This is a genomic window from uncultured Ruegeria sp. (assembly GCF_947489545.1).
In the GTDB taxonomy this organism is placed as follows: Bacteria; Pseudomonadota; Alphaproteobacteria; order Rhodobacterales; family Rhodobacteraceae; genus Ruegeria.
On the sequence record NZ_CANLDZ010000012.1, the window covers coordinates 55028 to 160431 of the forward strand.

A 105404-nucleotide genomic window follows, 5' to 3' on the forward strand; every position below is an offset into this window, starting at 1 on the left:
GAGACGGGTCAGAGGGCGGTCGATGCCGGGGCTTGAGACTTCCAGCGTATAGGCGTCAAGAATTGGGTCTTCGACATCCAGAGAGGCACTGACCGCGCTCGAAATCTCGCCGCAATCATCCACTTCGATCCCGCCATCAGGCTTATCGGCCATGATCTGCAGGGTGGTCAGCTTACCGCTCATTAAACGGACGCGAACCAACTCATACCCCAGATCCTCGATCACCGGTGTGATGATCTCGGCCAGTCGCCTGTCAATGGCAGCTTTGGCTATCAGGTCGTTTGTCATCTGGTACTCTACCCTTGTTCGGGCACAAAAAAACGGGCGCGCGGCCCGTCGAAATTTCCGGTGGAGCCTCGGACCAGAAGTCCGACACGCCGCTGTTGAAACGCATATACGCAGGACATTCCCAAACTGCAACCCCCCGAGAAAATCGTGATCGCAATTAGGCCGGTTTCAGGCCAACCACCACCGTTCCGCAATACGGCCGTCGTCCAAAGCACCGCGCTGACCGACCTGCCGCGGCAGTCCAACCGATCCGGCAATCGCCAGCGCCATGTATGATTCGCTGGGATGGAACCGCAGGCCACGCTGACCCAGCAGGCCTTCGTGTGCGGGCAGGGCTGCGACATCCACATATCCGTCCCGCAATGCTTCGGCGCGGACATGGGCGTCGGGAATGACGATCACCTCGAGCGCATCAAGCCACCCCGCCTGATTGTCTTTGTAATGCTCTGTCACCCTGCGACCAAGAAAGTGCCGCCCGTCCTCGGCCCGTTCTACCAGGTAACACCCCGTACCGTTGGCGGTCTTCAAAGGCGTCACACCCTTACCATCACGGGTGATGACATATCTATTGTCCGCCAACAGGAACGGCAAACCAGGATTGGGGTCGGCCAGTTCCAGTCGCACAACACCGGCGCCCAGAGCTTCGGCTTGCCCGATCTCCTCCAGAACAGCGAGAACGTCCCGAACCTTCAGTTCGGCGCCATCGTGATATTGGACGTTTTCGCGCAGATCAAATTGCCAGACACGGGCGCCAGCGTCGGTTTTCCAGCCCGTTGCCAATTCGCCGCGCAAGGTGCCATCCGGGGCAATCTCGGTCAGAGTATCAAACACGGCGCCGCGAACCACCTGATCAAGGCTGTCATCACGTGGGACCGCAAGCCGCAATGTTCCGCCTGATTTAGGAGTGTCCGCCAATGATGCCCCGGTCGCGGCCAGCAGTGCCGCAGCAGCACCCGAGGCAAACAAGGCACGGCGGTCAATCCGGGTCATGCCACGCCCTCCGCCACACGGTCCATGATGCGAACCAGTTCGGCGCTAATCCCCGGTTCAGACAGGGCGTGCCCTGCGTTGCGCACCATCTTCAAATCAACATTGGGCCAGCGCTTAGACAGATTCCAAGCCGCCTGGGGCGGGCAGATCATATCATAGCGGCCTTGGACAATGTGGCCCGGAATATGTGCGATCTTGTCCATCTGGTCTAGAATTTGCCCATCCGCCTCAAGAAATCCACTGTTTATGAAATAGTGGTTTTCAAGTCGCGCGAAGGCCCGTGCGTATTCGCCGGGGCTTTCTCCGGTCGTCCCATTTGAATGGATCGAAGCCAGGGCGTTTTCCCAGCTGGACCAGGCGCGTGCGAACAGGATTTCCGTGGCCCGGTCACCTGAAAAGAGACGCTTGTTATAGGCGCCAATTGGGTTCGACAGTTCATCCTCGGACAGGAGAGACGTGAATTTCGACCATTGCTCGGGCCAGAATCTTCCGACGCCGCCGCCGTAGAACCAATCCAGCTCCGCCTGGGTCATCAGGAAAACGCCACGTAATACCAACCGGCTCACGCGGTCCGGATGCGCTTGCGCATAGATCAGCGCCAATGTCGCGCCCCAGCTTCCGCCAAAGACGGTCCATTCTTCAATATCCAGCAAGCTCCGCAGGCGTTCGATATCGGCGACCAGATGCCAGGTCGTGTTATTCTCCACCGACGCATGGGGGCGCGACTTACCGCAACCTCGCTGATCAAACAGAATCACCCGAAAAACGCTGGGATCGAAATAGCGCCGCATAGCCGGGCTGCATCCACCGCCCGGACCGCCATGCAACACCACGACCGGCACCCCATCTGGATTGCCGCTTTGCTCCATATAAACCTGATGACCGTCGCCCACACTGACCAAACGCTGATCGAACGGGTCGATCGGCGGGTACAGATACTGAACTGCGCGCTTTTGGTCCGGGTACTTGTCCATTATGGGCCTATATAGTCCTTAAGCGTAAAAGAGCATACGGAGACAGGAATGCAAGCGCATCCGAACACGGTGGACCCATCCGAGATCGCAAAATTCGAGGCGATGGCCGCAGAATGGTGGGACCCGCATGGGAAATTCAAACCGCTGCACATGCTGAACCCGTGCCGTTTGGACTATATCACACAGCAAATCGCAGGCGAATTTGACCGTGACCTGAAAGCCCCGAAACCGTTCGAAGGCCTGCGCCTGCTGGATATCGGCTGCGGAGGAGGCTTGCTGAGCGAACCCATGGCTCGTCTGGGGGCTGAGGTTGTAGGCGCTGACGCGGCCGAAGGAAACCTGCCTGTCGCTCGCATTCATGCTGAACAGTCCGGGCTGCAGATCGACTATCGCCACACGACGGCCGAAGCAATGGCCGCAGATGGCGAGCAGTTTGACGTGGTGTTGAATATGGAAGTGGTCGAGCATGTCGCTGACCCGCAAAGCTATCTGACCGCAACGCAGCAACTGCTGAAACCCGGTGGGTTGCAGGTGTGCTCGACCATCAATCGCAATCCGAAATCCTATGCGATGGCCATTTTCGGGGCCGAAGTCGTCATGCGCTGGCTGCCGCGAGGCACGCACGAATGGAACAAGTTCATCACTCCGGATGAGCTGTTTGAGCTTCTAAGGCAGGCTGGTCTTGATCCAGTGGATCGCAAAGGCTTTGTGTTCAACCCGATCCTCTGGAGTTGGTCAATCTCGGATCGGGACCTAAGCGTGAATTATGTGACTGCGAGTGTGAAGCCCGGCTGATTCTATTCTTCTTCCAGCTTCAGTCGCAAATCACGCAGCACAGGCAGGGTAGAACGGACTCGCTCCAGCCCCAATTCTCCGACCACACGGTTGATCAGCGGCGCGATTGAAGAAATCGCCTGATCGCGGGCGCGCCGCCCAGCGGGGCTGATCGCCACCATTTTGCGGCGGGCATCGTCCCAATCGGGACGGATATGGATGTAGCCGGCCCATTCCAGCTTGGCCAAAGTGTTGGTCATGGCACCTCGGGTCACGTGAAACGTATTGGCCAGTTGTGCCGGGCTGCGTTCGTCGCCGACAAAGACCAGATGGTTCAGCACCGAGAAATGCGAGATTTCCATGCCCTTGGGCAAAACGCGGCTCAGCCGGTTCCGCAACAGTTGATCGGCGGTCAGGATCTCGCTGAACAGCGTGACCGCCAGGGCATTGTGTTCGTCAGTCATGGCCCGATTCTGGATCAAGGCCCGTCGAAGGGACGGGTATGTGTCAGAGAGGGCACGCGTCGGCGTGCCTCTGTCACAGAACTATCATCCAAATCGAAAAAGTGAATGCCCGGATCGGTGCCTGCGTCGATCAGCACCTCTCCCCACGGGGCCACAACCATGCTGTGACCGTAAGTCTGACGTGTTTTCCCGCGCGTTTTGGGATGGTCACCCGTCTGGGCGGGCGCAAGGACCCAGCAGCCGTTTTCTATGGCCCGTGCGCGCAGCAACGATTCCCAATGCGCCGCCCCGGTGACCGGCGAAAAGGCGGCCGGAACCGTGATGATCCGCGCACCAGCCTGCGCCAAAGTGGCATGCAGATGCGGGAAACGTATATCGTAACAAATGGTCAGCCCAACTTTGCCAAAATCCGTCTCGGCCACCACCGCCGTTGTACCGGGCCGGTAGTTAGCTGATTCGCAAAAGGTCTCGGTTTCGGTAACCTGCACATCAAACATGTGGATTTTGTCATAGCGTGCCGCGATCTGCCCGTTTGGGTCGATCATAAAGGACCGGTTGGCGAACCGGCCATCCGCATCGTGGGTCTTGATCCCCAGCGACCCGATCAACAACCAGACGCCTAGAGCAGCGGCCTGCTCACACAGGCCCTCAAGGGAGATGTCATCTTCTTCTTCCTGCAAAACCTCGCGCTGCCGTGTGGTGCTGTTGGAAACACAGTTTGTCACCTCGGGCGTCAGGATGAACTGTGCGCCTTGCCCGGCGGCCTCGGCCATCATCGAGCGCACCATCTCAAGATTCTGAACCGGATCGTCAGATGAGGTGAGTTGAAGCAGCGCGGTTTTCATCAGGCCGCCAACAGGTTGTCCAGTTTACCCTGCCGCTCGAGATCATACAGATCGTCGCAGCCGCCAACGTGGTCCGTGCCGATGAAAATTTGTGGCACGGTGCGTTTGCCACCCGCGCGTTGTATCATTTCAGGCTTGCGCTTTGGGTGCATCAAGACATCGATTTCCTTGAACTCGACCCCTTTCTGTTTCAGCAGCCGCTTGGCCGCATGACAAAACCCGCATAGCGGCGAGGTATAGATTTCAACCGATTTCATATTCCGTTCCTTCGCGTTTCGCGTAACTTGCCGCGAATTAGGCATCCTTGGCAACGCGCGCCAGTACCAACACGAAAATATGATTCGCCCCCGATGATATGCAAGCCTGTGTACATGCGGCCAGAGTCGCGCCTGAGGTCATCACGTCATCAACCAAAAGAACATCCCGCCCGTGCATTCTGTGACGCCGCTTCGGATGTGCAGAAATCGCATTTTTCAATAATCTGGCCCGCTCCGCCGCAGTTTTACCGTCCAGCACAGGTGTCTTAGCCCGACGTGTCAGCAGATCCGGGCAGGTTTCCAACCCAACCTCTCGCCCAAGATGTTGGGCCAACAGCGCCGATTGGTTGTACCGTCGTTTGATCAGGCGTGACCAATGCAAGGGAACAGGTGCGATCACCATGCCAGGTCTGAACAGCCCGCGACCCGCCTGTGCCATCCACTGCGCAGCGGGCCTAGCCAGCTCTGGCCGGTCACTATGTTTTAGCGCAAGGATCAAAGACCGGGCACGTCCCTGATACAACAATGCCGCGCGCCCATCCCGCCAGGGGCGAGGCGCCTTCAGGCAATCATCACACTCGATTCGGTGGCCGTCTGTACCGCCGGGCAAGGGCATCCCACACCTGTCGCAAACCGTTCCGCCGATAAAGGGCGTATCGCGCCAACACAAAGCGCATAAGCCGAAATCTGATTCGGTCAACTCTCCGCAACTTAAACATCTGGGCGGATAGATTAGTTCGACAGCGGTTTGAACTCGCTGCCAGATGCGATACTTGCGAGCTATGAAACTGCCTGCGTCCACCGCACCCTCTCTGTTTGACCGGTCGGCCCTGACCCTGCGCCGCGCACGTGCGCAGGACGAAGCGCTGTTCCTGCACCGCGCCGCCGTAGACGAAGTGCAGGATCGGCTATCGATGGTTAACAGAACCTTTACGGCACCAGCCATAGTGACGCCTTTCCATCAAATCTGGCAGAGCGTTTTGCCAGACGCGAATATCATTCCGGATGATGAGACATTGGCATTGACCCCCGGCACACATGATTTGGTGATCCATGCCATGGCCTTGCATTGGGCCAACGACCCGGTTGGACAGCTCATCCAATGCAACCGGGCTTTACGTCCTGATGGCTTAATGCTGGTCGTATGTCTGGGCGGAGAAACCCTGCACCAACTGCGCGCCGCACTGGGGCAGGCCGAAATTGCTGTCACGGGTGGGCTTAGCCCTCGCATCGCTCCAATGGCTGAGCTGCGGGATCTGGGATCCCTGCTGCAACGGGCCGGGTTGGCGTTGCCAGTGGCCGATGTAGCCGCGCTGACGGCCGAATACAGGGATCTGTACCATCTGATGCGCGATCTGCGCGCGATGGGCGAAACCAATGTTCTGTCGGATCGCCTAAGAAGGCCCACGAAACGGCAAATCTTTGACCAGGCACAGAAAGCCTATAGCGAACACTTCGCGACGCCAGAAGACCGGCTGCCTGCAACGTTCGAGCTGATCTGCCTGACCGGCTGGTCCCCCGATGAAAGCCAGCCCAAACCCTTGCGCCCTGGGTCTGCCCAGATGCGCCTTGCCGAGGCCCTGAACACAGATGAGGGCAATCTGCCGGATTGACGGCCGGGTTTTTCCCTTTATCTCAGATCAGACCACATAAATTCAGGAAGCCCAATATGTTTGACGCAACCCGCCCCGCACATGCACCCGCCGACCATCCGAAGGTCAAAATGGGGCGCGTTGGGATTCTGCTGGCCAATCTGGGCACTCCGGATGACTACACCTATTGGCCGATGAGACGTTATCTGAACGAGTTTCTTTCAGACCGCCGTGTGATCGACTACCCGGCGTGGAAATGGCAGCCAATCCTGCAGGGCATCATTCTGACCAAGCGCCCTTTCAGCTCGGGCGAGGCCTACAAATCCATTTGGAATCACGATAAGGGCGAAAGCCCGCTGATGACGATCACCAAGGATCAGACCGCAAAACTCCGCGATGCAATGCAAGAGCGTTACGGCGATCAGGTCATCGTGGATTTCTGCATGCGCTACGGCAACCCAGCCACCAAGTCCAAGGTTCGGCAAATGGTGGCCGAAGGCTGCGACCGCATTCTGTTCTTCCCGCTTTATCCGCATTACGCGGGCGCAACGACGGCAACAGCGAACGACCAGTTCTTTCGCTCGTTGATGGAGGAGGCCTGGCAACCCGCCAGCCGCACCGTTCCAGCATACTATGCGGAACCGAGCTATATTGACGCTCTGGCACAATCGGTCAAACGCGCCTATGCCGCAATGAACACCAAGCCGGATACTTTGGTCTGCTCTTACCACGGCATGCCCGAACGCTATTTGCAGCAGGGCGATCCCTACCACTGCCAATGCGTGAAAACGTCAAGATTGCTGAAGGAGCGGCTGGGATGGTCGGACGACCAGATAATCTCGACCTTCCAATCGCGCTTTGGTCCCGAAGAGTGGTTGAAGCCCTATACGGTGGATCACGTGGCTGAACTGGCGCGTCAGGGAAAAAAGAACATAGCCGTCATCGCACCGGCCTTTTCAGCCGATTGCATTGAAACGCTGGAAGAGATCAACGAAGAGATAAAAGAAAGCTTTGAAGAGGCCGGCGGTGAGACATTCAACTATATTCCCTGCCTGAACGACGATGCGCCGCATATCAAAGCGCTCAGCACGATCATTGAAAACAACCTAAGTGGTTGGTTGGACTGACGCGCGCTACAACTAGGCGTGAAAAAAGGCGGTGGATTGCTCCACCGCCTTTTTTCTGAATTTCGCTCGTAGAATTAACCGGCTGCAACAGCTGCGGCAACAACGACCAGCAGAATCAGTGGCAGCAGGATGCCCTGCGAAGAACCCTGTGTTTCTTCTACAACAACAGGTGCCTCAACAACCGGCTCTTCCAGGTTGCCAGCAAAAGCGGTCGAAGCAGCAGCCGTCAGAGCAGCGGCGAGAACGAGTTTTTTCATATTAACCTCCAGAATTTGCGCAATTCCAATATCCGGAACCACACACCTAAGACTTACCTCGTGGCTTTTTTCTAATCAGCATTAAAGCTGGAATGCAATTGCAACTTGAGCGGCAAGCGGCTTCGAGCGCGAAAATGTCGTCAAATTAGCAACACTTGCGTGCCGACCTTCGTCATTGAAAACAACTCGGCGATGTCGTCGTTGAACAAGCCGATGCAGCCGTTGGACGACCGACGCCCAATTTTTCGCGTGTCATGGGTCCCGTGGATACGATAATACTTCCAACCTAAGTACAAAGCGTGCGTTCCCAACGGGTTATCGGGACCCGCTGGAATGAAATCCGGCCATTCAGGGTTTCTTTTCTTCATCGACGGCGTCGGAGCCCAAGTTGGGCCTTCGACCTTGCGGATCACACTTGTACGCCCCCGGCGGGTCATTTCTTCGGTCAATGGTACCGATGAAGGATAAAGTTTGTAGGTTGATTGATCATCTGACCAATAATGCAGCGCACGGGACACGGTATCGACGAGAATGGCACCGTTTCGCGTGTTTGAGAAATAGGGCTGCCACTCGAGCGCTCGGAACCCTGAAACGTTGCGACGTACTGCGGGTTCGTCCTCTGGTGCGGGGCGCAAGGGATCGCCGGGGATGTATTGCGCAATCGCCGGGCTTGCCAATGTTGCCGATGCACCAACAATAAATCCACGGCGGGTTGAAAAGGGAATGCGTTTCCTGACCATGAGAAGCGGTCCTTTGCTATCGCGACATCTGAAATTCGGGGCATTCTATGACCAGAATGCTTCAGTCGCAAACCAAACCGGCAGATTCACGCGACATGTGGCCATTGCGCATTTGCTCAGAACTGTAAGGCACGCTATGCCCTGAGACGACACAATAATCAGGTCAAACATGACGCGTATCGTTTCTTTACTATTGATTTGCTTTGTCGCGCTAGCGGCATGTACCAGCACCGGAACTTCCACAATTGGCCCAGACGGGCGGCCTTTGCCGACTGTTTACAAGATTCGGGGTAACCCCGAAAAGCTGCAATTCCGGATGCTTGATTCGGTGAATGCATTGCGGCAGGCACAGGGTCTGCAAGCTGTTCAGCTAAATGCGCAGCTCAACGCAGCTGCAGCAACGCATTCCAAGGACATGGCCCGACAAAACCGGCCCTGGCACTTCGGCTCGGATGGCTCATCACCCCTGGATCGGGCTGCACGGGTTGGATATTTCGGGACGTTTCTGGGCGAGGCAATCTCAGAAACCTATGAAACGGAGACCGAGACGCTGGCCGCCTGGATGCAGGAACCTGGTCCGCGTTCTGTCATCATGGACGCCAAAGCTACTCAGATGGGGTTTGCCTGGCACCAAGAAGGCGGCGGCAAGATCTGGTGGACGCTTGAAATGGGAACTGGCGGCTGATCAACGCTGCTTGAAGACGACAAAGCCCCCATGTTCTGGGGGCTTTTTTGTTTACGCCGCTTGCATCGACTGCGCTTCGGTCAAAATAGCATAAAGCTTGGTCGGGTCAGGGTTGGCCCTCAGTTTAGCGCAAACTGACGTGTCGCGCAGCGTCCGCGATACCAAAGCCAGCGCTTTGAGATGATCAACACCAGCCTCTTCCGGGGCAAACAGCGAAAAAGCGATATCAACGGGCTGTCGATCCACCGATCCAAAATCGATGGGTTTTTCCAGCATGACGAACACACCTGATACCGTTTCAATTTCGGACAGGCGCGCATGCGGCAGTGCCACACCATGACCCACACCCGTAGGGCCGAGGCTTTCGCGCTCCAGCAGGCAATCAACAACGGCCTGGGCCTCAAGACCCAGTGTCGCTGATGCGACATCACCTATTTCCTGAAACAACCGCTTCTTACTGGAAGCTGCGGACAATACGCGTACTGCCTCGGGCTTCAGTATGCTCGAAAGCTCCATAATCATGCTCCATGACATTGCCCCTGCATTCGCCGGCGCCTGCCTCGCTATCTTTGCCTGTTACGGATCAATCCAGCCGATGTTTCCGTCGTCCCGACGATACACCACGTTCAATCCGTCCTTGTTCTCATTGCGGAACACCAACACCGGGGCGCCAGCCAGTTCCATTTGCATGACAGCTTCACCAACACTCAGCGATGGGATCTTGGTTTCCATCTCAGCCACGATCATGGGCTGCAGAGATTCTGGTTCGTCAGCCGTCCCTGATTCTTCAGACGCGAGGATATAAGAGGACGCACCAAAGAGTTCAACCGGTTCCGAACGATCCTTGTGATGGTCCTTGAGACGGCGCTTATAGCGGCGCAATTGCTTGTCCATCTTTTCACAGCACCCTTCGAACGCCGCGTAGATTTCTGTTGCATGCGCTTTGGCTTGCGCCGTCAGACCAGTCGATAAATGTACTGTAGTTTCGCATACATACTCATGCGCCGAACGGGAAAAGACAACATTGGCGTCCGTGGGGCGCTGGGCATATTTGCCCACAACCTCACCCAACTCGGTCTGCACATGGGTCTGCAGGGCCGCGCCGATGTCGATCTGTTTTCCGCTGATTTGGTAACGCATGTGGTCTCCTTCACATTTCACACCCATTCTGACGTCACGTTACGAGACGTGATTGTTGTTATCGGGTGGGGGGTAAGGGCATGTCCTGCGGTTGTCTGCGGTCACACCCTTCAAAGAAGGGACATCGTGATCCAGTCTGGAACCGAAGAAATGCCATACACCAATTGAGGCAAGAGACGGTGGAAGAGTCAATCAAAACAGGAATGTATATACGCGATTTCCGCCTTGCTCCCGGCGCAATTCCGCGCAAGCTCATGATATCCGGAAATTTTCACCCAAATACACGCGGCGGACATTTTCGTTTTCCACGACTTCCTCTGGCGTACCAGACATCAGCACCTGACCGTCGTGCAAAATATAAGCGCGATCGACAATCTCCAGCGTTTCCCGGACGTTGTGATCGGTGATCAATACGCCGATTCCGCGTTTCTTGAGATCGGCTACAAGGTGGCGAATATCGCCCACACTGATGGGGTCGACCCCCGCAAACGGCTCGTCTAGCAACAGGTACTTCGGGTCGGCGGCGAGACAGCGCGCAATCTCAACGCGGCGGCGCTCCCCCCCGGACAGGGCCAGCGCGGGTGCGCGACGCAGATGTTCGATTGAAAAATCCGACAGCAGCTCTTCCAACCGCTCTTTGCGGCGGTGGGCGTGATCGACGGTAATGTCCAGAACGGCGGCGATGTTGTCTTCAACGCTCATACCGCGGAAAATCGACATCTCCTGCGGTAGGTAGCCGATACCCATGCGCGCGCGTCGGTACATCGGAAGCGTCGTTACGTTTTGCCCGTCCAGCGTTACGGTGCCCGCTTCGGGAAAGACCAGACCGGCCACTGAGTAGAACGTCGTGGTTTTGCCCGAACCGTTGGGCCCTAAGAGTGCAACCACCTCAGATCGGCCAAGCGTCATCGAGACGTCCCGGATCACGGTTTTCTTGCGGTAGGACTTGCGCAGCTTTTCAATTCTGAGCCCAGGATTACCCTCGGCAACTGACAGACTAGGGGTGGCCATCAGTTGTTACCCTGCTGCAGGATCGTCTTGACCCGCCCCGTCATGGTCGCCATGCCGGTCGTCAAATTTGCGTTCATCTGATCGCCGCTGATTATGCTTGGGCCTTGTGTCAGCAACACATTGCCTTTCATAACGATCACACCTGAATCAATCGTGTATTCAGCCCAGTCACCCTCGGCCGCGTCTGGCGGGCTAACCAGAATTACATTTTCTGTAGCTTCCATTCGATCAATGGCCGAACGGTCTTGGTTATAGATGACCAGAACCCGCTCGGCCGTCAGTCGCATTTCACCCTGAATGACGATGACATTGCCCACGAACTCGGCCGATCCGTCCTCTTGATTCACGTTCAGCGTTTCCGACGTCACTTCGACCGGAAGGCTTGGATCGGTCTTCACAGACCCAAAGGCCAGTTGCGTTTCCTGCGCAGTTGCAGAAACGGCACCCGTTACCAGTAAGAAACACAAAAGGACAAAACGAAAATCGAACACAGGTTATCTTTCTGCTTTTTCAGGCTCATATACCAGCTTAACGCCGTCTGTAAAAAGAATATGGACCGGACCATCCTTTTTTTCAGTTCCGAAAGTCATTCGCCCCGCTGAAAAATTGCCGATCACCCCGGTTCCGTTCACCTGCCCCGGCGTATCGCCACGAATTTCATCCAGCGATGTGTTCAGAAGATCCGTGGTAACCAGGATACCGTCGGTTGTGGTGATTACGACATCTCCGACAAACGTCGCCGTCCCCTGGTCTGGTCGTATCAGGCCTGAATTCGAGTCCAGCGTGATCACGCCTCCGTTCAACAGGCCAAAGCGCCCCCGAAACTCGGACGCAGCGGGAACCGATTCTTCCGAACCTTGGGTTGCTTGGGTCGCTTCGATTTGGACGTCTTCGCCTTTGCGAGTCGTTCCACGGTAGTTTGGCTGCGTAACCACCTGGTCTGCCAGACGGGCATCGATTTCTTTCTGAGCAAATGGAACCGACACATTGGTTTCAATGCTGCGGGACAGAAGGAAGACTGTCGACAGCATGATAATAGCCGCTAGCGGCAACAGAACCTTGAAGAACTGAACCATGCGCGAGTATCGGTCCACTGCAGCCTCCCTCAGCCTAAACCGACACGCAGGCAGTCATGGATGTGCAACAAACCCTGCGCCTGGCCTGACGTCTCGGGATCGACCACAAAAAGAGATGTGATTTTTCGGTCGTTCATAATGGCCACTGCTTCTTCGGCCAACGCGCCCGGCGCAATGGTGGTCGGGTTCTGTGTCATGACCTGTTCGGTGGTCTTGTCCAGCAGTCCGTCCATATGACGCCGAAGGTCACCGTCGGTGATAATCCCCATCAGCACGTTTTGTGCATCGGTGACGCCGGCGACACCAAACCCCTTCTGGCTGATCTCGATCAACGCGTCGCTCATCGGGGTGCTTGCCGCTACCAACGGCAGCGCCTGATCAGTGTGCATCAGATCCCGCACGGTGCTAAGCCGCGCCCCCAGCTTACCACCGGGGTGGAACGCGCGAAAATCTTCGGGCTTGAAGTCCCGGTACTTCATTAAAGCAATGGCCAACGCATCGCCCATCGCCAATGTCAGCGTTGTCGAAATCGAAGGCACCATGCCAAACCCGCATGCCTCACCCATCGACGGGATCAACAAATGCACATCTGCCTGTTTCATCAGCGTGCTTTCTGGCTTGCTCGACAATCCGATCAGCGGAATACCGAACCGCCGTGTAAATGCCAAAAGGTTTGCCAGCTCGGGTGCTTCGCCCGAGTTCGAGATGGCAAGCACCACATCCCCCTTGGACACCATGCCCAGATCACCATGGCTGGCTTCGGCAGGGTGCACGAAATACGCAGGCGTTCCGGTACTGGCCAGCGTTGCGGCGATCTTGTGTCCGATATGGCCGGATTTGCCGATGCCGCTGATAATGATGCGACCAGGTGCCTGCAGGATCAGCTGCGCCGCTTCGGCGAAATGCTCGTCCAGACTCTCGGTCAGAATGTCTAGCGCGCGGGCCTCGTCCGTAATGACCTGTCGGGCCGTTCTCAGGAAAGATTCGTTGTCGGTCATGAGTGTGCAAAGATATCCGTTTCGGGCCAACCAGCGAGGTCCAGTTTCGCACGCATCGGCAGGAAATCAAAACAGGCCTGCGCCATCTCGACCCGGCCTTCACGGGCCAGCCGCGCGTTCAGTTCATCCCGCAGGCGATGCAGATACAGCACGTCAGAGGCGGCATAGTCCAGTTGTGCATCGGTCAGGGTTTCAGCCCCCCAATCGCTCATCTGTTGCTGTTTCGAGACATCAACCCCGATCAGCTCCTGACACAGGTTCTTCAGCCCGTGCCGGTCTGTATAGGTCCGGATCAGACGGCTGGCGATCTTGGTGCAATAGACCGGCGCGGCCAAAGCACCAAAGGTATGGTACATCGCGGCAATGTCGAAGCGGCCAAAATGAAACAGCTTCAACACATCCGGGTTTTCCAGCATGGCACACAGGTTGGGCGCAGCGGTTTGCCCCTTTTCCACCTGAACGATATGACTGTTGCCATCCCCGCCCGACATCTGGATGACGCAAAGGCGATCACGATGAGGGTTAAGCCCCATGGTTTCACAATCGATGGCCACTACTGGGCCCATGTCCAACCCGTCGGGAAGGTCGTTTTTGTACAAATGGTTCGCCACGGATTTGTCCTTTGTGCCGTATTGCCCCCGAGATAGGCGGTTTGACCTATAAACTCAACGCCACCCCTTTGACACTGGCCAATCCATGCCTCAGCACTTGCTTTTATCCCTATGGGGGGGATATGGATACCTATGAAAGACAACCCGCACCAATCGCACCCACAAATCGCCGCGCGCCTCAGGCGTGCTCACGGACATTTGGCCAAGGTCATTGCAATGCTCGAAGAGCAGGCCCCCTGTTCCGATATCGCCCAACAGCTGTTTGCGGTCGAAAAAGCGATCGTCAAAGCCAAGCGCGTTTTGATCCATGATCACATCGACCATTGCCTGTCATCAGGCCGGGAAAGCAGTGGGCCCGACATCGAGGATTTCAAAACCATAACGAAGTATCTGTAGCTCATGCTAAGCGTCCTGCGGAACCGGACCTACCGTCACTTGCTGGGCGCCCAAGTCGTTGCTCTTACAGGAACCGGGCTGGCTACAATCGCGCTGGGCCTGTTGGCCTATGATCTGGCCGGGGACGCCGCAGGGATGGTTCTGGGCACCGCTTTGACCATCAAAATGCTGGCTTACGTCGGCATTGCCCCATTGGCCGCCGCCTTTGCCGAGCAACTTGATCGCCGCAAGATGTTGGTTTTTCTGGATCTGGTGCGTGCGGTCGTTGCCTTGTGTTTGCCTTTCGTAACAGAGGTTTGGCAGATTTACGTCCTCATCTTTGTGCTGCAATCCGCATCCGCCGGATTCACCCCGGCATTTCAGGCCACGATCCCCGATGTCCTTCCGGATGAGCGCGACTATACGCGCGCCTTGTCCCTGTCCCGCCTTGCAGTCGATATGGAAAGTCTGCTGAGCCCGATGCTCGCGGCCGCCCTATTGGTCTTTCTCAGCTTTGAGAGCTTGTTCTGGGGCACAAGCCTAGGGTTCGTCGCGTCGGCGGTTCTTGTTGTATCAGTGGCGCTGCCATCGCCCAATGCGATCCGGCGAAAGGGGATCTACGACCGAACAACACGCGGCATTCGCATCTACCTCGCGACTCCGCGTCTGCGTGGACTACTGGCGCTCAGTTGGTCTGCCGCCGCGCTAAGTGCGATGGTCATTGTCAACACGGTGGTCATTGTCCGCACCGATCTGGGCCTGTCCGAAAGCGCGGTCGCCATCGCTTTGGCAGGGTTCGGCGGCGGTTCGATGATAGCAGCCTTTGCATTGCCGTCCCTGTTGGATCAGTTCGAAGATCGCCGGGTCATGTTGACGGGATCTGCGATTGGGATCGCATCGATGGCAACGGCCGCGTTTCTGTCAGTCATGGCCCCTATCACATTGATTCTGCTTACCATTCTGTGGGGTCTCGTTGGCTTTGGGTACGCTGTCACCCTGACTCCATCCGGTCGCCTTTTAACCCGCTCTGCCCCAGCCGAAGATCGCCCGGCCCTGTTCGCCGCGCAGTTCACCCTGTCGCATGCCTGTTGGTTGGTCCTTTATCCGTTGGCGGGTTGGCTGATGACACGATTCGGTGCAACCGTTGCCTTGGCCTGGATGACCAGCGCCGCGATTTTCGGTCTGGTCACAGCAGTGTTGATCTGGCCGCGTTCAGAAAGCCATTCGGCGACACATCAGCCTTGAGCCTTGGCACCGATCTGAAATACACCATTGCGAACCCATGACGGAGACCCCATGGATCAGCTTGACCGCCGCATAATCGCAGCGCTGCAACATAACGCCCGCGAGTCGACTACGAAAATCGCCGCAAGACTGGGCGTGGCACGCACAACTGTGCACGAGCGGATCAGTCGAATGGAAGATCGAGGGGTGATCGCGGGGTACTCGGTTGTTCTGAGCACCCCCGAGGATGCCCCGCGCGTACAGGTTGTTGTTTTGCTGGAAGTACAGCAGAAGGAAACTACGCGTATCATCAAACGGCTTGAAGCGTATCCCGAAGTCAAACGCTGTTTGTCGATCAATGGTGAATTTGACCTGCTACTGTCGGCCGAGGCACCAAGGATCGAAGATCTGGACATTATTGTTGATGAGCTGGCCAAGATTCCGGGCGTGTTGCGCACCAACACCAGCGTTGTGTTCGGCAGGCGAATTGACAGAAAGTGATAGGCCGATAACCGGCTGTAAACCAATGACTGGCTAGCTTGGTCCGGACTGATCAGAATCCCGGACCGGCAGAATGCCAAATCGCAAGTTCCCGTTTTTCCTATTCCTGACGCATGTGTTGATGACACCGGCAGTTTTCGCAATGCCCAACGCCCGCGACGGAATTTGTGATCAAGCCGCCCGGCGGGCGGCTTTGGCCGAAGACGTACCGCTGGATGTTTTGCGTGCCATCGCGCGCGTGGAAACCGGGCGCACCCGCGATGGCAGCCTAGAACCCTGGCCCTGGACCATCAATGTCGAAGGGCAAGGATATTGGTTCACCTCCGAGGTTGAGGCGAAATCCTACGTGTTCAAGATTTTCAAAGCTGGTGTGCGCAGCTTTGACGTCGGATGCTTTCAGATCAACTACCGCTGGCATGGCAAGGCGTTTCGATCCATCGACGCGATGTTTGATCCGGACGAAAACGCCGCCTATGCGGCTGGATTGTTGAAACAACTACATGTCGAACTGGGGTCCTGGCCTGCCGCAGCTGGCGCATACCATTCCCGCACGCAATCACTGGCCGAAGCGTATCGCGGGCGCTTTCAGACCATTCTGGCGCAGCTTGATGGCACCCAGACCACGCAAACCGCTCGGCTATCCCGAGATCCCTTTACCGGTGCCGCCGCCCCTTTGATACCGCTTCACACCGAACAACCCCCGCAAGGGGTGCTGGGCTCCCTGGTGCCAGCGGCAGGAACTGGGACCGCCTTCATCGCCTTCAACTAGGAGCTCTGCGTGCCCAAGTTCGACCCCCGATCCCTGTTTTCACCCACGGTTTTGCTGGCGCTGGCGTTGATGACGATCATCGTGATGATGATCCTGCCGATGCCAGCCTGGGTGCTTGATGTCGGATTGGCGACATCCTTTGCGCTTGCGATCCTGATCTTCACCCTGACGCTGTTCATCGAGCGGCCGTTGGATTTTTCATCATTCCCGACGATCCTGCTGGCGTCGCTGATGCTGCGCCTGTCGCTCAACGTATCGTCCACCAAGCTAATCATCGGGCAAGGTCATACTGGCCCAAATGCGGCGGGTGACGTGATCGAAGGCTTTGCCAATTTCGTCATGGGCGGCAGCATCTTCCTAGGCCTCGTGGTGTTTGGCGTGTTGCTGATCGTGAACTTCATGGTGATCACCAAAGGCGCGGCGCGCATGGCCGAGGTCGGGGCGCGCTTTGCACTGGACGGGATGCCGGGCAAACAGCTGGCCATTGACAGCGACATGTCGGCAGGGGCCATCGATCACCAACAAGCCAAGGAACGGCGCGAACGGGAACAGCAGGAAACCACCTTCTTTGGCTCGCTTGATGGCGCATCCAAATTCGTCAAGGGTGATGCTGTTGCCGGGTTGCTGATCACTCTGTTGAACCTTGTCATGGGTCTGGTGATGGGTGTGATCGTGCACGGCATGCCGGTTTCATCTGCGTTCGAAACCTATGCAATCCTGACCGTCGGCGATGGGCTGGTCTCGCAGATCCCAGCAGTGATCATCTCAATTGCATCGGCCTTGTTATTGGCCCGGGGCGGCACCCAAGGCGCGACGGACAGCGCGATCTTCTCGCAGCTTGGGCGCCATCCAGCGGCATTGGGGACTGTGGCGATGCTGATGGTTCTATTCGCGCTCGTACCCGGTTTGCCGTTTCTGCCCTTTATTCTGGGGGCGACGGTTTTGGGATACGCAGCCTACCACGTCTACCAAAAGCAAAAAGCAGCAGAGGTCGAGGCTCAGGTTCCCGCGACCGAGACTGACATACCCGTATCTCAGGCCATCGGCGATATTCTGGATCTGGATGACGTACATCTAGAATTCGCACCCGATCTGGTCAGCATGGTCTTGAACCAAGGCACAGGACTGGACGCGCGGATCGCCAATATGCGAACCTACGTGGCCTCCAGCTTTGGGTTGATCCTGCCTGAAATTCGCCTGACCGATCGCGCCGATCTGCCAACCGGCACCTATGTGATCAAAGTGCATGGGGTCGAACAGGCGCGCGGCGTGTTGAACCCCGATCTGGTGTTGGCGCTGGTGCAAGATGGGTTGGAACTACTGCCTGATGGCAATGACGTAACCGAACCTGTCTATGGCGCACCTGCACGCTGGATTCTACCCAAGGATCAGGAAGAAGCCGCGCTGAGCGGGGCCACGATCGTGTCGCCTCCGGAAATACTTGCAACGCATTTGCTGGAGATCATAAAACAGAATTTCTCGCGCTTGCTAACCCTGAAATCCCTGCGCCGCTTGTTATCCGAAATGACCCGGCTCAGCGATCCAGTCCGGGCCGAAGCCAATCGCAAACTGCTGGATGAGTTGGTTCCGGCCAAGGTTCCAATTGACACACTACACGCTGTGTTGCGCCTGCTGCTGGATGAACGGGTCTCCATCCGGAACATGGCACTGATTCTGGAAAGCGTGGCCGAAGCACGGCTGACTACAACTCAACCCGAAGGCATCTGCGAGCTGGTCCGACAAAGGCTTGGTTTTCAACTGGTTGCCGATATGAAACGCGAGGACGGCTCGATCCCCTTGATCCAGCTTGCCCCAGAATGGGAGGACACGTTCGCTACCTACCAAATCGATGCTCCGAATGCGGGGTTGGACGTGGCGCTGCCACCTAACTTGTTCAACAAACTTGCTGACGGCGTGGCCGACAGTGTCACACAGTCCGCCGACCACGGCTTGTTTCCGGCCGTCGTGACATCGACCCGTCGCCGCAGGCTACTTCGTACAATCATGCACGCCCGTGGCATGTCCAACCCGGTACTGTCATTCGAGGAAATCGGGATTGAAGCCCGACCTGCCCTCGTCGGAACGGTGCCCGCGTGATTGCTCTGCCGCCCGAGTTATTACAACAACTGGGAGGTGGGCTATGGCAGCTATTCGCTGTATTTTTACGAGTATCCGCATTGGTTTCACTGCTGCCCGCCTTCGGCGAGCGCAGCATTCCGGTACGCGTCAAGCTTGGCCTTTCCGTAGCGTTTACGTTGATCATTTTACCCGCCATACGCCCGCCTGATTTTGCACCTGGCTTTTTGCAGATCGTGCGTCTTGTTGGGACCGAAGTCTTGGTCGGGATGGCTCTCGGAATGGGGCTGCGACTATTTGTTTTGGCACTACAGACCGCTGGATCCGTCGCGGCTCAATCTACATCGCTTTCGCAACTGCTGGGCGGGGCAGCGGCTGACCCAGTGCCCGCGATGGGCTATCTTCTGACGCTGGCGGGATTGGCTTTGGCAACCTTGTTAGGCCTGCACATTCAGGCCGCACGGTTCCTGATTAACAGTTACATGCTTTTTCCGATGGGAACCGTTCCAGCCGCACCAGACTTGTCCCAATGGGGCGTTCAGCAGATATCGCACAGCTTCAGTCTCGCCTTCGCCCTTGCTATGCCATTTGTCATAGCCTCACTGATCTACAATCTGGCGCTGGGGGTCATTAACCGGGCAATGCCGCAACTGATGGTAGCTTTCGTCGGTGCGCCTGCGATCACGTTCGCAGGTCTATTTCTTCTATTCGCAGGCACCCCTCTGATCCTGTCGGTTTGGGCCGACGACCTGTTCGCGTTCATTAACAATCCAGTTGGCCCAGCAAGATGAGCGCATCGGATGACGACGGCGATAAGCCCTTTGATCCCACGCCGCAAAAGCTGCAAAAAGCACGGGAAAAAGGCGAGGTTGCCAAATCCAGCGACCTTTCGGTCGTCGCGGGATACACAGGTTTGCTGATCGCACTTTTGATGGCCGGCCAATACACGGCAGAACATCTGGGCACCCTGTTTGCCGTATTACTGGATCAATCGGATGAGATTGCGCAATTGGTTTCGACCGGCCCGGTTGACGCTCCGGTCGCTGGGATGCTTAAAAATGCGTTGATCCCGGTGGCATTATTGTTTGCCCTGCCCGCCGCTGCAGTCCTGCTGAGCCTGATTGCGCAGCGCGCCCTGATCTTTGCACCCAGTAAGTTACAACCCAAACTGTCGCGTATATCCATTCCCTCGAACGCCAAAAACAAGTTCGGTCGAGGAGGGTTGTTCGAGTTTGCCAAAAGCTCGGTCAAACTTGTTATCTACAGCATATCGTTGGCTATTTTCCTCAAGGCGAATCTGACCGAAATCCTCTCGGCCAGCGCTGCGCCAGCAAAATCGTCGATTTTGTTGATGATGAACCTGCTGTTTCGCTTCCTGTTCATCGTCATCACTATAGCGCTTGCAATTGGTGTTGTGGACTATCTTTGGCAATATGCCGAGCACATGCGTAAGAATCGTATGTCGCGTAAGGAAATCCAAGACGAAACAAAAGACGCCGAAGGCGATCCGCACGTCAAACAAAGCCGCCGTCAACGCGCGCACGAGATTGCAACCAATCAGATGATGGCCGACGTGCCCGATGCGGATGTGGTGATCGTCAACCCCACCCATTATTCCGTCGCGCTCAGATGGTCACGCGCGATGGGCACTGCACCGGTATGCGTCGCAAAGGGCGTGGATGAAGTTGCCGCAGCCATCCGTTCAGCCGCCGGGCAAGCCGATGTGCCCATTCATTCCGACCCACCCACTGCACGCGCCCTGCACGCGACAGTGGAAATCGGTCAGGAAATCGCTGAAGAGCACTATCGTGCGGTGGCCGCAGCAATTCGTTTCGCAGAAACCATGCGGAAGCGTGCAAAGGAACGGATCAGATGAAGTACTCCAAACTGTCGGACCTCAGAAGCGTAACGGAGGCAGTATTCCAGAAACAATTTCAAACGCTACGCCCGCTTCTAGAGGCAGAAGCCACAATTCAGCGGCAACTGGCTAGTCTGGGTGCACAAGTCAGTCAGGCGCGTCGGGACGGGCCTCAGGCTGAAGGGTACACGATTACAGGGGCCGAGATGCTGTGGCAGGGATGGGAGTCGTCTACCCGCCGGCAGTTGAACTTGGATCTTGCTCGATTGAGGGCTCAACAACGCGAACAACTTAACGCGCTGAAGGCCGCATTTGGGCGCAAAGAAGCCGTTTCCAGTCTGTCCTCAGCCTTACTGAAAGACCATCGACGGGACGTCGCCAAAAAACAGTCGAACTATTAAGAGCGCCAAATGCGCCCTGGATCAGATGCGACGCTTACGAGTCCTGGCGATTGATGCTCATGATCAGGACCTGAGAAACACTGTCACCCAAATCCTTGCGCGCCACCTCTAGCAAAGCCTTGCGCAAAACGCCCAGATTGCCCGACTCGGTGAACCTACCGTTAAACCCGCCGATATTTGCATGATCAAATATCACTTGCAGAAAAGCGTCCCGCAGTTTTGGTTCGATAGAGTAAAATGCCTCGGTAATGGCAGGGTCGGCTTCCAGACTCAGCGTCATGGTGACCATTGCAGCGATTTTGTCATCCTCGACAACCGGCACCACAAATTGCTTCGTCATCTTAAGGTATTCAAACCCGCGCTCACCGTCCTTTTCAGTGGGTTTCTTGGGCTTAGCTTTCTTGTCTTCAGACTCTTTTGTTTCTCTATCTGCCTCGTTTGCTTCGGGCGCGCCCTCCGGTGCCTTGGCCGGAGCCAGGACGACTCCGGCGCCAATCCCTACACCAAGCCCGACGGACAAAAAGACAACAGGCACCATCAACTTGATCACGTCCGCACCTCAGAATGGTAAAAGAGAATCAAGGACTTGTTGGCCGTATCGCGGTTGCTGCACGTCTGTGATTTGCCCCCGACCACCATAAGACACGCGAGCCGATGCGATTTTGTCATAGGTGATCTCATTCTTGCGCGAGATGTCTTGCGGACGGACGTATCCGGCGACCAGCAGCTCTCGCAGTTCAAAATTTACTCGCAACTCCTGTGAACCGGAAATTGATAAAACCCCGTTTGGCAACACGTCTAGTACAGTTGCCGCGACGCGCAATGTCAGTTTTTCGTTGCGTCTAACCGATCCTCGTCCTGAGCTTGATGCGCCGGACTCGATTGACACGGCTTCATCCAACGACGCGCCGTCGGGCAAATGCTCTTGCACGCGCTGCGGCAATCCGAACAAGCCGGGCACCTCAAGGCTCTCAGATCCAGCGCGTGATCGGCTTGTTCTGTTCGAAATCTCGGCCTTTTCATCCAGTTCGATGACAACTGTCAGGATGTCCCCCTTCTTGATAGCTCTTTGGTCGCCCAACAAGGATTGCTGCCCGCCACTCCAGAGCGAGGATTTGTCGACCGAGCGCTGAGTTTGGGTATGCAGGGGCAAACCCGGCCACAGCATCGCAACCTGTTCCGGCGAGTCCTCGTTGGGCGTAAAGCTTGGCGCTTTGCCAAGATGATCCAGCCGACCGCAAGCGGACACTGCTAAGACTGCGAGCAAAATTGGTTTTGACAGTTCAAACATTAGTTTACCTCGACTTGGCCATCGGGCCGGATATGGCCGGTCACGGTCGTTCGGGACGAAAGATTCATCACGCGAATACGGTCACCGACCGCCCCGCGCCCTAGTGCGCGACCTTCAGCGGTGATCGACAAGGGCCGGCGGTTGAACACCAACAGGACCAGATCATTGCGATCAACGATGGCGGGCGGGCCCACGTCGCTGTCCCGAATTGGTCGCCCTGGATACAGTGCCACTCGGGCCTCTTGCCCGATCAAATCCTGAGGGTTCGTAATCGCGCCGGAGGCATTCGTGGCTTTCATGTCGAGATCGGTCACCGAAATTATCTCTTTCGCACGAATGGTTCGGTTGGATACGACCATTTCGGCATGCGCCGCCACAGGCATTGCCAACGCAAGCGTCAGGTAAAGGAACCGCATCACCGCACCTGTGTTGTTGCGCTCATCATCTGATCAACGGCTGAAATGACCTTGGCGTTCATTTCGTAACCGCGTTGCGCTTCGATCAGTTCGGTCACTTCGCGCACGGCATCAACTGAGCTGTCTTCAAGATATCCCTGTCGCAACGTCCCCAGCCCATCTTCACCCGGAAGGCCCAAAACCGGCGCGCCGGACGCTTCGGTTTCCTTGAACAGGTTGCTGCCGATTGCCTCAAGACCCTTTGCATTCGAAAAACTCGCCAGCGTGAATTCACCCAGCAACTGACCTTCCGGCGCGTCATCAAAATAAGCGTAGACTTCACCAGACGCGTTGATCGAAATGGACCGCGCGTCATCGGGTATGGTGATTTCCGGAGCAACGGCAAACCCGTCGGAGGTCACAATAAGCCCGTCAGCAGATCGTTTCAGGCTGCCATCACGCGTGTAAGCGGATTGACCGCTTGGCAGCGCCACTTCCAGATACCCGCGCCCCTCGATGGCGACATCAAGATCACTGCCGGTAGCCGACAGACCTCCCTGGGCCAGCTGTACGGTCACTGCGGCAGGACGAACGCCAAGACCCAGTTGAATGCCAGTTGGCAAAACCGTTCCGTCCGAGGCGTTAACGGCTCCCGCACGGGCCAGTTGCTGATAATGCAAATCGGCAAATTCAGCACGGCGTGCATTGTACCCAGTGGTGTTCATGTTCGCCAAGTTGTTCGAGATCGTCTCGACCCGCATCTGCTGTGCGGTCATGCCCGTGGCCGCGATTTTCAAAGCTCGCATTTCGAATTCTCCTTAAACTATCAGCGCATCAAAGCCTTCAAAGCACCGCGCACGCGTTCGTCTTCGGTTTCCAGAAAGCTCTGACCCAGCTCATAGGCGCGTTGAATTTCAATCAGACGCGTGACCTGATGCATGGCGTTGACGTTTGAGCCTTCGAGAAACCGATGCAAAACAACAGGCTCATCAACGGCTTGCACGTCTCCTTCCGGGCGGAACCGGGTATTGCCTTCGCGCACCAGATCCTTTGGTTCATCGACCCGGTAGACCCCGATCTGGCCCAAAAGCTGACCATTCACGCTGAGTGTCCCATCGCTGCCGATATCAATCGAAGCCGCGTCCGGTGGTATGAAGACCGGAGACCCGTTACTATCCAGAACACGTGATCCATCTGCCGCCACCAGATCGCCTTCGGCATTGGGTGTGAAGCTACCCGCACGCGTCAGGCGGTTGCCTTTTGGCGTTTCGACCATGAAAAACCCGTCGCCCTCGATGGCGAAATCGAACGAACCACCTGTTTCGATCAAAACGCCCTGTTGCAGCGATGTATTGCGCGCTTCGGCGCGGCTCATGGACAGGGACGGATTGTTCGGCACATCGCGAATGAACTCTGAAAACACCAATCCTTGCTGGCGGTATCCGGTGGTGTTGGCATTGGCGATATTGTTCGCAACCAACCGCATTTCATTCATCAGCCCGGATTGGCGGGACAGGGTGACATAGGCGGTGTCCATCAGCGGCCTCCTGCAATCAGTGGAACAAGTGTCCTGGTGAAAAACGTGACAAGTGTCTGGGTCATGAAGCCCATCGACATCCAGAAAACGATGACGATGGCGATCAGTTTTGGAACGAAGGTCAGGGTCATTTCCTGCACCGATGTCAGGGCCTGAAACAGGCCTACGACAAGGCCGGAAATCAGCGCCACCGCCAGGATCGGAACCGAGGTGATGACCGCAATCCACAAAGCCTGTCGCACGATGTCATAGAAGAGGCCTTCGCTCAGCATCTCTCAGACCGGCATCCGCAAGATTTCCTGGTAAGCTTCGACCACTTTGTTGCGCACAATGACAACTGTCTCGACGGCCAGTTCGGTATGGGCAAGCGCCTGAACCAAAGCATGCGGATCGGCCTGTCCTGTCATCGCTGTTTCGGCCATTTGCTCGCTGTGTTTCAAGGTTGCCGCAAAATCCTGAAAGGTCGAGCGCATTCCCTGCGCCATACCGCCTTGTTCGGGGTCGGCCTGCGTTGCAGGGCGCGCAAACGCATAGTTCTGCGCAGCTGTCAGAGATCGGATATCCATTCTGGTTTTCCTTTACTTTCTAAGTAGTTCCATCAGACTCGACGACATCTGCCGCGTCTGATCGAACATTTTGAGATTGGCCTCATAGCTGCGCTGAGCTTCGCGCGCGTCGGCGATTTCAATCATCAAATCGACATTCGACCCCAGATAATGACCGCTTTCATCGGCCATAGGATGGCCTGGGTCGTGAATGCGGTTTAGGTCGCGCCGGTCCAATTTGACTTGACCGGTCTGAACCATCGCCTTGCCGTCTTTCTGCACCATTTCAAACGGGACGGTTTTGCGTCGGTACCCCGGTGTGTCTGCATTCGAGATATTCTCGGAAACGTGTCGCAAACGCGCTGCTTGTGCACGCAATGCGCTGGCCGAGGCGGATAGGGAATGGGAAAAATCGCTCATGCCATATGCCCTTTACCCGCGACCCAAACTGGTTCGAATGATCCCGATAGACGAACGATAGATGGCTATGGCGCGGTCGTGCTGGCGTTTGACTTCGACCGCCTTCAACATCTCTTCTTCCAGCGAGATGCCGTTGCCATTGGGATCGCTCGACGGGTTGGCCACATATTCGGCCCATGTCTGCCCCGCCTGGCCAACGCCATTCAGATGGCCCTGCCGGGTTGCGGTCATGGCCGTCTGCCGATCTGTATTATCGAATGCTTTTTGAAAAGCCTCGATATCGCGCGGCTGATAGCCCGGGGTATCTGCATTGGCCATGTTGCGCGATATGACGGCTTGCCGTTGTCCGGCATGGGTTGCCATTGCGTGCGCTGTCTTAAAGACGTTCAGGTCATAGAACATCGGGGCTTCTCCCTCGATCAATTTCAATCAAGGCTTAACCCCGATTCCTTTAGAAACAGTTTTCAGAACTCAGTTGGAGACCCCACAATGTCCGAACTCGACCCGATGCTTCTGAAATGTGAATTCAACAGGATGACTGCGGTTCGCCATGTCGGGCTTGTCTCAGGCGTTGCGCATGGCGTGATTGAAATCAGCGGTTTGACCAAACAGGCCCGGATCGGTGACTTGCTGACCTTGCAGCGTGGCTCCAGCCCCGATCTGGCTGGTGAGGTGCTACATGTCGGCGCCAATCACATCCATATGATGCCCAACTCTGCCCCAGACGGGGTTAGCTTGGGGGATCGGGTATGCCTTGAGCCGTCACCCGATTTTGCACCCGGAATGCACTGGTTGGGACGCGTGATTGACCCGTTTGGCAATGCTCTGGACGGCAAGCCATTGTTAAACGGTGGGCAGGACCGGAACATCCAGCAAGCGCCGCCCCCCGCCGTTCGGCGCAAACCTTTGGGCGAGCGTATGGCGACCGGGCTGGCGGTGCTCAACACCATGTTACCCATCGTGCGCGGGCAGCGGATTGGCCTGTTCGCGGGGTCCGGTGTCGGGAAATCCACGCTTTTAGCGACGTTGGCGCGATCAATGCAGGCAGATGTTGTTGTGGTCGCCTTGATTGGCGAGCGTGGACGCGAAGTGAACGAATTTGTGACCCGCGCATTGGGCCCCGAAACCATGAAACACTCGGTGGTTGTGGCCGCCACGTCAGACCAGTCTGCGCTAGCCCGAAGGCGCTGTGCATGGTCCGCAATGTCTTTGGCCGAGTACTTGCGTGATCAGGGCATGCACGTGTTGCTGTTGGCAGATTCGGTCACACGCTTTGCCGAAGCGCATCGGGAAATCGCTGTGGCGATGGGCGAATCGCCATCGCTGCGTGGGTTTCCCCCTTCGGTCACTCCGCTAATCGCCAACCTGTGCGAACGCGCCGGGCCCGGAACACAGGATCAAGGTGACATCACAGCCGTATTCAGTGTCTTGGTCGCCGGATCGGATATGGATGAACCCGTCGCGGATATGTTGCGAGGCGTTCTGGACGGGCACATCGTCCTGAGCCGGGACATTGCCGAGCGCGGGCGTTTCCCGGCCATCGACCTCAGCCGCTCTGTGTCGCGCAGCTTGCCTGGCGCGGCCTCAGAAGCCGAAAACAAGATAATCGCGGAAACGCGGAAACTGGTCGGCAGCTACGAGCAATCCGAAGTGATGATCAAAGCCGGACTTTATTCCGAGGGCGCAGATCCTTTGCTGGATCAAGCCGTGCGCGTGCATAACGAGTTGGATAGCTTCTTTGGCAAAGCGGATGCCGAGGGGGTCGAAAACAGCTTTAGTCATCTCTCGCTGATTCTGCGCCGCGCAACAGCGGGCTTGCCGCGATAACTGGATATCCAGACAGTTTTAAGTGTTAAGGCCACCTTAAGGCCCATGCTGCTACTCCAGTAGCTGGGTGATAAAAGGTGGTGGAGATGGGTGCGCAATCCAATGCGGCGCCAATCATCATCAAGAAGAAGCGTGTATCGGGTGGCGATGGCCATCACGGTGGCGCGTGGAAAGTCGCATATGCGGACTTTGTAACGGCCATGATGGCCTTCTTCATGTTGATGTGGCTGCTGAACGCAACGACCGAAACGCAACGCAAGGGGCTGGCGGATTACTTTTCGCCAACCATTCCGGTCAGCGCTGATTCCGGCGGTGGCGATGGCGCCTTTGGCGGCGACAATATGTTTTCTGAACAAACGCTGGCCATGAACGGCAAAGGTGCGACTAGGCGCAACCCGACCAGATCTCATCAGGCATGGGGATCGACAGGTGTTGATGCCGCGGGCGGTGGGAAGGACGCGGTGCAGGACTTCACATCGCTTGAGGCTCAGCTGTTGGGTCGTACAGGCGAAAGCGAGGTGTCGGACAAAATCCTCAAACACATCGTCACGCGGGTCACGGACGAAGGTCTGGTGGTCGAGCTATTTGATACTGACGATCAGCCCCTTTTCGAATCGGGCACCGACACACCTACGCCACTCATGCGTGCGCTGGCGTTGCTGATTGCACGGTCTTCGGATCTGGTGACAAACCCCATCGCAGTCGAAGGTCATGTCAAAGCGTCGCCCGTTGTTCTGGCCCGCAATCCTGCCTGGGATCTTTCCACCGCCCGGGCGCAGATTGTACGTCAGATGCTGCAGGACAAGGGCGTTGTCGCCGAACGCCTGAACCGCGTGACCGGACACGCAGACCGAGAGCTGTTCAGTCAAGATCCAATGGCCACCCGCAACAACCGGATCGAGGTCATTTTTCTGCGCGCGCCCTAAAGGATAGAACGCATTTTACCTGTTAGCGCGCTGTTAAGGGGCAGCGCGTTACCTGTTGCATCAAAGATTGACGCAACAGAAGGGCGTGCCAATGACAATTTCCTCTTCGCTGAATGCCGGTGTCGCCGCATTGAAGGCCAACGCAAACAGGCTGGCCACGATTTCCGACAACATCGCGAACTCGTCGACATTTGGCTACAAGCGGGTCGAGACGGATTTTCATTCCATGGTCACGTCCGGCCAGGGGGGCAGCTATTCGGCAGGGGGTGTCAGAACAACAAGCCAACGCCTGATCGATCAGCGTGGCTCTCTCGTCACAACCAACAACTCCACCGATCTGGCGGTTCGCGGACGCGGTATGATTCCGGTGCGCCCCAGTTCGCAGATTGCGGCTGGTTCGAACGAAATGCTGCTGACCACGACGGGGTCGTTCCGCACCAATGAAGAAGGGTACCTGGTAACCGAATCCGGCCTTGTCCTGCTGGGATGGCGCGCCGCTGCGGATGGATCGATCCCCGCCGTTCCGCGGGACACGCCGGCAGCGCTTGAGCCCGTGCAACTCAGCGTAAATCAGTTATCAGGCGCGCCGACCACACGGATGAACTTGCGGATGAACCTACCCGCAACCGCAACAGATGCCGGCGCGCCCGGCGATACGCAGCCGCTGTCTGTCGAATATTTCGACAATCTGGGCAAATCAGAAAGCGTAGATATCGAACTGGTTCCCACGGTCCCCGCAACCGGAAGCAGTAACGAATGGACGATGATCATGCGCGATTCGGCATCGGGCGGTGCGATCATTGGTGAATACACGCTGACCTTTACCGATAGCCGAACCGCCGGCGGTACCCTTGCAAGCGTGACTGCGGTGTCAGGTGGCGCGTACGACCCGGCCACCGGCAGTGTTGTCGTCAACGTTGCCGGTGGCCCCATGGAGGTTAACATTGGCACGATCGGTGATGCTGATGGCATAACTCAGCTGTCCGATACCTTTGCGCCTGTTTCGATCACCCGCGATGGCTCGGCCGTTGGAACCATGACCAGCGTTCAGGTCGACGAAAACGGCTATGTCTATGCGTTCTACGATACAGGTGTCAGCCGCCGCATGTTTCAGATTCCTCTGGCAGATGTTCCCAATCCGAACGGCCTGACCGCGCTTGACAGTCAAACTTACGCACCATCTCGGGAAAGCGGCACCTTTTTTCTTTGGAACGCAGGCGAAGGCCCGACCGGCGATCTGGTGTCTTTCGCCCGCGAAGAGTCAACCACCGATGTCGCGACCGAGCTGACCGCGTTGATTCAGACGCAGCGCGCGTATTCCTCCAGCGCGACGGTGATCAAAACCGTCGATGAGATGCTGCAGGAAACGACAAACATCAAACGCTGAACTGGGTTCTGAAAACGGGAAAGGAGCGGTCTGATGAACATGTCGACGGCGTTGAACAACGCATTGAGCGGGCTAACGGCAGCCAGTCGCGGGGCCGCAGTGGTGTCAGGGAACATCGCCAATGCTCTGACGCCGGGCTATGCGCGCCGATCCCTTGAACTGACAACCAGTCCAATTTCGGGCAACGGCGTACGTACCGTTGGGGTGATACGTCATCAGGATCCTGTCTTGACCGCCAACCGGCGCGTAACCGATGCAGATCTGGCGCGACAAACGGCAGTTTCAGACTTTCACTCACGGTTCGAAGGGTTGGTTGGATCACCTGAGGATGCAACCTCTCTGGCCGCCCGCTTATCATCTTTCGACGGGAGCCTGATCACGGCTGCCAGTTTGCCCGACTCGGCCGAACGTCTTGACCAAGCCGCACGAACAGGGCGTGACCTTGCAAACAGTTTGAACATCGCGTCCGAGGGAGTTCGAAAAGCACGTTCGGATGCAGATCGAAAGATCGGAGCGCAGGTCGACAACCTGAACCGTGACCTCAAGGATATCGAAGACCTGAACGCCAGGATTACTGCCGTCCAAAACTCGGGCGGCGATATCGGGGCCTTGCAGGATCAGCGGCAAATCCTGATTGATCAGGTTAACGAATTGGTTCCGGTCAACGTGGTCGCAAGGGCAAATGATCAAGTGTCTCTCTACTCTGTCGGCGGCTTGATCCTTTTGGAGGGCAAAGCTGCGGAGTTTTCGTTTTCAACAACCGGCGACACGAAACCGCATATGACCGTTGCAAATGGGCTGTTGTCCGGGCTGGAAATGAATGGCAAACCCGTGCGCATAAGCGGCGACTCCGCCCAGATCCGCGGCGGCGCATTGGCAGCCCAATTCACCATACGCGATGACTTGTCGGTCGAAGCGCAGAGCCAGTTGGACAGCGTTGCCCGCGATCTGATCGAACGGTTTGAGACACCGGGGTTGGATCCTACAGCGCTTGCTACCGATCCTGGTCTTTTTACCGATGACGGCAATCGGTTTGATGTGGCGTTCCTGCCCGGGCTGGCATCACGTATTTCTCTCAATTCCATTGTTGATCCAGATGCGGGCGGAGACAGTTGGAAGTTGCGGGTCGGATTGAGTGCCGCCGGACCCGGCGACCCCGGAGATTCCGCGCAATTACAAGCCTTCGGCGCAATTCTCAGCGATGCTCGGCCGGTATCTGGATCCGTGTTCGGAACCGGCGATATGCGCGCCGCCGAGGTCACCCAGGCGTTGCTGTCGAAAGCCGGGGCAAATGCCCACGCGGCAGATCAACGCAAAACCTTCGCAAATGGCGCGCGATTACAAATGGCGCAGATCGAGGCAGAGCAAGGCGTGGATACAGATCAGGAATTGCAGCGCCTGATGCAGATCGAACAAACATATGCTGCAAATGCGCGAGTCATCACAGTTGTTGATGAGCTTCTACAAACCCTTCTGAGGCTGTGATCATGAATTTGACTGCCATGGGTGATCTTGCACGTGGACTGACGCTTCGGTCTCGTGCGACGGAAATCAAAACCCAGATTGAAACACTGTCTTACGAAATGTCATCGGGCAAGGTGCAGGACGTCTCTGGGCGGTTGGGCGGTGACTATTCTCAGATCCTCGATCTGGATCGCAACCTTGCCCGGCTCGATGCGTTCAAAATCGCTACATCCGAAGCTGGTCTGTTTACGGATGTCATGCAGCAAAGCCTGACGACATTCGATACTTCGGTTGGTGAAGTTTCCTCATCCCTATTGGCATTCGGTACGGCGAAACACACGGTCACGCATGAGCAGGCATCGGTCCAGGCCCGTAATGAGCTTGATACAATGATGTCGGCTCTGAATACACGAGTAGGCGGGCGCAGCCTGTATTCCGGAGTGGCGACGGATGTCTCGCCATTGTCATCTACCAACACACTCCTGGCTGCGCTTGAGGCTGAATTGACAGGCCTTACGACTGTTACCGATATACGTGCGGCGGCCGAGAACTGGTTCAACGATCCTGCCGGATTTGACGCGGTCATCTATCAAGGTTCAGATACGCCGCTAGCATCAATGCAAGTCTCTGAGAACGAGCGTATCTCGATCCCGATTACAGCAACCAACCCGGCGTTCAAGGCAGCGCTGCGGGACACGGCAGTGGCCGCTCTTGTCTCGGACAATGCACTTGCTTTGGGTACGGATCAACGCACCATCCTGTTTACGCAATTGGGTGTCGATCTTGCCAATGCAAAAGATGAAACGGTCAAGCTTAGGGCCGAAGTCGGCGCTGCAGAAGCGCGCGTTGAAGAGGCTGCCACCCGCAATTCGGCGGCGCGCACCAGCCTGGAATACAGTCGAAACCAACTGATCGCGGCCGATCCATATGAAACCGCTGCAAAGTTGCAGGCCGTACAGTTTCAACTGGAAAGCCTGTATTCCGTGACGGTTCGAAATGCGAACCTGTCACTGGTGAATTTCCTGAGATGAAAGTTCTTCTTTGCCTTCTCCTACTTCTTCCCGGCTTGGCGTCCGCTGGCACGATCCGGTTGAAGGACCTGGTGAACTTCGATGGCGTACGGGGCAACGATCTTGTCGGGTATGGTCTAGTTGTTGGTCTTAACGGTACTGGTGACGGGCTTCGCAATTCGCCGTTCACCGAAGAAATCATGTCCAACATCCTCGAACGCTTGGGGGTCAACGTCACAGGTGAAGATTTCCGCCCTAAAAACGTGGCGGCAGTGCTGGTGACAGCCAGCTTGCCGCCATTTGCCCGGCTTGGAGGTCAGATTGACGTCACAGTGTCGGCCATTGGCGATTCCAACAGTTTGTTGGGTGGGACGCTGATTATGACACCGCTGAACGCAGCCGACGGTCAGATTTATGCGGTGGCCCAAGGCACAGTCCTGGCTGGTGGTGCGGTCGCCGAAGGCGAAGCAGCATCTGTTGTCCGTGGTGTGCCAACATCTGGCGTGATCCCATCTGGTGCCCGTGTCGAACGCGAGATTGATTTTGATCTTTCGAGCCTGTCTCAGATGCGACTCGCCCTACGAGAACCCGATTTCACAACCGCCGGTCGGATTGAGACCGCCATAAACCGGGAATTCAACCGCGCGGTCGCAATCATGCGCGATTCCGGAACAGTCGAGCTGAACATTGCAGCCACACAATCCGTTTCAACCGCCCATGCCATCGGGCGTATAGAAAATATCTTGGTTGAGCCCGAGACCAAGGCACGGGTGGTGGTCGATCAACGATCAGGCACCATCGTCATGGGGCAAGAGGTTCGCATATCACGCGTTGCAGTGTCGCAGGGCAACCTGACCCTGACAGTCGAAGAAGCCCCGATCGCCGTCCAGCCTAACCCATTTGCACGGGGCGAAACTGTTGTTGTGCCCAGAACAATCGCAGGTATCGAGGAAGAAGAAGGGACCGGTCTCGCCGAAATACCCGAGGCTGCCACTTTGTCCGAAGTGGTGGCAGGGCTGAATGCCTTAGGTGTTTCCCCGCGCGACATGATCGATATTCTGAAAACGATCAAAGCCGCTGGCGCCTTGCACGCGGAATTCATCGTTAGATGACGGCAGCTCTAAAACCCTAACGGTCATCAATGCTTCGCCGATCACGTCGCCTGGCCTATTTGGACTTCCAGCTGTCTAGCCAACGGCGAAATCTACTACGTCGCTCTTCAATCGCGTCGCCCGCCGCGTAAAACCCATCTTCCACATTCTCAAGCATCGGATCGATTCGAGCCTGCCTGAACCTGCGCCACCGGACCCAAATGGCCCAGACCAAAGCGGCAAAAACCGTCAGGAAGATGATATTGAACCAGGGGATTAGCCGTACATCCGGCCCATCGACGTGTTTGATGAAAATCGCATTGGGGAATATCGACATGAACTCATTACGCCACCCATAGTGGGTGATCGCAACCCAATCCGGGTCATCTTTAGTCGATTTTGCGTCATTGGCCTCGGTATACAGATTGGCTGTGTCGAATTTGAAATAGAATGGCCAACCCCAACCGGTGTCTTCGTTGCGATACACAATAGGTTTGCCGTTGGCCCGCACCGCCTGAATGAACTGAACATCCCGATTGGACAAGCTGGCGGATTGGTCTTCGGGTTCTGACCAGAAGATCCGAGTCCAGTCGTTCAGGTCCTGACGTTCCTCATAGGTATTTACGATCCGCACGATGTCGCGCTGCGGCAACGCGTATTGCAGGATCACGGCAATCGCGCCCCAGAAGATAATAATGAACGCCCATTTCACATAGGCCATGCCGTATTCCTCACATGTAATTCACAATATAGATCAGCGCGCCAATCGCCACCCAAGGTACAACATAGACACCCAGGATCAGTTTGCGACGGAACGAATTGTCATAGACGTGCAACCCGCGCTCGACAAAAGCTCCCTTATTGCCGCTCTTGCCCTTCTCGTCCCACCAGGTTTCAAGCTTCTGACGCCGAACACTGCGCGAATACAGAGACAGCGCGAAATAAGCGATGGTCTGGATGACCAGCAGGATCAAAAACAGGCGCAACGCTCCGAACATATCAACTCTTCCTTACTGAACCCCAGGGGCCAACACGGGCAATCACCGCATCGCTGACCCGGTCTTCGCCGCTCATATCGGGTTCATGGCCAAACAGCGCAGCACGGGCACCCGATTTGTCCACCTGATACTCGCGCGCGAGGAAGTCGGCAACATAGGCTTTCTTGGTCTCGGGCCATGAACCATAGGTCCGATAGAAAAGTTCCTTGTGGCAGATGAACAACTGACGCGGGTCCATCGGCGCAAGCTCGGCCAGCAGCATGTTCACCAGATCACGGTTTGGGGTGTCTGCCGCGCGCAACGTGTAAAAATAGGCCGGATGATCCGAGGTGATGCGCGGCCAGCGCCCGCCGTCGGTCGCCCAACGCTGCAGCTGCGCCAGCCCATGATAAGCCTCGGGCAAACGATCCGCGTGGTTACGTGCCAGACGCCGCATGTCGCTTCGGTCCAGCCCGGTCAGGTCGACATTGGCTTCCGCCGCAGCATCAATGGTCAGGAAATCCATCTTTTGCTGCAGGATAGCGGCTGCATCGACACCGCGCGCTTTCACAATCGGCTCGACCAGGTCGTTGTAGTCGAGGAACTTTGCGATCTGGTTTCTCTGTGAGGGATCGAATGTGTATTTGATCTTAAGACCATCGGGCTTTTCGCCCATGCAGATCGCCGCCGGGTGGTCCATGTCCGGAAACAAATAGAGCCCGCCAAAATGGGCTGTCCAGAAATTGCGCTGTTCAAACATCGTATGGCGCAGGCGGACCGGATTGCGTGTGACATCACCGGTTTCCCTGGCGGTTTCGATCATCTTCGCGATCAGCACATCGTCAAACCAGGCGTCCTCTTCGGTTTTGAATCGTTCGACCATGCCCGCCAATTGCTGTGCCTTGCGCAGGGTGCCGCCTGCGGTGTCGGCCTCAATCTCGATCTTGCGCAGGTTCAGCAGATCGCGTGGGGTGGTGAGCTTGATGACCGAGTTCACCAGCTCTCCGGCCACCGCATCGGTGGCAGTCAGGGCAAACAGCTGCGCCTCGTTCATTTCGATGAACTCGCGCAGGATATCGCGCGAGGTCGAGAATTTGACGTTCAGCAGAGGCGCGCGTTTCTGCTCGGTCGTCAGCAGAATGAACTGACGGTTGACGCCATTGGGGTTGAGGTAGAGCTCATCCTCCAGCTCAATCCCCACCTCTGGTGAATAGCCCGAGATATCGACGTGGAAATCCGTCAGCGCCGTGGTCTTGCCCGCCAGATGCTGCAGCGCGCGGTTATACCGCTCGACCAGAGCCGGGCTGGAGATGTGGACGAGGTTGCCGAACATCAGGCCTTTTTTGATGAGGCGGATCATGTTTTTTCCGCCTCCCAAACATCGGCGTCCATCAAGTTTCGCAGCGACGCGCTGATGTCAGCAATTCGCCAAACGTACAATTTAGTTTTATCTGTCCCAGAAAGCGAAGGCTCAAGTTCCGAAGCCTTTTTCACAATTTGGAACAAGTCTTGTACTGGCCCAGATTTCAAAGGCGCTTTATCGACTAGAGCGGGTGGGTAAGAAGAAAGCAGCGCCTTTTCAGCTTTAAGTAGTTTTTTCGCAATAACCTCGAACTTAGCGCGAGGGCTGAGGTTTCGCATATTTGAATGGTAAAATGGATCAATCTCGTCAAAGTGAGTTACTTCATCAGCATCTTCGATCGAATACTTCCATGCAAACGAATTCAGGCGCCCAAGAGCTAACTCTTCGTCGAGTTGAGTTAGTAAATTGTTGAATTCAGTGGCCGCACGATCCTCTATTCGTTGCTTCTGTTCTTCTTCAAAGATTTTACCCTGTAGCTCAAGCAACTTAACTTGCTTGCCTTGTGCTATAGCCATGTCTTGAGTTGCCAGCCTCTGCTCTCGCAGTTCCTTTCTTTGCTCAGCAAGCTCTTGGCTTTGTAGCCAGACAGTCGCGATTAACCATATGAATGCTAGAGCGCCTGCGAATCCCGCCAGAGTGTCGCCGACCTCATTTGGCGTCGCCTTGAGGAAGTAGGTCCACTTGGTCCCACTACAGACTTCAGCACCAAAAAAACTGACCTCGCAAACAGAAAGCAGAGCAGTAAACGCACCAAATACTGCAATCGCACAGGTAGCTATGAGGCCCCATAGTATTGGGTTACTAAGTCGCCAGAAACTATCTCGTTCTGCAGTGCTCAACCCTTCCCCTCCAGATACCGCCGCTTGGCCTCTTCCATCCGGCCCATCTCGCGCACGGCATTCTCGATGGCGACCTCGTCGCTCTTGTCGGCATAGCGAAACTCGCTGTCGGCGTAGCGGTTGATCTCTTGGATCACCATTTCCACCGTGATCGGCTGGCGCAGGTCCTCGATCATGGCCTTCTTGGTGTCGTAGTCGCGAAACAGGAACAGGTCTGGGTTCTCCATCCATTCGTCGGGCAGTTCGAAATCCATCGCACGGACTTTGACCGCGTCGGTGATGTTCTTGATCGCGCGGCCGGTAAAGCGCTCATCCGCCTGTTGGATCGCCTTGAGGTAGGTGCCCATCTTGGCAATCGTATCCATCTGGCCGATATCGCCGGAGACCCGGTCATAGACCTGCAGCAGAGCCTCTTCGTGCGGGCGGGAATGACTTTCGAAACTGGCAGCGACAGCCTTTTTGATTTCCTGCGCGGCATAGGCCTCGTGTTCGCCCAGCGGGATGTCGTGGTTGCGGCCCATCAGCAAGTGCAGGATGTCGATGTAATCCTCGCGCGTTTGCGGACCATCCACCAGGAACCGAGCGCCGGCCCGCTGGCGCAGAGCGTCGTCCACATTCTCGGGGTAGTTCGAGAACATACCAAAGGTGCAGTTGCCGCGCACGACGGTGTTGGCACCTGCAAAGCTCTCCATCAGCACGGCGGTGATTTCCAACTGCCCGGCCGAGGATTGCCGGTCGCCGCGTTTGCCCGCCAGTTGATCGATATCGTCGATGGTGCCGAAGCCGATGACCGAGGGGTCGATGATCGTGTTGATGAAAGCCTTGGCGTTCTGGCCGGATTTGCCTTGATAGCTGTCGATATTATCGGTGCTCAGGTTTTGATAGCGGAACGGATAGCCCGCGTTCTGGCAATAATCGTTGATCAGCCCGGCCATCATCTGGATCAGGGTGGTCTTGCCGGTGCCTGGTTTGCCGTCGCCCATGAAGGTGAAGATGAACCCGCCGAGTTCCGCAAACGGGTTCAGGCGGCGGTCGAAGTCATAGGCCATCACCATCTTGGCCAGCTTCATCGCCTGATATTTGGCGATATGGTTGCCGACCACCTCGTTCGGTTTCTTGAACGTCATGGTCAGGGTGGTGGATTTGGCCTTGGAGGCCGGTTCGAACCCCCGGATCGTCAGATCATCAGCATCGATGTGCCATGCGGCGTTCTGGAACGGGGCCAGATGGCCTGCAGACTGGGCACGCAGGGCGGCCTTGTCCATCAGTTGCTCGGCGTAGGCGCTGATGGCGGCAATCAGATGAGCGTCGTCGGGCGCGTGTTTGGCCAGCGTCTGATCCAGCTCCCACAGCGCGCCATGCAGGGCGAGTTGGCCGTTGTCGGTCAGGACTTCTTCAATCTCGCCGATATCGACAGTGGTTTCGCCCAGATGTGAGGACATCAGGTAGGCCAGCGCATTGCCCAGAACATGTGAAGTGATCAGCGCTTCGGCGGTCAGCAGTTCCGAGAACTCGGTCTTGCGCGCGGCGGGCAGGTCCCCGGCCAGATTGGCGCGTTTCAGGTCGGCCAGCGGGGTCTGTTCCGCATAGGCCTCACCGACGGCCAGCGCGATGGCAATCGCGCGCCGAATGGCCTGTTGCGCCGTGGCCTGAGGCGGCGAGACCAGCGCATCGCCATCGTCCGAGGCCTCGATCCGTTCAACCAAATGCACCCCGGCTGCGCGCACGGTTCGGCGTGTCACCAGCCCCGGCGTCGTGGAGCGGAACCGCCGTCCAGTGGAAACGCCCGGAGACCGCTCGACCGCCACCTCAACCGCTTTGGCTATCCGCGGCGAGTGTTCAAAACCGTTCAGCATGGCGGTCGCTGCCGGATAATGCTTGCGAATGTCGTCTTCGCGCAATTCCATCTGATCTGACGTCAAACTCATTTCAAAACCGCCCTTGCTTCATCTTTTCAAAAATACTCCCGCCGGAGGCCAGACTAATAGCGCAGCACCTGCCCGCTCTTGCTGACCACGAATTTGCGCACACCACCAAATCCCGGCGGGTTGCGTTCGGCCAGCACCTGAAACGGACGCTGAGGCAATATGATCGACCGCTGGGTGTGGGTCGCCCCGGTCTCGGCCCCCTGCCCGCCGAACGGGTCCAGTGCAAAAACCTCACGCTCGACGGTAGAAAACCACCCGGCGCGCTCTTCGATCACTTCTTCGCTTTGCAGCTCTTCAGTGGTCCAGGCCAGCGCCCAGTCTTCCCCCTGCGGCGATTGCGCGTCCTCAAGCACCTGCCGCAGAGGACCGGATTGTTCGGTATAAGCCGAGGAATACATCGGTCCCACATGAATGCGGCGCAAATGTTTGGGATGGAGGTCGTCGAAATCCTGATCGAACCCTTTGGCGATCGTCACCAGTTTCAAACCGCCCAGCGCCTGCGCCATCAGATGCGCCTGTACTTCGGGCCAGCGACGTTGATCTTTGGGCAAAGCGGTCTTGCCGCTATCCTCAAGCTGCATCAGGTAAATGACCGGCAGGTTGATCTGGCTGTCATAGACCGCCCAATGGATCATGAAATTTCGCCGCTCGCCCTCATTTCCCATCCAGTGGCATTCGGGATCGTTGCGGGCCCAGAACAGCTGACCTTTCAGTAATTCCTCGTAATAGAGCCTTTGGGACAGCGCGAATTGCAGCTTGGTGGGGATTTCCCGTTCGCCGATGATGGTACGGACCATGTCGGTTTTCAACTCATCCTCGGACGGCATATTCGCCAGATGCACCTGCGCCTGCTGCGCGTCATTGGCCATGGTCAGTAACTCGGCCGCCACCGGAAACCCGCTGTCGCGCTTGTCCATGGCGAGGCTGCCAAAGAACCGCCCGGTATCGCGCCCGACCAGCAGGTATTTCATGCTGAGTGCACGAAATGTGTAAAGTAGCCCCGAGAGGTAGCGCGACACGATCCGCACCTCTTGCTTGCTGATCGCGCCCTCCGCCTCCATCGTCGCGGCCACGCGCAGGAGGTGGACGGTGATTACCTCAAATTTGCGGAAATAGCGGCGCGAGGCAAAGGTGTCGGTCAGGCCGACATGGTCTTGGGTGGGATCAGTCATAAGCTGAGCTACTACGCTTGTCCTTACAGCTTTGGCGAAGCCGCCAAGGCAGAAGAAGAACTTCTGAGATCAGGTACAATGCGAAAACTATGAGTCCAATAACAATGCTTCCCGGCCCAACGTAAACGGCGAGGATACCTAGCACTTTGTAGGCACCACCTTTTGCATCGATTTTGTCCAAGAAAAGCGCCAAGCCATAAATTGGGATGGGCCAAATTACGAGAAAGAGGCCGACCCAGAGTAACCTAATGTCTTTGCGATTAAGCCACGTCATCAGTAGAACCTATTTTAATTGGTTTTTTTTGATGTTTTCGCGATGCGAAGGTATCGGTAAGGCCGACATGGTCTTGCGTGGGGTCAGTCATGCTCGTGATCTCAGTTCATCGAGTTCGCGCCTCGACTGCTCAATTTTTCCCACGACCATAAAACAAACAAAGCCTAGGACGCCTCCCCAAGGAAGGCCCCAATTCAGAAAGACAATAGCTGCGACCAATGTCCCAAGATCAATGATCCAATATCGTTTGAAACCTCTTATCCACACTTCCTTGTCCTGACACGCTTGGAGAAAACTCATCCGGGTTTTTACTTTGCTTCCATCCTTGGCGAATTGCGGCGACACTCTGTTGAGCGCAAAGCCACCGAATAGAAAAAACCAGACCGCCAGAACAATTAGATCGGAGTTTTCAGTCCCAATACCGCGCAGGATTGTGAAAAATGGGACTACAAACAACGCAACTGTCAGAACCATGCGCCATTTCTTAGGCAGTTCCTTCAACGGCTTTAACCCCCATACAAATTCTTATCATGCTTCTCGACAATCGAGGCGAACCGGCGGGCAAAGCGTTCATCCGCCTTGGCCTTTTTCTCCAGCACGTCGCGGGCAAAGACCATGTGGTCCTCATGCGCCTCGAGCATGTCGGCCATCTTCTGGTTGGTCGCGGTGCCGATTGAGGCCATGGCGGTTTGCGCTTCTTGATCGGTCTGCACACCGATCTCGTTGATGCGGTGGGCGACGTCCTGCTGCTGCGCGGTTTTCAGCGATTTGGTCAGGGCATCGTACAGCACCACGCGCTGTTGCGTGTCTGTCTGCAGCTTGTTGATCAGCACCATCTGCGTCGCCGCCTGGTTCTGCAGTGAATCGACCCAGGTCTTTCCCTTTTCGATGTAGCGTTCGAGCGTTTGTGACTTGGCCAACTTGACCTGCTCTTCCTGAACCTTGGCGTTATATTGCTTGTTCAGCTCGGCCAGTTCGGTTTCCAGCTGTGTCCGCGCTGCGGCATCCTGTTCGACGCTGATCTTGTTTTCCAGCGTGATGATTGTCGGATCCATGCCCTGTATTTCAGTGCGCAGCGCCTCCAACTCGGCCACGGTGGCTTCACGGTCGTCCAGCGTGCCGGTCAAGTTGTCTTCGACTTTCACGCGCTGTTCTTCCAACACAGATAGCTGTCCCTCCAGCAGCTTCACGATCACATCCGATTTGGCGATCAGATCTTGCAGCTTGTCGTCAATATTGGCGGTGCGCATACGTTCCTGTCGCATCGACTCGGACTTGCCTTTCGAGAAGATGCCGACAAACGATTCCCACCCGGATTTCGAGCGCATTTCGTCGAAATCCTTGGAAAAAGCGCTGGTGACATCGTCCAGACCCATGATCAGCTCGGCAATGTTGGCGTTCATCACCTCGGTATGGGCATGCACATCCTCAAGCGTCGCGTTTTCGATGTCTATATCCGCCTCGGCGGTTCCGATCTTGGCGCGGGCGGCTTCGATCCGAGATGTCAGACCTTCGATCTGCGACTGCGACTCACGCACCTTTGTCTGAGTCTCTTCAATCAACGCTTCGAATTGCTGGTTCGACATCTTTGCTATCCCTGTTTTTCTTCAATTGCCCAATAAGATAGGGAATGTTAACATAGTTTACATCCCCTTGGGCGCACAATTTATTGGGACTTTGGCAAAATCGCAGCGAAAAAGATAGGCAAGACAGGGCAATCCAAAGAAGATTTGGTACGCCGCGCATCGCCTGAATTTTATACGATCTGGATTGATCCGACAGGCGGAGTGGTCCTAGACAAGACCCGCCCCACCTGATTGTGTGCACCCAATTCTTTTCCTGCCGGAGGCCAAGCTATGCTGGACGCAACAACCGATCTGAAATCGATCCTGAAGGACCCCGAATTGCTAGCGACCAAAGCCTATATCGGAGGTCAGTGGGTGGACGGTGATAACGGGAGCTTTCCTGTCACAAACCCGGCACGCGGCGATGTTTTGACCGAGGTTGCCGATCTGAGCCGCGCACAGGTTGCGGGCGCCATTGCCCAGGCCGAGGCCGCTCAGAAAGAATGGGCCAAACTGACCGGGAAAGAGCGCGCAGTGATCCTGCGGCGCTGGTTCGACCTGATGATGGGCAGCGCCGAGGATCTGGGAAAAATCCTGACCGCCGAACAGGGTAAGCCGTTGGCCGAAGCCGTGGGTGAGATCGGCTATGGTGCTTCTTTCATCGAGTTCTTTGGCGAACAGGCCAAGCGCGTCTACGGAGAAACCATCCCCGGGCATCAGCGCGACAAACGGATCACAGTTTTGAAACAGCCGATTGGTGTTGCGGCCTCGATCACGCCATGGAACTTCCCCAACGCCATGATCACGCGCAAGGCCGCGCCTGCGCTGGCCGCCGGGTGCGCCTTTGTTGCACGCCCATCCGAAGAAACCCCGCTTTCGGCGTTGGCACTGGCCGTTCTGGCCGACCGTGCAGGCATTCCAGCAGGCGTGTTCAATGTTGTCCCTTCGGTGAACGCCAGTGAAATCGGTAAGGAATTCTGCGAAAACCCGGGCGTGCGCAAACTGACCTTTACCGGCTCGACCCAGGTGGGGCGGATCCTGCTGCGGCAGGCTGCGGAGCAGGTCATGAAGTGCTCGATGGAACTGGGCGGAAATGCACCGTTCATTGTTTTCGACGATGCTGATCTGGATGCGGCCGTCGAGGGCGCAATGATGTGCAAGTTCCGCAACAACGGTCAGACTTGCGTATGCGCCAACCGTATCTACGTACAGGCTGGTGTCTATGACGCTTTCGCCGCCAAGCTGAAAGCAGCGACCGAAGCGCTGTCTGTTGGCGATGGTCTGTCCGAAGGCGTCACAACTGGTCCGCTGATCAACGAAAAGGCGGTCGTCAAAGTTCAGGATCACATCGCGGATGTCACCGCTCATGGTGGTCAGGTTCTGACCGGCGGCCTGCCGCATGATCTGGGCGGCACCTTCTTTCAGCCGACCATCGTCACCGGGGTTACTCAAGATATGAAAGTTGCTCAGGAAGAAACCTTTGGCCCGCTGGCACCGTTGTTCAAGTTTGAAGACGAGGATGATGTAATCGCGATGGCCAACGATACGATCTTTGGCCTGGCCTCTTATTTCTATGCCAAAGATCTGAGCCGCGTTTACAAAGTGGCCGAGGCGCTTGAATACGGTATCGTCGGCGTAAACACTGGCATCATCTCGTCCGAACTGGGTCCGTTCGGCGGCATAAAGCAGTCTGGTCTGGGACGCGAAGGCAGCCATCACGGGATGGAGGATTACCTGGAGATGAAATACATCTGCATGGCGGTCTGATCACAAGCGGCCCTTGGTTTTGGGTGCCCGGACGGGGGCCGCGTAATTCATCCCCAGTTTTTCGCCGCTTGTCACAAAAGCGCATTCAAAGCGTCACAAATCTGCAATCAACGACGGCCATCCCACTCTCATCCAAGTGAGAGAGGATACCAACCGATGTCATTGCGCTTTGTTTGCCTGGCATCTGCCCTTGCCCTGACCGCCGGTCAGGCCATGGCAGAGATGAATTTCAACAGAATTGCGTCCTTCCCCGTCGTGAAGAACATGGCCGAAGGCGCGGACACCAACCGCGAAACCTCACCCGAGATCATCGCCGCCACCGTGGATGGCATGACGCTGGTTTACACCGACAGCCCGCTGGGTGCGATCGGCATGATCGATATCACTGACCCGGCCAATCCCGCCCCTGCCGGCGCAATGGATGTGGGTGGTGAACCGACATCCGTTGCAATCGTCGGCACAACTGCGTTTGTCGGGATTAACACATCCGAAAGCTACACCGCGCCTTCCGGCAAGCTGATCTCGGTCGATGTTTCAAGCAAAGCGGAAACCGGCGCCTGTGACCTGGGTGGCCAACCCGACAGTGTCGCCATTGCCCCTGATGGCAGCTTTGTCGCCGTCGCGATCGAAAACGAGCGCGACGAAGACCTGAATGACGGGATCATCCCGCAGTTGCCGGCCGGGTCTCTGGCACTGGTCCCACTGAAAGACGGCGCCATGGAGTGCGCGGCGATGAAAATGGCCAACCTGACCGGCCTGGCCGAAGTTGCACCCACCGATCCTGAGCCTGAATTCGTGGACATCAACGGCCTAGGTGAAACGGTCATCACCTTGCAGGAAAACAACCACATCGCGGTTGTCGACAAGGATGGCATCGTAATCAACCATTTCTCGGCTGGCAGCGTTGACCTGGAAGGCATTGACGCCACAGACGAACGCGGCGCGCTGATCTTTACCGAAAGCCAAAAGGGACGCCTGCGCGAACCTGATGCGGTCAAATGGATCGACGACAACCACTTCGCCACCGCAAATGAAGGCGACTACAAGGGCGGTTCACGCGGATGGACGATTTTCCACAAGGACGGCAACGTCGTTTATGAAAACGGTACCGAGTTCGAAAAGGCCATCATTCAGATCGGCCACTACCCCGACAAACGGTCCGACAGCAAAGGCGTGGAACCCGAAAGCGTGACGGCGGCCACTTTCGGCGATACGCCAATGATCTTTGTCGGAGCAGAACGCGCCTCGGTCGTCGGTGTCTATGATGCCACGGACCCGGCCAGCCCGGTTCTGAAGCAGCTGCTGCCCTCGGGCGTTGGCCCCGAAGGCTATGTGGCGATCCCCGAGCGTAACCTGCTGATCTCGGCCAATGAAAAAGACCTGATCGAAGATGGCGGCCCGCGTGCCCACGTCATGATTTACGAGTATCAGGACGCGCCCGCCACCTATCCGCACCTGACCTCGGAAGGTGCGGATGAGTTGATCGGATGGGGCGCGCTATCCGGTCTGGTCGCGGACGAGGACGGCATGATCTATGCCGTAAATGACAGCTTTTACGGCTTCCAGCCCTCCATCTTCAAGATCGACCCCAGCCAACAGCCCGCCCGCATCGTAGACGTCATCCGCATCCACCGCCAGGACGGCAACGCGGCGCAGAAACTAGATCTGGAAGGCATCACGCTTGACGGTGAAGGCGGATTCTATGTCGCCTCGGAAGGCCGAACAGACCGCGTCATCCCGCACGCGATCTACCACGTCTCGCAGGACGGCTTGATCAAGGACCGCAAGGGCGAGATCGGCCTGCCACAGGAACTGATGGCCGTTGAAAAACGCTTCGGCTTTGAGGGTATCACCAAGGTCGGTGACACCCTGTGGATGGCCGTTCAACGTGAGTGGAAGGACGATCCCGAAAACCACGTCAAGCTGGTCGCCTATAACCTTGAGACCAAGGAATGGGGCGCCGTGCACTATCCAAAAGCCGATCCCGAAACCGGTTGGGTCGGCCTGTCGGAAATCGTGGCCTTTGGTGATCATGTGTACGTCATCGAACGCGACAACCAACACGACCACTGGGCGGTGACTAAAAAGGTCTATCGCATCCCGCTGTCAGAAATGACCCCTGCCCCGCTGGGCGGCGAACTGCCCGTGGTCAGCAAGGAGCTGGTCCGCGACCTGCTGCCCGACCTGACTTCGACGGGTGGCTATGTCTTGGACAAGATCGAAGGTCTCGCCATCCTGTCTTCGGGCGAAGCGTTCGTGATGACCGACAATGACGGAGTCGACGACGCCTCGGGCGAAACGATGCTCTGGTCGATAGGATCGGTAACGGCCGGGAATTGACCAGACCGCGCTGCACCTACCGCCCCGCACACAAGCGCGCGGGGCGGTACTGGGTCCAATGAACGTGACATTCGTGCCTTACGCAAGCCCGTCGCAATTCATTGCTCGACGGCTAGAGTTGCACCTTTCGACAGGACGTCGTCGAATATCTGTGCGATTTGCGCGTCGCTAGGCAGGGATCGATCATTGGAAGTTTCAGAGAACCAAAGAAACTTGTTTTCTTTCTGTTCGGATTGATAGATGCGCAAAAGAAGCTCGGCTTGCGGGACATCAAACGCACGCGGATCCATCACCCGAAACAGGAAAACGCCACTGTAGGCCTGCTCAGGAAACTGTAGGAATGACTGCTTGTCGTGGTAAGACAGCCAGTGTGTTTCGTTAAAAAGAACGTACTCAACCTGATCAGTAACCTGTTTCGCGACCAGTGTTCGTCCGTTTGCATCCTGGGTAAAGCCTTTCAAACGCGTGAGATCAAACGGGCCTGGGCGATAGATTTCTTCGGACGGACCCTGACCGATGCGAACCTCGGTAATCTCAGACGCATATCCGCCATCAATCATTTTGGCGCATATCAAAGCGCAATCTGGAGACTGTGATCCTACGACCAGAATGTTGGAGGCGTTCATTCCAATGGAATCAGGCAACACAGCAGCTGCTAGAAATTCATTCGTCGTGTTGTTTTGCTGAATGCTGTTAAGGGCGGGAATTCCAAAAACACCCAAGGCCGCAACAACGAGCATACCACCGCCAACAGTCTTTGATCCACGCCCGGCTCTAAGAAGAAGAAACACTCCAATCAGACAAAACAAGCCCACGGCAATGTAAGGCGACAAAACAAGCAAGGCATAAAGTATGCCAAAGTCACCTTCGCCCAATCGGCATTCCTTTCTTCGATCCAATCACTGCGCATTCTCACTCTTTCAAGAGCGATCTTGTCACTCAATTTAAGAGGCTGCAATCAGGGTGCGGCGACCGACAGCATAGCTTTCCTACATTTCACCCCTTGCTACAAACAACGCCCCGCGTCTGGAGGAACGCGGGGCGCGTGTTGCGACAATCCAAGGGAGGAGAGGATTACCGCACGATTTTCATAAGCCTTAGTTCACGGCTTTGGCGTCAACCACGTCCTTCTCGATCGCATTGGCCGAAGAAATCTCGATCCGGCGCGGTTTCAGTGCTTCGGGGACTTCCCGTTTCAGGTCGATATTCAGCATGCCGTTCTCATGGCTGGCACCTGTGACACGAACATGATCGGCCAGAGCAAAGCGACGCTCGAATGCGCGGGTCGCGATGCCGCGGTGCAAATAGCTGCGCTCTTTGTCCTCGGTCGATTTCTTACCGGCCACGAGCAGTGAATTCTCCTTCATTTCGACCGACAGGTCATTTTCGGAAAATCCGGCGACGGCTACTGAAATCCGGTAGGTGTCAGCATCGGTTTTTTCGATGTTGTATGGTGGATAGCTAGGCTGAGCCACGTCATTGGTCAGTACACGGTCCATCATGTCTGCGATCTGGTCGAAACCAATGGTGGCGCGGTGCAGCGGTGCAAAATCAAAACTACGCATGTGTCGTATCCTCATTCTTGAGCGATTTACGAAATAGGCCCTCCTAATGGACGGGCGGTGATTGGTACCGAGCCCCATATTTGGCGACCCGGTACAATTCACATGGGTAGCGATTTGGCCGAGTTCAACCCCCTCCGGAACTGATGAATTTAGCCCCTGAACTGGACTTATCCGAACCAACCTGCAGCCTGCGGATTGTAGGCTTTGGCTGCGGCGCATCGCGGCGCAGGATCATTTTGAGATCGGCTACAACTTCCGCCAGTTCCATGCCAAAACCAATTTTCTTGCCACGGTGGAACCCCACCGCCGAGACGACCGACAAAATCTGCCAACGCGGGCCGTTCTTGGCCAGAATGGCCGAGCCTGATGAACCGAAAGTGACATCGCAATCAAAGGTGATCAGACCTTGCCGGCGTTCAAGCATGCGGCAGGACCGCTCGCGCGTGATCGTCTCGGATCGTCCCCGCCCGTACGAGGCGATGCTGATCTCTTTCCCAGACACGCGCCCACTGTACAGGGCAAAGGGATCCGCGACCGAGTAGGGGATCGGTTCTTCCAATCGCATCAATGCGACGTCGACCCGGATGCTGCTAGGCGATAGCACGTCATTGGTGCCATAGCCGGGGTGGGATGCAATTTGCACAACCTTGCGGTCCGCCAGGGCCGCCCCATTGCTGAGCCCGGCCCGGAATGTGACCTCGCCCGGCAAATAGGCTTTGCCAGTTTTCTTGTCCAAAGCACAGTGGGCTGCGGTCAGAACAATATCCTGCGCGATCAATGTACCGGTGCAAAAGGAAACGGTGCCAATGTCCAGTCGGCCAATCGCTTCCCAGCCATACAGATCATCCCGATCGGTCAATTTGCGCTTGCTGCTTTGTGCATATCCGGCGGTCGCGGCCATCGACAGGCAAAGCAAAGAGATTGTAAGACTTCTGATCATGGCCGAATAAACCTCGCGCCGACATTCTTGCCAGTGTCATTTCCAGGCGCGGACAAGCCATAGCCGCGACCTGCATCAAGCTCGGCGCGCAGCAATTCCAGCGAGTTTTCAACGGAAGTTGCAATCGCCACGCTTTGGCCATCCATGCTGGCCTTGGCTGCGACGACCGACACGATCTGAGGACGTGTTTCAGAGAACGAAAAAACCGGGGCACCGGATGAGCCGAAATTCACGTCACAGGACATCACCAGAATCCCCGAATTGCGGTTCATGACCGAGCAGACCTGCTGAAGCGAGGGCGCCTCGGCCCGGTCCTGCGCATAGGATACGACACCCACGTCTTCACCCCGGGTTGGTTGAACACCTGTTTCAAACGGAACAACGGATGTACTTCTGATTGGCTGCCAAAGCTCGATCAGCGCAATATCTGCACGAACCCGGTCTTTGGAGGCTATTGCGCTATACTTATAATCTGGATGAACAACCGCCTGGCGCGCGGTTCGATATGCCAGTGCACGCCCCAGGCGCCAACCCGCAAGAAACTCGATATCCGACGGATTGACCCTCTTACCGGTTGCCTTGTCAAACAAGCAATGCGCGGCTGTCAGGACAAGGTCGGGCGATACCAGTGTTCCGGTGCAAAACCCGCCACCCGCGATATCCAGACGCCCCACAGCCATCCAATCCCGTCCGGAATCAGATGTCTCCAGGCTTTTTAGCCCGGAATCCTGCGCCGTGGCCGCGATAGGCAGCACACTGATCGCGATGGCCATGATCCAGTTCCGCACGCGGTTCTCCGGCAAATACCCCGAGGTAAGTGTCTTATGTGCCGCGTTGGGCGAAAATAGGGCGGTGGTGTTGCGCCCGGTTTTCAGGCGCAACTGATGCTGGTCTGCATCAGCAAACTGCTATCGCAGGATTGGCACATTTAGATCGACACCGTCGCCGTGCCTCAGACCGCGTGGTTCAGGACCGCCAGTGACCCAATCCAGCAGCTCGACCGTATGCACGATCGGGATGCTGGTGCCAGAGCCGATCTGCATCATGCATCCAATATTGCCCGCCGCGATGACATCCGGTTTTTTTGCTTCCAGCGTTCGGACCTTGCGCTGTTTCAGCTGCGCCGAAATCTCGGGCTGCATCAGGTTGTAGGTCCCCGCACTGCCGCAACACAGATGGCTGTCCGCCGGTTCCACAACAGTGAACCCCGCACGTTTCAGCAGATCCTTTGGGTAAGTTTTGATCTTCTGGCCATGCTGCAGCGAACAGGCCGCGTGATAGGCAACGGTCAATCCCGTGTCATCCGCGGTTGGCAAATCCAGTTGCATCAGCAATTCGCTGATATCCATCGCGACTGCCGATACTCGCTGCGCATCTTCCGCCAGAACGTCATTGCGGAACATATGCCCGTAATCCTTGACCGCTGTCCCGCAGCCAGAGGTGTTGATGACGATGGCATCCAAGCCGTCACTGTCCATCTCGCGCGTCCAGGCCCTAATGTTGGCCGCCGCCGCTGTGTGGCTCTCCCGACTTTTACCCATGTGATGGGTAAGGGCCCCGCAGCATCCCGCCCCCTCGGCCACCACAACTTCGCACCCCAGACGGGTCAAAAGCCGGATCGTGGCATCGTTGATATCCGGGTTCAGTGCCTTTTGTGCGCACCCGGTCATAAGCGCGACGCGTTTTTTGCGTGGACCCTTGGGTGCAAAGCTTTGTGGGTCATCATTCCGACTGACCGGTGGAATATGCTTGGGCGCCATATCCAACATTGCACGCAATCGTGCATCAGGCATCAGGAACCGGAAGGGGCGGCCCAGTTTGGCCCCGATCAAAGCCCACCGAAACCGCATTGGATAAGGCAAGATCTGCGCCAGAATCCATCTTAGTACGCGGTCCGAGAATGGTCGTTTGTAGTTGTCCTCGATATATTCCCGCGCGTGATCGACCAGATGCATGTAATGCACGCCCGACGGACAGGTTGTCATGCACGCCAGACAGGACAGGCATCGGTCGATATGTTTGACGGTTTTCTCATCCGGCACACGCTCATTCTCAAGCATGTCCTTGATCAGATAGATACGCCCTCTTGGGCTATCCAGTTCATCCCCAAGAACCTGATAGGTCGGGCAGGTCGCGGTACAAAACCCGCAATGCACGCAGCTGCGCAGGATTTCGTTCGATCTCTGGATCGCGGGATCCTGCAACTGCTTGTCCGAAAAAGTCGTCTGCATCCGCCTACCCCATCAGACCCGGATTGAAGATCCCATTGGGATCGAACCGTTGCCGCAGTCCTTGCGACAACGCAACAACGCCCGCAGCTTCAGGCTGAAATCGGCCCAAGGCCTGAACCGTTTCGACATCCGCCCGCACCAGTGACGCGTGACCCTCAAACGCACCTAATCGCGTGCGAACATCCGAGCCTTCAGGAACCAATGCCCAGATCAATCCGCCGCCCCAATCGAACAGCAACTTTTCTGCCTCTAACCTTGCCGCAATTTCAGAAGCCGCACCCGGTTTGACCGAGATGCGCCAGACATCACCTTCGACATCGCTGAACATGCTGACATCGCGCACGGAACGCCAAAGCGTTTCGGTGTCTTCGATCTCTGAAATTTCGCCAAACCCAGCCAATTCGGTTTTCAACCGGTCAACCCGGTACGCAACCGAATCTGCAAAGCCTTCAAGCCGCAACAGCACGTGCCCTGCTGCCGGATCATATGCCGCGCCGCTGACCTCAAACGGGGACTTCAGTGCTACAGATAGGGTCTGAACAGCCTGAGCAACACTCCCAACCTGAACGGCCAACGCGGCAATCGACTCTGATTTTGGCAAAACCTTCAACGACACTTCGGACAGCACTCCCAAGGTCCCCCAGGACCCGGCCATCAATTTTACCAGATCATAGCCAGTGACATTCTTCATCACCCGGCCACCGTTCTTGATGACCTGCCCAAGCCCGTCGACATAACGCACACCCAACAGATAGTCGCGGCATGCCCCGGCCTGAATGCGGCGCGGACCAGAGACATTCGCGGCAACCACACCACCAATGGTCGGATCGCCATCCGTCCCCATCAGGCCACGATGATCCATCGGCTCGAACGCCAATTGCTGCCCTTCAGCAGCAAGTACAGCCTCAATCTCAGAAACCGGCGTTCCAGCCTTCGCTACCAACGTTAACGCGCCAGGTTCATACAGTGATACTCCACTCAAACCCGCAATGCTCAGTACTTGTTCGGATCCGATGATACCTCGCGTACCGCCCCCTACTATTCGGACCGGCTGATTCAGATCGGCCACAATATTGGCCAGATCGGCCTCGGCTTCAGGTTTCATGGTGCTTCATCTTTTCAAAAATACTCTGGGGGAGGCGCGCATAGCGCGGCGGGGGCATAGCCCCTCGATTCTGCGGCTATAGGCACGGAACGACGCTGCTCGGACACGTCCAGCGGAAACACCTTGGCCGGGTTCAGTAGCCAACGCGGATCGAAGACGTCTTTGACAGCCATCTGCGCCTCAAGATCCTGCGGCGTATATTGATGTGACATCAGATCCCGCTTCTCGATCCCAACGCCATGTTCACCTGTTAGACAGCCGCCAACATCCACACACAGCTTCAGGATTTCAGCACCGAACGCCTCACATTTCTCAAGATCACCGGGTTTGTTGGCATCAAACAGGATCAGCGGGTGCATGTTGCCGTCACCCGCATGAAAAACGTTACCGACCGGCAAGCCGTATTCCTCGCTCATTTCTCCGATCCGGCGCAGCACTTCGGGCAAGGATGAGACCGGGATTGTGCCATCCAGACACATATAGTCATTCATCTGCCCCATGGCACCAAAGGCCGATTTCCGCCCCAGCCAGATTTTTGCGCTTTCCTCAGCCGATTGGCTTTCGCGCAGTTCGACCGGGTTGTGGCGTTTAGCAATCTCGATGATTTTCGACAGCTGGTAGTCGATCTCGGCTTCCGAGCCTTCGACCTCTACGATCAAAAGCGCGGTGCAATCCGGATATCCAGCATGTGCAAAGTTCTCGCACGCCTTGATACAAAGCGTATCCATGAATTCGATCGCCACGGGCAAAATGCCGGATTTGATGATGTCGGACACGCACTGCCCCGCCACCTCATTGTCATCAAAGCCCATCAGGACGGGCCGCGCGCCCTCGGGCTTGCGCAGAATACGCAGCGTTGCCTCGGTCACGACGCCCAACTGCCCTTCGGATCCGCAGATCACACCAAGCAGGTCCAGACCGCCTGAATCCAGATGGGCTCCGCCGATCTCGACCACACAGCCATCCATCATGACCATCTTGACGCCCAACAGGTTATTGGTCGTGACCCCGTATTTCAGACAATGCGCCCCGCCCGAATTCATCGCGATGTTACCCGCAATGGCACAGGCCAACTGCGAGGATGGGTCGGGGGCATAAAAGAAGTCTTCTTCCTCGACCGAGCCGGTCACACTCAGATTGGTGCGCCCCGTCTGAACCCGTATGAACCGATTGTCATAATCGGTCTCGAGCACGTCGTTCATCCGCGCAATACCCAGAATCACGCAATCGGCGGTTGGAAGGGCGCCGCCCGCCAACGATGTGCCCGAGCCGCGAGGTACAACCGGCACGCCCTCGTCATGGCAGATGCGCAAGACATCCGAGACTTCCTGCGTAGTCGACGGCAGGACCGCCAACATCGGCGGGCATCTATACGCGGTCAGCGCGTCGCATTCATACGCCCTTGTTTCTGCCGGATCATGAATGACGGCATCCGCAGGCAGGACCTGCTGCAACCGTGCAAGCACGTTTTGCTTTCGGGCAAGCACGTCGGGATTTGGCCGGGGCATTTCCATTGCTGATCCTCCATTTGGTAAAATAATATTACCAATTTCTCCGTCTGGCAAGTTCTGATATCCGGACGTACTGTCGCGGGCATGACCTGGATCGACCGCGCCCTGTTGTTTTCGTCACTGGACTATGCCGCCGTTTTGTTGCTGATCGGCGCATGGCAGTGGATTGGCTGGAAGATCGAACACCCGTCGCCGAACAAGCAATCCGTGTCGATGATGATGGACGACTTTCGCCGCAATTGGATGCGTGAGATGGTCACCCGCCAGCCCAGGATGTTCGACGCTCAGGTCGTGGCGGCGATGCGTCAGGGCAGCACGTTTTTTGCCTCGACAACCATGATCGCGATTGGCGGCGGTCTTGCCCTGCTGGGGAACACCGAACGGTTGGCCGGGGTTGCCAGCGATCTGGCCATTGGCAGCGCGCCTGCCCTGGTTTGGGAAATCAAGATACTGGCCGTGATCCTGCTTTTGGCCAACGCGTTCCTGAAATACGTCTGGGCGCATCGGTTGTTCGGGTATTGCGCTGTGTTGATGGCCGCAGTTCCAAATGACCCCGAAGATCCGCAGGCCTATCCCCGTGCCGCACAGGCCGCCGAAATCTGCGTGACCGCCGCCCGCAGCTTCAACCGCGCACTACGCGCGACCTATTTTGCGCTGGCCACCTTGGCCTGGATATTGGGACCCGTCGCGCTGATTTTGGGCACCGCTATTACCGTTGGTGTTTTGTACCGGCGGGAATTTGCATCGCATTCCCGGTCAGTTCTTTTGACCCTCCTCCCAAACACAGAGTCGTGATTCCCATGCCATTCACCAAACAGTATGGTCAGCCCATGCGATATTTGATTCTCAGCGCCGTTCTGGCTGCGCCCGCTTTTGCCGACCCGTCGGTTATCGAGAACGTCTCGGCCAGCCAAAGTGGCGAGACATGGCGCTTCGACGTGACGATCAGGCACCCCGACACTGGGTGGGATCACTATGCAGATGGCTGGCGGGTTCTTGACATGAACGGCACGGAGCTGGGCATGCGAGTGCTGCATCACCCGCATGAGAATGAGCAGCCGTTTACCCGATCGCTAAGCGGCGTAGTTATTCCGGAAGGCGTTACGCAGGTTCAAATTCAAGCGCGGTGCAATGTCGACGGCTGGGATACCGAAACGACGCTTGTCATGTTGAACTGAGCCTCAAAAGATCCCAAGGCTAAGACCAGCGGCCATGGCGGCCCCGATCTCGCGACAGGAACTCAGTTGGTTTTCCGGGATGGTCTTTTCGGCCAGAATCGACTCTGGTGATTGAGCGTGGGTGCAGATGATCAATGGCGATTGCACCTCTTTCAAGCGCCAACCAGTTGCGATCCGCGCCATTTGACGGGCTGCGTTTTCGCCATCGGATCCGGCGCATACCATCAGCGCATAGGGTCGCCCTTCGATGCGGCCCAGCACAGGGTAATAGCTCCGGTCAAAGAAGTCCTTCATCACACCTGAAATCGCCGCCAGATTTTCAGGTGCGCAAAAGACATAGCCATCTGCTTTCAAAAGATCATCCGCGCACGCCAGATCGGCGGTTTTCAGAATGGTTTCTGCGTCGTCCCGCGCAGCATCGGCGGCCGCCTCGGCCATTTGCCGACTGCCGCCGGTGCGTGAGTGGTAGACGATCAGAAGCTGCGCCATGTCAGACCCGATGATACGGCCCGCCAGCAAGTATGGTCGCGGCCCTATAAAGTTGCTCGGCCAGCATCACACGGACCAGCATGTGTGGCCAGACCATCGACCCGAATGAGATCGAAAAATCCGCCTCAGCGCGCAGCGACGGGTCGATGCCGTCCGCACCGCCGATGACCAGCGCCAGATCCTGCCGCCCCGCATCGCGCCAGCCGCCCAATTTCTGCGCGAAAACAGGCGAAGACATCACGCGCCCGCGTTCATCCAGAGTACAGATCACCGCGCCTTTGGGCACCGCTTTGCGCAGCAGCGCCGCTTCGGCACCCATGCCCGCGTTTTTCTTGTCCTCAACCTCAACCACCGACGCAGGACCAAGGCCCAGTGCGCGGCCGGTCCGGTCAAATCGGGTCAGGTAATCGTCAAGCAGGGTCTTCTCCGGTCCGGCACGCAATCGCCCGACCGCACAAATGCTTATACGCATATTTCTCTCGCCGCCGACCTGTTAATGCAGGTCGGGATGGCGCCTCAGTTCGCCGAGGCGCTGCCACCCTGAGGCAGCCACATCTTTTCCAGCTGATAGAATTCACGCACTTCGGGGCGGAAGATATGGACGATCACGTCGCCCGTATCGATCAGCACCCAGTCGCCGGCATCCTTGCCTTCGACCTTCGAGGTGAAACCGAATTCCTGCTTGATGCGATCCGTCAGCTTTTCCGCCATGGCCGAGACCTGACGGGTCGACCGACCCGAGGCAATCACCATGTGATCCGCAACAGAAGACTTGCCTTGCAGGTTGATCTGCACAACATCTTCGGCCTTGTCATCGGAAAGTGAGGAAAGGATACGTTCAAGCAGCTTGTCGCTGATTGACTGAGAGTGGGCCATCATTTTGGCCCCATCATCGGCGGGCAAACCCGCCTGAGTATGTAGAGACAGGACATAGTCCTCCTTTGCTGCGCGCCGACAAATCCCCGGCGCAGGGGTACATATAAGGTAACAAGCGGATTGCAACATTTCAATGAAGGGCCACCGAGGCCCAGACATGACGGATCATTCTTTAGCGAGTTGTTGCCCGTCTGCGTCGTCAGATTCGCCACCAAGCAGCCGAACCTCACGCTGTGGGAAGGGAATCGAAATGTTCTCGGATTGGAAGGCATCCCATAACGCCAGATAGATATTGCCCCGGATATTGGTCAGCCCTTTGGTCGGATCACTAATCCAGAACCGCAGAACATAATCGACGCTGCTATTGCCAAAACCGGTGATATGGCAGACAGGTTCGTGCTTGCCACCACTGAGCACACGGTTGACGGTTTTGACCGACCGAATGGCCGCTGCACGGACCTTGTGGGGATCGTCCCCGTAGCTTGTTCCGAAATCCAGATCCAACCGCACGAAACGGTCCGAATGTGACCAGTTCACAACTTGATTGGTGATTAGGTCTTCGTTCGGAATCAGGTATTCGCGCCCGTCGCGGGTCACGACCGAGACATAGCGCGCGCCCAGCGCATTAATCCAACCAAACGTATCCCCAAGCGAGATCACATCGCCCGGTTTAATCGAGCGGTCCATCAAAATGATGATGCCTGAAATCAGGTTGGACACCACTTTTTGCAGCCCAAAACCAATACCGACACCAATCGCACCGGATAAAAGTGCAATGCCGGTCAGGTCAAAACCAAGCGTTCGGATTGCCGCCATGAAAACGGCTCCAAACAGCAGCACCTGAATGCCTTTGGCCAGCAGCACCTGCATCGAAGGTGAAATATCGTCGTTGCTTTTCAGGCCCCGCTCGGCCGCACCGGCCCCGATGCGGGCAAGTGTCAGCAGAACCCCGATCAGCAAAACAGCCTTGAGTATACCTAACGCCGTGATGTTCAGATCACCAATTGAGACGGCCACGCCATCCAGAAAATCAGCGACATCGTCGGTCAGCCCCAACGCGACCAGCGTCGCATAAATCCACATGGACCATTTGAAAATCCGCCTGATCGTCCGATTACGTACCAGTCGGGCCAGTAGCGCAATAACGAGCCACGCCACGGCCAGCGTGGCAAACACCCCGATCAAATAGCTGCGCGACGGCCACGTGACCTGCTGCATTGTCAGGTACAGACCCCAGGACAGGATCACGAAATACACCAGCGTCAGGCGGCGCATCAGCTGAACCAGAATACGTAAGCGCCATTTGGGCCAACCTGTACGCGACCGCGCCCACTCCTCCCACCTGCTCTGGGTCATCAGCTTCAGGCAGAAGGCCAGCATCCAAAGAAACACGATGATGATGATTTGATACTGCCGCCAGCCCGGCGTGACGACCAGTTCGATCAGGTTTTGGAATTGCGAAAAAAAGGCAGCCGTCATGTTGGCGTAGAGGTCCGAAAGCGAGTCCGGTAGCAGATCCTGGTTCATGCAAGTCTCCTGCAAAGCAGCTTGGACAAGGCTGGCGTGCGATGCAACCCAAAGCCATGGGCGCAAGCGGAATAGGGATTGAACCTTGATTGACGCGGAAGCCCGATATATCTGGTGCGCATGAGAGTCTTTTTGGCCCCAGCTCCGACATTGCAAGACCGCACGCGCCTGCGTGAACGGTTCTTTGGGGCCGCCCGCACGATTCTGGCCCGCCTATAGGCGGCACCCAGCCACTCGCCAGCTATTTCTCATTATCTACGGGAGAGGACCGATGTCCCCCAAAACACTCTATGACAAGATCTGGGATTCCCATGTCGCGCACGAAGCCGATGATGGAACCTGTTTGCTGTATATCGACCGCCATCTGGTGCACGAAGTCACCAGCCCGCAGGCCTTCGAAGGGCTGCGTATGGCCGGTCGACCAGTCCGCGCACCGGAGAAAACCATCGCCGTACCGGATCACAACGTACCAACCACGCCGGACCGCGTGAATGGGATCGAAAACCCGGAATCACGCATTCAGGTCGAAGCGCTGGACAAGAACGCCAAGGACTTCGGTATTCACTACTATCCGGTGCATGACGTCCGACAGGGCATTGTTCACATCGTCGGTCCTGAACAGGGTTGGACTTTGCCTGGTATGACAGTTGTCTGCGGCGACAGCCACACCGCCACACACGGCGCGTTTGGCGCGCTGGCGCATGGTATCGGGACGTCCGAAGTTGAACACGTTCTGGCCACGCAGACCCTGATCCAGAAGAAATCAAAGAACATGAAGGTCGAGGTCACCGGAAAACTGCAGCCCGGTGTGACCGCCAAAGACATTACTTTGGCCGTGATCGGTGAAACCGGCACTGCTGGTGGTACGGGCTATGTCATCGAATATTGCGGTGAAGCGATCCGTGATCTGTCGATGGAAGGCCGCATGACTGTCTGCAACATGGCCATTGAAGGCGGCGCCCGTGCGGGTTTGATTGCCCCGGATGAAACCACGTTCGAATACGTCAAAGGCCGCCCACATGCACCGAAAGGGGCTCAGTGGGAAGCCGCATTGAACTGGTGGAAAACGCTCTTCACTGACGAAGACGCGCATTTCGACAAGGTCATCACCCTGCGCGGCGAAGACATCGCGCCCGTCGTCACCTGGGGCACCAGCCCCGAGGATGTTCTGCCGATCACCGCAACTGTGCCGAACCCCGAAGATTTCGAAGGCGGCAAAGTCGACGCGGCCCGCCGTTCGATCGAATACATGGGTCTGGAAGCTGGTCAAAAGCTGAGCGATGTGGAAATCGACACGGTCTTTATCGGGTCTTGCACCAACGGTCGGATCGAAGACCTGCGCGCCGCAGCCGAGATTCTGAAGGGTAAAAAGGTGAAAGAGGGCTTGCGTGCCATGATTGTACCGGGGTCTGGTCTAGTTCGGGCGCAGGCCGAAGAAGAAGGTCTTGCCGAGATCTTCAAAGAGGCCGGGTTCGAATGGCGCCTGGCCGGATGCTCGATGTGTCTCGCAATGAACCCTGATCAATTGCAACCGGGGGAACGCTGTGCGGCAACCTCGAACCGCAACTTTGAAGGTCGCCAGGGACGCGGCGGGCGGACCCATTTGCTGAGCCCTGCAATGGCCGCCGCCGCGGCAATCACAGGACGGCTGACAGATGTCCGAGAGTTGATGTAAGCTGCCCACATAAATCAACTTATAAGGGATTGAGGACATGAGTGATTGGGTCAAATGGCTGCTGCTGGGGCTTTTATCGATTGCCTTTGGCGTGTTCGTGCTCGGCGCACCTGGTGTGGCGTCTGTTGCCGTAACAGTGGTGACGGGTGTGCTGTTGCTGATCTGCGGCGCGCTGCAGGTTGTTGGCGGGTTCACGGTTGAAGGAACCGGCAACAAGATCCTGTCTCTTGTCATGGGTGTGGTCATGCTGTTTTTGGGTTGGTCATTCCTTGATCATCCCCTGCAGGGCACGCTGACACTTGCGACCGTCTGCCTGATCCTGTTCTTGGCAGGTGGGATCGCTCGGGTCTTTTTATCCTTTCAGATGCGTGGAACACAGTTTTTCTGGCCCACGCTGATATCGGGCATCCTGTCGATCATCCTCGCCGGCATCATCTGGTCTTATGCCGCTGCAGAGCCAGGCGTGCTTTTGCAACTGCTGGGAATTCTGCTGGGCATCGAGATGCTGTTCAACGGGTTTGGATTGGTCTTCATGGCGTTCTTCGTCAAGAACGCACCCAAAACCGATACAACTGACGCGAAAGAAGCTTAAACGCGGGGCACGGGCGCGGCCCTCTCCCGCAGGAGTGTGAACATGGAAAAGTTTGACAAAGTCCACGGGGTGGCCGCCCCAATGCCATTGATCAATATCGATACCGATATGATCATTCCGAAGGTGCACCTGAAAACCATCAAGCGGTCGGGCCTCGGCGTCGTGCTGTTTGACGAAATGCGCTATCACGATCATGGCGGCGAGAATGAAGAGTTCGTTCTGAACAAGCCCGCCTATCGCAACACCGAGATTCTGGTGGCTGGTGACAATTTCGGCTGCGGCTCATCGCGTGAACACGCGCCTTGGGCCATCAAGGATTTCGGCATCAAGGTTGTGATCTCGACCAGCTTCGCCGACATCTTCTTCAACAATTGCTTCAAGAACGGCATCCTGCCGATCGTGGTTGAAGAGGAACACCACGCTGTTTTGATGGATGACGCGCACAAGGGTGAAAACGCCCGTATGACCGTGCATCTCGAGGATCAGCAGATCACCACCTCGGATGGCATCGTGATCGAATTTGATATCGACCCCCATCGCAAGCATTGCCTGATCCATGGTCTGGACGATATCGGGCTGACGATGGAAAAAGATCACCACATCGACAAATTCGAAGATCACGCAAGCCAGGCCCGCCCCTGGGTCTGATTCTTGGGGACGAATCTGTGGACACTCAACCTAACGGGGACGCCAAGGCGACCCCGTTCGCATTTTAGGGGTTAAACCTGATACACCCACAACATGTAGTGGGTCGAATCTTTTACACGTCGAATTTACGACAGCAATGATGCAAAGCCGCACCACTTTCGCCATCATTTTGCCCGAAATCGGGTGTCTTCTGCGCCATGGCTTGAGCGAAATGTCGCTTATCGCCAATGTGTCGTTAGACAGGCAACCGCCAGGAAAAAATCGGCGGAGACAAGTTGGAATGTAAGTCGGCAGAGATCGGCTACTCCGGTTTGAAAAAAGGGTTCGGAATTGTGATTGCGCGCACATCAGGGGCGGCGATACGTGGAATATTGGTGGCACTGATGGTGCTTACTCCCGCGTTATACCTCCCAGTATCATCGACGAACGGGACCGAGATTGTGGTCTTTCTCGCGATACTCGCGTTTATCTTGACATTTGCTGAATACAACTCTGCCTTTCCCAGTTTCATTGAGTTTCGTGATGCGCCGCCGGTGAACCGGTTGCGATTCGTTGGCCTGATGTCGATGGTCACTTTTCTAACGCTGATCTGTAAGAACACTTACGCCCCGACAGAGCTGACAACATTCTTCTATTCAATGGGTCTGTCCGTCGCCAACGTGGTCGACTTCCCGTATTCGCCGGTTCGTCTGATCGTGTTGATGGTTCCCGCTGACGCAAGTCTGCCATTGATTGAACTGGTTCGCGTCACTGCCAGTGTTGCCTATGTTGCCGCCTTGGTGACGATCGCCAGCTTTGCGTATGCCGTCAAACTGAAGGGGTGGCCCACCGGCAATGGCGCGTTCAACGTGTGGACCAATTTACCGCTGTTTGACCCAACCAAAGGTGGGGATGTTGTGGCTCGGCTACAGCGCGATGGACGTTTGAATATCTGCATCGGTGTCTTGCTTCCTTTTCTTATCCCTGCCGCGATTGAAATGCTGACAAACTTCGCCAACCCGATCTCGCTGAGCAATCCTCAGACCTTGATCTGGACGCTAAGCGCTTGGGCCTTTTTGCCCGCCAGCATGATCATGCGGGGAATGGCGACACTGCGCATCGCAGGTTTGATCGTCGAAAAACGCCGCGCCTATTCCACGAACGAGACAACTCAGGCTGCATGATCCGCGCCCTTGTTCTGTGTTTGCTGCCCTTTGCGGCGCATGCAGATGTGATACGTGTTGCCACCTTCAATACCGAACTCAGCCGAAAAGGTCCGGGGCTTCTGCTGCGTGACGTTCAACGCGACGATCCTCAGGTCCAGGCCGTTGTCGCCGTACTGGTGGCAATGCAGCCCGACATTGTGGCCTTACAAGGCATCGACTGGGACATGGATGGCCTCGCCTTGACCGCTTTGTCCCGCAAACTGCGTGAATCGGGACTGGATTTTCCCTACCACTTTGCCGCCCAGCCCAATTCCGGTTTGGACTCTGGCCTTGATCTGGATGGGGATGGTCGCACGCAGGGTCCCGGAGATTCGCATGGCTGGGGTTTGTTTACCGGTCACGGCGGCTTGGCCGTGCTGTCAAAGCACGAAATTCTGCGGTCTGAAATCCAGGATTATTCCAAGGTCTTGTGGCGTGACCTGCCCGGAGCCGAATTACCGACGGTTGATGGCGAACCCTTCCCCTCGGATCAGGCTCAGGCCGCGCAACGCCTGTCGTCGACCGGGCACTGGGTGGTGCCTGTTGCTACACCGATCGGCCACATCAGTCTGATGACCTTTCACGCCAGCCCGCCAGTGTTTGACGGGCCGGAAGACCGCAACGGGTTACGCAACCGGGATGAGATTAGACTATGGTCATTGCTGATGGACGGTGATCTCGGCCACGTGCCGAAGGGGCGCTTCGTTATCGCAGGGGATGCCAACCTAGACCCGGATCAGGGCGATGGGCGCAAACACGCAATCAGGTCGCTTCTGGCCAATCTACACCTGCAAGACCCGCAGCAAAAGGATACAACTGGCGCGTTGACAACGGTTGACTGGAAAGCCGCCGGAAAGATGCGTGTCGACTACGTCTTGCCGTCGGCAGACCTCAAAGTCATGGATGCGGGTGTTTTTTGGCCTGCTCCGAATAGCGACCTGCGAGACGCGGCCCAAAGCGCCAGCCGTCATCGTCTGGTCTGGGTGGACGTGGCAATACCCTAGACCGCTCAAACGGCCACTGCTTTGGTCGTGCGCGACGGCTCTGACAGAGTCGCGGGAATTGCGGATCGCAAGACATCGTCTAACCCGGTCTGCTGAACCTCTCCCAACAGCTCGGCCATAAGGCTACCATCCAACCGATGGGGCACATCCCATAGATACCGCATCTCAAGCAAGTGCGGGGCCAGTCGCCAGAATGGTTTAGCAAGGTGAAGGGGCCACCAGCTCATCTGTTTGACCGTCACGGTCTGGGCGATCACCCGTGACAATGCCGTGGCAATCTCTGTTCCTGTCAGAGTGTGCCCGGCGAAGGGGACGTCACAGAACCGAGGCAGCCTATCGCGCATCTCAGCCAACGCAGCGGCTGTTCGCGCCAAATCAGGGAGGTAAGCCCAAGCATGAGGAATGCTTGGATCGCCAGGATAAACCAACCGACCACGCGATAAGTGTTTTATCATGACCTGATCAAACCAGTTGCCCGAGGCGCAGGTATCGAAGAAATCTCCTGCTCGCAGGATAATCGTCCGCACGGATGAACTGCGATAGGTTTCTTCCATTTCTATTCGGATACGACCCAGCGGGTTTGTCGCCAGATGCGGTGTGTCACCCGACCAAGGGCTCGGCGTATTGGCGCCAAACACATAGACATTCCCCGGAACAATGACGGTTGCACCGGTTTCCGAGGCCACGTTGATCACCTGCCGATGCAGTTTCGGCACCAGACGCGCCCAGTCCGGATAGGGCGGGTTCCAGGCATTGACGATGACATCCGCCCCTGACGCCGCCTCTTCCAGCACGTCGGTCTTACGATCAAAATTGCGCACGACCCAACCCGCATTGCCAAAAGCCAAAGCGGCGTTGCGGCCAAAGCGACCTGATGCACCCAAAATTAGAACGGTCTGTGTCATGGCATCCTCCTGTCAGCAGCCAATGTAGTCATTCAGTTCAATTAAGGAATTGCCGGTCGGTGTAGATTGTGTATTCATTTTTGAATGGACAGAACCTTAACACATGCGGACTGGTCCCTGATTCAGAGCTTTCTGGCCGTTGCCGAAACCGGATCACTGTCTGCCGCGGCGCGGCAGCTGGAACGCAGCCAGCCAACACTGGGCCGACAGGTCCAAACGCTTGAGGCTGAGTTGGGCGTGTCCCTGTTCGACCGACACGCACGCGGGCTGAAGCTCAGCGAGGTTGGATCTCAGCTTTTGCCGATGGCACAACAGATGCACAGCGCCATGAGTGCGTTCAGTATGACCGCAGCAGGGCAGTCGCAGCAATTGGAAGGCTCCGTTCGGATCACCGCATCTGTCTTTGCCTCACACCATCTTTTGCCGTCGATTCTGGCGGACATACGTCGGCAGGAACCGGCGATTCAGCTCGAGCTTGTGGCGACCGATGCGAGCGAGAACCTACTGTATCGCGAGGCTGATATCGCTGTGCGCATGTACCGCCCTGAGCAGATGGACATCGTGTCCCGTTACATTGGTGACGTGCCGCTTTGCTTTTGCGCGGCCAAATCCTATCTGGATAGGGCGGGCCGGCCCGAAACCCCCGAAGATCTGTTCCGTCACGATCTGGTTGGATTTGACGCCAACAAGCAGATCATCGACAAAATGCGAGAAAAGGGATGGCCAGCCAGTCGCGACAGTTTTGCCACCCGCTGCGATCTGCAAAGCGCCTATTGGGAGCTTATCCGGGCGGGCTGCGGCATTGGTTTCGGCCAGGTTCAGGTTGCCCAAGCAGATCCCAAAGTGGAAGTCGTGCGCCTGGATGTTGAGATTCCCATTTTGCCGGTCTGGTTGGCCGCGCCGCAGGCCATGCGTCAGACCCCGCGCATCCGCCGGGTCTGGGATCTTTTAGCAGAAGGGCTAAAAGCCAGCCTGTAGGCATTTTTGGCAAAACTGATGCCGTGCGCCAGCCAAACCGTGGCCAACCCGCGCTTTCGGTGTGAATCGGCTGGATCGTCTCATTGACCCGATGCGGCACAGACGCTAGGGCCATTGCGACGAAACGCAAGGAGACCCTTCATGTCCAACCCCTCGCTCCTCATCCTGCCCGGAGATGGAATTGGCCCCGAAGTCATGGCCGAAGTGCGCAAGATCATCGACTGGTTCGGTGCCAATCGCGACCTACAGTTTGATGTCAGCGAGGACCTTGTGGGCGGCGCAGCCTATGACGCTCATGGTGCTCCGTTGTCGGACGAAACAATGGCAAAAGCGCAGGAAGCGGATGCTGTTCTGTTGGGGGCCGTTGGAGGCCCTAAATACGATGATCTGGATTTCAGCTTGAAACCAGAACGCGGGCTGCTGCGCTTACGCAAGGAAATGGACCTGTATTCGAATCTGCGCCCGGCGCAATGCTTTGACGCGCTGGCCGATTTCTCATCTTTGAAAAAGGACATTGTCGCAGGTCTCGATATCATGATCGTGCGCGAGCTGACGTCAGGTGTCTATTTCGGCGAGCCGCGTGGTATCTTCGAGGAAGGCAACGAACGCGTGGGGATCAACACGCAGCGCTACACTGAATCCGAAATCGAACGCGCCGCGCGCTCGGCCTTTGAACTGGCGATGCGCAGAAACAAGAAACTGTGTTCGATGGAAAAGGCCAACGTGATGGAATCCGGCATCCTGTGGCGTGAGGTCGTAACGCGTGTTGCTGCGGATTATCCCGAAGTTGAACTGTCGCACATGTATGCCGACAACGGCGCCATGCAGCTGGTCCGGGCGCCCAAGCAATTCGATGTGATCCTGACTGATAACCTGTTCGGTGACATCCTGTCGGATTGCGCAGCTATGCTGACCGGTAGCCTGGGCATGCTGCCTTCTGCCAGCCTCGGCGCGCCGATGGCCAATGGTCGGCCTAAGGCGATGTATGAACCGGTCCACGGGTCTGCGCCCGATATCACGGGGCAAGGCAAGGCCAACCCAATCGCGTGTATCCTCAGCTTTGCAATGGCATTGCGCTACAGCTTCGACCAAGGCGCTGAAGCGGATCGGCTGGAAGGCGCGGTAGAGAAGGTTCTGGCCGACGGCGTGCGCACTGGCGATCTGCTGGCCGATGAAGGGGTCGAGCCGGTTTCGACTACGGAAATGGGCGCTGCCATCATCGCAGCGCTGGACGAAAGCCTATAAGTGGTGTTGGGAGGTGCAGCGCACCTCCCAACCCTTCGTGGAATTTAGTTCCCGCCGAATATGTCCTTCAACAGATTGTCGACGGCCCTGGCAAACCCGCCACCCTGTTTGCGGCGCGGCTGGCTGGGTTGTTGAACCTGCACCGGCGGAGCGGGTGCCAGCATCGGCAGCGGTGTCGGGGTCATGCCTTCGGTCACACGCAACATGGTTTCCCGCCAGATTTCCGCAGGCAAACCACCTCCAGTCACACCTGACAGCGGCGTGTTGTCGTCATATCCCATCCACACACCAGTGACATAGTCGGCCGTAAACCCGATGAACCAGGCATCGCGCGCAGCCTGAGTGGTGCCGGTTTTACCCGCGACTTGCCAGCCGGGCAGTTTGGCCCGCCCGCCGGTCCCCTGGGACACGACGCGTTCCATCATCCAGGTCAGCTGCTTTGCGGCTTCATCGCGGATCACCCGCTCGCCGATTCCGGTTGTCGTCACCATGACCGGCTTGTCATCCCCCAACAGCTTAAGCTCGGTCAAACCGTAGGGCTCCACGGCCGAACCCCCGTTCAGGATACCGGCATAGGCCCCCGTCATCTCGATCAGCGTGCTTTCGGATGCGCCCAGCGCCAAAGCGAGCCCTTGCGCGAGATCGCTGGTGATTCCGAACTGGCTGGCCACGGTACGGACGTTTTCCAGCCCCGAAATCTCTGCCACTTTAACAGCCGGAATGTTAAGTGAGTTCTTCAGCGCATCGGCCAAACTGACCCGGCCATAATACTTCTTTGTGTAGTTCTCAGGGCACCATTGACCGGACCCGGCAATGTTCCAACATGTGGGTTCATCCATCACAGTATCCAGCGGGGAGTATCCCAGTTCCAGCGCCGTTGCATAGACAAAGGGCTTGAAGGATGACCCGGTCTGCCGCAGCGCCTGCGTGGCACGGTTGAATGCGCCAGACACACGCGTCTTGCGACCGCCGACCATCCCGCGCACCGCGCCATCGGCTGACATCACAACAATCGCGGCCTGTGCTTTCGATCCTTCGCGCACCTTTTCCTGAAAGATGTACTTCAACGCCTCTTCCGCAGACTTCTGAATACGCTGATCCAGAGTAGTGCGGATCACCACATCCTCGGTCGTATTTCGCGTAAAGAACTCTGGTCCGCTGGCCATCACCCAGTCTGCAAAATAGCCCCCGGCACGCGCTGCGGCAGCTTCGGACAATTGCGCCGGCCTGCTGCGGGCTTCACTTGCCTGGGCGCCCGATAGATAACCCTGAGTTTCCATCAGGCCCACAACAAGCCGCGCGCGGTCCTGGGATCGCTGCAGGTCGTTTGTGGGCGCATAACGCGTCGGTGCCACCAGCAGACCAGCAAGCATCGAAGCCTCGGCTGGTGAAACTTCGGCGGCAGATTTGCCAAAATAGCGCTGGCTCGCTGCTTCAAACCCGCGCGCGCCTGCACCCAGGAAGGCGCGGTTCAGATAGATGGTCAGGATCTCATCCTTGGAGTATTTGACCTCCATCGCCATTGCGTAAATGGCCTCTTTGCCTTTGCGCCACAGCGACCCTTGTCGACAATCGGATTCATACGCGGCCTCAGACTCCCACTGGTCGGGTTCATAGGGCACGCCAAGACACAATAGTTTCGCCGTCTGCTGCGTGATGGTCGAGCCGCCATGGCCAGACAACGGCCCACGCCCTTCGCTAAGGTTGATGCGCACAGCGCTGGCCACGCCACGTGGGCTGATCCCGAAATGACGGTAGAATCGCTTGTCCTCGGTCGCGACGACGGCGTTCTTCAGGTGGGGCGAGACGGTATCGGCCGTGATTACCCCACCGAACTGGTCCCCGCGCCACGCAAAGACCTTGCCGTCGCGGTCCAGCAGCGTCACCGATCCCCGCGCACGTCCGTCCAAAAGCGCGTCAACATCCGGCAATGTGGTATAGACGATACCCACCGCCAATGCGACCAACATGCCGACAATAGCTCCGACACGCCATGTCAGACCCCAGATCAACCGCCATATCCAGCGGAAAAGACGGCGAAAGATGCCGCCACCGTTGCCGCCGGACTTTCTCCGTGTTTTTTTCCGTGCGGTCTTGCGCGTTGTTGCCTTGCGTGCGGTGGCCTTCTTGCCCGCTGGCTTCGCAGCGCGCTTGTTCGCCGTGGGCTTGCGCCTCTTCGACGGGTATCTTTTATCCGCGACCAATGTCGATTTACGACGTCTGGACTCAGTCATGCTCAAACTCTGCCCGATTATGCTTTTGGGCCACCTTACCCCGGTACTCTGGGTATGTAGAGGTCAGAAATTCCGGAATTTCCCCTTCTCATTGATGCTTAATTTTTAATCTACTTGCACAATTTGTGCAAAAAATGTGCAACTTTGCGTCATTTAACGGCGCTTTTACGTCCTGTGACCGTTCCCTACGGCGGTCTCTCGCGCTCTTTTTCTGCAGGTGCAAACAAACCGGTCCCGCCGGGGAAGCAGAGGGGAAAGACGTGAAACTGATTATTGCGACAATCAAGCCGTTCAAGCTGGAGGAGGTGCGCGAAGCACTGACCACGGCCGGGGTGCGCGGCATGATGGTGACCGAAATCAAGGGCTTCGGCTCGCAATCCGGTCACACGGAAATTTACCGTGGGGCCGAATATGCTGTGAATTTCGTGCCCAAGATCAAACTGGAAATCGTGGTTCCTGCCACCATGGCCGACCAGATCGTCGAGACCATCACCAAAACCGCCAAAACCGGCAAGATCGGTGACGGCAAGATTTTTGTCCTCGATGTCGAGCAGGCGCTGCGCGTGCGGACCGGGGAAACCAACGAGGAAGCGCTGTAGGCGCCCTTAATCCACATCATTCGAGGACTGACAATGAACCTGATGAAATCTCTCATCCCTGCCGCCGCGATCGTCGTGCTGCCGCAGATGGGTCTTGCGCAAGAGGACGCCGCAACCGGCGAAGCTGCGCTGCATACACAATACATCTTCACCACCTTGCTGTTCTTGATGGCGGGCTTTCTGGTGTTTTTTATGGCCGCTGGTTTTGCCATGCTCGAAGGCGGGTTGGTGCGGTCGAAAAACGTTGCCATGCAGATGATCAAGAACGTGGCGCTGTTTTCCTTTGCCGCAATCATGTACTGGCTGATCGGCTTTAACCTGATGTACCCTGGCGACGGCTGGACCATCGCGGGTTGGGTTGGCCCGTTCTTCTCAACCACAGTTCTGGATCCCGTGGGAGTCCCCGCCGCGGAAGCGGCGCTGGATTATGCGTCGGTTGGCTCGGACTTCTTCTTCCAGCTGGTGTTTGTGGCCGCAACCGCCTCGATCGTTTCGGGTGCCGTGGCGGAACGGATCAAACTGTGGCCTTTTCTGATCTTCGTGATCGTGCTGACCGGTGTGCTTTACCCGATCTCTGGGTCCTGGCAGTGGGGCGGCGGCTGGTTGTCTGAAGCAGGCTTCTCGGACTTTGCTGGCTCAACCGTTGTGCACTCGGTCGGTGGCTGGGCGGCTCTGGCGGGCTGTCTCATCCTTGGCCCGCGTATCGGCAAATATAAGGACGGCAAAGTCCACCCGATGCCCGGTTCAAACCTGGCGCTAGCCACCTTGGGGACATTCATCCTGTGGCTGGGCTGGTTCGGCTTCAACGGTGGTTCGCAGCTGGCGATGGGCACCGTGGGTGACGTATCTGACGTATCGCGCATCTTTGCTAACACCAACATGGCCGCTGCGGCGGGCGCTGTTGCCGCCCTGATCATGACACAGGTTCTGTACAAAAAGCCTGATCTGACCATGGTTCTGAACGGCGCGCTTGCTGGTCTCGTCTCGATCACTGCCGAGCCGCTGGCCCCGACCCTGTTCGGCGCGCTTTGGATCGGTGCAGTCGGCGGTATCATCGTTGTCTTCGCGGTTCCCATGCTGGACAAGTTCAAGATCGACGACGTGGTCGGTGCCATCCCGGTTCACCTGTTCGCAGGCATTTGGGGCACCATCGCCGTGATCTTCTACGGTGAGGCCAGCCTGATCACTCAGCTGACCGGTATCGTGGCCTACGGCATCTTCACTTTCGTCGCCGCCTTGATCCTATGGTCCATCCTGAAGGCCGCCATGGGCATCCGCGTCAGCGAAGAGGACGAGATCAATGGCCTCGACATGGCCGAACTGGGTATGGAAGCCTATCCAGAGTTCTCCAAAGGCTAGACCTTGATTCAAAAGACACGAAAACCCGGGCGCTTGCGTCCGGGTTTTCTTGTTCTAAATCGTGTTCGTTAGACGCCGACGTCGACAATCGCTTTGGCCAAGATCGGCACAGTTGTGGCGTTCAGGCCTGCGATGTTCAGCCGGCTGTCACCAACCATATAGATACCGTGATCGCCCCGCAGTTGCTCAACCAGGTCCGGGGCAGCGCCGAGGCGCGAGAACATACCGCGATGCTGGGCGATAAACCCGAAGCGATCTGAACCGCTGTGGCGCTGCAACTCATCGGCCAGTTGTTGACGCAGGTCCAACATCGACAGACGGACCTCTTCCAGCTCTGCTTCCCAGTCCGCGCGAAGTTCCGGATCTGTAAGGATCGTCGTTACAACTCTTGCCCCGTGATCCGGTGGGAAGGAGTAGTTCTGGCGGTTCAGGAAGGCCAGCGTCGACTGGTTCAGCGCCGTTTGCGCCGCATCATCGCTGATCGCTATCAGTAGGCCCGTGCGCTCACGATAAACGCCGAAGTTCTTCGAGCAGGACGCCGCGATCAGGCATCGTTTGACGGACGAGGCCACCAGACGGGTCGCCTGCGCGTCTTCCTCAAGGCCGTCGCCAAAGCCCTGATAGGCGATGTCGATCATCGCCACGAGACCGAGCTCATTGATGATGTTCACGACGTCTTGCCACTGTACCATGTTCAGGTTGGCCCCGGTCGGGTTGTGGCAGCAGCCATGCAACAGGACGACGTCGCCAGCATTGGCAGTTTTCAGGTCCTCGATCATACCGTCGAAATCGACGCCACGGGTCTCGTCGTCAAAATAGCGGTAAGGAACCGCTTCCATGCCCAGATAGTTCAGGATCGACAGGTGGTTGGGCCAAGTTGGGTTCGATACGAAGACGCGGGCCTCAGGGTTGGCCATGCGGATCATCTCGAACGCCTGACGGCAGGCACCGGTGCCACCCGGAGTCGCAACGGCGGCAATATTGACGCGCGGGACGGATGCACCAAGGATCAGATCAATCATCGCATCGGCATAGGCCGGATCACCGGCCAGGCCGGTGTAAGCTTTGCTCTCCTGCTCCTCCAGAATGCGCTTTTCAGCTGCTTTCACCGCGCGCATCACCGGGGTGATACCTTCGGCATTCTTGTAGACACCGACACCCAGATCGATCTTTTGATCGCGCGGGTCCTCGCGGTACATTTGCATCAGCGCCAGAATCTTGTCGGCAGGTTGCGGTTTGAGATGTTCGAACATCAGTTCTCTCCGGTTGCGACGGGCAGGGTCGGGAAGGCACCCCATTCAGCCCAGGAGCCGTCATAAAGCGAGTGATCTTTCTTGCCCATGCGCTCAAGCGCAAGGCTAAGGATCGCGGCTGTCACGCCCGACCCGCAGGATGTGATCGCCGGTTTCGACAGATCGACGCCTGCGGCCTCGAAAATGGCGCGGCACTCCTCGGGTGATTTCATCGTGTGGTTTCTGTTCAGCAATGCACCGAAAGGCACGTTGCGAGAGCCAGGGATGCGTCCCGACCGCAACCCTTCGCGCGGTTCGGGGTCTGTACCCGTGAACCGGCCCGCCGCGCGCGCGTCTATGATTTCGTGGTCGCCTAGCTTGGCGGCGGCAGAGACTTGCGTGACATCGCGCACAAGTTGATTTTGCACCCGCACGGTCATGTGGCGGTCGCGGATAACAGGCGGCAGATCCTCGATTTCACGCCCTTCGGCCTGCCATTTTGGCAAGCCCCCATCCAGAACGGCAATGTTTTCTTGTCCCATCAGACGGAACAACCACCAGACGCGCGCTGCAGACATAAGACCGGCACCGTCATAGACCACCACCTGATGGCCGTCGCCCACGCCCATAGCGCGAAGACGCGACATGAACTTTTCGACCGGCGGCGCCATATGTGGCAAATCTGATCGCTGATCAGAGATGTCATCGATGTCAAAAAACCGAGCGCCCGGGATGTGGCCCGCATCATATTCGGATTTGGCGTCACGCTCCTGTTGCGGCAGGTACCACGACCCATCCAGAATCCGCAGATCCGGGTCCTTCATATGAGCGGCCAGCCATTCGGTAGACACCAGGGTTTTCGGATCGTCCAGCATCAATGCCTCCCCAAAACGTGCAGGAGTTTCCCTATACTTGGCGGGATGCGTATTCAAGACTGGATGGAGGATGTTAGCGCTGTTTCACGTCTTCATCGCGCGCGACGCAGCCTGATATGCTGTATAATTCCGATAAAGCTGATTGCGATCCAGAAACTTTCGATCAGCATCGAGGCCAGATTGAAGTTCTGCAGCAAGGAATAAACGATCAGAATTGACCCCAGCAGGTTGATCACCGGAAAGGCCAGATCATCGGAGTTCATCATGCGCATCTGCGTTGCGAAATAAGCCCCGACCACAACCAGTGCGCCAAACGACCCGAGGGCATCGGCCCAAGTCAGCGTGTCCAAAAAAGCAGCCATCAATAGCCCTCATTATCAGTTCAGCGGGTGGAAACTTGGTTCAGGTAACCGGCTCTGACGCAGCCGTTTGCCCATAGTGATGCATATTCAGGAACATCGCTCCTGTTTGCCCTGCGCGATACCCGTGTGGGACATCCGCCGAGAACCGCAGACCCTGCCCCGCGTGCAGCGAAACCCATTCATCGTCGCGCAAAACGTCAAGGGCCCCATCAAGGACAAATACCTCTTCGGTAACTCCGGCAGCATGGGCTGGCGATTCGTGGCATTGGTTTGGAGTCAGGGAAACGTGAAAGGTCTCTGCCCCCAAAACCGGGTCAAACGGAAACACGATCTTTACTTCGATACTGCCTGGAAAAGTCACCGTTCGAAACATGTTCGCATCCGATGAGTCACGCAAAACAGACGTTCCGATCAGCGCACTGAGAGGCAGCTGAAACCCTTTGGCAATCTTCCACAAGGTGGCAATCGTCGGGCTTGATTCGCCGCGTTCGATCTGGCCCAGCATTGCTTTGCTGACCCCGGTCAATTCCGAAGCTTTTGACAAGCTCAGCCCCGAGGCTGCCCGCACATCCCTCAGTTTTAGCGTGATTTCGCCAGTTTCAGCCAATGTTTCCATGCCAGTGCCCTGCGATTTCCCTTGTACGTTATAACGCACATATGATACGTGCGCTATAACATACTCACCCAGATACCGCAGGTAGGGCAAAAGGGAAACAGCATCATGCCAATGTACCGATCCAGAACCTCCACTCATGGCCGCAACATGGCCGGTGCCCGTGGCCTGTGGCGCGCCACCGGCATGACCGATGGCGATTTTGGCAAACCGATCATCGCCATCGTCAACTCTTTCACTCAGTTTGTGCCCGGCCACGTGCACCTGAAAGATCTGGGTCAGATGGTCGCGCGCGAAGTCGAGGCCGCAGGTGGTGTCGCCAAAGAATTCAACACCATCGCCGTGGATGACGGCATCGCCATGGGTCACGACGGGATGCTCTATTCGCTGCCTTCCCGCGAGGTGATCGCCGACAGTGTGGAGTATATGGTCAATGCCCATTGCGCCGATGCGATGGTCTGCATCTCGAACTGCGACAAGATCACCCCCGGCATGTTGATGGCCGCGATGCGGCTCAACATTCCGGCGATCTTTGTTTCGGGCGGCCCGATGGAGGCGGGCAAGATCGACATCGCCGATCTGGACGCTAAGAAGATCGACCTGGTGGACGCGATGGTTGCTGCTGCAGACGACAGGTTCACGGACGAACAGGTCAAACATATCGAAGAAAACGCGTGCCCTACCTGCGGGTCATGTTCAGGCATGTTCACTGCCAACTCGATGAACTGTTTGGCCGAGGCGCTTGGTCTGGCCCTGCCGGGCAACGGCTCGACCCTTGCCACCCATGCCGACCGGAAAGAGCTGTTTCTGGAAGCCGGGCGCAGAATCGTCGAGATCACCAAGCGCCACTATGATCTGGATGAGAAAGGCTTCTTGCCGCGTGAGATCGCCACGTTTGAGGCGTTTGAGAACGCCATGAGTTTGGATATCGCGATGGGCGGGTCGACCAATACGGTCCTGCATCTGTTGGCCATCGCGTATGAAGGCAATGTCGATTTCACAATGACCGACATGGACCGGCTTAGCCGAAAAGTGCCATGCCTGTGCAAGGTCGCGCCCAATACCGAGAATGTGCATATGGAAGATGTCCACCGTGCGGGCGGCATCTTCTCGATCCTTGGAGAGTTGAGCCGTGCGGGATTGTTTCACGATGATTGCAGCACGGTCCACTCGCCCACGATGGCCGAGGCCATTGCCAATTGGGACATCAAGGTCGCCAACAACCCAAGGGCTCAGGATCTGTTCAAAGCGGCACCAGGTGGCGTCCGCACCACGCAGGCGTTTAGCCAGTCCAACCGCTACAAAGAGCTGGATACAGATCGCGAAGGCGGTGTGATCCGCTCCAAAGAACATGCTTTTAGCCAGGATGGCGGTCTTGCAGTTCTGTTCGGTAACATCGCCCGCGACGGTTGCATCGTAAAAACGGCTGGTGTCGACGAGAACATTCTGAAGTTCACTGGCTCGGCCTATGTTTGTGAAAGCCAGGATCAAGCCGTCAGCGATATTCTGACGGGTAAAGTCAAAGAAGGGGATGTTGTCGTCATCCGCTACGAGGGGCCGCGCGGCGGTCCGGGGATGCAGGAGATGTTGTATCCGACCTCCTATCTGAAATCCAAAGGCCTCGGCAAGGCCTGCGCCTTGCTGACCGATGGACGGTTTTCGGGCGGCACGTCAGGCCTTTCAATTGGTCATGTTTCACCCGAAGCCGCGGAAGGTGGCGAGATCGGCCTCGTGCAAACCGGCGACAAGATCGAAATCGATATTCCTAACCGAACAATCCATCTTGCGGTGTCTGATGAAGACCTCGCAGAGCGCCGCAAATCTCAAGACGAAAAAGGTTGGGTTCCTGCGGCACCGCGCAAGCGCAAGGTCTCTACTGCGCTTAAGGCCTATGCCAAACTGACAACCAGCGCGGCAAAAGGCGCTGTTCGAGAGCTTTAACTGAACCCGAGTACTTCCGCACCCGATCCGCCGCATCGGCTTCGCCCATACGGTGGTCGGTCTTGGGCCCGGCGCCGCGCAGAGCGCGGCGCCGGGCCCAACCAGAGGAGATGTCTCGCAAGAGACATTGACGATGGGCGGGAGAGTTTGCCAGCGATCAGTCGCCCAATTTGGCGTGAACCTCGTCCAGATCAATCTCACCAATCGGCATCTTGTTGGACGGGTCATGAAAATCGTATTTGAACAGCTCGAAATCCTGCTTGTAGATTTCATAGACCAGATGCATCGACAGGTCGTCGAAATAGTCCTCGACAGGATGGGCGCGTTTGGGTCCGTGCCCCTCGGATTCGTTGAACCGAGGAATATCTGACAGAGCTATCGCGTGCTGCGTGTCCGTTTTGTCCAGTACACCCTGCATGCCGTCATTGAATTTCTCGGTCCAGAAGATCCTGTCATATTGCCCGCCATTCACGATGAAGGTTGAGACGTGGCCCGACATGGCAGACCAGTGAATGTCCGGATCCATGGGCCTACGCCACCGGATCGTGTCGCGCGCAAACAGCAAAAATCGGCGGAAGCTGGCAATTTGGTCAAACTCACCTTTTCCGTCATCGCCGCCGACTTGAATCCCATAGTTGTAGATCAGCGTCGGAACCAGATTGCCCCGGTATCTTTTACCGTTGCGCTGGATGCCACAGATCTTGTCGAAAAATGAACTAAGGATTCGTGTGTACGGGTTGCGCACACAGGTGAAAGAAAACGACGCGTGATTACGGACATTCGTGGAGATCAAGCCCTGGCTTTGATCAAACGCCCATTTGTGCATACCACCTTTGGCATCATGAATATCGCCGTCAAAAAAATGACCATGATCCGAAAAATACATGATCTGACCAATAGTCGAGCAAGCACACTTTGGCACGACACGGTATACCATGCTCTCGCTCTCGGTCATCCAGGTGCCGGGAAAACCCATCTGCTGCGCCTCCTATACTGGCCGGGTCTAAATTGGACGTGCCAGCATTTGAGACCAAAGAACCAAAAATATTCTGTTTATTCAATCGTTCATCCTCAGTATCACGGTTGGAAACGGGCAGAAACGGAAATTGCGTAAACCTCATGGCAAAGATTGCCTATATTTTGCTTTGTCACAAAGACCCTGATGCGATCATCGCACAGGCCGAGCAGCTGACTGCCGTCGGGGATTGCATGGCGATTCACTTCGATGCCCGCGCCAATGCGGCGGACTATGATCGCATCCGCGCCGCACTGAAGGACAATCCAAACGTCACATTCGCCAGCAAACGCATCAAATGCGGCTGGGGAGAATGGTCGCTGGTTCAAGCCACGCTAAACGCCCTGCAGGCTGCTGTTGACGCTTTTCCCCGTGCCACGCATTTCTACATGCTTTCAGGCGATTGCATGGCGATCAAGACCGCTGAATACGCGCATCAATTCCTCGACGAGAACGACTTGGATTATATCGAAAGCCATGACTTCTTTGAGAGCAACTGGATCAAGACCGGTATGAAAGAAGACCGTCTGATCTATCGCCACTACTTTAACGAACGCACCCAAAGCGGGCTGTTCTACGCGTCTTTCGAAATGCAGAAACGGTTCGGCCTGACCCGGGACATCCCAAAAGACATCCAGATGATGATCGGCAGCCAATGGTGGTGCCTGCGCCGCAGAACCATCGAAATGATTCTGGATTTCCTGAACCAGCGCCGCGATGTGATCCGGTTCTTCTCGACCACCTGGATCCCGGACGAGACGTTTTTTCAAACTCTCGTTCGCCACCTGATCCCAAAGGGCGAGATCGAAAACCGCACACTTACCTTCTTGATGTTCTCAGACTACGGAATGCCCGTCACGTTCTACAACGACCACTACGACATGCTGTTGGGTCAGGATTATCTATTTGCCCGCAAAATCAGCCCCGAGGCGCATGAGCTGAAAGACCGGCTGGGCGCATTATACGCCAGCGAAGGCGTTGATTTTCCGATCTCGAACGAGGGCCGCAACCTGCATGCTTTCCTGACAGGGCGGGGGCGTGTCGGCCGCAGGTTTGGCCAGCGGTTCTGGGAAACGGAAAACACGCTGGGACCAGAGCGTGAGTTGTTCCTGGTTGTGTGCAAAAAGTGGCACGTGGCCAAACGGTTGGTGGATCAGATTGCATCAGAAACAGACATCCCGTGTGTCGAATATCTGTTCAACGAACAAGACACCCCGCTGCCAGATCTCGGGGGGATCGAAACGACATTGACGAAGCGGTCCAGACACCGGCGGTCTGTGGTTCGCATGTTATTCGAAGGGTTTGGAGCGGACCGGCTGGTTTTGTGCCTGGACCCTGCCAATCTGGACATCATCCGCGATTTTTGCCGTGACAAGGCCAAAACGCGTGTGCTGGAGATCGAATGCGAATACTCGGACGAGTATCTGATCGGCCATGCCCGACGCGTTGGGTTGGCAGGTGAGAACAGCCCGTCAGAAACCGTATCACGCCTGTTACCCACACTTCACAATGATCTGGCGTATGAATCTGAACAGATCCGCAATGCCGAGTTTGACGGCTACTTGTGCATTCGCGAGACATCGGACCGAACTGAGAACGAAGCAGTTATCGCTAAGTTCCTGGGGATTGGGGCCGAAAAAGCCCAGGCGGTGATGCGGCTGGACTATCTGTTTTCCGACTGATCACGAGGTATCCGGCGGCGCGGATCAGCACCGCCGGAAACATCTTCAGATATCGAATTTGACGCCCTGCGCCAGCGGCAATTCGGACGAATAGTTCACCGTGTTTGTCTGACGACGCATATAGGCCTTCCAAGCATCTGATCCGCTTTCACGCCCGCCGCCGGTTTCTTTCTCACCGCCAAACGCACCACCGATTTCGGCACCCGACGGGCCGATATTGACGTTGGCAATACCGCAATCCGATCCAGCGGCTGTCAGGAATTGTTCGGCCTCACGCATGTTCAACGTAAACACACAAGAGGACAGACCCTGCGGCACATCATTCTGAATTTCCAGCGCCTCATCAAAATCGTCATAGCCCATGACATATAGGATCGGGGCAAACGTTTCAGCCTTCACGGTCGCGGATTGGCCGGGCATTTCGACAATCGCCGGCTCCATGTAAACACCAGCTGGTACACCGTCCGTCACGCGATTGCCGCCGAACACCGACCCGCCTTCGGCTTCGGCGGACTTCAGCGCGGCCGTCATTGCAGCCCCCGACGCCTCATCCACCAGCGGCCCGACCAGAGTGTCTTCTGCCAGCGGATCGCCAATTGGCAGACCAGCATAGGCCTTTTTCAGACGCGCGACCAATTCGTCCTTGATCGAGTTGTGAGCAATCAGCCGGCGCAATGTGGTACAACGCTGTCCCGCGGTGCCGACGGCCGAGAACACGATGGCGCGCACCGCCATTTCCAGATCGGCAGACGGGCCGACGATCATCGCGTTGTTGCCGCCCAGTTCCAGAATGCATTTGCCAAACCGCTGCGCCACAATCGGGGCAACTGCGCGGCCCATACGGGTGGAACCAGTGGCGGAAATGACCGGTACGTCCTCGCTGGCCACCAATGCCTCGCCAAGCGCCGCACCGCCAATCAGCGTTTGCAATAGACCTTCCGGCGCATCACCGAACCGGGCCAATGCACGTTCGAAAATCTTCTGACAGGCCATCGCGGTCAGCGGCGTCTTCTCGGACGGCTTCCAGATCACTGGATCACCGCACACCAAAGCCAAAGCCGCGTTCCAGGACCAGACCGCAACCGGGAAGTTGAAGGCCGAGATTACGCCGACGGGACCCGCAGGATGCCATGTTTCCATCATCCGATGGCCTGGGCGTTCTGATGCGATCGTCAGACCATAAAGCTGGCGTGACAGGCCCACGGCAAAGTCACAGATATCAATCATCTCCTGCACTTCACCCAAACCTTCGGAAGTGATCTTACCCGCTTCCCAGCTGACCAGTGCACCCAGATCGTCCTTGGCCGCGCGCAGTTCTTCGCCCAGCAGTCGGATAAGTTCACCCCGGCGCGGGGCTGGAACCGTACGCCACGCTTTGAAGGCCGCCTTGGAGCGGGCAAATACCGCATCCATGTCGCTGGCCGGTGTTTCATGCACGTCGGCCAGCAGGCCACCGTCGATGGGCGAAGTCACCGGCAATGTGCCACCGGTCAGTTCTGCCGTGGTCAGATCAAGTTTTGCAAAGATGGTTTCTGCTGTCATTACAACGTCTTTCATGTCTCAAGCTGCCTTATTTTGTTGGGTCACATCGCCGGCGCGATACAGCCGGCCAAACTCGGTGTTCAGGAAATCGGAAAGCTTCACCTGCTCCTGTCGGATAAATCCAGTGGACGGCAATGCGCCGGTGCGCATCAGATCCACCACGCCCAGCACACCTGCTGCGGTGGTGACCTGAATCGCGCTCCAGACCTGTCCGTTGATGGTGCGTGCAAAGGATTTATTGATCAGCGATTTCTCTCGCAGCTCACCGTTGATCAGGCCCTTGGCGGTGCAATATACCAGAACCACATCCTGATCCGTGCGTGGCAGGGCGGACTCGAAAATCTCTTTCAAAAGGTCGCGACGATTTTCGAGACCAAGATCCTTGAGCAACAGCTTCAGGATATCACAATGCCCCGGATACCGGATCGAGCGATAGGATACAGCACGTGCCTTTCCGTCCAGCGTTTCGGGCAAGGTGCCCAGACCACCTGAGGTATTGAAGCACTCGTATTCTACGCCGTCATGGCCCAGAACTTCGTAATCCTCCAGTGGTGCGGTCTTGACCAGTTTGCCATTCACAATGGCATCGCAGGGATTGCAGTATTCATTGATCAACCCATCGGTTGACCAGGTCAGATTGTATTTCAACGCGTTGGTCGGGTAGAGAGGCAGCGCCCCCACCCGCATATGCAGGCTGTCGATTTCATCGAACTCCGCCGCAAGCGACGCACCTGAAATCCCTACAAAGCCCGGCGCCAACCCGCATTGCGGCATAAAGGCCGTTTCACTGTTATCGGCAAGCGCGCGGACAGCGTTTGTGGCAGCCACATCCTCGGTCAAATCAAAGTAATGCGCGCCTGCATCCTTGGCGGCCTTTGCGATTGTTGGGGTCAGAAAAAAAGGCGCGGCAGAAATCACCGCGTCAAATCCGGTCAGGCCTTGGGCCAGCCCGTCCGCGTCTTTGGCGTCGATCTGTTTCGTGGCGACGCCCAATTTGGCAATCTCGCCCAGCGCTTTCAGATCATGATCTGCGACAGTGACGCTGTAATTTGCTGAGCCTTTTAGCAACGTGGCAATCATCTGCCCGATTTTGCCAGCCCCAACGACGCATACACTCCAGGACATTGCGTGCCTCCTCTTGGTGTTTCCTAAGAGAATGAAGCAGCAGGCGTCCGTTTCAGAGGGTCAATCTTGACGAAATCAACTGTCAATCCGTCTAAATGACGGAAATATTGACGAATTGACTGCGCCCGTTATTCGAGCAGGCTCCAGATGGAATTGGTTCAGTCATCACGAAGTGCCCTGGGTGTATCGGAGCAGATGCACCCAAGGCTTTCTATTCTTCTCGATCTAACGCAGGGCTTGGCTTAAAGCCTTTTCCCGTCCTCGCCAAAGGACAGAACTTTGGCCTGATCAAAGCTGATACCAACTTCCGCGCCGGGCAACACGTCGTGCTGGCCAAAGGCACGAACTGTAAAGGGCTTGTCCGTGCCAATATTGATCATCGCATTTGTGTCCGCGCCCAGCTTTTCAACATGGATCACAGTCCCGTTTAGCTGCCCGGTCTGACCAAGCCGAGCGTATTCCGGGCGAATGCCAATAAACGTCCCTGTGTTGCCGCCAATCATATCAGCGGGCACAAAATTCATCGCGGGCGATCCAATGAATTCGGCGACAAACCGATTGGCTGGGTCGTTGTACAACTCCATCGGGCTGCCGATTTGTTCGACCCGGCCATCCCGCAGGACAACGATCTTGTCGGCAAGCGTCATCGCTTCGGTCTGATCGTGGGTCACGTAGATCATGCTGGCATCCAGCTGACGGTGAAGATTGGCAATCTCGACCCTTGTATTCAGGCGCAGCGCCGCGTCGAGGTTTGATAATGGCTCGTCAAACAGGAACAGTTTGGGGTTGCGCACAATTGCGCGCCCGATGGCAACCCGCTGACGCTGTCCGCCGGACAGCTCGGCCGGGCGCCGGTCCAGATAGGGTTCCAGCGACAGCATCCGGCTCGCCTCGGCGATCCGCCGCTCGATCTCATCTTTGGGATGGCCCGCCTGTTTCAGGCCCAACACCATGTTGCCCCGCACGGTCAGATGCGGATACAGCGCGTAGGATTGGAACACCATGGCGATCCCGCGCTTGGCGGGTGGCACGTCATTGACCTGCTGGCCGTCGATTTCAACTGTGCCCGAGGTGGCGTCTTCCAGCCCGGCAATCACCCTGAGAAGGGTTGATTTACCGCACCCCGAAGGGCCGACAAACACAACGAATTCGTTTTCCTCGACAGTCAGATCGATGTTCTTCAGAACGTCCACCTTTCCAAAGGACTTGCACACATTGCTCAGCGTCAGGGCGGTCACGTCATGTCTCCTTCAGGTCGACCGGCTGGCCGGTTCGTATACTTTCGTCGGCGGCAAGGCAGATGCGCAGCGATTGGACTGCGTCGCTCATATGGCGGGTCAGATCGATGTCCTGAGCAATCGCCTGCAGCATGTAGGCTTGCTCGGCATCGCACAGCTGTTGATGACCCGGTTCGCCATCCATTTCGATCAGGGTGTCTCCGTCAGGTCGATGGATCAGAATGCCACCAACTTTGGTGTGGCCGTCCACATCATCTGAGTCACCCTTGTTGCCTTCGGTGATCGACACGGCACCGTTGCGTGAGACGATGTCTTTCACGAAGAACGCCGTTTCAGACATCATCGGGCCCCATCCGGCCTCGTACCAACCCACCGAACCATCTTCGAAGACAACCTGAAACTGGCCGTAATTATACATATCCGGCGCTATTTCATCAGACAGGCGCAGGCCCATTCCGTTTACACGTATGGGCAGCGCTTCTGTGATTTGGCACATCACATCGACATAGTGGACGCCACAGTCGACGATGGGGGACGTGGTCTGCATCAGCGCCTTGTGAGTTTCCCATGTCGGGCCAGTCGACTGCTGATTCAGGTTCAGGCGAAAGACATATGGCCCGCCCAGATCGCGCGCCTCGGAAATCAACCGCATCCAGGACGGGTGGTGGCGCAGAATGTACCCAACGACCAGCTTACGATTGGTCTCAACTGCTTTAGCAACAACACGACGAGCATCCTCAACCGTCGTTGCCAGCGGCTTTTCGACAAACACATGCGCGCCAGCCTCCATCGCCGCGCAGGCATAGTCAGCGTGGCTGTCCGAATAGGTCGCAATCACCGCGAGATCGGGTTTGGTCTCAGCCAGTGCAGTGTGGAAATCAGTGTAGACCGGATAGCCTTGCAGATCAGTATGAGTTACCTCACCTGATCGATTCACCAACCCAGCAATTTCTGCGTCGGAATGGTGATGATGGGCCAGCGCGTGGCTAAGACCCATATTGCCCAAACCTGCGATCAAAACGCGGATCATTTGACCGCCCCTGACGTGATGCCGCGGATCAGTTGCCGCGAGAAGATCACGTACAGAACCATGACCGGCAGGATTGCCATGCTTAGCGCAGACAGAACAGCGTTCCAGTCCGTGACGAACTGTCCGATGAAGACCTGACTGCCCAGTGTGAGCGTCTTGGTTTCTTCTGCCGGGGCCAGGATCAGCGGGAACCACAAGTCGTTCCAGATCGGGATCATGTTGAACACAGCGACGGTTGCCATGGCTGGACGGACCAGCGGCAGGACCAGCCGGAAGAAGATGGTATATTCGCTCAGCCCATCAATGCGGCCTGCGTTTTTCAGATCGTCGCTGACCTGGCGCATGAACTCGGACAGGATGAATACGGCCAGCGGCAGACCTTGCGCGGTATAAACAAGGATCAGCGCCATCAGCGAGTTCACAAGCCCCGTTGCCACCATCATGTCAAGGATCGCCACCGTGCCGATACGGATCGGGATCATGATGCCCAGCGCCAGATAGAGGCCCATCAAAGTATTGCCCTTGAACCGATACTCGCTAAGCGCAAAGGCCGCCATCGCGCCGAACAAAAGGATGAAGAACAACGACGCCACCGTGACGATCATTGAGTTTTGGAAGTACAGGAAGAAATCCCCCTGTTTCATCACCGTCTGGTAGCCAATCATCGAAAACGTGTCGGCATCAGGCAAAGCCAGCGGCTCGCGAAAGATCGCCTTACGGGATTTGAAGCTGTTGATCACGATCACAAAGACCGGGAAAAGCGCGATCAATGTGTACAGGATCAGCGCGCCGTGCATCGCGGCAATGTTGAACGGGTTTCTGCGGGCTTTGTTCATGATCATTCCCTCAGAATTGATAGCGGCGGATACGGGTCTGGATCAGGAACAAATACATGCAGACCCCTGCCAGGATGATGAAGAACATGCCCGTCGCGATGGCCGACCCCATATGAGGATCCCCCAGTTGCAGCTGGAACCCGAAGAAGGTGCGATACATGAAGGTGCCCAAAATATCGGTCGAGAAATCCGGCCCCGCCAGCGCGCCTTGTGCGGCATAGATCAAGTCAAACGCGTTGAAATTGCCAACAAATGTCAGGATCGAAATGATGCCGATCGATGGCAGGATCAGCGGCAATTTGATCTTCCAGAACGCGGCTAATCCGGTGATGCCTTCGACCTCGGCCGCCTCCAGAATTTCTTCTGGGATCGACAGAAGGGCGGCATAGATCAGCATCATCGGGATGCCGACGAATTGCCAGACCGAGACCAGCGCCAGCGTGGTCAGAGCGTATTCTTCCTTGCCCAACCACGGTGCATACAGGGATTTCAACCCGATCGCGGACAGCATGTCTGGCGCGATCCCCCAGATTGGCGACAGGATCAGTTTCCAGGCAAAGCCAACGATCACAAATGACAGGATTGTCGGGATAAAGATGGCGGACCGGTAGAAGGCTGCAAATCGCAAACGTGGGTGCGAAAGCATTGCAGCCAAAACGATCCCAATGGGGTTTTGAACCAGCATGTGGATGAAGAAGAACCAGAAATTGTTCCCCAAGGCATTCCAGAACGCGTCAGACCAAAGCGGATCCCCAAACAGAGTGCGAAAGTTGTCCAGCCCGACAAACACACGGGACTGATCGATCTCGGTATACAGCGCCAGACGCAATGTATTGAAAAGCGGAAAGACCATGACGGCCGAGTAGACGAGCACTGCGGGCGCAAGAAAAACCACGATGTGCCATTTGATGCGGCTGCTGCCCATAACGTGCCTCTACGGTTCGGAGTGGTTCCGGCCTTCAGGCCGGAACCGGTTTCAAGTGAGTGGTGGATTATTGATGGGGCGCGTACCAGGTGGCCAAGCCATCCTGCAGCCGCTTGCCTGCATCCTCTGGGCTTTCTTCACCTTTGATCACCTGAACCGAGGCGTTCCAGGTTTCGTTTTCAAGGTTCGGCGTTCCGCGCGACAGGATTTGATAGGTCGAACGGATGGTCGACCCACACTCTCCGCGCCAGCTGACGAATTCCTGAGCCAGCGGGTCCTCCATGGCAACATCGAAGTTCGAAAGCGAGAAGAAGCCTGGCAGCGCGTTTGCATAGATCGTTGCAAACTCTTCTGATCCAACCCAATCAAGGAAGGTCCGGGCAGCCTCGGCGTTGGGGGAGGCGGCATTCATGCCAATGGCAATATCCGTGTGGTCCGAGATATAGCAATCGTCGCCTGCGTTCGGAACCGGCGGTTTGAAGGCGCCCATTTCAAAATCAGCCAGATTGTTGAAACCGCTGATTTCCCAACTGCCCGCCGGATAAACGGCCGCGCGACCCAGTGTGAACAGGTTCTGACTGTCGGGATAAGTCTGTGCCTCATACCCGTCGCCCAGATACTCACCCCATTTGGCCAACTGGCGATACGGCGCCACCCAGGCCTCATCCGTCAGCTTCTGCGAGCCGTCGATCAAAGCCAGACGGCCCTCTTCGCCTTTCCAGTAGTTCGGGCCGACGTTGTTATAGCCCATCGTCGCCGCTTCCCACTGGTCATTGGTACCCATGGCCATCGGAATATAGTTACCGTCTTCCTTGATCTTGCCCAACACTTCAAAGAATTCCGCCTCGGTTGTCGGAACAGACAGCCCCAATTCGGCAAAGGCGTCTTTGTTGTAGATGAAGCCATGGATCACAGACGCCATAGGAACACAGAACGTGGCGGAGCCATCATCTGACTGCCAGGCGGATTTTGCGACGTCCGAGAAATTGGCCATACCGCCCAGATCGGACAGGTCAGCCAGATGGCCAGCATCATAAAGACCCAAAGATGTATCGAATGGGCGGCAAGTGATCAGATCACCGGCCGAGCCTGCATCCAGCTTGGCATTCAGTGCCGCATTGTATTCTGCCGGGGCAGATGGTGAGAATTTGATCTTGATATCCGGGTTCTGCGCTTCAAACGCCGGAATGATCTTCTCCTGCCAAAGCGCCAGGTCATCATTGCGCCAGCTTTCGATGGTCAGCACCGTTTCGGCCTGTGCCGCACCGGCCAAGGCCGATGACGCCAGCAAAATTGCAGTTAGCGATGTTTTTTTCATGGTCTTCTCTCCCTAGTGTTTTTTGTCATTCACAATTGCTCAAGCGCGGGACGCAAATGCCCGCCGGATTGGGCCAACATCTGATCCGCTTGCGTTACAGTGGTTGCGCCGGCCGCCAACAAGATGGCCGGCTTCAAGTTCCCTGCGGCCTTATGTAATGCCAGGCTCGCCTCGGCATCTGAAACGCCGGCGATCTTCTTGATTATCCCCTCTGCGCGTTGGCGCAGTTTGCGATTATCCGCGACAACATTCACCATCATGCCGTCGTGAACATGACCCAGCCGAATGCCCATCAGCGTCGACATCATGTTCAACGCCACCTTTTGTGCGGTGGCCGCCCCCATCCGAGTGGAGCCTGCGATCAATTCTGGCGGCGTGTTCAGGAAAATCGCGCAATCCGCGTGCTCGAATAAGGGAGCATCATTGTTGTTAGCTATGCAGATAGTCTTGGCGCCAGCACTGCGGGCGTGACGCACAAAATCAAGCGGAAAAGGTGTGGAACCGCTGGCGGATATGGCAATAACCGCATCACCCGACCGTACCCCCGCCGACGTCACCTTGGCTGCATCGACATCATCTTCTGTATGACCCGGCATTTCGGCCCCAGTCGGAATTCCGCCAGCCATGGAAATTGAGATGGACTCGGGTGACAGGCCGTAAGTGCCGGGCAATTCCGCACCATCGGCAAGACCCATCAACCCTGAAGATCCAGCAGCAGCATAGTGTATGCGTCCACCGTTCTTGATCGCGCTCGAAAGAAGTGCCGCGCCCTGCGACAGCCCCGCCAGACACCCGTCCAAACCGTTCAATGCAGCCTTTTGCGCATCAAGCAAGCAGGCGAGTACGTCGGCATCGGAACGCAAATCCAATCCCTTAGTTCCCTCACCCAGCATTTCAGTTTGCGGCAGCATATGATTCCCCCTTGGTATGCCATATAATACCTATACAATACCTTTTGTCTACACCGGCATTCGAATTTTCCCTATTTCCGCAGATTTTTTGAGATTTTCCGGATAATTTTCTGCAAAGGTCTTTTTTTCAACCGAAAGGTATTGTAAAGGTATCTATATGACTGAGTCCTTCCCATATCTTATTGCAGTTGATGGTGGCGGCACGCGCTGCCGATTTGCCATGACCGCACCCGCGGGCCTGCTACGGGTGACTCTGGGCAGCGCCAATGTGTTCTCGAATCGCGATTCAGCGATCCACACATTGAACGCAGGTTTGAGCGAGCTGATGGAACAGGCAGCTCTGCCTCAGTCAGCTTTGGCCAACATTCCTGTCTATGCGGGCCTTGCCGGCGTCACGGACGCACAGGCGGCATCGGAAGTTGCAAACCAGCTGCCTTCGCGGGTTGTCGAAGTCGAGGATGATCGCAGATCGGCAGTCGTTGGCGCACTGAGATCAAAGAACGGTTGTCTGATGGGTGTCGGGACCGGATCGTTTCTGGCCCGCCAGATAGACGGTCAGATCAGCTTCATTGGCGGCTATGGCCCTGTGATTGGGGATGAAGCGTCAGGCCACTGGCTTGGCAAACAGCTTTTGCGATCTGTACTGCTCGCCATGGATGGCATTCGACCCCACAGCCCGTTGACGCAAGACATCAGCGCTCGATTCAACGACGACCCCGCGAAAATTGTTGCGTTCTCAGGTACTGCACGCCAGGCAGAAGTTGCGGATTTTGCACCCGATATCGTTTCCGCTGCCAAGTCAGGAGATCCGGCGGGGCAGGAGCTTATGCAGAAAGGCGCTGACTATCTGGCTGGGGGCTTACGCGCGCTTGGCTATTCCGGCGGAGATCCAATCTGCGCCACTGGCGGCGTTGCGGCTTGCTATCAGTATTACTTGCCAGCCGAAATGGCTGCAGCGCTGACCGAGCCGGAGGGAACAGCCATTGACGGAGCCCTGCAACTGGCGCGCCGGTTGGCAAAACGCGCAAAGGTGGGTGCTGAATGACCGCAGATACAATCGAAGACTTTCTGAAGTCCGATGACTGGATGCAGGACGCTGCCGGACCCCGATACGTACGTCTTCGCAAGCGGATTGAAGAGAGCATCGAAACGGGCCTTCTGGGCGAAAGTGCGCCGCTGCCCGCGGAGAGAGAGATCGCCACTCTGACAGGCTTGTCCCGGGTAACAGTTCGCCGGGCAATGCAGGATCTCGTCGACCGGGGCATCATTGTCCAACGCCAAGGATCCGGCAGTTTCGTTTCAGACGGAACGCCAAAGGTGGAACAATCTCTGTCTCGGCTGACATCCTTCACCGAAGACATGACCCGGCGGGGCCTGAATTCATCCAGCGAATGGCTGGAGCGTGGCGTTCACACCCCGTCACCGGAAGAGGTGATGGCACTTGCGCTGTCGTCGGGCGAAGCTGTCGCTCGGATATCCCGTCTGCGACGCGCCAACGACCGGCCAATGGCAATCGAACGCGCGTCGTTGCCGATTGATATCTTGCCAAAACCGCAACTTGTCGACTCGTCGCTTTACGAAGTTCTAGGGCGTGACGGAAATCGGCCCGTTCGGGCATTGCAAAGAATTTCTGCAATCAATCTTGAAAGCGAGGATTCTGCACTTCTGGGTGTCGAGCCGGGTGCAGCCGGGCTGCGCATCGTACGCACCTCATATCTGGCCAACCGCCGGGTTGTCGAATTCACGCGCTCTATCTACCGCGGCGATGCCTATGATTTTGTGGCAGAGCTGCGTTTGGCCAATAGCTAGGACAAAACATGCAACATCAGATCACCCGCATGCGCCGGGAAATCGACGAAATACCTGCGGCCGTTGACCGGTTGCTGACACATGGGCAGGCCGATATCGCGGCTGTCGCCGATGTCGCGCGAGACCTTGACCCGACCTTCATGGTGACAGTTGCGCGCGGCTCGTCCGATCATGTCTGCACTTATCTGAAATACGCATCCGAAATTGTCCTGGGCGTTCCAGTTGCCTCAGTAGGCCCTTCCATCGGGTCGGTCTATGATTCCGTCTTGAAGTTGCAAAACGGGCTCTGTCTGTCTGTATCTCAGTCAGGAAAAAGCCCAGATATTCTGGCGATGGCCAGCAACGCAGGGCGCGATGGTGCCATGACCGTTGCACTGACCAACGATGCTCAGTCTCCGTTGGCGAAGGCCAGCACATATCCAATCGATATTCAGGCGGGCCCCGAACTGAGCGTCGCGGCAACCAAGACCTTTGTGACCTCCGCGGTTGCCGGTCTCTGGCTGCTAGCCGAATGGAGCAAGGACGCGGCTTTGTTGTCTGCAATCCGGGCATTGCCACAGCAACTGGACGCCGCCACCAAAATCAGCTGGCCGGAAGTGCGGGCTGCAATTGGTGAAAACTCATCGCTGTTCACCTTGGGGCGAGGACAGGCTTTGGCGGTTTCGAATGAGGCTGCGTTGAAGTTCAAGGAAACCTGCCAGCTGCATGCCGAAAGCTATTCGTCAGCCGAGGTTTTGCATGGGCCGGTGTCGATCGTACAAGACGGCTTTCCGGTTCTGGGTTTTGCTGCCGCCGATGCCGCAGAAATGCCTCTGTCAGAGGTCGCCGACGCGATCAGCGCCAAAGGCGCGCAAGTGTTTGCGACGACAGACAAGGTAAAGCAGGCGGTCAGAGTGGATCATGTCCGCACAGATCATGCCCTGACGGATCCGCTAAGCCTGATTGTGTCGTTCTATTCCATGGTCGAAGCTTTTGCAGCTTCTCGGGGGATCGACCCAGACGCGCCGCGCCATCTTAAGAAGGTCACCGAAACGGTATGAGCAGCGCGCTTCAAGCCATCACCGGAGCCGAGGTTTTGACGCCAGACGGCATAGTGCTTGACCATGCGGTTTTGCAGCGCGACGGCCGAATTGAAGCCGTCGTGCCGGTTTCTGATCTTGGGCCTGACGTCCAGACAACAACGGTTGATGGCGGCTTGCTCGCACCCGGATTTGTCGACCTTCAGGTCAATGGCGGCGGTGGCTTGATGTTGAACAATGCCCCCGAGGTCGAGACGTTGCGTGTGATGGCAGCCGCCCACGCCCGAATTGGCGCAACTTCGATCCTGCCCACTTTGATCACCGACACGCCCGAGGTAACGCGGCGCGCAGTAGCGGCTGCAATTGCCGCAATAGCAGAAGGTATTCCCGGTATACTGGGCCTGCATCTGGAAGGGCCTCATCTGTCCGTATCACGCAAGGGCGCGCATGACGCCGCGCTGATACGTCCGATGGAGCAGTCAGATCTGGAAATGCTTTTGGAAACTGCGGCACTGCTGCCGGTTCTGAAAGTCACCGTTGCCCCTGAAGGTGTATCAAATGCCCAAATAATGGCGATGGCTGACGCTGGCATCCTGGTGTCGCTAGGCCACACTGATGCAAGCTATGACGCCTGTAAGGCAGCCGCGAACGCTGGCGCGCGCTGTGTCACGCATCTGTTCAATGCACAAAGCCAGATGGGAAACCGCGAACCCGGAACCGTAGGGGCCGCCCTCGCGTTGGGCGATTTATCCGCCGGTTTGATAGCGGACGCCATCCATGTGCATCCAGCCTCGATGAAAACCGCGCTTGGCGCAAAACAGGGGCCGGGCTGTGTGTTTCTGGTCAGCGACGCGATGGCAACCGCTGGATCAGATATCGAAAGTTTCACGCTGAATGGGCGGGAAATTCACCGCAGCGGTGATCGGTTGACGCTTGCAGACGGAACGTTGGCCGGTGCCCATCTTGAGCTGCTGGATGCGGCACAAAACATTTCGGAATTGTCCGGTGTGGCACTGCCCAAGGCGTTGGAGATGGCCAGCCGCCAGCCCGCCGACCTGATCGGTCAGAATCAGACTGGTCGGATTTGCCCAGATGCTGCGGCCGATATCTTGCACATTGGCAGCGCAGGACGGCTAGAGAGCGTTTGGCAGGGCGGTCGCAAGCTCAGTTAGCCCCAATTCTGAAGCGGCAGTCGAGGCACGCATTACTCAAACGTCTGGGACAAAATGAACGAGCTGCAAGCCTCGGTCAGATCCCTGAAACGCGCCCTTTCGCGTATATAGAGATAGACCTGACGTTTATCGGGCAGGTCCGCAAAAGGTCGGAAGGCCGTCGAATCCGGAATGACCTGCGCGACGGTCTGCGGCAACACGGTCGCCCATTGGCCGGTCCGCACCATCGTGATCAGTGAATGCGTGTTGTGTATGGCTATTTCCGAGCTTTCCAACACGTCCTTGAAATCAGGAGATTGGATAAAATCACATAATGCGTTTCGCACAAACCTAGTGGCCAACAGATCCGAGATTTTTGGTGGCTCGGCACGCGTTATCAGCGGGTGATCCGACGCAGCGACCAGACCAAAGCGATCTTCAAACAAGGGGACCGTTCTGACCCCATTCAGCGGGTGTTCGCCAGATGCTATTCCGATATCCGCCTTGTCCCCGGCGATGGCGTCCAGAACCTGCTGGGTGTCTGCATCGCGCAGCTCGATCTTCAGGCCGGGGAATCGCGTTGTCATGTGGTCAAGCAGGGCTGGAAACACTAAAGCCCCAACCGAGGGAACAGATACAACGCGGATCAGCCCGTGTTCCGCTTTGGCCGCAGCCTCGATGCTCTGCACCGTCTGATCAAATTCCCGCACCTGTTTAAGCGCCAGATCAAACACTTGCTTGCCCATCGGGGAAAGGGCGTTCTTTCTTTCGCCCTCAAACAGTTTTTTGCCCAGATGATCTTCCAACTGTTTCAAAGTCATAGAGACCGCAGATTGCGTGCGGCCTAGCCGGTCTGCAGCTTCGCCAAGGTTACCGGTCTGGGCGACCGTACAGAAGCAGCGCAGCATCTCGACCTTGATCGCCATATTTCAAACTTTCTTAACTTACTTAAAGTTATTTGAGTTTGACTGATGAGACCTACAAAATCCATCCTATCCCAAATTGAAATTGCGAATTTGGGGTCTGACGTGACAAAACTGAACCTTATTGCCGGCGAATGGCTGGCTGGCGAAAGCGAAATTGAAAACCGGAACCCTTCGGATCTGAGCGATCTGGTCGGCATGTTCGCGCAAGCCCGCGCAGATCAACTCGACGCGACACTGGATCAAGCACGCACCGCACAGGCCGAGTGGGAGGCGTATGGCCCCGAACGCAAGCAGGCCGTTTTGATGAATATCGGTAATGAGTTGATGTCGCGCGCCGAAGAGCTGGGCACCCTTCTGGCCCGCGAAGAAGGCAAACCCAAGGCCGAGGGCAAAGGCGAAGTTTATCGCGCCGGTCAGTTCTTCACCTATTACGCCGCCGAGTGCCTGCGTCAGATCGGTGAGAATGCCGACAGCGTGCGCCCCGGAGTTGAGATCGATGTGCGCCGCGAAGCCGTGGGTGTGGTGGCGATCATCAGCCCGTGGAACTTCCCGACCGCGACCGCGTCGTGGAAAATCGCGCCGGCACTTTGCTATGGCAACGCGGTGGTCTGGAAACCCGCCAACATCACCCCGGCCTCGGCTGTGGCTCTGACCGAGATCATCGAACGTCAGGACATCCCTAAAGGTCTGTTCAGCCTCGTCATGGGTTCGGGCCGGTCTATCGGCCAGCGTCTGGTCGAAAGCCCCAAGGTCAACGCGATCTCGTTCACCGGTTCGGTTCCGGTTGGCAAAGGCATTGCGTCCGCGGCCATCCAAAACCTGACCAAGGTTCAGATGGAAATGGGGTCGAAAAACGCGCTGGCCGTGATGGACGACGCCGATCTTGATCTGGCTGTGACGCTGGCGCTTGGCGGTGCCTTCGGCGGCACCGGTCAGAAATGCACGGCGTCTTCACGGCTGGTCGTGCACGCGGGCATCCATGACGCCTTTGTAGAAAAACTGGTTGCCGGTGCTCAGGCCATGAAAGTCGGCCACGCGTTGGAAGAGGGCACGCAGTTGGGTCCCGTTGTCAGCCAACAGCAGCTGAGCGAAAACCTCGCCTATGTTGATCTGGGCAAATCCGAGGGTGCAGAACTGGCGTGCGGCGGTCAGCGCCTGGATATGCCCCATGACGGCTTCTACATGTCGCCCGGCGTGTTCCTGAACACCACCAACGACATGCGCATCAACCGCGAAGAGATGTTTGCACCCCTGACCAGCGTCATCAACGTCGGCAGCTATGACGAGGCGCTGAGCGTCGTCAACGCCACCAATTTCGGGCTGACCTCGGGCATCGTGACCCAAAACCTGGCCCGTGCCACCCACTTCCGCCGCAATGCGCGGACCGGCGTGGTGACCGTCAATCTGCCCACCGCAGGCACCGATTATCATGTACCCTTCGGCGGACGCGGCGACAGCTCGTACGGTCCGCGCGAACAGGGTAAAGCAGCCGCTGAGTTCTACACCACAGTCAAAACCGCTTATATCAGTGCCGGAACCCCAGTCTGATGCGGATCGACGGGCTGCAATATGTGAACTGGTCGGAGAAGGTTTTCCGCCAACTGCGCGAAGGCGGCGTGGATGCCATCCACGTCACCATCTCGTATCACGAGAACTTTCGTGAAACGGTTCTGAACTTTGAAAAATGGAATCGCTGGTTCGAGCAGTATCCGGACCTGATCATGAAGGGTCAGTGGGCCAGTGATATTGATGTAGCCTGCGAAACCGGACGAACGGCCGTATTCTTCGGATTTCAGAATCCCTCGCCAATTGAAGACGACATTGGCCTGGTTGAAATCCTGCATACGCTGGGTGCGCGGTTCATGCAGCTGACCTATAACAACCAATCCCTGCTGGCGACCGGGTGTTACGAGGCCGAAGACACCGGCATCACCCGCATGGGCAAGCAGGTCATCAAAGAGATGAACCGTGTTGGTCTTGTCGTCGACATGAGCCATTCGGCGGACCGCTCGACCATCGAAGCCGCCGAACTGTCCGAACGCCCCATCGCCATCACCCACGCCAATCCATACGAATGGTCCCCCGCCCTGCGCAACAAGCGCGACGAGGTCATCCGTGCGGTGACGGAAAAAGGTGGGATGCTGGGCTTTTCGGTCTACCCTCATCACCTGAAGGACAAATCCGCCTGCACGTTGGAGAGCTTCTGTGAAATGATCGCCCGCACGGCAGATAAATTTGGCGCTAAGCATCTGGGGATTGGCACCGATCTGTGTCAGGACCAACCCGACAGCGTGGTCGAATGGATGCGGGTCGGGCGTTGGACCAAGGAAATCGACTACGGCGAAGGCTCGGCCAGCGCGCCTGGCTTCCCGCCCATGCCGAACTGGTTCAAGGACAACCGCGATTTCGGCAACATCGAATCCGGCCTGCGCAAGGTCGGCATGAATGAGGATGAAGTTGCCGGTATCATGGGCGGCAACTGGTACCGGTTCTTTGCAGAAAACTTTGGACCTATGAACGTATGACAGATTCGCGCTCTCATATCGCTCGCCGGGATCCGGCCACCGTGATGCGCCTGTCGCGGCTGGGATCGCTGCATCAGTGCAGGCTTAGCTTCATGCGGCAACTGACACGACGCATGGCGAATGAGGGGTGGACGTTTTCGCGACCAGTTTTCAACATCGATGATGCGGGCGTTGGCCACGCTGTCTACTCCGCGCACGGACCGGAACGCACCTATTCCTTGGTGGCGTTTGCCCATGACCTGCCACCCGAACAACGCTCGGATCGGGTGATCGCCGAAGCCTGGGATGCCACGTTCACCCTGTTTGACGGGCTCCCGACAAATGAAGATATCGACAGGCTGTCGCAAAACGTACCGTTGCAAGAGGCCGGACGCGTTAGCGAAAGCGAGCTGTCCCTATCCCGCGCAAACCGGTCCGTTCGATTGTGGGCGCATGTTGTGGACCGACTCGCAACAGGGCAGCAACCCGATCTGGAACAGATCTACAAGGTCGGCTACCTGATGCGGACAACTGCGGTATACGGATCCGGCAAGTTTGGTGCCGCAGATCGCGAAAAGACGGGAAACCGTCCAGAAACCAACGCACCCTTCCAGACCGAAATGCTATCGGTCTACCTGACCCGCACATTTGTGCGTGATCTGGTACAGCATATGGCGCAGGTCAAAGGCGGCGATGCCACAGCCAAGCTGGATCCGGGCATTGCCCGCTGGCTGGGGATTGGCAATTCAACCGGCCTGGGCATGGCGCCTTTCATCGTCAACCATCCGATCCTGTTCAACAACTGGATCATGGTGCGAGAAGAGGCCATCTCGCGTGTTCGTTCACTCGAAACCGCTTCGGCAGAGGAAGACAGAGCGTTCCGGGAGATCTTTGAACGCAGCAAATTGTCGATGTCGTGGTGGTGCTCGGAACATCCAGTTCAGATCAAAAAGCTTGCTGCATTGAACGCAGATCTGTCCTCCATTTCGACTTATCTGAGCCAGGAAAAATTGCAGCACGACTACCCTTGGGACCGTTTGGTTCGCTGGTCCGAAACAGCGTTGAGCCAAGAAGGACAGGAACTGGTCGCCTCGCTGATCCTGGAGCCTTACGGGGATCTGGTGGATGGGCTTTCGTCTTGTATGGCCGACAGCAACTCTGGCGCGCATGTGATCAACGGCGCGATGCCCGTCACCGAGGTTCGTTCGCTTTTTGACCAGAGTTTCGGATGGGCAATGGATCTGGACTGGACCGCACCCGAAAACTGCGCTCGGGCCTGGTACGTGTCCGAAGAAAAACTGGAACCCCGGCTGGGCGAACGGTTCAAAGAACCTATTGCCGAGTATGAACAACCCTTGGCCCCAGCGCGGGACGCAGTACGCGCTCAAAAGGCGCTTGCAGGATGGGACGGCAAAGCCCTGATTGCAGAATTCCTGCTGCGGCACCCCGAACATCGTCACGCGGTGCGCCGTGCACAGATGGCCACTGTGGCACCTTATGGTGAGATTCGCGACAACACGATCAGCGCTGACGTTCTGCCCATAGATATGCTGAGGGCAAAGCTGTCCTTCTTTGGTGCAACGCATTTTGATCCACGCTCGGACCGCTGGGTGCGGATTTGTATGTATTCCGGCGCGCCCTACCCAGAGGATCTGATCCGCGAAAACGCCGATCTGTGGGTGTATCCCGAGGTTCAGAAATGAGCTTTTCACTGAACGAGGTAGAAGCCACGGCAAAGCGCGCGGCCCGAGGTGCTGGATATGCTTGGGGTATCGCAGAAGAAGCTGGAAAAGCGACGCGGTGGCTGTGCGCCCAAGGGCTGGATGGGCCAGCCGAACTGGCCAAGCTTTTGGACATGGGCTTCGCCGGAGCATTGGACCAGCACATGCCACAAGACCTGACCGCAGATTGGGTGGGTGAAAAGGACCTGTGCCCCCTGACCTGCGGCGCGGCCCTGTCTGACTACGCCAAAAAGTGGCAGGCTGGCCCGCTGCATCTACGGCGTGTTGCTGTGCCGCTTTTGCTGCTTCCCTTTGTTGCCAGTGCAGTGAGGCGCCAGAACGCGGTCGCCACGATCACACTGGACGGCATCAATGCTGCGACAGATGGCACGCGGCTTTCCTGTCCTGATGCTAACGCGCACCGGGCCGACAGCGTGACTGTAAGCACTGGTGGCACGTTGGAAACGACAAGGCCAAGACGGACGCGCGCTACCCCTGATCCGGCCAGTTGGGATGTTCTCACCAACTTTGCCTTCCAGACCTACGCCCCTGCAACCGAGCAATCCCGGCTTTTGGGCGCAGGGGCCGGTCTGTCGGATAATGACTGAAGGATACTCTCATGACTGAATACAAAACGCTCTCACTGGCTGACATCGAAGAGCTGTCCTTCAATGCCCTTGTCGCTGCAGGAACCAGTGAAGAGAACGCGCGCCCGCTGGCTGTTGCAACGGCCGCAACCGAGGCTGACGGCATCGCCAGCCACGGCTTGGCCTACATCCCGATCTATTGCGAGCACGTTCAATGTGGCAAAGTTGACGGCCAAGCCAAACCGTCGCTTGAAACACCACGCCCCGGCGTTGTCAGGATCGATGCGGCCACCGGATTTGCCCATGCGGCGATCGATCTAGGGTTCGAAACTCTGATCCCGGCAGCGCGGACACAAGGTATCGCGGCTTTGACGATCAACAACAGCTACAATTGCGGGGTGTTGGGCTACCACACCTATCGTCTGGCTCAGGCCGGTTTGGTTGGGCTTGGATTTACCAACGCGCCAGCATCAATTGCCCCGTCCGGCGGATCGCGCCCAGTTGTTGGTACCAATCCGTTTTCCATCGCAGCCCCGGGCACCGATGGACAGCCCGCCCTGCTGATCGACCAAAGCGCCAGCACCATCGCCAAAAGCGAAGTGATGAAACATGCCCGTGAAGGCAAGGCGATCCCAATCGGTTGGGCACTTGACCCGGATGGCAACCCCACAACCGACCCTAGCGTTGGCTTGAAAGGCAGCATGGCGCCTTCGGGTGGTTACAAAGGTGTTGGCGTCGCCCTGTTGACCGAGGTGATGGCAGCGGCATTGACCGGAGCAACACTTGGGATGCACGCCTCGCCGTTTTCGGGAACGGCCGGAGGCCCCCCCAAGACAGGACAATTCTTCATCGCAATTGATCCCGCCACAACGTCAAACGGCCTGTTCTCAACAGCGATCTCGGATCTAGTTGACGCGATTCGGTTCCAGGACGGTGCGCATTTGCCAGGTGACGGACGCCGGGCGAACCGGTTGTCTGCCCGCAAAGACGGCGTTTCGGTCAACACCGCAACCCTTGCCAAAATCGAAGCGGTTCTGAAACCTGGTTCGGGGTCTTGACGCAAGAATCTGAGAGAGCGGCTTGTATCCGTTAAACCCAAGCACTATTGTCAGGTATTGAAAACGGCGGCTATGGCGCCATTGAAGTCTCGAGCAATCCCAGACCATGATTCAGGCACTCAGTTTCAGACAAGCGGATGCACCGTGTGCCCCCTCATCACCTCGGATGACGGGCCGATCTTTGCGGATCATAAATCACCTTCGGCTGGTTGCGCTGGAATGCCGATCTGCGTCGCGGGTCGATCTGGATCATGCCTGCGCCTTGCTGCTGGCAGATCCCGCGGATGCACAGATGCGTCATGCAGAAACACTGATGCGAGGGTTCCGTCAGGCGGTTTGCAAACGGCCGGTATTTTATCGCCCGGGCACTGCTGATCTGTCCTTTGATGAGGCCTGGCTAGGGCGCTTGTTCGAGGCGATCGAACAAGAGGACAAGGACAGTTTCCGATTCTTGATCCAGTCCCGGGTTCCACGCTGGACGCAGAGAAATCTAGCCTTCCTGATACGTTCGATTTCCGAGCAGTTTCATAAGTTTTAGAATTATTCTAAAAAGTTCTTGGAATATCTCTGTGATCCTCTAAATATGGGTCAGGACGCTGTTTTTTTGCCGAAGCAGCATGACAACCAGCAGAACCAAGGTGATTTTTATGACTCAGACAGCTATTGACCTGACCACAGATTCCCGTGCCGCAATCGCCGACGCATTGAACCAATCAGTGGCAGAAACCGCAGTGACCACCATGTTGGCGCAGAATTTTCACTGGAACGTAACAGGCATGGCCTTTGGGCCCCTGCATGAGCTGTTCCAGAATATCTACGAAGACCATTTCACCGCGCAAGATGATTTGGCCGAACGTATCAAAGCACTGGATGCGCACGCCGAAGGTACGTTGGCCGGAATGCTGAAACGGTCGAAAGTCACCGAGCACGACGGCACTGCATCAGACAAAGAGATGATCAAGGCCATGCTGGACGCGCAGGAAACGCTGGCATCGACACTGGCTGGCTGTGGCGAGCTTGCGGCCGGGCACGGCGACACATTAACCGAGGATTTGTGTATCAGCCGCGGTCAGACCCACGAGAAGTTCGCATGGTTCCTGCGCTCTCACCTGCGCTAAATTAGGCGGCCAGGGTAAATTTGACCTTGGCTTTCTTCTTCTTCAGTTTTTTCAGATAGGCCGGTCCCCAATGGGTGTACCGGCCCATTCTTTCCTGCTGACAGATCAACATCTGAACAAAAGCTTCCTGCTGATCAGAACGCTTGATCGACTTGAACAGCTTTTTTTGGCTTTTCGACATAGAGCATCCGATGCAATGGCCCTCGCGACGGAATTTGCAAACGTCGATACAGGGCGACGGGACTTTCTTACTCATGGATGAAACTCGCTGAAAAAACCGCCAGAGTAGCGGCTCGGCTGCTGACTTGGTCTGTCTAATGACCAAAATAGGTAGCTTTGTCGAGATAGCCAATCCATGTGGAGAAAGACCCGAACTATTACCTCCCATGCGGCCAGTCTCTGCGCCATTGACCTGGTCAGCGCAATAGCGATGATTTGTTGGTGCGAATGTAGTCCGCCGTTCGAAAGACCAGCGCCGCCAATGTCGCTGTTGGATTAATCGCACCGGGCGTAGGGAATAGGCTAGCGCCTGCCACAAACAGATTGTCGACTTCGTGAACCTGCCCAAAGGAATTGGTGACCGAAGCGGATGGGTCGTCTCCCATGATCGTTCCACCCAACATATGCATCGGGCTCCGGGCGCCTGCCCAGGCCTCACTTGTTCCGGCGGCCTTGAAAATCCGCAGTCCTTCAGCTTTTGCCAATGTCGTTCTGGCAGCATTTGCCTGAGGAAGCGAGTTGGTGACAAGCGCTTGCGGCAACCCGAAACGATCACGCCTCGATGGGTCGAGAGCAATGTGGTTTTCCGGGATGCTTTCTTCTTCGCACAGAACTGTCATATTACCGTAATGCGCACTGGCTTTCTGCATGTAGGTCTCCAAAGCGTCGCCAAACAATTCGGGTTTTGCCAGTGCCGTTCCAAGCAGATCGTTTGGTTTTGCAGCTTGACCGACGAGCCACGCCCGACTGCCGAACGCTCCATCTTCTGGCTGCTTGTTTTCATACCCCTCCAGACATAGTGTGTTGGCCCCCGAAACGCCCAAATGCGGCTCGGTTTCCTGAGGGAACAACCCGTGGATCGTTGTCAGAGCATGGGAGGTAAAATACTGTCCCAACGTTCCGCTGCCATTGCCCAGCCCATCTGCGTGCTTATCATTGGATGACAGCAGCATGAGCCGGGCATTCCAAATTGTATGACAGGAAGAAATCACGACTTTGGAGGGTTGAAAATTTTCCTGACCGAACCCGTCAAGATAGGTAACTCCGGTCGCCAAAGATCCGGACGGGTCGGTTTCAATGCGTACTACGTAGGCGTTGTGGCGCAACTCAACACCCGCTTTCTTGGCGCGCGGCCACTGCAGCACAAGCGGGTTTGCCAATGCGCCAATCGGGCATCCCGAATCACACCAGCCGTCTAGAAGGCAACCAGCCCGCCCATCGAAGGGGGTGCTGTTGATCGCAAGTGTGTTGGACGTCAGCTTCAATCCTTCCGTCTCAAATCCTTTCTTGATGGCTGACGATTGCCTTGAGATGGGAATAGCGGGCATCGGGTAAGGAGCACCTGCCGGTGCATGGGGATCGGCGTCCCCTGACACGCCGAAATAGGTCTGCGCATGGTCATACCACGGTCGCAGATCCTCGTAGCTGATGGGCCAGTCCAGACTGCGCCCATACAAAGATTGGACGTGAAAATCATCCGGGTGCAAACGGTACCAGTTCGCGTACCAATGCAAACCAGCGCCGCCCGTCCCCCATCCCATTGCGAAATTTGCTGCGCCGACCAAATCGCCCGTTTCGCGGACTTCCGGCCCCGACCACCGAAGGCGCCGCGACCAGATTTGCGAACTGATCATATCCGAAAGCTTACGCTCGGGCCCGGCCTCCAGAACCAGTACATTGAACCCTGCCTCACCCAGTTCGGCCGCCATTGTGCTGCCAGCGATACCAGACCCCGCAATGACAACATCAACCAATTCATGTGAGATTTTTTTCATCGGCTCCCTGTCATTTGGATCGTGCCTTTCGCAAGCGTCACATTACCAGGGCTGCGGAGGCGGGATGTGAGCCAGATAAGGTATTCCGATCTCTGCAAATCCAGCTTTTGTTCCATAAACAACGTCAACCGCGTCACTTCGTGAGATGAAGTAAAAGAAATTCGGATCGGGATCTGTCCAGATCTCCATTTCCGAGGCCACACCCGCGGCAATCATATCTTTCTGCTGTTCAAGAGACAGTTTCACAAACGGCAGGTCAAAGCGGTGATGACTCTCTGCATCAATTCCAGCAATGCCCTTACGGTAAAACCCTGCCATGTCGCTCGCATCTAGGTATCTTAACAGCAGAAGAGACTCTGCTTGATGCCCTGCAAGGTTCTGATCAACAAACCGCACCACTCCAGCCACGTCTGCTCCTGAAACAATGGTCTTACACCAAGCGGCAAGGGTCTCGGCTTCGCTTATCTTCAGATACTGATAGTTGGCTTGTTCGATGTTGGTTGCCTCACCACTAAAAGACGGGCGGTGCGAAACAGCACTGGCCCAGAGTGTGGTTGGGATCATGCGGGTCACAAAGCGTCGACGCTTCATCCTTCGACCTGTCTCATTCTCCTGTGTATGCTGCCATTTTCGCAGCAACAAAGCCTTTGTCAAATAATGGTCTAAACACAGCCGGGAGCAGCTGGCGCTGTGAGCCCGTCAGCTGGCAATACCGGTTTGGTTAGTCGTCCTGGGCCGCCAAGCAGATTTTCTGACCGATTGACGTCTATTTGTGCTACAGTCAAAGGATATTTTTTTACGATATTGATTTTTTAGGGGGACGAAAATGGGCCGCATTTTCCTTACTATTTTTGTGTTTTTTTCAGGAATCGCCGCCGCCGACGATTTCTCCCAAAACGATGTGTCTATTCTTCTCGAAGCGCCGATAAGAGCAGATGATCCCCGAGTTATTCTGCCCGAGGCTGCTTTTCCAACCAATCTCGCAGCAATCGCGGGTGCCGTCATTTCGAATGTCAACGCGATGCCCACTGCGGTGGAAACCATCGATCCCAGTATTTTTACAGATCGCCGGGATCAGCTGCATGTGGCCTCGATACGGATCGACCCGGGCGCGCCAGGTTTGCACGCGGCGTTCCGCCCGTTTGGGCGCAATCTGCAGATCCGGTTGGTGGTGCAACCGGTCGATTTCAACTCGGGCGGCGCGCCCATCAGGGATGAAGCGGTGCATCTGGTCTACACGTTTGGGGCGGATGCGTCCAACGCTCCTCCGGTTTGCCCTTTCCGGATTTTACCGGATCAGACGGATATCGATGATTTTCAGGCCGCCATAGATGACCTTGCCGCCATCCGTGATGAATTGGCCGGGATGGGTGTGGTCACTGCCGAGACGCCCTTGGGTGTGCATCCCGCATTCGACACTCCGGCAGCGGCAGAAGTGCTGACGGTGCGCCTCAGCAGTTTCGTGGAAACGCATCTGGGCGCTAATCGACTATCGGCGGTCTCAGTAGCTGGATTGCCACCCGGCGCGCCCGAGCCTTGGGTTTTTCTGGCGCTACAACGCGCAGGAAATGGTTTCACGCCGGTGCCAAGCCCGGCCGTTGCCCAACCGGATGATGTGACCGCATCTAAAAACTTCCAACAGATGCTCAGCTTTCTGGATGACCCGGAAAACGGCGGGGTCGTTCCGCCCGGACTGACGCGGAATCTCCTGCCGGTGGATTGCCTGGCAAATTTCGTGCTGCCGGTTTTTGGGCTTCCCCAGCCAGATGCTGACGACGGAGTATCCACCAGCACGCTGTTTGGGTCCGGCGACAACACGCCGCAAAACGCCGCTGAGATTTCGGCTGTCATCGCCGATCCTGCCGCGTCACATTTCTTCAATACAGATTGTGTTAGCTGCCACACGGAAACCCGTCGTGAGTTGGACGCTGCAGCTGACCCTACCGTCGTTGCCGCGCGAATTGCCGCCGAAGAACAGATGGCGCAGGATGACCTGCCGCGCAGTCCGGACGGGATGGGCGACCGATTTGATCGTTGGAACATTCGTGCCTTTGGGTGGTTCCCCGGATTTGCGGCGACGGACGGTCGGGCTCATGCCACTGTGGTACGCCGAACCGCACGCGAAACCGCCGAGGTTGTGGCATGCCTGAACGAAGGGGACTGGACCAACCTGGATCAACCCTGTCTGGCAGAAGATCATACACAGTTTTTAGATCAGGGCTGGTCAGATGGCATCCGCAGGCAGTACTACCACACCAGTCAGGGGGGTAAAATCATGCCTCTCAGCTGGTTTCTGGCACTAGAGACCAGCGATGGGACAGGGCGGTTTGCAACGCCTGCCAATCTGGCCCGCTATGGTCTGTTGCCTTCGCCTGTTGATGCGCGCAACCCCCATGGGCTGCCTGTCGGGTTTGCCGCGACCGAATCCGAGAGCGGCCCGCATGTCAGCCTGAATTGTGCGTCATGTCATTCCGCAGATGTGATCATCGAGGGTGAAGCTTTTCGGATTGATGGTGCGCCCGCCAGTTTTGATTTCGACCATTTCGCGGCGGAACTGGCGAAAGCCGTGCGAGAGACCGGGCAGTTGGATGTCACTGATCCAACAGATCCCAAACCGTCCGAGCGGTTGAAAACGTTTATGCAAAACCTTGCCCTGACAGATCCCGCTGCACTGGGTGATCCGGAAGAATTCGTTCCGCAGTTTCTAGGTTTTGCCTCGGACTTCTCGGGGCAGATGGCGCAGCGCAGTCCGCTGCTCCCTTCAGGTCCCGGCCGGGTGGATGCGCTCACCCAGATCGTCAACGCGGTGGCAGTTAAAGACCTTGGTGTTATGGAAAACCTGGCAACACCGCGCGCGCCCACCAGCTATCCGCCCTTGTGGATGGCTGACCAGTTGGAATTCGTACAGTGGAACCTTGCAGTCGCGGACCCGTTCTCGCGCAATTTGGGTCAAGCTTTGGGTGTGTTTGGAAGCGTCGATTTCACGCCGGAAAAGCAGTTTGAATCGTCTGCGGATAAGGCTGCGTTAGAACTGTATGAGACATGGATCAAAGATCTGACCGCTCCGAAGTGGCCAGAAGATTTGCTAGGCCCGGTCGACACTGGTCTGGCTGAACAGGGTCGCGATCTCTTTGCGGCGAATTGCGAGGAATGCCACAACGCGCCCCCATATCGTATGAGCGACCCGAGCGAGAACCTACGCGGAGATCAGTTTATTAGGGTTGGCGCAATTCCGGTTCAAAAAGCGGGTACCGATAGTGAGTACACGCGGGCTTTCACCCAGCGTTGGGCCAAAAGCGGTTCGCTGCAAAACCCGACAGAACCGGGTGGGTTGAAACCCGTCGTGCCCTCCGTTCGCCTTCTGCAAGTCGTCGTGAGGGAAGTTGTCCAAAAAGCACTTGGCAACCAGGCAGCTACGAAAATGCGTCTGCGGCCGAATGCTCACCCCGATTGTGCATTGCGAAATGCGCAGATTGGAACGCCTGAGCCTTGTGGGTATACGCCACCCTTCCAAGGGGCTGCGTTGAAAGCCAGCCCACTGGTCGGTGTCTGGGCCACCGGGCCGTATCTGCACAACGGCTCGGTTAGGACGGTCTATCAGGTGATCTCACCCCCGGGTGAGCGTGAACCGGTGTTCTTTGTGGGCGACCGCACACTGGATACCGAACGTCTTGGGTTTGTCAGTACAGAACAGGACAACGCCTTCCGCTTTGACACGTCGGTGACCGGAAATGGCAATGGCGGTCATATGTTCTGGGACACGCCCTTCACCCATGACGAAAAGATGGCAATCATTGAGTATCTCAAAGACCCAGATCGTTTTCCGATTGATAGGTGATCTGAGGGCCGACCCCTAACCGTCGGAAACGAAGTCCAAGCTAGTTTCCGGCGTCTCAATTTCGTTTGGAAGCCGCGGGTATCTGAGCCGTTGAACCCGCGTCCAAGCAGGTCAGCGCAGTAGCAGTAAAGGAGGTGTCGTGATGACCGATAAGCATATGCAACATGAAGACCGGCCAGAGGTAGACCTGGGCACTCTTCACCTTCCCACCGGGTACACACAGGATACTGGCCATCATGGGCATCAGAAGTCCTTTACGTCGACAAGAACCGCGCTTCACCGCGGCCAGAAAATCAAAATCCGAACAACATATCGCATCGAAATCGACGGTGAGCCCCTGACCTTACACACCATGGTTCTGGATGACGGGACCGTGCATTGCCATGGCCTGCCAAACTATTCTTTCCCGTCTGCAATCGATCTTGCACGGTCCATTATCGATGCCTCGCGCCTGGCGCCAATGGAACGCAACGAACTTGGAATTGGGCATGACGACCATGATGGTCACGCAGATCATGGGGGGCACAGCTAATGGCCGGCACCAGAGAAAACATCCTTGTCAGCGAAACCGTGCGCGATCAATTCCTCCAGGGCATGCTGGCGCTGGACCAACCCAACTCGGGGATCTTTGCCCGGGACATTGCCGCTTTCCTAAGGAACAATAGTCTACCGCTTGATATTGTTGGCACAGACCAAGAGCTTTCGATCTACGATCTCTTTGTTTTCTGGCATGTTCTGGCCATGTCGATCCAATTGTCGGTCGGCAACGCCGCCCATAGCGGGCCGATCTTTCTGCCCTGGCATCGGATGTATCTCATTCGCCTTGAACAAAACCTGCAGCAGGTTCTTGGCGACCCCGATTTTGGTCTGCCGTACTGGGATTGGGCTGCGGACGGAGAGCTGCCTGTTGCAGATCAATGGCGCACAGACCTGTGGTCGCCTGACTATATTGGCGAGGCCAGAGGCGCCGTCCGGTCCGGACCTATCGCCGCTATGCGCGTGCGGCTTGTTCAGGATGCTAGAACCGGGCGGCTTGTCTCGACCAACCCACGACGCATTCAGCGCGCGGCTGGGCTTGATCAGCGGGTCAGAACCCTGCCAACCGAGGCGCATGTCGAGACTGCGCTTACCCAACCGACCTATGATAGGGCCCCCTGGAACCAAAGCGTCATCAGTCATCGCAACGTGCTTGAGGGATGGGTTCAGGGACCACAGCTGCACAACCGTGTTCATGTCTGGATTGGCGGCGATATGGGACCTGGCACGTCACCCAATGATCCGGCGTTTTTCCTCAACCACTGCAATGTGGACCGTATCTGGGAGATGTGGATGGACCGCAATGGCCGCGAGTATCAACCAGGGCGCAATCGCGGCCCGCAAGGCCATAGGATCGATAGCACGATGGTTTCAATTATCGGACAGGCCCTCAGCCCGGAACAGGTTTTGGATCCGTCCGTTTGGTACGCTTATGACCACCAGCTTATTGCTTAGTCCGGCGGAGTGTTACGGAACACACCAAAACTACGATACCTGGAACAGTATCCTGTCCAAGCTGGCCGCCGGGCGTTATAAGATGCTTTGTTCTCAACAGGCGGGTACCTAGAAAACTGCCTTGTCCATCTGATTGAGCGACCCAATTGCGGCTACGGAACTGGAAAACATTCCGGGCCAATGCAACCACTCGAGTGAGCGTATCTCGAGCGTCGGATGGCGCGCCAACAGGTTTGTGCCGGCGAAGTTCTGAAGGCTGAGACAGTTTTTCATGTCCAATCAAGACCATGTGGCGAACCCGATGTCGATTGGGCTCGCCAAATACTTTTTTAAGCCCATATGTGTCCGACTGAATACTGACAAAGCTATCGGAAATTCCAAGGCAGCAGTGAAATCGAGCCTAGTGGCCCATATTCAGAACGCACAAATCCTCCTGGGGGCGGCTTGTTCGACACTGTGTTCGACCGTGATGGTTTCGGGGAGTAGGATTTGAACCTACGTTCCAGCGCTTTGCGCGTTCGTCAGGCAATCGATCCACTGGATTGAT

General features: G+C 56.7%; 110 protein-coding genes (1 of these 110 cut by a window edge). 47 read left to right on the forward strand and 63 right to left on the reverse strand.

Annotated elements, in window-relative coordinates; all coding sequences use genetic code 11:
* The 3 genes from rimP to pip form a co-directional block, all read right to left on the reverse strand.
* A protein-coding gene (gene rimP / locus Q1B13_RS16285; protein ID WP_299082228.1) for a ribosome maturation factor RimP crosses the window boundary here: on the reverse strand, nt 1-288 show its start. It extends 303 nt beyond the left edge of the window; 288 of the gene's 591 nt are visible here — the first part of the coding sequence; it begins with the start codon at nt 286-288; its stop codon lies beyond the left edge, outside the window.
* Nucleotides 289-456: 168 nt separating this feature from the next.
* A complete protein-coding gene (locus tag Q1B13_RS16290; protein WP_299082230.1) occupies nt 457-1278 on the reverse strand; it encodes an ABC transporter substrate-binding protein in 822 nt (273 codons plus the stop codon).
* Nucleotides 1275-2252, reverse strand: a complete 978-nt coding sequence (pip, locus tag Q1B13_RS16295; RefSeq protein WP_298936415.1) for a prolyl aminopeptidase — start codon at nt 2250-2252, stop codon at nt 1275-1277. Before pip ends, Q1B13_RS16290 begins: the two co-directional genes overlap by 4 nt.
* A gap of 48 nt (nt 2253-2300) precedes the next feature.
* Here pip and ubiG point away from each other — a divergent pair, with 48 nt between their 5' ends.
* Complete coding sequence (ubiG, locus tag Q1B13_RS16300) at nt 2301-3047, forward strand: bifunctional 2-polyprenyl-6-hydroxyphenol methylase/3-demethylubiquinol 3-O-methyltransferase UbiG (RefSeq protein ID WP_299082231.1); 747 nt, start codon at nt 2301-2303, stop codon at nt 3045-3047.
* Between the two features lie 2 nt (nt 3048-3049).
* Here ubiG and Q1B13_RS16305 read toward each other — a convergent pair whose 3' ends face one another.
* The 4 genes from Q1B13_RS16305 to Q1B13_RS16320 are packed head-to-tail and all read right to left on the reverse strand — an operon-like array spanning nt 3050 to nt 5394.
* On the reverse strand, nt 3050-3490 hold the full coding sequence (locus tag Q1B13_RS16305) for a MarR family transcriptional regulator (protein ID WP_298936417.1): 441 nt from the start codon (nt 3488-3490) through the stop codon (nt 3050-3052).
* Between the two features lie 14 nt (nt 3491-3504).
* On the reverse strand, nt 3505-4335 hold the full coding sequence (locus Q1B13_RS16310) for a carbon-nitrogen hydrolase family protein (protein WP_299082233.1): 831 nt from the start codon (nt 4333-4335) through the stop codon (nt 3505-3507).
* Nucleotides 4335-4592, reverse strand: a complete 258-nt coding sequence (gene grxC, locus Q1B13_RS16315; protein WP_298936419.1) for a glutaredoxin 3 — start codon at nt 4590-4592, stop codon at nt 4335-4337. Before grxC ends, Q1B13_RS16310 begins: the two co-directional genes overlap by 1 nt.
* Nucleotides 4593-4629: 37 nt before the next feature.
* On the reverse strand, nt 4630-5394 hold the full coding sequence (locus Q1B13_RS16320; protein WP_299082235.1) for a ComF family protein: 765 nt from the start codon (nt 5392-5394) through the stop codon (nt 4630-4632).
* Between Q1B13_RS16320 and Q1B13_RS16325 the strand changes: the two genes are divergently transcribed.
* Both Q1B13_RS16325 and hemH read left to right on the forward strand, forming a co-directional pair.
* Entirely contained in the window at nt 5375-6205 is an 831-nt protein-coding gene (locus Q1B13_RS16325; protein ID WP_299082237.1) for a methyltransferase domain-containing protein, read from the forward strand. The two genes, Q1B13_RS16320 and Q1B13_RS16325, sit on opposite strands and share 20 nt — an antisense overlap.
* Nucleotides 6206-6261: 56 nt before the next feature.
* On the forward strand, nt 6262-7311 hold the full coding sequence (gene hemH / locus Q1B13_RS16330) for a ferrochelatase (protein WP_299082239.1): 1050 nt from the start codon (nt 6262-6264) through the stop codon (nt 7309-7311).
* Between the two features lie 74 nt (nt 7312-7385).
* Here the strand turns inward: hemH and Q1B13_RS16335 are convergent, their stop codons facing one another.
* Nucleotides 7386-7568, reverse strand: a complete 183-nt coding sequence (locus Q1B13_RS16335; RefSeq protein ID WP_120631809.1) for a hypothetical protein — start codon at nt 7566-7568, stop codon at nt 7386-7388.
* 140 nt (nt 7569-7708) lie between these two features.
* Nucleotides 7709-8308 carry a L,D-transpeptidase family protein gene (locus Q1B13_RS16340; protein ID WP_298936424.1) on the reverse strand — a complete coding sequence of 200 codons (600 nt, stop codon included), beginning with the start codon at nt 8306-8308 and terminating at the stop codon, nt 7709-7711.
* 169 nt (nt 8309-8477) lie between these two features.
* Here Q1B13_RS16340 and Q1B13_RS16345 point away from each other — a divergent pair, with 169 nt between their 5' ends.
* On the forward strand, nt 8478-8993 hold the full coding sequence (locus Q1B13_RS16345; RefSeq protein WP_298936425.1) for a CAP domain-containing protein: 516 nt from the start codon (nt 8478-8480) through the stop codon (nt 8991-8993).
* A gap of 51 nt (nt 8994-9044) precedes the next feature.
* Here Q1B13_RS16345 and Q1B13_RS16350 read toward each other — a convergent pair whose 3' ends face one another.
* The 7 genes from Q1B13_RS16350 to Q1B13_RS16380 all read right to left on the reverse strand — a co-directional run bounded on the left by Q1B13_RS16350 (nt 9045) and on the right by Q1B13_RS16380 (nt 13829).
* The gene (locus Q1B13_RS16350) at nt 9045-9509 is read right to left on the reverse strand and encodes a PTS sugar transporter subunit IIA (protein ID WP_298936426.1); all 465 of its coding nucleotides are present in this window, start codon (nt 9507-9509) and stop codon (nt 9045-9047) included.
* Between the two features lie 60 nt (nt 9510-9569).
* A complete protein-coding gene (gene raiA / locus Q1B13_RS16355) occupies nt 9570-10133 on the reverse strand; it encodes a ribosome-associated translation inhibitor RaiA (RefSeq protein WP_298936427.1) in 564 nt (187 codons plus the stop codon).
* A 252-nt stretch (nt 10134-10385) separates the two neighbouring features.
* Nucleotides 10386-11144, reverse strand: a complete 759-nt coding sequence (lptB, locus tag Q1B13_RS16360) for an LPS export ABC transporter ATP-binding protein (protein WP_298936428.1) — start codon at nt 11142-11144, stop codon at nt 10386-10388.
* Nucleotides 11144-11635, reverse strand: coding sequence for an LptA/OstA family protein (locus Q1B13_RS16365; RefSeq protein ID WP_299082241.1), 492 nt, complete (start codon nt 11633-11635; stop codon nt 11144-11146). The genes lptB and Q1B13_RS16365 overlap by 1 nt, the downstream gene beginning before the upstream one ends.
* Nucleotides 11636-11638: 3 nt before the next feature.
* A complete protein-coding gene (locus Q1B13_RS16370; protein WP_299082243.1) occupies nt 11639-12238 on the reverse strand; it encodes a hypothetical protein in 600 nt (199 codons plus the stop codon).
* Between the two features lie 11 nt (nt 12239-12249).
* Entirely contained in the window at nt 12250-13218 is a 969-nt protein-coding gene (locus Q1B13_RS16375) for a KpsF/GutQ family sugar-phosphate isomerase (protein WP_299082245.1), read from the reverse strand.
* Nucleotides 13215-13829: a ribonuclease D gene (locus Q1B13_RS16380; protein ID WP_298936432.1), complete on the reverse strand. Its 615-nt coding sequence runs from the start codon at nt 13827-13829 to the stop codon at nt 13215-13217. Before Q1B13_RS16380 ends, Q1B13_RS16375 begins: the two co-directional genes overlap by 4 nt.
* Nucleotides 13830-13961: 132 nt before the next feature.
* Between Q1B13_RS16380 and Q1B13_RS16385 the strand changes: the two genes are divergently transcribed.
* The 8 genes from Q1B13_RS16385 to Q1B13_RS16420 all read left to right on the forward strand — a co-directional run bounded on the left by Q1B13_RS16385 (nt 13962) and on the right by Q1B13_RS16420 (nt 21033).
* On the forward strand, nt 13962-14225 hold the full coding sequence (locus tag Q1B13_RS16385) for a metal-sensing transcriptional repressor (RefSeq protein WP_299082247.1): 264 nt from the start codon (nt 13962-13964) through the stop codon (nt 14223-14225).
* Nucleotides 14226-14228: 3 nt separating this feature from the next.
* Nucleotides 14229-15449: an MFS transporter gene (locus Q1B13_RS16390; RefSeq protein WP_299082249.1), complete on the forward strand. Its 1221-nt coding sequence runs from the start codon at nt 14229-14231 to the stop codon at nt 15447-15449.
* A gap of 51 nt (nt 15450-15500) precedes the next feature.
* Nucleotides 15501-15929, forward strand: a complete 429-nt coding sequence (locus tag Q1B13_RS16395; RefSeq protein ID WP_299082251.1) for an Lrp/AsnC family transcriptional regulator — start codon at nt 15501-15503, stop codon at nt 15927-15929.
* 73 nt (nt 15930-16002) lie between these two features.
* Complete coding sequence (locus tag Q1B13_RS16400) at nt 16003-16698, forward strand: transglycosylase SLT domain-containing protein (protein WP_366871107.1); 696 nt, start codon at nt 16003-16005, stop codon at nt 16696-16698.
* Nucleotides 16699-16707: 9 nt separating this feature from the next.
* The gene (gene flhA / locus Q1B13_RS16405; protein WP_299082253.1) at nt 16708-18795 is read left to right on the forward strand and encodes a flagellar biosynthesis protein FlhA; all 2088 of its coding nucleotides are present in this window, start codon (nt 16708-16710) and stop codon (nt 18793-18795) included.
* Entirely contained in the window at nt 18792-19565 is a 774-nt protein-coding gene (locus Q1B13_RS16410) for a flagellar biosynthetic protein FliR (RefSeq protein ID WP_299082276.1), read from the forward strand. Before flhA ends, Q1B13_RS16410 begins: the two co-directional genes overlap by 4 nt.
* Nucleotides 19562-20650: a flagellar type III secretion system protein FlhB gene (gene flhB / locus Q1B13_RS16415; protein ID WP_299082278.1), complete on the forward strand. Its 1089-nt coding sequence runs from the start codon at nt 19562-19564 to the stop codon at nt 20648-20650. Before Q1B13_RS16410 ends, flhB begins: the two co-directional genes overlap by 4 nt.
* Nucleotides 20647-21033 carry a hypothetical protein gene (locus Q1B13_RS16420; protein ID WP_299082280.1) on the forward strand — a complete coding sequence of 129 codons (387 nt, stop codon included), beginning with the start codon at nt 20647-20649 and terminating at the stop codon, nt 21031-21033. The genes flhB and Q1B13_RS16420 overlap by 4 nt, the downstream gene beginning before the upstream one ends.
* A gap of 34 nt (nt 21034-21067) precedes the next feature.
* On the opposite strand, the gene Q1B13_RS16425 is transcribed toward Q1B13_RS16420, so the two are convergent.
* From Q1B13_RS16425 to Q1B13_RS16465, 9 genes are read right to left on the reverse strand one after another with little or no spacing between them, the layout of a single operon-like run.
* On the reverse strand, nt 21068-21583 hold the full coding sequence (locus Q1B13_RS16425; protein WP_299082282.1) for a flagellar basal body-associated protein FliL: 516 nt from the start codon (nt 21581-21583) through the stop codon (nt 21068-21070).
* Nucleotides 21584-21592: 9 nt separating this feature from the next.
* Nucleotides 21593-22324, reverse strand: a complete 732-nt coding sequence (gene flgH / locus Q1B13_RS16430) for a flagellar basal body L-ring protein FlgH (protein WP_299082283.1) — start codon at nt 22322-22324, stop codon at nt 21593-21595.
* On the reverse strand, nt 22324-22740 hold the full coding sequence (gene flgA / locus Q1B13_RS16435; RefSeq protein WP_299082285.1) for a flagellar basal body P-ring formation chaperone FlgA: 417 nt from the start codon (nt 22738-22740) through the stop codon (nt 22324-22326). Before flgA ends, flgH begins: the two co-directional genes overlap by 1 nt.
* On the reverse strand, nt 22740-23525 hold the full coding sequence (gene flgG / locus Q1B13_RS16440; protein ID WP_299082287.1) for a flagellar basal-body rod protein FlgG: 786 nt from the start codon (nt 23523-23525) through the stop codon (nt 22740-22742). Before flgG ends, flgA begins: the two co-directional genes overlap by 1 nt.
* Before the next feature lie 20 nt (nt 23526-23545).
* Nucleotides 23546-24256, reverse strand: coding sequence for a flagellar hook-basal body complex protein (locus tag Q1B13_RS16445; protein WP_299082290.1), 711 nt, complete (start codon nt 24254-24256; stop codon nt 23546-23548).
* Nucleotides 24256-24528 carry a flagellar biosynthetic protein FliQ gene (locus Q1B13_RS16450; protein ID WP_299082292.1) on the reverse strand — a complete coding sequence of 91 codons (273 nt, stop codon included), beginning with the start codon at nt 24526-24528 and terminating at the stop codon, nt 24256-24258. The genes Q1B13_RS16445 and Q1B13_RS16450 overlap by 1 nt, the downstream gene beginning before the upstream one ends.
* 3 nt (nt 24529-24531) lie before the next feature.
* Entirely contained in the window at nt 24532-24822 is a 291-nt protein-coding gene (gene fliE, locus Q1B13_RS16455) for a flagellar hook-basal body complex protein FliE (protein WP_299082294.1), read from the reverse strand.
* 12 nt (nt 24823-24834) lie between these two features.
* On the reverse strand, nt 24835-25221 hold the full coding sequence (flgC, locus tag Q1B13_RS16460; RefSeq protein WP_299082296.1) for a flagellar basal body rod protein FlgC: 387 nt from the start codon (nt 25219-25221) through the stop codon (nt 24835-24837).
* A 12-nt stretch (nt 25222-25233) separates the two neighbouring features.
* A complete protein-coding gene (locus tag Q1B13_RS16465; RefSeq protein WP_299082410.1) occupies nt 25234-25623 on the reverse strand; it encodes a FlgB family protein in 390 nt (129 codons plus the stop codon).
* Between the two features lie 87 nt (nt 25624-25710).
* Here Q1B13_RS16465 and Q1B13_RS16470 point away from each other — a divergent pair, with 87 nt between their 5' ends.
* From Q1B13_RS16470 to Q1B13_RS16495, 6 genes are all read left to right on the forward strand, one after another.
* Nucleotides 25711-27048, forward strand: coding sequence for a FliI/YscN family ATPase (locus tag Q1B13_RS16470; protein WP_299082298.1), 1338 nt, complete (start codon nt 25711-25713; stop codon nt 27046-27048).
* Between the two features lie 86 nt (nt 27049-27134).
* Nucleotides 27135-27974 carry a flagellar motor protein MotB gene (locus Q1B13_RS16475; RefSeq protein WP_299082300.1) on the forward strand — a complete coding sequence of 280 codons (840 nt, stop codon included), beginning with the start codon at nt 27135-27137 and terminating at the stop codon, nt 27972-27974.
* A 91-nt stretch (nt 27975-28065) separates the two neighbouring features.
* Nucleotides 28066-29361: a flagellar hook protein FlgE gene (locus Q1B13_RS16480; RefSeq protein WP_299082302.1), complete on the forward strand. Its 1296-nt coding sequence runs from the start codon at nt 28066-28068 to the stop codon at nt 29359-29361.
* 33 nt (nt 29362-29394) lie between these two features.
* Nucleotides 29395-30846 (forward strand): flagellar hook-associated protein FlgK, encoded by a 1452-nt coding sequence (flgK, locus tag Q1B13_RS16485; protein ID WP_299082303.1) that lies wholly within the window; start codon nt 29395-29397, stop codon nt 30844-30846.
* A 2-nt stretch (nt 30847-30848) separates the two neighbouring features.
* The gene (locus tag Q1B13_RS16490) at nt 30849-31856 is read left to right on the forward strand and encodes a flagellin (protein WP_299082305.1); all 1008 of its coding nucleotides are present in this window, start codon (nt 30849-30851) and stop codon (nt 31854-31856) included.
* Nucleotides 31853-32947 carry a flagellar basal body P-ring protein FlgI gene (locus Q1B13_RS16495; RefSeq protein WP_299082307.1) on the forward strand — a complete coding sequence of 365 codons (1095 nt, stop codon included), beginning with the start codon at nt 31853-31855 and terminating at the stop codon, nt 32945-32947. Before Q1B13_RS16490 ends, Q1B13_RS16495 begins: the two co-directional genes overlap by 4 nt.
* 55 nt (nt 32948-33002) lie before the next feature.
* Here Q1B13_RS16495 and Q1B13_RS16500 read toward each other — a convergent pair whose 3' ends face one another.
* From Q1B13_RS16500 to Q1B13_RS16535, 8 genes are all read right to left on the reverse strand, one after another.
* A complete protein-coding gene (locus tag Q1B13_RS16500) occupies nt 33003-33647 on the reverse strand; it encodes a DUF1523 family protein (RefSeq protein ID WP_298936455.1) in 645 nt (214 codons plus the stop codon).
* A gap of 10 nt (nt 33648-33657) precedes the next feature.
* Nucleotides 33658-33924, reverse strand: a complete 267-nt coding sequence (locus Q1B13_RS16505) for a hypothetical protein (protein ID WP_299082309.1) — start codon at nt 33922-33924, stop codon at nt 33658-33660.
* Nucleotide 33925: 1 nt separating this feature from the next.
* Nucleotides 33926-35263, reverse strand: a complete 1338-nt coding sequence (locus tag Q1B13_RS16510; RefSeq protein WP_299082311.1) for a DUF6638 family protein — start codon at nt 35261-35263, stop codon at nt 33926-33928.
* Nucleotides 35260-36105, reverse strand: coding sequence for a hypothetical protein (locus Q1B13_RS16515; protein ID WP_299082313.1), 846 nt, complete (start codon nt 36103-36105; stop codon nt 35260-35262). Before Q1B13_RS16515 ends, Q1B13_RS16510 begins: the two co-directional genes overlap by 4 nt.
* Nucleotides 36102-38033, reverse strand: coding sequence for an ATP-binding protein (locus Q1B13_RS16520; RefSeq protein ID WP_299082315.1), 1932 nt, complete (start codon nt 38031-38033; stop codon nt 36102-36104). Before Q1B13_RS16520 ends, Q1B13_RS16515 begins: the two co-directional genes overlap by 4 nt.
* A gap of 53 nt (nt 38034-38086) precedes the next feature.
* Nucleotides 38087-39205, reverse strand: coding sequence for a hypothetical protein (locus Q1B13_RS16525; RefSeq protein ID WP_299082317.1), 1119 nt, complete (start codon nt 39203-39205; stop codon nt 38087-38089).
* Nucleotides 39206-39566: 361 nt separating this feature from the next.
* Nucleotides 39567-39980 (reverse strand): hypothetical protein, encoded by a 414-nt coding sequence (locus Q1B13_RS16530; protein ID WP_299800024.1) that lies wholly within the window; start codon nt 39978-39980, stop codon nt 39567-39569.
* 5 nt (nt 39981-39985) lie between these two features.
* On the reverse strand, nt 39986-41065 hold the full coding sequence (locus tag Q1B13_RS16535; RefSeq protein ID WP_299082320.1) for a hypothetical protein: 1080 nt from the start codon (nt 41063-41065) through the stop codon (nt 39986-39988).
* Between the two features lie 270 nt (nt 41066-41335).
* On the opposite strand from Q1B13_RS16535, the gene Q1B13_RS16540 reads away from it, so the two are divergent.
* On the forward strand, nt 41336-42811 hold the full coding sequence (locus Q1B13_RS16540) for an NAD-dependent succinate-semialdehyde dehydrogenase (RefSeq protein WP_299082322.1): 1476 nt from the start codon (nt 41336-41338) through the stop codon (nt 42809-42811).
* Between the two features lie 156 nt (nt 42812-42967).
* Nucleotides 42968-45151: an esterase-like activity of phytase family protein gene (locus tag Q1B13_RS16545; protein WP_299082324.1), complete on the forward strand. Its 2184-nt coding sequence runs from the start codon at nt 42968-42970 to the stop codon at nt 45149-45151.
* A 98-nt stretch (nt 45152-45249) separates the two neighbouring features.
* On the opposite strand, the gene Q1B13_RS16550 is transcribed toward Q1B13_RS16545, so the two are convergent.
* The 7 genes from Q1B13_RS16550 to Q1B13_RS16580 form a co-directional block, all read right to left on the reverse strand.
* Nucleotides 45250-46026 (reverse strand): hypothetical protein, encoded by a 777-nt coding sequence (locus Q1B13_RS16550; RefSeq protein WP_299082326.1) that lies wholly within the window; start codon nt 46024-46026, stop codon nt 45250-45252.
* Nucleotides 46027-46248: 222 nt separating this feature from the next.
* Nucleotides 46249-46716, reverse strand: coding sequence for an Hsp20 family protein (locus Q1B13_RS16555; protein WP_298936468.1), 468 nt, complete (start codon nt 46714-46716; stop codon nt 46249-46251).
* A gap of 124 nt (nt 46717-46840) precedes the next feature.
* Nucleotides 46841-47656 carry a trypsin-like serine protease gene (locus tag Q1B13_RS16560; RefSeq protein ID WP_299082328.1) on the reverse strand — a complete coding sequence of 272 codons (816 nt, stop codon included), beginning with the start codon at nt 47654-47656 and terminating at the stop codon, nt 46841-46843.
* Complete coding sequence (locus tag Q1B13_RS16565) at nt 47653-48537, reverse strand: trypsin-like peptidase domain-containing protein (RefSeq protein ID WP_366871108.1); 885 nt, start codon at nt 48535-48537, stop codon at nt 47653-47655. Before Q1B13_RS16565 ends, Q1B13_RS16560 begins: the two co-directional genes overlap by 4 nt.
* Before the next feature lie 27 nt (nt 48538-48564).
* Nucleotides 48565-49887, reverse strand: coding sequence for a glycolate oxidase subunit GlcF (gene glcF / locus Q1B13_RS16570; protein ID WP_299082330.1), 1323 nt, complete (start codon nt 49885-49887; stop codon nt 48565-48567).
* Nucleotides 49888-49891: 4 nt separating this feature from the next.
* Nucleotides 49892-50992, reverse strand: a complete 1101-nt coding sequence (locus Q1B13_RS16575; RefSeq protein ID WP_299082332.1) for an FAD-binding protein — start codon at nt 50990-50992, stop codon at nt 49892-49894.
* Between the two features lie 14 nt (nt 50993-51006).
* Nucleotides 51007-52506 carry an FAD-linked oxidase C-terminal domain-containing protein gene (locus Q1B13_RS16580; protein ID WP_299082334.1) on the reverse strand — a complete coding sequence of 500 codons (1500 nt, stop codon included), beginning with the start codon at nt 52504-52506 and terminating at the stop codon, nt 51007-51009.
* An 81-nt stretch (nt 52507-52587) separates the two neighbouring features.
* Between Q1B13_RS16580 and Q1B13_RS16585 the strand changes: the two genes are divergently transcribed.
* Nucleotides 52588-53298 (forward strand): DUF599 domain-containing protein, encoded by a 711-nt coding sequence (locus Q1B13_RS16585; protein WP_298936473.1) that lies wholly within the window; start codon nt 52588-52590, stop codon nt 53296-53298.
* 35 nt (nt 53299-53333) lie between these two features.
* Nucleotides 53334-53681 (forward strand): hypothetical protein, encoded by a 348-nt coding sequence (locus Q1B13_RS16590; RefSeq protein WP_298936530.1) that lies wholly within the window; start codon nt 53334-53336, stop codon nt 53679-53681.
* Between the two features lie 3 nt (nt 53682-53684).
* Here Q1B13_RS16590 and Q1B13_RS16595 read toward each other — a convergent pair whose 3' ends face one another.
* The 4 genes from Q1B13_RS16595 to Q1B13_RS16610 form a co-directional block, all read right to left on the reverse strand.
* On the reverse strand, nt 53685-54170 hold the full coding sequence (locus tag Q1B13_RS16595) for a flavodoxin family protein (protein WP_299082336.1): 486 nt from the start codon (nt 54168-54170) through the stop codon (nt 53685-53687).
* Nucleotide 54171: 1 nt separating this feature from the next.
* Nucleotides 54172-54642 carry a 23S rRNA (pseudouridine(1915)-N(3))-methyltransferase RlmH gene (rlmH, locus tag Q1B13_RS16600; RefSeq protein WP_299082338.1) on the reverse strand — a complete coding sequence of 157 codons (471 nt, stop codon included), beginning with the start codon at nt 54640-54642 and terminating at the stop codon, nt 54172-54174.
* Between the two features lie 44 nt (nt 54643-54686).
* A complete protein-coding gene (gene rsfS / locus Q1B13_RS16605; protein ID WP_050605604.1) occupies nt 54687-55049 on the reverse strand; it encodes a ribosome silencing factor in 363 nt (120 codons plus the stop codon).
* 162 nt (nt 55050-55211) lie between these two features.
* A complete protein-coding gene (locus tag Q1B13_RS16610; RefSeq protein WP_299082340.1) occupies nt 55212-56573 on the reverse strand; it encodes a mechanosensitive ion channel domain-containing protein in 1362 nt (453 codons plus the stop codon).
* A gap of 271 nt (nt 56574-56844) precedes the next feature.
* On the opposite strand from Q1B13_RS16610, the gene leuC reads away from it, so the two are divergent.
* From leuC to Q1B13_RS16635, 5 genes are all read left to right on the forward strand, one after another.
* On the forward strand, nt 56845-58248 hold the full coding sequence (leuC, locus tag Q1B13_RS16615; RefSeq protein ID WP_299082342.1) for a 3-isopropylmalate dehydratase large subunit: 1404 nt from the start codon (nt 56845-56847) through the stop codon (nt 58246-58248).
* Between the two features lie 37 nt (nt 58249-58285).
* Nucleotides 58286-58840, forward strand: a complete 555-nt coding sequence (locus Q1B13_RS16620; protein WP_299082344.1) for an HdeD family acid-resistance protein — start codon at nt 58286-58288, stop codon at nt 58838-58840.
* A gap of 42 nt (nt 58841-58882) precedes the next feature.
* On the forward strand, nt 58883-59488 hold the full coding sequence (gene leuD, locus Q1B13_RS16625; RefSeq protein ID WP_299082345.1) for a 3-isopropylmalate dehydratase small subunit: 606 nt from the start codon (nt 58883-58885) through the stop codon (nt 59486-59488).
* Between the two features lie 332 nt (nt 59489-59820).
* Entirely contained in the window at nt 59821-60651 is an 831-nt protein-coding gene (locus Q1B13_RS16630; RefSeq protein ID WP_298936531.1) for a hypothetical protein, read from the forward strand.
* Complete coding sequence (locus Q1B13_RS16635) at nt 60648-61676, forward strand: endonuclease/exonuclease/phosphatase family protein (protein ID WP_299082347.1); 1029 nt, start codon at nt 60648-60650, stop codon at nt 61674-61676. Before Q1B13_RS16630 ends, Q1B13_RS16635 begins: the two co-directional genes overlap by 4 nt.
* A 5-nt stretch (nt 61677-61681) precedes the next feature.
* Here Q1B13_RS16635 and Q1B13_RS16640 read toward each other — a convergent pair whose 3' ends face one another.
* A complete protein-coding gene (locus Q1B13_RS16640; RefSeq protein WP_299082349.1) occupies nt 61682-62581 on the reverse strand; it encodes a sugar nucleotide-binding protein in 900 nt (299 codons plus the stop codon).
* 84 nt (nt 62582-62665) lie between these two features.
* On the opposite strand from Q1B13_RS16640, the gene Q1B13_RS16645 reads away from it, so the two are divergent.
* Together Q1B13_RS16645 and leuB are read left to right on the forward strand one after the other, a co-directional pair.
* Nucleotides 62666-63559: a LysR family transcriptional regulator gene (locus tag Q1B13_RS16645; RefSeq protein WP_299082351.1), complete on the forward strand. Its 894-nt coding sequence runs from the start codon at nt 62666-62668 to the stop codon at nt 63557-63559.
* A 141-nt stretch (nt 63560-63700) separates the two neighbouring features.
* Nucleotides 63701-64804, forward strand: a complete 1104-nt coding sequence (leuB, locus tag Q1B13_RS16650) for a 3-isopropylmalate dehydrogenase (protein ID WP_299082353.1) — start codon at nt 63701-63703, stop codon at nt 64802-64804.
* A 44-nt stretch (nt 64805-64848) separates the two neighbouring features.
* On the opposite strand, the gene Q1B13_RS16655 is transcribed toward leuB, so the two are convergent.
* Nucleotides 64849-67038, reverse strand: a complete 2190-nt coding sequence (locus Q1B13_RS16655) for a transglycosylase domain-containing protein (protein ID WP_299082355.1) — start codon at nt 67036-67038, stop codon at nt 64849-64851.
* A gap of 260 nt (nt 67039-67298) precedes the next feature.
* On the opposite strand from Q1B13_RS16655, the gene Q1B13_RS16660 reads away from it, so the two are divergent.
* Entirely contained in the window at nt 67299-67637 is a 339-nt protein-coding gene (locus Q1B13_RS16660; protein WP_298936488.1) for a P-II family nitrogen regulator, read from the forward strand.
* 33 nt (nt 67638-67670) lie between these two features.
* Complete coding sequence (locus Q1B13_RS16665; RefSeq protein ID WP_299082357.1) at nt 67671-68996, forward strand: ammonium transporter; 1326 nt, start codon at nt 67671-67673, stop codon at nt 68994-68996.
* Nucleotides 68997-69064: 68 nt separating this feature from the next.
* Here the strand turns inward: Q1B13_RS16665 and Q1B13_RS16670 are convergent, their stop codons facing one another.
* From Q1B13_RS16670 to Q1B13_RS16685, 4 genes are all read right to left on the reverse strand, one after another.
* Complete coding sequence (locus tag Q1B13_RS16670; protein ID WP_299082359.1) at nt 69065-70249, reverse strand: amino acid aminotransferase; 1185 nt, start codon at nt 70247-70249, stop codon at nt 69065-69067.
* Nucleotides 70249-71103: a 3-mercaptopyruvate sulfurtransferase gene (gene sseA, locus Q1B13_RS16675; protein ID WP_298936491.1), complete on the reverse strand. Its 855-nt coding sequence runs from the start codon at nt 71101-71103 to the stop codon at nt 70249-70251. Before sseA ends, Q1B13_RS16670 begins: the two co-directional genes overlap by 1 nt.
* A gap of 92 nt (nt 71104-71195) precedes the next feature.
* The gene (locus tag Q1B13_RS16680; RefSeq protein ID WP_298936492.1) at nt 71196-71465 is read right to left on the reverse strand and encodes a hypothetical protein; all 270 of its coding nucleotides are present in this window, start codon (nt 71463-71465) and stop codon (nt 71196-71198) included.
* 40 nt (nt 71466-71505) lie between these two features.
* Nucleotides 71506-72081 (reverse strand): XRE family transcriptional regulator, encoded by a 576-nt coding sequence (locus Q1B13_RS16685; RefSeq protein ID WP_299082361.1) that lies wholly within the window; start codon nt 72079-72081, stop codon nt 71506-71508.
* 105 nt (nt 72082-72186) lie between these two features.
* On the opposite strand from Q1B13_RS16685, the gene ilvD reads away from it, so the two are divergent.
* A complete protein-coding gene (ilvD, locus tag Q1B13_RS16690; protein WP_298936495.1) occupies nt 72187-74019 on the forward strand; it encodes a dihydroxy-acid dehydratase in 1833 nt (610 codons plus the stop codon).
* A gap of 157 nt (nt 74020-74176) precedes the next feature.
* Here ilvD and Q1B13_RS16695 read toward each other — a convergent pair whose 3' ends face one another.
* The gene (locus Q1B13_RS16695) at nt 74177-74995 is read right to left on the reverse strand and encodes a sulfotransferase family protein (RefSeq protein WP_299082363.1); all 819 of its coding nucleotides are present in this window, start codon (nt 74993-74995) and stop codon (nt 74177-74179) included.
* A gap of 143 nt (nt 74996-75138) precedes the next feature.
* Here Q1B13_RS16695 and Q1B13_RS16700 point away from each other — a divergent pair, with 143 nt between their 5' ends.
* A complete protein-coding gene (locus Q1B13_RS16700; protein WP_299082365.1) occupies nt 75139-76716 on the forward strand; it encodes a DUF5928 domain-containing protein in 1578 nt (525 codons plus the stop codon).
* Nucleotides 76717-76761: 45 nt separating this feature from the next.
* On the opposite strand, the gene Q1B13_RS16705 is transcribed toward Q1B13_RS16700, so the two are convergent.
* From Q1B13_RS16705 to Q1B13_RS16740, 8 genes are all read right to left on the reverse strand, one after another.
* On the reverse strand, nt 76762-78258 hold the full coding sequence (locus Q1B13_RS16705) for an aldehyde dehydrogenase family protein (protein WP_299082414.1): 1497 nt from the start codon (nt 78256-78258) through the stop codon (nt 76762-76764).
* Between the two features lie 18 nt (nt 78259-78276).
* Entirely contained in the window at nt 78277-79383 is a 1107-nt protein-coding gene (locus Q1B13_RS16710; protein WP_299082366.1) for a saccharopine dehydrogenase NADP-binding domain-containing protein, read from the reverse strand.
* Nucleotides 79384-79625: 242 nt separating this feature from the next.
* Nucleotides 79626-80621 (reverse strand): ABC transporter ATP-binding protein, encoded by a 996-nt coding sequence (locus tag Q1B13_RS16715; protein ID WP_299082367.1) that lies wholly within the window; start codon nt 80619-80621, stop codon nt 79626-79628.
* A 1-nt stretch (nt 80622) separates the two neighbouring features.
* Nucleotides 80623-81651: a Gfo/Idh/MocA family oxidoreductase gene (locus tag Q1B13_RS16720; protein ID WP_299082369.1), complete on the reverse strand. Its 1029-nt coding sequence runs from the start codon at nt 81649-81651 to the stop codon at nt 80623-80625.
* Entirely contained in the window at nt 81648-82487 is an 840-nt protein-coding gene (locus Q1B13_RS16725) for a carbohydrate ABC transporter permease (RefSeq protein ID WP_120631798.1), read from the reverse strand. Before Q1B13_RS16725 ends, Q1B13_RS16720 begins: the two co-directional genes overlap by 4 nt.
* 10 nt (nt 82488-82497) lie before the next feature.
* Complete coding sequence (locus Q1B13_RS16730) at nt 82498-83412, reverse strand: carbohydrate ABC transporter permease (protein WP_299082370.1); 915 nt, start codon at nt 83410-83412, stop codon at nt 82498-82500.
* A gap of 67 nt (nt 83413-83479) precedes the next feature.
* Nucleotides 83480-84730, reverse strand: a complete 1251-nt coding sequence (locus Q1B13_RS16735) for an ABC transporter substrate-binding protein (protein WP_299082371.1) — start codon at nt 84728-84730, stop codon at nt 83480-83482.
* Nucleotides 84731-84759: 29 nt separating this feature from the next.
* Complete coding sequence (locus Q1B13_RS16740; protein ID WP_299082372.1) at nt 84760-85641, reverse strand: N-acetylmuramic acid 6-phosphate etherase; 882 nt, start codon at nt 85639-85641, stop codon at nt 84760-84762.
* A gap of 157 nt (nt 85642-85798) precedes the next feature.
* Between Q1B13_RS16740 and Q1B13_RS16745 the strand changes: the two genes are divergently transcribed.
* From Q1B13_RS16745 to nagA, 4 genes are read left to right on the forward strand one after another with little or no spacing between them, the layout of a single operon-like run.
* Nucleotides 85799-86686: a BadF/BadG/BcrA/BcrD ATPase family protein gene (locus Q1B13_RS16745; RefSeq protein ID WP_299082374.1), complete on the forward strand. Its 888-nt coding sequence runs from the start codon at nt 85799-85801 to the stop codon at nt 86684-86686.
* Complete coding sequence (locus Q1B13_RS16750) at nt 86683-87450, forward strand: GntR family transcriptional regulator (RefSeq protein ID WP_298936506.1); 768 nt, start codon at nt 86683-86685, stop codon at nt 87448-87450. Before Q1B13_RS16745 ends, Q1B13_RS16750 begins: the two co-directional genes overlap by 4 nt.
* 8 nt (nt 87451-87458) lie before the next feature.
* Nucleotides 87459-88490, forward strand: a complete 1032-nt coding sequence (locus Q1B13_RS16755; RefSeq protein ID WP_299082376.1) for an SIS domain-containing protein — start codon at nt 87459-87461, stop codon at nt 88488-88490.
* The gene (nagA, locus tag Q1B13_RS16760; protein WP_299082378.1) at nt 88487-89641 is read left to right on the forward strand and encodes an N-acetylglucosamine-6-phosphate deacetylase; all 1155 of its coding nucleotides are present in this window, start codon (nt 88487-88489) and stop codon (nt 89639-89641) included. Before Q1B13_RS16755 ends, nagA begins: the two co-directional genes overlap by 4 nt.
* A gap of 32 nt (nt 89642-89673) precedes the next feature.
* Here the strand turns inward: nagA and Q1B13_RS16765 are convergent, their stop codons facing one another.
* Nucleotides 89674-90546, reverse strand: a complete 873-nt coding sequence (locus Q1B13_RS16765; protein ID WP_299082380.1) for a LysR family transcriptional regulator — start codon at nt 90544-90546, stop codon at nt 89674-89676.
* A 45-nt stretch (nt 90547-90591) separates the two neighbouring features.
* Between Q1B13_RS16765 and Q1B13_RS16770 the strand changes: the two genes are divergently transcribed.
* From Q1B13_RS16770 to Q1B13_RS16800, 7 genes are all read left to right on the forward strand, one after another.
* Entirely contained in the window at nt 90592-92094 is a 1503-nt protein-coding gene (locus Q1B13_RS16770) for an aldehyde dehydrogenase family protein (protein ID WP_299082382.1), read from the forward strand.
* A complete protein-coding gene (locus Q1B13_RS16775; protein WP_299082384.1) occupies nt 92094-93071 on the forward strand; it encodes a membrane dipeptidase in 978 nt (325 codons plus the stop codon). Before Q1B13_RS16770 ends, Q1B13_RS16775 begins: the two co-directional genes overlap by 1 nt.
* A complete protein-coding gene (locus tag Q1B13_RS16780; protein WP_299082385.1) occupies nt 93068-94753 on the forward strand; it encodes a hypothetical protein in 1686 nt (561 codons plus the stop codon). The genes Q1B13_RS16775 and Q1B13_RS16780 overlap by 4 nt, the downstream gene beginning before the upstream one ends.
* Nucleotides 94750-95379 (forward strand): DUF3726 domain-containing protein, encoded by a 630-nt coding sequence (locus Q1B13_RS16785; RefSeq protein WP_299082387.1) that lies wholly within the window; start codon nt 94750-94752, stop codon nt 95377-95379. The genes Q1B13_RS16780 and Q1B13_RS16785 overlap by 4 nt, the downstream gene beginning before the upstream one ends.
* 11 nt (nt 95380-95390) lie before the next feature.
* Complete coding sequence (locus Q1B13_RS16790; RefSeq protein ID WP_299082389.1) at nt 95391-96416, forward strand: Ldh family oxidoreductase; 1026 nt, start codon at nt 95391-95393, stop codon at nt 96414-96416.
* Between the two features lie 166 nt (nt 96417-96582).
* Nucleotides 96583-96954 carry a hypothetical protein gene (locus Q1B13_RS16795; RefSeq protein WP_299800040.1) on the forward strand — a complete coding sequence of 124 codons (372 nt, stop codon included), beginning with the start codon at nt 96583-96585 and terminating at the stop codon, nt 96952-96954.
* 109 nt (nt 96955-97063) lie between these two features.
* Nucleotides 97064-97534 (forward strand): DNA starvation/stationary phase protection protein, encoded by a 471-nt coding sequence (locus Q1B13_RS16800; RefSeq protein WP_299082393.1) that lies wholly within the window; start codon nt 97064-97066, stop codon nt 97532-97534.
* Between the two features lies 1 nt (nt 97535).
* On the opposite strand, the gene Q1B13_RS16805 is transcribed toward Q1B13_RS16800, so the two are convergent.
* The 3 genes from Q1B13_RS16805 to Q1B13_RS16815 form a co-directional block, all read right to left on the reverse strand.
* Nucleotides 97536-97790, reverse strand: a complete 255-nt coding sequence (locus tag Q1B13_RS16805) for a DUF1289 domain-containing protein (protein ID WP_299082395.1) — start codon at nt 97788-97790, stop codon at nt 97536-97538.
* Between the two features lie 160 nt (nt 97791-97950).
* Entirely contained in the window at nt 97951-99528 is a 1578-nt protein-coding gene (locus Q1B13_RS16810) for a GMC family oxidoreductase (protein WP_299082397.1), read from the reverse strand.
* A gap of 42 nt (nt 99529-99570) precedes the next feature.
* Nucleotides 99571-100119, reverse strand: a complete 549-nt coding sequence (locus Q1B13_RS16815; protein WP_299082399.1) for a gluconate 2-dehydrogenase subunit 3 family protein — start codon at nt 100117-100119, stop codon at nt 99571-99573.
* A gap of 235 nt (nt 100120-100354) precedes the next feature.
* On the opposite strand from Q1B13_RS16815, the gene Q1B13_RS16820 reads away from it, so the two are divergent.
* The 3 genes from Q1B13_RS16820 to Q1B13_RS16830 all read left to right on the forward strand — a co-directional run bounded on the left by Q1B13_RS16820 (nt 100355) and on the right by Q1B13_RS16830 (nt 104857).
* Entirely contained in the window at nt 100355-103366 is a 3012-nt protein-coding gene (locus tag Q1B13_RS16820) for a di-heme-cytochrome C peroxidase (RefSeq protein WP_299082400.1), read from the forward strand.
* A 142-nt stretch (nt 103367-103508) separates the two neighbouring features.
* Nucleotides 103509-103898: a hypothetical protein gene (locus tag Q1B13_RS16825; protein WP_299082402.1), complete on the forward strand. Its 390-nt coding sequence runs from the start codon at nt 103509-103511 to the stop codon at nt 103896-103898.
* Nucleotides 103898-104857, forward strand: a complete 960-nt coding sequence (locus Q1B13_RS16830; protein ID WP_299082404.1) for a tyrosinase family protein — start codon at nt 103898-103900, stop codon at nt 104855-104857. The genes Q1B13_RS16825 and Q1B13_RS16830 overlap by 1 nt, the downstream gene beginning before the upstream one ends.
* Nucleotides 104858-105404 lie beyond the last annotated feature (547 nt).

What these genes read in the sequence shown, in the direction of transcription:
- Q1B13_RS16540 (WP_299082322.1), top strand. Translation starts at nt 41,336, where the DNA reads ATGCTGGACGCAACAACCGATCTGAAATCGATCCTGAAGGACCCCGAA.
- Q1B13_RS16775 (WP_299082384.1), top strand. Translation starts at nt 92,094, where the DNA reads ATGCGGATCGACGGGCTGCAATATGTGAACTGGTCGGAGAAGGTTTTC.
- Q1B13_RS16820 (WP_299082400.1), top strand. Translation starts at nt 100,355, where the DNA reads ATGGGCCGCATTTTCCTTACTATTTTTGTGTTTTTTTCAGGAATCGCC.
- Q1B13_RS16810 (WP_299082397.1), bottom strand. Translation starts at nt 99,528, where the DNA reads ATGAAAAAAATCTCACATGAATTGGTTGATGTTGTCATTGCGGGGTCT.
- Q1B13_RS16325 (WP_299082237.1), top strand. Translation starts at nt 5,375, where the DNA reads ATGAAACTGCCTGCGTCCACCGCACCCTCTCTGTTTGACCGGTCGGCC.
- Q1B13_RS16560 (WP_299082328.1), bottom strand. Translation starts at nt 47,656, where the DNA reads ATGATCAGAAGTCTTACAATCTCTTTGCTTTGCCTGTCGATGGCCGCG.
- Q1B13_RS16830 (WP_299082404.1), top strand. Translation starts at nt 103,898, where the DNA reads ATGGCCGGCACCAGAGAAAACATCCTTGTCAGCGAAACCGTGCGCGAT.
- sseA (WP_298936491.1), bottom strand. Translation starts at nt 71,103, where the DNA reads ATGCTGGACGATCCGAAAACCCTGGTGTCTACCGAATGGCTGGCCGCT.
- lptB (WP_298936428.1), bottom strand. Translation starts at nt 11,144, where the DNA reads ATGGCCACCCCTAGTCTGTCAGTTGCCGAGGGTAATCCTGGGCTCAGA.
- rlmH (WP_299082338.1), bottom strand. Translation starts at nt 54,642, where the DNA reads ATGCGTATAAGCATTTGTGCGGTCGGGCGATTGCGTGCCGGACCGGAG.
- Q1B13_RS16695 (WP_299082363.1), bottom strand. Translation starts at nt 74,995, where the DNA reads ATGGGTTTTCCCGGCACCTGGATGACCGAGAGCGAGAGCATGGTATAC.
- leuB (WP_299082353.1), top strand. Translation starts at nt 63,701, where the DNA reads ATGTCCAACCCCTCGCTCCTCATCCTGCCCGGAGATGGAATTGGCCCC.
- Q1B13_RS16310 (WP_299082233.1), bottom strand. Translation starts at nt 4,335, where the DNA reads ATGAAAACCGCGCTGCTTCAACTCACCTCATCTGACGATCCGGTTCAG.
- Q1B13_RS16710 (WP_299082366.1), bottom strand. Translation starts at nt 79,383, where the DNA reads ATGTCCTGGAGTGTATGCGTCGTTGGGGCTGGCAAAATCGGGCAGATG.
- Q1B13_RS16680 (WP_298936492.1), bottom strand. Translation starts at nt 71,465, where the DNA reads ATGGCTGCTTTTTTGGACACGCTGACTTGGGCCGATGCCCTCGGGTCG.
- Q1B13_RS16740 (WP_299082372.1), bottom strand. Translation starts at nt 85,641, where the DNA reads ATGCTGCCGCAAACTGAAATGCTGGGTGAGGGAACTAAGGGATTGGAT.
- Q1B13_RS16790 (WP_299082389.1), top strand. Translation starts at nt 95,391, where the DNA reads ATGACTGAATACAAAACGCTCTCACTGGCTGACATCGAAGAGCTGTCC.
- pip (WP_298936415.1), bottom strand. Translation starts at nt 2,252, where the DNA reads ATGGACAAGTACCCGGACCAAAAGCGCGCAGTTCAGTATCTGTACCCG.
- Q1B13_RS16745 (WP_299082374.1), top strand. Translation starts at nt 85,799, where the DNA reads ATGACTGAGTCCTTCCCATATCTTATTGCAGTTGATGGTGGCGGCACG.
- Q1B13_RS16765 (WP_299082380.1), bottom strand. Translation starts at nt 90,546, where the DNA reads ATGGCGATCAAGGTCGAGATGCTGCGCTGCTTCTGTACGGTCGCCCAG.
- leuC (WP_299082342.1), top strand. Translation starts at nt 56,845, where the DNA reads ATGTCCCCCAAAACACTCTATGACAAGATCTGGGATTCCCATGTCGCG.
- Q1B13_RS16450 (WP_299082292.1), bottom strand. Translation starts at nt 24,528, where the DNA reads ATGCTGAGCGAAGGCCTCTTCTATGACATCGTGCGACAGGCTTTGTGG.
- Q1B13_RS16655 (WP_299082355.1), bottom strand. Translation starts at nt 67,038, where the DNA reads ATGACTGAGTCCAGACGTCGTAAATCGACATTGGTCGCGGATAAAAGA.
- Q1B13_RS16420 (WP_299082280.1), top strand. Translation starts at nt 20,647, where the DNA reads ATGAAGTACTCCAAACTGTCGGACCTCAGAAGCGTAACGGAGGCAGTA.
- Q1B13_RS16555 (WP_298936468.1), bottom strand. Translation starts at nt 46,716, where the DNA reads ATGCGTAGTTTTGATTTTGCACCGCTGCACCGCGCCACCATTGGTTTC.
- raiA (WP_298936427.1), bottom strand. Translation starts at nt 10,133, where the DNA reads ATGCGTTACCAAATCAGCGGAAAACAGATCGACATCGGCGCGGCCCTG.
- glcF (WP_299082330.1), bottom strand. Translation starts at nt 49,887, where the DNA reads ATGCAGACGACTTTTTCGGACAAGCAGTTGCAGGATCCCGCGATCCAG.
- Q1B13_RS16465 (WP_299082410.1), bottom strand. Translation starts at nt 25,623, where the DNA reads ATGTTCTATGACCTGAACGTCTTTAAGACAGCGCACGCAATGGCAACC.
- Q1B13_RS16670 (WP_299082359.1), bottom strand. Translation starts at nt 70,249, where the DNA reads ATGTTCGAACATCTCAAACCGCAACCTGCCGACAAGATTCTGGCGCTG.
- Q1B13_RS16665 (WP_299082357.1), top strand. Translation starts at nt 67,671, where the DNA reads ATGAACCTGATGAAATCTCTCATCCCTGCCGCCGCGATCGTCGTGCTG.
- Q1B13_RS16585 (WP_298936473.1), top strand. Translation starts at nt 52,588, where the DNA reads ATGACCTGGATCGACCGCGCCCTGTTGTTTTCGTCACTGGACTATGCC.
- Q1B13_RS16520 (WP_299082315.1), bottom strand. Translation starts at nt 38,033, where the DNA reads ATGAGTTTGACGTCAGATCAGATGGAATTGCGCGAAGACGACATTCGC.
- leuD (WP_299082345.1), top strand. Translation starts at nt 58,883, where the DNA reads ATGGAAAAGTTTGACAAAGTCCACGGGGTGGCCGCCCCAATGCCATTG.
- Q1B13_RS16805 (WP_299082395.1), bottom strand. Translation starts at nt 97,790, where the DNA reads ATGAGTAAGAAAGTCCCGTCGCCCTGTATCGACGTTTGCAAATTCCGT.
- Q1B13_RS16685 (WP_299082361.1), bottom strand. Translation starts at nt 72,081, where the DNA reads ATGGAAACATTGGCTGAAACTGGCGAAATCACGCTAAAACTGAGGGAT.
- flgK (WP_299082303.1), top strand. Translation starts at nt 29,395, where the DNA reads ATGAACATGTCGACGGCGTTGAACAACGCATTGAGCGGGCTAACGGCA.
- flgC (WP_299082296.1), bottom strand. Translation starts at nt 25,221, where the DNA reads ATGAGCGATTTTTCCCATTCCCTATCCGCCTCGGCCAGCGCATTGCGT.
- ilvD (WP_298936495.1), top strand. Translation starts at nt 72,187, where the DNA reads ATGCCAATGTACCGATCCAGAACCTCCACTCATGGCCGCAACATGGCC.
- Q1B13_RS16825 (WP_299082402.1), top strand. Translation starts at nt 103,509, where the DNA reads ATGACCGATAAGCATATGCAACATGAAGACCGGCCAGAGGTAGACCTG.
- fliE (WP_299082294.1), bottom strand. Translation starts at nt 24,822, where the DNA reads ATGGATATCCGATCTCTGACAGCTGCGCAGAACTATGCGTTTGCGCGC.
- Q1B13_RS16490 (WP_299082305.1), top strand. Translation starts at nt 30,849, where the DNA reads ATGAATTTGACTGCCATGGGTGATCTTGCACGTGGACTGACGCTTCGG.
- Q1B13_RS16635 (WP_299082347.1), top strand. Translation starts at nt 60,648, where the DNA reads ATGATCCGCGCCCTTGTTCTGTGTTTGCTGCCCTTTGCGGCGCATGCA.
- Q1B13_RS16705 (WP_299082414.1), bottom strand. Translation starts at nt 78,258, where the DNA reads ATGACAGCAGAAACCATCTTTGCAAAACTTGATCTGACCACGGCAGAA.
- Q1B13_RS16645 (WP_299082351.1), top strand. Translation starts at nt 62,666, where the DNA reads ATGGACAGAACCTTAACACATGCGGACTGGTCCCTGATTCAGAGCTTT.
- Q1B13_RS16510 (WP_299082311.1), bottom strand. Translation starts at nt 35,263, where the DNA reads ATGATCCGCCTCATCAAAAAAGGCCTGATGTTCGGCAACCTCGTCCAC.
- ubiG (WP_299082231.1), top strand. Translation starts at nt 2,301, where the DNA reads ATGCAAGCGCATCCGAACACGGTGGACCCATCCGAGATCGCAAAATTC.
- Q1B13_RS16475 (WP_299082300.1), top strand. Translation starts at nt 27,135, where the DNA reads ATGGGTGCGCAATCCAATGCGGCGCCAATCATCATCAAGAAGAAGCGT.
- Q1B13_RS16535 (WP_299082320.1), bottom strand. Translation starts at nt 41,065, where the DNA reads ATGTCGAACCAGCAATTCGAAGCGTTGATTGAAGAGACTCAGACAAAG.
- nagA (WP_299082378.1), top strand. Translation starts at nt 88,487, where the DNA reads ATGAGCAGCGCGCTTCAAGCCATCACCGGAGCCGAGGTTTTGACGCCA.
- Q1B13_RS16590 (WP_298936530.1), top strand. Translation starts at nt 53,334, where the DNA reads ATGCGATATTTGATTCTCAGCGCCGTTCTGGCTGCGCCCGCTTTTGCC.
- Q1B13_RS16350 (WP_298936426.1), bottom strand. Translation starts at nt 9,509, where the DNA reads ATGGAGCTTTCGAGCATACTGAAGCCCGAGGCAGTACGCGTATTGTCC.
- Q1B13_RS16505 (WP_299082309.1), bottom strand. Translation starts at nt 33,924, where the DNA reads ATGTTCGGAGCGTTGCGCCTGTTTTTGATCCTGCTGGTCATCCAGACC.
- Q1B13_RS16305 (WP_298936417.1), bottom strand. Translation starts at nt 3,490, where the DNA reads ATGACTGACGAACACAATGCCCTGGCGGTCACGCTGTTCAGCGAGATC.
- Q1B13_RS16335 (WP_120631809.1), bottom strand. Translation starts at nt 7,568, where the DNA reads ATGAAAAAACTCGTTCTCGCCGCTGCTCTGACGGCTGCTGCTTCGACC.
- Q1B13_RS16720 (WP_299082369.1), bottom strand. Translation starts at nt 81,651, where the DNA reads ATGATCCGCGTTTTGATCGCAGGTTTGGGCAATATGGGTCTTAGCCAC.
- Q1B13_RS16395 (WP_299082251.1), top strand. Translation starts at nt 15,501, where the DNA reads ATGGATCAGCTTGACCGCCGCATAATCGCAGCGCTGCAACATAACGCC.
- Q1B13_RS16340 (WP_298936424.1), bottom strand. Translation starts at nt 8,308, where the DNA reads ATGGTCAGGAAACGCATTCCCTTTTCAACCCGCCGTGGATTTATTGTT.
- flgA (WP_299082285.1), bottom strand. Translation starts at nt 22,740, where the DNA reads ATGCGGTTCCTTTACCTGACGCTTGCGTTGGCAATGCCTGTGGCGGCG.
- Q1B13_RS16495 (WP_299082307.1), top strand. Translation starts at nt 31,853, where the DNA reads ATGAAAGTTCTTCTTTGCCTTCTCCTACTTCTTCCCGGCTTGGCGTCC.
- flhB (WP_299082278.1), top strand. Translation starts at nt 19,562, where the DNA reads ATGAGCGCATCGGATGACGACGGCGATAAGCCCTTTGATCCCACGCCG.
- Q1B13_RS16545 (WP_299082324.1), top strand. Translation starts at nt 42,968, where the DNA reads ATGTCATTGCGCTTTGTTTGCCTGGCATCTGCCCTTGCCCTGACCGCC.
- Q1B13_RS16620 (WP_299082344.1), top strand. Translation starts at nt 58,286, where the DNA reads ATGAGTGATTGGGTCAAATGGCTGCTGCTGGGGCTTTTATCGATTGCC.
- Q1B13_RS16375 (WP_299082245.1), bottom strand. Translation starts at nt 13,218, where the DNA reads ATGACCGACAACGAATCTTTCCTGAGAACGGCCCGACAGGTCATTACG.
- Q1B13_RS16580 (WP_299082334.1), bottom strand. Translation starts at nt 52,506, where the DNA reads ATGGAAATGCCCCGGCCAAATCCCGACGTGCTTGCCCGAAAGCAAAAC.
- Q1B13_RS16525 (WP_299082317.1), bottom strand. Translation starts at nt 39,205, where the DNA reads ATGACTGATCCCACCCAAGACCATGTCGGCCTGACCGACACCTTTGCC.
- Q1B13_RS16795 (WP_299800040.1), top strand. Translation starts at nt 96,583, where the DNA reads ATGACGGGCCGATCTTTGCGGATCATAAATCACCTTCGGCTGGTTGCG.
- Q1B13_RS16700 (WP_299082365.1), top strand. Translation starts at nt 75,139, where the DNA reads ATGGCAAAGATTGCCTATATTTTGCTTTGTCACAAAGACCCTGATGCG.
- Q1B13_RS16750 (WP_298936506.1), top strand. Translation starts at nt 86,683, where the DNA reads ATGACCGCAGATACAATCGAAGACTTTCTGAAGTCCGATGACTGGATG.
- Q1B13_RS16500 (WP_298936455.1), bottom strand. Translation starts at nt 33,647, where the DNA reads ATGGCCTATGTGAAATGGGCGTTCATTATTATCTTCTGGGGCGCGATT.
- hemH (WP_299082239.1), top strand. Translation starts at nt 6,262, where the DNA reads ATGTTTGACGCAACCCGCCCCGCACATGCACCCGCCGACCATCCGAAG.
- flgH (WP_299082283.1), bottom strand. Translation starts at nt 22,324, where the DNA reads ATGTTTGAACTGTCAAAACCAATTTTGCTCGCAGTCTTAGCAGTGTCC.
- Q1B13_RS16480 (WP_299082302.1), top strand. Translation starts at nt 28,066, where the DNA reads ATGACAATTTCCTCTTCGCTGAATGCCGGTGTCGCCGCATTGAAGGCC.
- Q1B13_RS16575 (WP_299082332.1), bottom strand. Translation starts at nt 50,992, where the DNA reads ATGAAACCTGAAGCCGAGGCCGATCTGGCCAATATTGTGGCCGATCTG.
- Q1B13_RS16385 (WP_299082247.1), top strand. Translation starts at nt 13,962, where the DNA reads ATGAAAGACAACCCGCACCAATCGCACCCACAAATCGCCGCGCGCCTC.
- Q1B13_RS16445 (WP_299082290.1), bottom strand. Translation starts at nt 24,256, where the DNA reads ATGGACACCGCCTATGTCACCCTGTCCCGCCAATCCGGGCTGATGAAT.
- Q1B13_RS16800 (WP_299082393.1), top strand. Translation starts at nt 97,064, where the DNA reads ATGACTCAGACAGCTATTGACCTGACCACAGATTCCCGTGCCGCAATC.
- Q1B13_RS16770 (WP_299082382.1), top strand. Translation starts at nt 90,592, where the DNA reads ATGAGACCTACAAAATCCATCCTATCCCAAATTGAAATTGCGAATTTG.
- Q1B13_RS16755 (WP_299082376.1), top strand. Translation starts at nt 87,459, where the DNA reads ATGCAACATCAGATCACCCGCATGCGCCGGGAAATCGACGAAATACCT.
- grxC (WP_298936419.1), bottom strand. Translation starts at nt 4,592, where the DNA reads ATGAAATCGGTTGAAATCTATACCTCGCCGCTATGCGGGTTTTGTCAT.
- Q1B13_RS16400 (WP_366871107.1), top strand. Translation starts at nt 16,003, where the DNA reads ATGCCAAATCGCAAGTTCCCGTTTTTCCTATTCCTGACGCATGTGTTG.
- Q1B13_RS16815 (WP_299082399.1), bottom strand. Translation starts at nt 100,119, where the DNA reads ATGAAGCGTCGACGCTTTGTGACCCGCATGATCCCAACCACACTCTGG.
- Q1B13_RS16780 (WP_299082385.1), top strand. Translation starts at nt 93,068, where the DNA reads ATGACAGATTCGCGCTCTCATATCGCTCGCCGGGATCCGGCCACCGTG.
- Q1B13_RS16735 (WP_299082371.1), bottom strand. Translation starts at nt 84,730, where the DNA reads ATGAAAAAAACATCGCTAACTGCAATTTTGCTGGCGTCATCGGCCTTG.
- rsfS (WP_050605604.1), bottom strand. Translation starts at nt 55,049, where the DNA reads ATGATGGCCCACTCTCAGTCAATCAGCGACAAGCTGCTTGAACGTATC.
- Q1B13_RS16730 (WP_299082370.1), bottom strand. Translation starts at nt 83,412, where the DNA reads ATGGGCAGCAGCCGCATCAAATGGCACATCGTGGTTTTTCTTGCGCCC.
- Q1B13_RS16610 (WP_299082340.1), bottom strand. Translation starts at nt 56,573, where the DNA reads ATGAACCAGGATCTGCTACCGGACTCGCTTTCGGACCTCTACGCCAAC.
- Q1B13_RS16785 (WP_299082387.1), top strand. Translation starts at nt 94,750, where the DNA reads ATGAGCTTTTCACTGAACGAGGTAGAAGCCACGGCAAAGCGCGCGGCC.
- flgG (WP_299082287.1), bottom strand. Translation starts at nt 23,525, where the DNA reads ATGCGAGCTTTGAAAATCGCGGCCACGGGCATGACCGCACAGCAGATG.
- Q1B13_RS16390 (WP_299082249.1), top strand. Translation starts at nt 14,229, where the DNA reads ATGCTAAGCGTCCTGCGGAACCGGACCTACCGTCACTTGCTGGGCGCC.
- Q1B13_RS16640 (WP_299082349.1), bottom strand. Translation starts at nt 62,581, where the DNA reads ATGACACAGACCGTTCTAATTTTGGGTGCATCAGGTCGCTTTGGCCGC.
- Q1B13_RS16345 (WP_298936425.1), top strand. Translation starts at nt 8,478, where the DNA reads ATGACGCGTATCGTTTCTTTACTATTGATTTGCTTTGTCGCGCTAGCG.
- Q1B13_RS16725 (WP_120631798.1), bottom strand. Translation starts at nt 82,487, where the DNA reads ATGAACAAAGCCCGCAGAAACCCGTTCAACATTGCCGCGATGCACGGC.
- Q1B13_RS16290 (WP_299082230.1), bottom strand. Translation starts at nt 1,278, where the DNA reads ATGACCCGGATTGACCGCCGTGCCTTGTTTGCCTCGGGTGCTGCTGCG.
- Q1B13_RS16595 (WP_299082336.1), bottom strand. Translation starts at nt 54,170, where the DNA reads ATGGCGCAGCTTCTGATCGTCTACCACTCACGCACCGGCGGCAGTCGG.
- Q1B13_RS16470 (WP_299082298.1), top strand. Translation starts at nt 25,711, where the DNA reads ATGTCCGAACTCGACCCGATGCTTCTGAAATGTGAATTCAACAGGATG.